This is a genomic window from Vogesella sp. AC12 (assembly GCF_024437575.1).
GTDB classification, from domain to species: domain Bacteria; phylum Pseudomonadota; class Gammaproteobacteria; order Burkholderiales; family Chromobacteriaceae; genus Vogesella; species Vogesella indigofera.
Map to the genome: position 1 here is coordinate 1 of NZ_JANFNU010000005.1, position 105324 is coordinate 105324.

Sequence of the window (105324 nt, forward strand, 5' to 3'; positions counted from 1 at the left end):
GCGGGCGGGCGGCGGGGGCCGCCAGGGGGCCCCCCAACGGCCTCAGCCGCCGCTTTGCTGGCGTTGCAGTAGCGGCAGGAATTCGTCGGCCGGACTGTAGCCGATGAGGCGTTGCTGCTCATTGCCGTGGCGGTCGAAGAAGATCATGCCCGGCGGACCGTACAGGCCGAAGCGTTGCAGCAGCGCCTGGTGCGCCGGCAGGTTGGCGGTGACGTCGGCCTTCAGCAGTACCACCTTGGCCATGGCCTGCTGTACCGCCGGGTCGCGGAAGGTGGTGTCTTCCATCTCGATGCAGGACACGCACCAGTCGGCATAGAAATCCAGCAGTACCGGCTGGCCGCGGGCGGCACTGAGGGCGGCATCCAGTTCGGCCACGCTGCCGATAGTGCGGAACTGCGGCTTGCTACTGTTGCCGGCGGTGGCACCGAGTGCCGCCAGCGGGTAGCGGGCCGATTTGGCGCCGCTGAATACGCCGATCAGCTGCAGGGTGGCGACCAGGGCCAGCAGCAGGCCCAGCGCCTTGCCCAGCTTGAGCACGGACGACGCGTTGGTCGGCAGTGGATCAAACGCTTTCAGGAACACCGCGCTGGCCAGCGCCAGTGCCGCCCACAGCAGCATCACCACGATGGCGGGCAGGAACGGCGTCGCCAGCCAGATCGCCACCGCCAGCATCACCACGCCGAACACCGCCTTGACCGTCTTCATCCACATGCCGGCCTTGGGCAGCACGTGGCCGCCAAAGGTGCCGACGATGACCAGCGGCAGGCCCAGTCCCATCGCCATGGCGTAAAGGGCGATACCGCCCAGCCAGGCATCGCCGGTCTGGCCGATGTAGCCCAGCGCCAGCGCCAGCGGCGGGCCGACGCAGGGGCCGATCAGCAGCGCCGACAGCACGCCCATGCCGAACACGGTCACGATGTGGCCGCCGGACAGACGGTTGCTGGAGGCGGCGAGGCGGGTCTGCCAGCTGGATGGCAGCTGGATGGAAACGATATCGAACATGCCCAGCGCAAACACCACCATCAGCAGGCTGGCGCCGAGGATCACCGCCGGCTGCTGCAGCCATACGCTGAGCAGGCTGCCGGTCAGGCCGGCCACGATGCCGATGGCGGTGTAGCTGACCGCCAGGCCCTGTACATAGGTCAGCGCCAGCAAGAAGCCGCGCCGACGGGTGAGATGCTGGCCCTGACCGGCAATCAGCGAGGACACGATAGGCAGCAGCGGGTACATGCAGGCGGTGAACGCCATGCCCAGGCCGGCGGCAAAGAAGGCCGCCAGCGTGGCGGCCAGGCCTTCGCGCGGCGGCGGCGAGCGGTTGCCCTGTGGGCCGGCCGGCTGCAGCCAGGGCGACAGCGCCTTGCTGTCACCGCCGATCGCGAGGGTGTGGGTGTAGGGCGGGTAGCACAGGCCGGCATCGGCGCAGCCCTGTACCGTGGCTTTGAGGGTGAACTGCTGCGGCGCGTCCGGGCGCAGCGTCAGCAGCATCACGGTCGCCCCCGGCGGGTAGGTAGCCTGCTTGCCGAAGTAGGGGTCGTTCTTGGGCTTGCCGGCGGGCAAGGCCTGCTGCGCGATCAGCGCCGCCGGTATCGTCTCGAAGCGGCTGCGGTCGCGGTACAGGTAGTAGCCGTCGGCGACGGTCACCGTCAGTCGCAGCTGTGATCCCTGGCGTTCGGCGGTGACGGCAAACGCCTGTTCCGGTGGTAACAGGTCATCCTGATCCAGCGCGTGGGCAAACGGGGCCAGCAGCAGGCTTAGCCACAGCAGGCAGCGGGTGAAGAGAGAGAAAATGCGCTTGTTCATGACCTTGTGACCGCCAAAACGGCGGTGCCTTGATTGGTTGTTGCGACGGTGCGGCCGTGGCTAAACGTACCGTCCATATTTTGCCAAGCAAACGCTTGATATACTATGGGGCACGAGGAGCACCTGCCATGACCCCCATCATTCATTTTGCCCACGCCAACAGTTTTCCGGCGTCGGTGTACCGCAAATTGCACCAGTCGCTGCGCGAACAGGGCTGCCACGTCGGCTACCTTGACTGCATCGGCCACGATCCACGCTATCCGGTGACCGACTGTTGGCCGCATTTGGTCGAGGAGACCGTTGCCTACCTGCGCCAGCATTATGACCGGCCGGTGGTCGGTGTCGGGCATTCGCTGGGCGGTTTCATCCTGTTCTTTGCCGCCATCCGCCACCCGGAGCTGTTCAGCAAGCTGATCATTCTCGATTCGCCGCTGATGGGGCCGCTGCGCTCGCGCGGCATCTGGCTGGCGAAAAGACTGGGCTTCATCGAGCGCGTGACGCCGGGCGGCAATACCCTGAAGCGGCGCGACAACTGGGCCAGCGTCGAATCGGTGTACGACTATTTCGCGCGCAAGCCGATGTTTGCCCGCTTCGATCCCGACTGCCTGCACGATTATGCCGCGCTGGGCACGGTGGCGACGGCCGATGGCGGTCGCCGGCTGAAATTCCGGCCGGTGATCGAAAACGCGATCTACAACACGCTGCCGCATTCGGTGCCGCGCTACAAGGGACAGCTGCGGGTGCCGACGGTGTTTGTCGCCGGCGAGGACAGCGATGTGCTGACGCCGGCCGATCTGGCCTTTATGCGCAAGCACTTCGCTGTGAACATCGTTGTGCAAAAAGGTTCGCACCTGTTTCCGCTGGAGCAGCCGCAGGCCACCGCGGCGCTGATCATGGCGCAACTGGCCGTCTGACTCAATCGCGGTGTTTCTGGCGGATCAGGTCGCGCACCAGGAAACGGCTGGGGTTGACGGCATCCATGATGCTGCTTGGTAGCGGCGCTGGCTCGTCGTTCAGCAGGCTGGCGATGATTTCGCCGGCCAGCGGTGCGGTGACCATGCCGCGCGAGCCGTGGGCGGTGCTGACATACAGCCCCCTGATCAGCGGCGCTTCGGCAGTCAGCTTCAGCGAAGCGTCGCGCGCCAGCGGCTGGTAGCAGTCGAGGAAGGCGTCGCGATCGACGACGGCGCCGACCATCGGCAGGTAGTCCGGGCTGGTACAGCGCAATGCGGCACGGCCGTGGCACTGTGCCGCGGTGATGCCGTCACCACCCAGTGCCTGGTACAGCTGTGGTGCCATGCCGGCCAGCATCGCCAAGTTCTCGGTGTGCTCGGCGTCGTTGGCCGCCAGGTCCTCGTATTCGAACTTGAAGGTGGCGCCGAGGCAGTGCCGGCCCTGGCGTGCCGGGGCGATATAGCCTTCGCCGCACAGCACGGTCTGCAGCTGGCCGCTGGCAGCGGTCGCAGCCAGCTCGGTGACCTGGCCGCGGATGCGCTTCACCGGCAGGTAGTAGGTCGGGTCGAATTGCATGGTGTCGTTGGCGGTGGCGACCACGGCAATGCTGCCGATCGCCAGCGGATCGCTGCTGCCCATCGCCACCCAGCCGCCGTCGGCCGGGTTTTGCGCCAGCTCGGTCACCGCTTCCCCCAGACGCAGGGTGATGTTGGGGTGCGTCAGCAGCGTGTTGACCAGGCTGGGCGGGTTCAGCCAGCCGCCCTGCTCGAAATAGAGCCCGCCTTGGCTGACCTCGATGCCGGCGATGGCGGAGGCTTCGGCGGCATCGACGCGGCGCAGGATGTGCGGCGACAACCCGGCGGCGGCCAGCCCTTGCTGGCGTTTCTCTTCGGCCGCGTCACCGGCCAGCTGCAGCACGCCGCAGCGCCGCCACTGCACACCGTCTTCCGGTAGCAGCTGGCTTAGCGTGCGCAGGGTGTAGCCGTAGCCGGACAGCACCAGCTGGGTCAGCGGGGTGAAGTGTGGCGACAGCTTGGTGTACAGCACGCCCTGCGGGTTGCCGGAGGCTTCCTGCGCCGCCAGCGGGTGGCGGTCGAGCACGGTGACCTGCCAGCCGCGGTTGGCCAGGCTGCGCGCGACGCTGGCTCCGGCGATGCCGGCGCCGATCACCACCGCGCTGCGCTCGCCGATGGTTTGTTGCGGGAGTGCATACCATGGCGCGCGCCACTCGGCGTGCGGCGGGTGTTGCAGCTGACCGCGTGTCATGTCCCGCTTCTTGCCATGGCCGGCGACTTTCTCGATGCTGAAGCCGGCGTCCTCCAGCCCGCGGCGCACGATGCCGGCGCTGGTGAAGGTGGCCAGCGTGGTGCCGCGGTGCGACAGCCGTGCCAGCTGCTGGAACAGCGCCGGCTGCCACATCTCCGGATTCTTGGCCGGGGCAAAGCCGTCGAGGAACCAGGCGTCGATGCGCGCCTCCAGCTGCGGCAGGGTCTCCAGCACGTCGCCGATCAGCAGCGTCAGGATCACGCGGCCGTCTTCCAGCACGAAACGGTGCCAGCCCGGCGCCATGGCGTCGTATTGCTGTTGCAGCGCCGTGGCCTGGGCGGCCAGCTCCGGCCACATCGCCTGTGCCTGCGTCAGGTCGGCGGCGGTGAGCGGGTGTTTCTCGGTGCTGACAAAAGACAGCCGCGCGCTGGCGGGCGCGTGCTGCAGGAAGCATTGCCAGGCGACCAGGAAGTTCAGGCCAGTGCCAAAGCCGGTTTCGCCGATGCTGAACAGCTGTTCCGGCGCCAGCGCCGCGAAGCGCTGCGGCAGCTGGTTGTGCTCGATAAACACGTGACGCGTTTCATCAAGGCCGCTTTCCCGGGAAAAGTAGACGTCGCCGTAATCGGCGGAAACGGGTTGACCGGTGCTCCAGTCAAGACGGGCGGGCGGAAAAGCTTGGCTCATGATGGGGTGCTGACTTCGCGAATGGCCGGTGCGCAACCGGGCAGGGGTCTGTAAATGGCTGGGCGCTATTGTCCGGCAGCCGGGCGGTCGCCGCAAGGTTGGCCGCAGGCGGATTGCGGCCAACCTTGTGTTGCCGCAAATAAAAAGAACCGCACGGTGATGCAGCACGCGTGCGGTTTACAAGGACAGCTCGGGGGAGAGGCCGCTCAGCTGGCACTCTCCTGCAATTGGCTCAGGATCTGCGGGTTTTCCAGCGTCGACACGTCCTGCGCGATTTCCTCGCCGCGGGCGATGGAGCGCAACAGGCGGCGCATGATCTTGCCGGAGCGGGTCTTCGGCAGGTTGTCGCCGAAGCGGATGTCGTCCGGCTGCGCCAGCTTGCCGATCTCGTGCGCCACCCAGTTTTTCAGCTCCGCGGTCAGGCGCTTGGCTTCCTCGCCGGTCGGGCGCGGGCCTTTCAGCACCACAAAGGCGACCACGGCCTCGCCCTTGACCTCGTGTGGCTTACCGACTACCGCGGCTTCCGCCACCAGCGGGTTGGCCACCAGCGCCGATTCGATTTCCATGGTGCCGAGGCGATGGCCGGACACGTTCAGCACATCGTCGATGCGGCCCATGATCCAGAAGTAGCCGCTTTCGTCGCGGTTGGCGGAGTCGCCGGCGAGGTAGTACTGGCCGTTGAATTCTTCCGGGAAGTAAGTGCTCTTGAAGCGCTCCGGGTCGTTCCAGATGGTACGCACCAGCGACGGGAACGGCCGCTTGATCACCAGGAAGCCGCCCTTGCCCGGTTCTACCGGGGCGCCGGACTCGTCGACGATGTCGGCCATGATGCCGGGCAGCGGCAGGGTGCAGGAGCCGGGCTTGGTGGCGATGGCGCCGGGCAGCGGCGCGATCATCGCGGAGCCGGTTTCGGTTTGCCACCAGGTGTCGACGATCGGGCAGCGCTCGCCGCCGACCATCTCGTAGTACCACATCCACGCCTCGGGGTTGATCGGCTCGCCGACGGTGCCGAGCAGGCGCAGGCTGGACAGGTCATACTGTTTCGGCAGTTCGGCGCCGAGCTTGATCAGGGTGCGGATCGCGGTCGGCGCGGTGTAGAAGGTGGTGACCTTGTGCTGCTCGATCATGCGCCAGAAGCGGCCGGCATCGGGATAGGTCGGCACGCCTTCGAAAATGACCTGGGTGGCGCCCATGCCCAGCGGACCGTAGCAGACGTAGGAGTGGCCGGTGATCCAGCCGACATCGGCGGTGCACCAGAACACATCGCTGGGCTTGTAGTCGAAGACCCAGCGGAAACTGTTGAGGGCGCCGAGCAGGTAGCCGGCGCTGCTGTGCTGGATGCCTTTCGGGCGGCCGGTGGAGCCGGAGGTGTACAGGATGAACAGCGGATCGTCGGCCTGCATCCATTCCGGTTCGCAGGATTCCGGCTGGCCGTCGATCAGCTTGTGCCACCAGATGTCGCGGCCGTCGTGCCAGGTGCTGGCGCCGTTATTGGTGCGCTGGTAGACCACGGTGGCGATCACCGTTTCACTGCCCGGCATCGCCAGCGCTTCGTCAACCATCGCCTTCAGCGGCACGATCTTGCCACCGCGCAGGCCTTCGTTGGCGGTGACCACCACCTTGGCACCGGCATCCTGGATGCGGTCGTGTACCGCGCCGGCGGAGAAGCCGCCGAATACCACCGAGTGAATGGCACCGATACGGGCGCAGGCCTGCATCGCGACGATGGCTTCGATCACCATCGGCATGTAGATCACCACGCGGTCGCCTTTGCTGACGCCCAGCGATTTCAGGCCGTTGGCAAACTGGCAGACGCGGCGGTGCAGTTCGGAATAGGTAACGCGGGTGACGTCGCCGTCATCCGCTTCGAAAATGAGGGCAATCTTGTTGGCGTTGACGGCCAGATGCCGATCCAGGCAGTTGTAGGAGACGTTGAGCATGCCATCGTCAAACCATTTGAAGAACGGTGCATTGCTGTCGTCCAGCACGCGCGAGAACGGCTTTTTCCAGCTGATCAGCTCTCGCGCCAGATCCCCCCAGAAGGACAGGTAGTGATCGTCGGCCTGTTCGCACAGGGCGTAGTAGGCGTCCGGCCCGGAAACCGTGGCCTTGCGGCGGAAGTCTTCTGCCGGGTCAAAGCTGCGGGTTTCGCGCAGGATGGAGTCAAGAGTAGACATAAAGCGTTCCTTGCAAACATGATTCGCGGACAGCAACTGGCCGCACCCGTACGGGTGCGGCCATTTTTACACGACTCGCTTAGTGTTTGGATGCACCTGCGGCACCAATACCGGTCATCGAGCGTACGAACTGTGCTTCGAACTTGGCTTTTTCTTCAACCGCCGACTTGGACTTGTCGAGTACCGAGATCAGCCAGGTGAACACGAAGGCCAAGGTGATCGAGAAGATCGCCGGGTTCTTGTACGGGAACAGTGCGGTTTCATGCTTCAGCACGTCTACCCATACCGCCGGGCCCATCACGATCAGGCCAACTGCAGAGATCAGGCCGATGAAGCCGCCGACTACCGCGCCGCGAGTGGTCAGGCCTTTCCAGAACATGGACAGGAACAGTACCGGGAAGTTGGCGGAAGCGGCGATCGAGAAGGCCAGACCAACCATGAAGGCGATGTTCTGCTTTTCGAACAGCAGGCCGAGCAGGATCGCGATCACACCCAGTACCACGGTGGTGATCTTCGAGACACGGATCTCGTCGGCTTCGTTGGCTTTGCCCTTCTTGATTACGGAAGCGTACAGGTCATGCGATACCGCCGATGCACCGGACAGGGCCAGACCGGCAACCACCGCCAGGATGGTGGCGAAGGCAACTGCGGAGATGAAGCCGAGGAACAGGTCACCACCAACCGCGTTGGCCAGATGGATCGCCGCCATGTTGCTACCGCCGATCAGCTGGGTCACTTCCTTGCCGTTCTTGACCACGGTTTCCATCATCGATGGCTGTTCCAGCAGCAGCATGATCGCGCCGAAGCCGATGATGAAGGTCAGGATGTAGAAGTAGCCGATGAAGCCGGTTGCGTAGAACACCGATTTGCGGGCTTCCTTGGCGTCGGACACGGTGAAGAAGCGCATCAGGATGTGTGGCAGACCGGCGGTACCGAACATCAGTGCCAGGCCCAGCGAGATCGAGTCGATCGGATCAGCCTTGCCCGGTGCCATGATTTCGGCGCCTTTGGCGTGGATGGCGACCGCTTTCTGGAACATCATCTCAGGGCTGAAGCCAACGGTGGCCAGTACCATGAAGGCCATGAAGCTGGCACCGCCAAGCAGGATGACGGCCTTGATGATCTGAACCCAGGTAGTAGCCAGCATGCCGCCGAAGGTCACGTACATCACCATCAGGATGCCAACCAGGATCACCGCGGAGGAGTAGCTCATGCCGAACAGCAGCTGGATCAGCTTGCCGGCACCAACCATCTGCGCGATCAGGTACAGGGCCACCACCACCAGGGTGCCGGTCGCGGCAAAGGTGCGTACCGGTGTCTGTTGCAGGCGATAGGAGGCCACGTCGGCAAAGGTGAATTTGCCGAGGTTGCGCAGGCGTTCTGCCACCAGGAACAGGATGACCGGCCAGCCGACCAGGAAGCCGATCGAGTAGATCAGGCCATCGTAGCCCTTGTCGAACACCATCGCCGAGATACCGAGGAAGGAAGCGGCGGACATGTAGTCACCGGCAATCGCCAGACCGTTCTGGAAACCGGTAATGCCGCCACCGGCGGTGTAGAAGTCACTGGCGGAGCGGGTGCGTCGCGAGGCCCAGTAGGTAATGCCCATGGTGAACGCGACAAACAGGAAGAACATGATGATGGCGTGCCAGTTGGTCGCCTGCTTGGTGACTTCGCCTTCAAAGGCGCCGGCGGCCATTGCCAATGCCGGCAGGCCGGTCAGTGCGGTGGCGCAGAGGGTTTTCGTCCAGCTTTTCATTGTTTGGCATCCTCGACGATTTGTTGGTTCAGTTGGTCAAACTCGGTATTGGCCTTGCGGACATAGATGCCGGTCAGGACGAATGCCGAGATGATGATGAAAATGCCAACCGGAATGCCGACCGTAGTGGTTCCGCCCGACAGCGATGCACCAAGCACATTGGGTGCGAAGGCCAGCACCAGGATAAAACCATAGTAGATAGCCAGCATCAGGATACTCAGCTGCCAGCCAAGGCGGGTCCGCTTGTGAACAAGCTCTTTGAATTTGGGGTTGCTTTGTACCCGTGTAAGGATATCTTCATTCATCGTTGTCTCCTCCCATTTCTCGCCGGCCGCAAGTGCGGTTAGCGTGTGCCTGCAATCTAAAAGTCGACTCGTCGATGTGGCTAATCGTTTTTTCTGATAACAGGAATTAACGTCACCGTTTTTTTCGAGAATTTTTCTTTTGTATTAGGCACTTGCGTTCGAGTATTTACTTTATTGATGGAGGGTATCAGCAATCGTTATCCAGCTTTTTGTGTGCATGCCTTGTGGGTTGGTGGGGAACTTGTACAAAATGGCCAAAAACCCGCCTTTGCAATGCAAAAGTAGCGCGCCCCCAGCCGATCAGGAGAGTCGTCCAGCATGGAAATCTACCAACTGCGCACCTTTGTTACGGTGGCTCAGCAAGGCCATCTGACTCAGGCCGCCGAGCTGCTTCACTTGTCGCAGCCGGCGGTGACGGCGCAGATCAAGGCCATTGAAGAAGAAGTCGGCATGTCCTTGTTCGAGCGCACGGCGGGTGGGGTGGTGTTGACGCTGGCAGGGCAGGAGCTGCTGCCGCGCGCGCAGGACATCCTGGTGTCGGCGCGGCAGCTGCTGGATCATGCCCGCAGCCTGAAGGGGCCGCTGACCGGCAAGGTGCAGATCGGCATTGCGCTGACCCCGGACGTGCTGCGGGTCGGCCCCTGGGTAGCCGGCCTTGCCGAGCGCTTTCCCTTGCTGGAGGTGTGTCTCCATCAGGGCGTGACCGGCGACGTGCTCAATGCGGTGCGCAAGAAAGAACTGGACGCCGGTTTCTATCTGGGCAAAAACCCCTACGTCAACGTGCATACGCTATTGCTGACGCAGCTGCGCCTGCGCATCGTGATGCCCAAAGGCTGGCTGGCACGGATCAATGCGGCCAACCCCAAGGAGCTGGGACGTCTGCCGTGGGTCGGCATTTCCCAGTTTTCCAGCCTGTCGAAGATCGTATCCGAGCTGTGGCGGGAGCTGAACATCGCCCCGAAAAAGGTATCGGAATGCGACAACCTGTTTACCGCTTCCGAACTGGTGCAAGCCGGTGTCGGCCTCGCCTTGCTGCGCGAGGAAGATGCGCTTCGCGCCGCCGAGCGCGGCGTGGTCGATCTGGTGCCGGAGATCGTGAAGATGGCGGAGCTGCAGTTCGTCTATCCGGCCGACCGGGCCGACGACCCGATTCTGCAGACGCTGGTTGCCGGCCTGCAGCCGGTGTGGGGTCTGAACAGCAACCTTGTTGTCTGATGTCGTCTTACCTTATCCAGGGGCATACCATGGCAACGGTTTTTCAGCAGTATCTCGATGCGGTACAGACCAATCAGCAACGCATGTTGGCCGCACAGGCCGACTGCTGGCGTAGCTGGTGTCAACTATCGCCGCCGACCGCCGGTGCGCCGGGGCTGATCGGGCAACTGGATGCGCCGATGATGTCGAGTGCCTCGGTATTGCAAGCCTCTGCCGATGCGCAGCATGACCTGCTGCTGGTGCTGGAGCGCTGGTTTGGCGAACAGCAGAAAACCTGGCTGCGGCACTCGCCGTTGCTCTCGACGGCACCCTGTGCGCTGCCACTGGACCTCGGCTTTTCCGGCTACCTGATCGCGTCGCGTGCCAGCCGCCAGATCCAGCATTTTGCTTCCACCCGCTTTTCCTATGCCACGCTGTCCGCGGTGCGTGGTGCCCATCACGCCTATCGCAAGTGTCGCAATAACCCTGTTGCCGCTTCGGTGTTTTATCCACGCCCTGCAGTCTAGAATGGCGGGGCCGTGTCTGAGTCTTGCTTGCCAGACCGTCGTTCAGTCGTTCTGCTGCGGATTTCCTTGCCCGTACATTGTTGCCTGCCGTGATGTCGCCGAACTATATGAGCGCAGTCCGCTCGCAGCGTCGGGGCGTCATCTTTAGCCGCTTCCGTTTGCTGGCGTTGCCCCGTGTCGGATTGTCGGATTGTCGGCTTGTGCGCCATACGCCAAGCCGGCCCGAAGCGGATGCTGCCGCGGGCCGTGGCAGACTGGCCGGTTAGCGTCCGCGGCTGAGCGAGCCGATGGTGGCGCCGAGCAGGATCAAGGCGCCGGCAATCCAGGTAATGGTGTTCAGTTCGCCCAGCCCGCTGACCGCCAGGATCAGGGTGGAGAGCAAGGGGGTGAGATAGGACAGTGCGCCGATCTGTTTCGGGTCGCCTTCCTTCATCGCCTTGTCCCACAGGAAGAACGATGCGCCCAGCGGCCCGATCCCCATCAGCAGTAGTGCCAGCCATTCCTCGTTGTTGGGAACGATTGCCGGCTCGAACAGCCAGTGGCAGAGTGCGGCAAGCAGGCTGGAAAGCAGGCAGAAGCCGCCGACCGCCGCGTTAGGGAACGGTGGCAGCTTGCGAGTCGCCAGGCTGTAGCTAGACCAGGTGAAGGCTGCGGCGATCGCGAACAGGTAGCCGATCGGCAGGCTGTCGGTAAAGTCGAATTGACCCTTGCTGACAATCAATACCGCGCCGCAAAAACCGACGGTTGCCGCCAGAATGTGGCGGCCGGTCAATTTGCCCAACCCGAACAGCGGACTAAGCACGACAATCAGCAGTGGCCACAAATAATTCAGCAGATTGGCTTCCAGTGCCGGTGCGGTGCGAAAAGCGGTAAACAGCAGGCAGTGATAGCCGAAGATGCCGGCGACGCCAATCAGCAGGGTGCGCGGTGCTACTTGCCAGTCGCGGATACGGTGAATGGCGAGCAGGCTGCCAATAAAAAGCGCTACGGCGGTGACCAGAAATGGCGGCAGGCGCTGGGTAAATGCCCCTAACGCGGCCAGGGAAGACCACAGTAAAATAGCGAGTAATGCTGGCAGTAAAGTGAATTTTTTCATCCGCAAATCATAACGTGGCCGGCATGGAATGGATAGCCGGCCAACAGACATTTACGGGGCGTGATGAGGCCCGTAATTCAGAAAGGAACAGTGATGAACCAGTCGCAGGTATTGGCTTATTTGAGTCGGCATGGTGCCATGCTCGATGCCGATGGTGATGTGGTGTTGGCCAGTGGCGAGAGCCGGCAAGAGTTGTCATTCGATCAGGATGGCCATGCTGTGCTCACCCAGTTTGTTTTGTTGAAAGTACATGGCGACGATGCTGAATCGTTCCTGCAGGGGCAATTTTCTTCCGACGTCAAATTACTGGATGGCAGTGTGGCGCAATGGAGCAGTTATTCCAATGCCAAGGGCCGGATGCAGGCCAGTTTCCTGTTGTGGCGCATTGAGCAGACCTTTTTTCTGCTGCTGCGAAAAGATATTGCCGAGGCTTTTCGTCGTCGCCTTTCCATGTTTGTCCTGCGTGCCAAGGTGAAAGTCGAAGTGGTCGACAGCGTGATTGTCGGCGAATATCTGGCCGCAGCGGAAACTGGCCGCCCGGCTTTTGAACCGGCCTTGGCGGGTACTGCCGAGCACGCGGTGGTGTCGATTGGCGAACAGATCCGTATTACCTGCCTAGGGGCGGAAGAGGCCGCCGCGCTGCCGCAGTTTGCCGGCAAGCTGCTGGCCAGTCGCCTGTTTGACGCCTTCTTTATTCGTGCCGGTATTCCCTGGGTGTCGCAGGCAACCTATGAGGCATTCGTGCCGCAAATGGCGAATCTGGATCTGATCGGTGGTATCAGTTTTCGCAAGGGATGTTATCCGGGTCAGGAAATTGTGGCGCGTACCCAGTATCTCGGCAAAGTGAAACGCCGCATGTTTGTGGTGGAAGTAAATGCTGACGAGTGTGCTGCCGGCATGGAGGTGCAGGTTGAAGCAACCGGTGAGCAGGCTATCGGCAAGGTGATGCTAAGCGTGCCATTGGCAGCAAAAAAATATCTGGCACTGGTGGTGATGCAAATCTCGGCCTGGGCTGGGCAGCCTTATCTTGCCGGTGTGCCGCACTCGCAATTGTTGCGGCTGGAGGCGCCGTATTTAATCCCTGATTTGCAAGAGGGTTAATTCAGAATTTAATATAGTGCTTGACGCAGGGCAGCTGGTAATCTAGTTTTCGGTATATTCTGGCTGGCTTTGTTTATTGAAGGGGGTTTTAAATGGATTTGAGTACACTCGATTTTGCCGAATTGCTGCAGCTGAAAAATGACGTTGATGTTGAGGTTCGCCGTCGCGAAGTGGAAGAAAAAGCCAAAGCCAAGAAACAGATTCTTGAAATTGCCAAGGCTTATGGCTTCAGTGTTGAGGATGTGCTCGGCGGCAAAGTGGCACCAACGGCCAGTGGCCGCAAACCGGTAGAAGTCAAATACCGCCATCCGAACGATGAATCGCTGACCTGGACCGGTCGCGGTCGCAAGCCGTTGTGGGTTGTCGCACTGCTGGATTCCGGTATTGATCTGGATAGCCTGCGCGTGTAAATCAGTTGACGGGTTGTGGATAGCAAAACGCCGTGTGCAAACACGGCGTTTTCTTTTGCAGCGGAACATTCACGATTCATTATAGAATGCGCTGGTAATGAGAGCCTGCTTGATTGTGTGAGTGCTTAACTTCGGTTTAGGTCATGGCAAAACTGGATTTTTTTTCGTTCGGCGATAAACGCAAATCCCATCCCCTTGATGACGTCAAGTCGGTAACCGAGTGGTACGCTGCGACCCAGCGGGAGTTTGCTGCCGGTAGCCATGACCAGATCACCAAGCTGCTGTCGCAGTTCAATCAGGACATCGACAGCCCGAGCGTCGCCACGCTGGAGGCCATCATCGAGCTGGACCGACTGGGGCACATCGTGCACCAGCAATTGTGCGCCCAGTATCTGAGCTCCAAGCTATTGCCTGCCATCGAGCTGCAGCAGCGGGCGCAAATCCTGTCCTATGGCCGCCAGCTGGTGGCTGCCTTCCAGCGCTTCATGAGTTTCGATCCCGAGGGTGAGGAAGCACCGCAGATCCGGCTGCTGTTGCCGCTGGTGATCGGCAAGATGCTGTTCTATCTCACCGAGAATACGCTGTGGCATTACTACCGACACGCCTCGCTGGACGAGGTGATGTGGAGCAATGTCAACCAGCTGTTCCGCTATGCCGAAGAGCAGGCCATTGATGCGGTGCCGTTGCAGCTGTTCCCCGGCGAGGCAACCACGACCATCCATGACCTGTATCTGGCGTTCCTGATGACCTCGCTGCTGAACAGCGGCAACCTGACTTCCCGCCAGATTCACTTCGCCTATCAACTGGCGCTGATGCTGTCCAACCGCATGACGCTGTCCCGCGACCTTTCCGGGGAAAGCAGTTTCATCGTCAATATCCAGCATGCGTCTCCGCCGAGTCGTGCGCACAATGTGCCGCAACTGCAGGGTATTCGCGTCTGGTCCACCACGGAGCTGGTTGATCAGCTGAATGCCTGGCTGGCGGTGTATGACGGCGGCACCACGCCGCAGGCGCTGCGCGAGCGTTTCAGCCGGGGTGTTGATCCGGGCCTGCTGCGCTTCCTGGTGCGGGAGTGGGCGGTCAAGCCGTTCCGCTTCGAGCGTGCGGAGCGGGTGCCGGTGGCCAGCAAGCAGCTGGAGGTTGGCCGCCTGCTGAGCGGGGTGCACCGGCTGGTGCGCGAGTATGAGGAATTCCTGGCACAGGGCGATCGCCAGGAAAGCCCGTCGGTCAGTGTCGAAGAGGTTGCCGAAATCCGCATTTACGGTTTCCTGACCGGGCGCCGTCGTGAAAAAAACGTGGCCCAGGACGAGGTGGTCAAGATCGCTACCGGCACCGAGCTGCAGCTGTGGGATATCGAGAACCAGAGCGACAGCGGTCTGGGAGTGTCCTTGCCGGCGGCAGGTGCGGAGTGGCTGTCACTGGGGGCATTGCTGGCGACGCGAGAGGCCGGGCAGCAGGCTTGGAGCCTGAGCATCGTGCGTCGCATCAAGCGTGACGACAAGGAGCGCATGTACCTCGGTTTGCAGCTGCTGAGCTCGCGGCCGGTGGCGGCGTACACCAAGGCGGAGAACGGTCGCAATGCCGATCCGACCCTGCCGGTCGGCATGGTGTGGAATCAGGGCGAGATCGCCCTGTTTGCCTCGGCGATGAAAGGCGGCGTGAAGTGCAATACCCTGCTGATTCCGCTGTTCAGCTACGCACACGGCAAGAAGCTGCAGATGTTTGCCAAGAACAAGGGCTTTCTGGTGGCGCTGGGGCGGGTGCTGGAAAAGGGCGCCGACTGGTGCCAGGTGGAGATCGAGCTGATCCGGCAGCTGTAGCCGCTGCCGCCAAATAAAAAGCCACGATGTGCATCGTGGCTTTTTTATTGCGTGTCGTGCTGCTTCAGCGCAGGTCTTTCAGCACGCCGTAAATGGCGCTCAGGCTGGCTTCGCCAAGACGCAGGCTGCGCTGGCCATTCCAGCCGAAGTCGTCGTCCGGCAGGTTGTCGTTGTCCTTGAACGGCATTTCCAGGGTATAGGCCAGGCAGTTGAACTGGTTGCCGACCCAGGCCGTCGCCATCGCAAGGTTGGCCGCACCGGGGGCGTCCTTGTCGTAGCCGTGCTCATCCTGGAAGTCGGGCGATGCCACGCGCAGTTGCTGCTTGAACGCGGTTTCCAGTGCCGCGATGCGCTCGTTGTAGCTGGGCACGCCTTCGGTGCCGGCGACAAACACGTACGGAATCGCCTCGTCGCCGTGGATATCGAGGAACAGGTCGACGCCGGTTTCCAGCATCTTGTTGCGGACATGAAACACTTCCGGACTGGTTTCCAGACTCGGATTCAGCCATTCGCGGTTCAGGTTGGCACCGGCGGCGTTGGTGCGCAGGTTGCCGAGAATGGCGCCGTCCGGGTTCATGTTCGGCACCACGTAGAAGGTGGCCCGGTCCAGCAGTGCGCGCGAAGTCGGATCCTGGGTGTCGAGCAGGCGGGTGAGCAGCCCTTCGACAAACCATTCCGCCATCGTTTCACCGGGGTGCTGGCGGGCGATGACCCAGATCTTGAGGTCGGACTCGACCTCGTGGCCGATGGTCAGCAGGTTGACGTCGCGTGCCTGCACCGTCGAGCCGAGATCGGATACCTGGCACAGGCCGGAGCTTTGCGCCATGCCGATCAGGTTCAGGTGCTGCTCGTGCGAGTACGGCTCGAAGTAGGCGTAGTAGATGCTGCCGGCCAGCGGAACGTGTTCGATCACCAGCTCGTCGCCGTCCAGATAGGTCGGCACGCGGAACCAGTTGACGCGATCGTAGGACGCCACCGCCTGGTAGTCTTCCCAGCCCTTGGGATAGGCCGTTTCCTTGATGTTGAGGAAACGCAGCTTGCACAGCTCGTAGGCGGCACCCTGCAGCCGGAAGTAAAACCATTGGGCAAAATCGGAGGCATTATCTTTGCGGATGCGAAGCTGAATGTCTTCAAAGTTATTGAGCGCGATAACCTCGATACTGCCGGCGTCGAAATTGCTGCTGATTTTCATGCTGCGGTATGTCCGTCTGTTACTGGTAGCCGGTTATTGTAACGCGTTGCGCTGCCGGCGGCACGCTTGCCGTGGCCGCGCGCGGCGCCATGAAAAAACCTGCCACGGGCTAGCGGTGGCAGGTTGTGCTGGCCATTGCGGCGCAATGGCGTATTTCAGGCTGCGGACGAGCGCTTGGCGGCGGTTTTCACGGCATCCACGGTGGCGCTGTTGGCGGCCTTGACGCTGGAGTCGGCAAACTCGGCAACTTGCTGTGCGGCCTTGGTCATCGAGTTGATCGCGGCGGCGCTGGCGGCGATGCCCGATTTCAGTGCGTTGACGGCGGTTTCGGAACCGGCAGGTGCATTCTTGCTCAGCAGGTCGATGTTGCTGATTACCGACTTGTTCAGCTCGTTGAAGTTGCTTTCCGCGATCTTGCCCAGTTCGGCCTGGGTTTCGGACACGATGTCGTACACGCTGCGCGAATTGGCGACAGCCTGTTCCAGATTCTGGGTGGCCAGCTTGTTCAGGCGGGTCAGGGCATCCTGTGGTGTTTTCAGGCTGCTCAGTTCGCGAGTCAGCTTGACGTTTTCTTCCAGCGACTGCTTGGACAGCTCGAAATTCAGCTTGACCAGGCGTTCAGTGCTGTCCAGGGAGATTTGTGCGGCGCGGAACAGTGCCTCAAAACCATTCAGGGACAGTTTGCTCAGTTGTTCGGTTGGATTGATCATTTGGGATACCCTCACTCGCTGTTGATGTAACTCGGTCTGGTCCGGTGTGTCGTCATTGTTGTTGTACTTTTTTTGTCGCATCATACCGGTCTGTTGCGCTGCACAATGACAATTTGATAGTAGCGTAACTTAGAAATCGGTGCCTAGAAGTTTTGCTCTACCGTGTTGCATTTATGATAATGTGGCGCCACACAACAGAAAAATAAGCTGGGAGTGTTACATGAGTGTTGAAAAACGGGTCATCAAGAAGTACCCCAACCGCCGTTTGTACGATACCGCCACCAGTTCCTACATCACACTGGGCGATGTGAAGCAGCTGGTGCTGGATAATGTGGATATCCAGGTTGTGGACGCGAAAACCCACGACGACATCACGCGTGGCGTGCTGCTGCAGATCATTCTGGAAGAGGAGAACGGCGGCTCGCCGATGTTCAGCTACGAAGTGCTGACCCAGTTCATCCGTTTTTACGGCCAGGCGATGCAGGGCATGATGGGGCCGTTCCTTGAGAAAAACCTGCAGCTGTTTACCCAGCTGCAGTCGCGCATGCAGGAACAGGCCAAGACCATCTACGGTGACAACCCGATGGTGAACGCCAAGATGTGGGGAGACTTCCTCAACTTCCAGGGCCCGGCGATGCAGAACATGATGACCAGCTATCTGGACCAGAGCACCAATATGTTCCTCGACATGCAGAACCGCATGCAGGAACAGGCGCGCACCATGTTTAGCGGCTTTGGCTTCCCGGCCTACCCGCCGAGTCGCGACGACGACAAGAACCCGCCGAAGTAGTTTTTTTCCCGCGCGGTTTTTTCTATAATGTGCAGTTCACAGCCGGACGTTGTTGCAACGTCCGGCTTTCTGTATTGAATTTCTTCAAGGTTGTGTCCCATGTCGCACGTTGCACCAAAAGTAGGGTTTATCAGTCTGGGCTGTCCGAAGGCGGCCAGCGATTCCGAGCAGATCCTCACCCGCCTGCGTGCGGAGGGCTATGAAATTTCCGGTACTTACGATGGTGCCGACCTGGTAGTGGTCAACACCTGTGGCTTCATCGATGCTGCGGTGCAGGAGTCGCTGGATGCCATCGGCGAGGCGCTGACCGAAAACGGCAAGGTGATCGTCACCGGCTGTCTCGGCGCCAAGGGCGACGTGATCCGCGACAACCATCCGTCGGTACTGGCCGTCACCGGCCCGCACGCCACCGACGAGGTGATGGGGCACGTGCACAATCACCTGCCGAAGCCGCACGACCCGTTCGTGGACCTGGTGCCGGACATCGGCGTGCGCCTGACGCCGAAGCACTACGCCTACCTGAAAATTTCCGAAGGCTGCAACCATCGCTGCACCTTCTGCATCATCCCGTCGATGCGCGGCGACCTCGACAGCCGCCCGATCCAGAACGTGCTGGCGGAAGCCGAGAACCTGGCGAAGGCCGGCGTCAAGGAGCTGCTGATCATCTCGCAGGACACCTCCGCCTACGGTGTCGACGTCAAGTACAAGCTGGGCTTCCATAACGGCCGCCCGGTGAAGACGCGCATGACCGAGCTGTGCGAGGAGCTGGGCAAGCACGGCATCTGGGTGCGCCTGCACTATGTCTATCCGTACCCGCACGTCGACGAAGTGATTCCGCTGATGCGCGACGGCAAGATCCTGCCCTACCTGGACATTCCGTTCCAGCACGCCAGCCAGAAAATCCTGAAGCTGATGAAGCGGCCGGCCAACAGCGACAACGTGCTCGGCCGCATCAAGAAGTGGCGCGAGATCTGCCCGCAGCTGGTGATCCGCTCCACCTTCATCGTCGGCTTCCCCGGCGAGACCGAAGAAGACTTCGAGGAGCTGCTGGCCTTCATCCGCGAGGCGCAGCTGGACCGCGTCGGCTGTTTCACCTACTCGCCGGTGGAGGGTGCGGCCGCCAACGAGCTGCCGGACCCGGTGCCGGATGCGGTGAAGGAAGAACGCAAGGAGCGCTTCATGGCGGTACAGGCCGAGATCAGTGCCGCAAGGTTGGCCGCACGCATCGGCCAGCGCCTGCAGGTGCTGGTCGACGAGATCGACGAGGAAGGCACCGCGGTCTGCCGCAGCTACGCCGATGCGCCGGAGATCGACGGCCTGGTGTTTGTCGAGGACGCGGCCGGCCTTGCGGTCGGTGATTTTGTCGAGGTTGAAATCGTCGATGCCAGCGAGCACGACCTGTGGGGCGAGCGCGTGTAAACGCTCCCCGCTGATGGCCAACGCGGCGCAAGGTGCAGACCTTGCGCCGTTTTTATTCCTGCTCAGTTTTTTTGAACATGGGCTGCAGATTTTTGTGCTTTTTTATCGAATGGCCGGTTTGTATAGTGTTTCCATCAACCCCAGACCAGGAGCCACCCCATGACCGACCCGCAATGGCAATCACGAACCGTCGAACAGCAAGTCAGCGGCATGCCGACTTCGGACGGTGCCGGCGTCAAGCTGACGCGCGTACTGACGCAAAACCTGCAGCGGCGGCTGGACCCGTTCCTGATGCTGGATGAATTCCGCTCCGACAATCCGGGCGACTACATCGCCGGTTTCCCGTCGCATCCGCACCGCGGCTTCGAGACGGTGACCTACATGCTGGCCGGGCGCATGCGCCACCGCGACAGCGGCAATAACGAAGGCCTGCTCGGGCCGGGCGGCGTGCAGTGGATGACTGCCGGCCGTGGCGTGATCCATTCCGAGATGCCGGAGCAGGAGGACGGGCTGATGCACGGCTTCCAGCTGTGGATCAACCTGCCGGCGGCGCGCAAGATGATCCCTGCCGCCTATCGCGACATCCCGGCGGCGGAGATTCCGCTGCTGCAGGAGGCGGACGGCGTGGCGGTGAAGGTGATCGCCGGCCAGTACCGTGCGCAGGTAGGGGCGATCCGGCAGCCGGACACCGAGCCGCTGTATCTCGACCTGCAGCTGCCGGCGGGCGGCACGCGCGACATCGACATCGCCGCCGGCCACAATGCCTTTGTCTACGTCTACCACGGCAGCGTCAGCATCGCCGGCGTCAGCGTGCCGCAGCAGCGCATGGCGATACTCGGCAACAACGGTGACGGCGTGCGCCTGCACAGCGACGACGGTGCCAGCGTGCTGGTGCTGTCCGGCCAGCCGCTGCGCGAGCCGATCGCACAGTACGGCCCGTTCGTGATGAATACGCGCGCCGAGTTGGAGCAGGCGTTTGCCGACTACCAGCAGGGCCGTTTGGCTTGATGCAGCACAAGGTTGGCCGCAGGTGTTGCGGCCAACCTTTTTTCCATTTGATTGATGCGGAGTTTTTCCATGAGTGCCATCAGCCAGCGTATTGAACCGCGCCAGCAGGACATCGGCTTTGTCGTGCGGCGCCTGTTGCCGGTGCGCGGTATGCGCAGTGTCGGACCATTCGTGTTTCTCGATCACATGGGGCCGGCGTATTTCGTCGCCGCCGGCACCGCTGGCGACGTGCGCCCGCACCCGCACATCGGTCTGGCCACCGTGACCTACCTCAGCCAGGGCGCGATGATGCACCGCGACAGCCTGGGCACGGTGCAGCGCATCGAGCCGGGCGCCATCAACCTGATGGTGGCCGGGCGCGGCATCGTCCATTCCGAGCGCATTCCGGCCGACATCCGTGCCGCCAGCGTGGCAGTGGAGGGGCTGCAGATGTGGCTGGCGCTGCCGCAGACGCTGGAGCGTTGCGAGCCGGCGTTCTATCACTACCCGGCGGCCGTGTTGCCGCAGCATGACTTCGAACGTGGCAGTGTGCAGCTGCTGATCGGTACCGCCTTCGGCATGGTGTCGCCGGTGAAAACCTTTGCCCCGACACTGTATGCCGCCTGGCAGTTGCAGGGCGGCGGCGTGCTGTCGCTGCCACAGGACGTAGCCGAGCGCGCGCTGTACCTGATCGAGGGCGAGGTGCAGGTCGACGGTGAGGTCATCCGCGCCGGCGAATTGGTGATATTGTCCGACAGTGCGCGCGAGTTGCGTGCCAGCGCCTGCGTGCAGGGCGTGCTCTTTGGCGGCGCAGCGCTGGATGGGCCGCGCTACCTGGACTGGAACTTCGTGGCCAGTGACAAGGCGCTGCTGGCGGCGGCGCGGGACGATTGGCAGGCCGGCCGCTTTGCCATGGTGCCCGGCGAGAGCGAGTTCATCCCGTTGCCGGTGTGAGCGGCGGGGCGGGCGACGCCGAACGACGGATCAGGCTTTTGTCATGAATGGGCGGGTTTTTGCGTGAAGGAATAACCCTGCTTGTGGTAAGATTATTTCCTATTAATCATTATCAAATGACGGTGTTCAGTATAAATAGTTACTGCACCGTCTAACGAATGTCTGGAGCTGATTGCGTGTCGTTTTCCCGGTCCGTCGAGTCTATCCTGTCACGCCAGGTACTGAGCTGCCTGCCCACCGCCACGGTGAGCGAGGCGGCTTTTGCCATGTGCCGTGAGCGCTGTGGCGCCATTATCGTGATGGACGAGGGCGGGCGGCCGGTCGGGGTGTGGACCGAGAGCGACGCGGTCCGGCTGGACCTGCAGCAGCCGGGGGTGGCCTCGACGCCGGTGGCGGCGGTGATGTCGTCGCCGGTGCGCACCATTGCCGCCAATGCCACCATCCAGGAAGTCACCGCGCTGCTGCACAAGCAGCGCATGCGCCATCTGGTGGTGACCGAGCCGGGCGGCGACCGCGTGATGGGCGTGGTGTCGACCACCGACATCGTCATCAATCAGGAAGCCGAGTTTTTCCTGCGCCTGAAGCGGCTGGACGCGATGGTGCATGTGCCGCTGGCCACCATCGCCGCCGGTGCCGATATCGGCGCCGCCACCCGGCTGATGCGCGAGCACAAGGCCGAGGCGCTGGGCGTGACCTACGCCGACGGCAGCTGGGGCATCCTCACCCAGCGCGACATGCTGCAGCACCTGGCGCAGCCGCGCGGCGGTCTGACGGTAGCCGATCTTGCCAGCCATCCGCTGCGCACGGTGCCAGTGCACATGACCCTGCTGGCCGCGCGCAAGGTGCTGCTGGAGCACCAGCTGCGCCATCTCGGCGTCACCGACGGCAGCGGCCAGCTGCTGACCATCATCGGCATGTCCGACATCCTCGCCACCATCGAGCAGGAATTCCTCGCCGAGCTGCATCACGCGCTGCGCGAGCGCGACGAGGCGCTGCTGCGCTCACGGCAGAGCCTGCTGATGGCGGACAAGGTGTTCGAGTCGACGATGGAGGGCATCGTCATCACCGACAGCAAGGGGCTGATCCAGTCGGTCAACCCGGCGTTTTCCCGCATCACCGGCTACTCGCGCGACGAGGCGATCGGCCATACCCCGGCCTTGCTCAAGTCCGGGCGTCAGTCGGCGGATTTCTACGAGCACATGTGGCGGCAGCTGAAAAGCGACGGTTTCTGGCAGGGCGAGGTGATCAACCGCCGCAAGAACGGCCTGCTCTATACCGAACACCTGACCATCACCGCCATCGGCGACGATCAGGGCGTGACCCAGCACTACGTCGCGGTGTTTGCCGACATCACCCAGCGCAAGCAGGCGGAGGAGCGGCTGCATTTCCTCGCCAACCACGATGCGCTGACCGGGCTGCCCAACCGCACCCTGTTTGCGGAAAAGCTGCAAGCGGCGGTGGAGCAGGCGCGCGAGCAGCAGCAGCGCTTTGCACTGATGTTCATCGATCTTGACCGCTTCAAGCTGATCAACGACACGCTGGGGCACCAGGCCGGCGACGAGCTGCTGGTGAAAATCTCGCAGCGGCTGCAGGAAGAGGCGCCGGGCAGCAGCACCGTGGCGCGCCTGGCCGGGGACGAGTTCACCATCCTGCTGCCCAATAGCGGCAGCCTGACCACGCTGGCCAGCATGGCGCAGGACATGCTGGACAGCATTACCGGCGAACTGGTGCTGGGCGGTAACAGCAAGGTATTTGTCTCCGCCAGCCTCGGTATCGCGGTATTTCCCGACGATGGTCGCACCGCCGACAGCCTGCTGGTCAATGCCGATGCCGCGATGTACCGCGCCAAGAACCGCGGCAAGAACACCTTCCAGTTCTACACCGCCGACATGAATGCCAGTGCCATGGCACGGCTGAAGCTGGAGTACAGCCTGCACCGCGCGCTGATCAAGGACGAATTCCAGGTCTGGTACCAGCCCAAGGTCGATCTCGCCAGCGGTGCGCTGGTGGGCATGGAGGCGCTGATCCGCTGGCAACATCCGGAAATGGGCTTTGTGCCGCCGGTGGAATTCATCCCGGTGGCCGAGGAGTGCGCGCTGATCGTGCCGATCGGCGCCTGGGTGCTGCAGGAAGCCTGCCGCCAGACCAAGCTGTGGGCCGACCGTTGCGGCTTTGGCGGCCGGGTGGCGGTCAACCTGTCCGGGCGCCAGATCAAGTTCGGCAATATCGTGGAAACGGTGGCGCAGGTGCTGCAGCAGACCGGGCTGCCGCCTTCGCAGCTGGAGCTGGAGATCACCGAAAGCACGGCGATGGACAGTGACGGCGAGGTGATGAAGGCGCTGGAAGGACTGCGCGCGATGGGCATCACGCTGGCGATCGACGATTTCGGTACCGGCTATTCCTCGCTGGCCTACCTCAAGCGCCTGCCGGTGCAGGTGCTGAAGATCGACCGCTCCTTCATCAAGGATCTGGATCGTGACAAGGACGATGCCGCCATCGCCTCGGCGGTGATTTCGCTGGGTCGCAGCCTGGGCTTGTCCATCGTGGCCGAGGGCGTGGAAAGGCCGGCCCACCGCGAGTTCCTGATCGGTCAGGGTTGTCATCAGGCACAGGGCTACCTGTTCGGCAAGCCGCAAACCGCCGCCGACTTCCAGCACCTGCTGTGCTAGCCGTCCCCCGCCGGGGCCGGACGCAAAAAAGCCGACGCAATGCGTCGGCTTTTTGCTGCAAGGTTGGCCGCAACGCTTGCGGCCAACCTTGGCGCGGGGTCAGCCGCCGATCTTGTCCTTGCCGCCCATGTACGGACGCAGTACCGCCGGGATGGTGACCGAACCGTCGGCGTTCTGGTAGTTCTCCAGTACCGCCACCAGCGTGCGGCCCACCGCCAGGCCGGAGCCGTTGAGGGTGTGCACGTAGCGGTTCTTGCCGTCGGCGTCCTTGAAGCGCGCCATCATGCGGCGCGCCTGGAAGTCGCCCATGTTCGAGCAGGAGCTGATCTCGCGGTAGGTGTTCTGCGCTGGCAGCCACACTTCCAGGTCGTAGGTCTTGTGCGAGCCGAAGCCCATGTCGCCGCTGCACAGCGTCACCACGCGGTACGGCAGTTCCAGCGCCTGCAGGATCACCTCGGCGTGACCGACCATCTCTTCCAGCGCGGCGAAGGAATGATCCGGATGCGCGATCTGCACCATCTCCACCTTGTCGAACTGGTGCTGGCGGATCAGGCCGCGGGTGTCACGGCCGTAGGCGCCGGCTTCGGAGCGGAAGCACGGCGAGTGGGCGGTGAACTTCAGCGGCAGTTCGTCGTGCTTCAGCACCGACTCGCGCACCATATTGGTCATGGTGATTTCCGAGGTGGAAATCAGGTACTGCGCCTGGGCCGCTGCTTCGCCGCCACGCTCGACACGGAACATGTCCTCGGCGAATTTCGGCAGCTGGCCGGTGCCGTACAGCACGTCGCTGTTGACGATGTACGGGGTGTAGGTCTCGCTGTAGCCGTGCTTGTCGGTGTGGGTGTTCAGCATGAACTGCGCCAGCGCGCGGTGCAGCTGTGCGATCTGGCCGCGCAGCACGGTAAAGCGGGCGCCGGACAGCTTGGCGCCGGTCTCGAAATCGAGGCCCAGCGGGCTGCCGACATCGACGTGATCCTTGACTTCGAAGTCGAACTCGCGCGGCGTGCCCCAGCGGCGGGCTTCCACGTTGCCGCTTTCGTCGGCGCCGGCCGGCACCGATTCGTGCGGCAGGTTGGGGATGGTCAGCAGCCAGTTGTCGATGCGGTTCTGTACCGCGGCGAAGGCTTCTTCGGCGGCCTTCAGCTCGTCACCCAGCGACGCGACCTGCGCCATGATGGCGGACACGTCTTCGCCGTTCTTCTTGGCGATGCCGATCTGTTTCGAGCTGCTGTTGCGCTGCGATTGCAGTTCCTGCATGCGGGTTTGCAGGGACTTGCGTTCCGCCTCCAGCGTGTTGAAGGCGTCGGTTTCCAGGGTGTAGCCACGGCTGGCCAGACGGGCCGCCACTTCATCGATATTGCTGCGCAGCAGTTGAATATCCAGCATTGTTTTCAGTCCTGTATTTCTGTCTCGGGTAGGGTGTGGCCGGCAACACGGCACGCGCGGGTCTCGCTCGCGGCCGCGGTTGCGCCCGCCGGCACAAAGTTTCCCCGCAAGTTTACCGGCAGCAGGGGGCAGTTGTCCCGTTTTGCCGTGCCGCCGGCGTGTGGCTGGCAGTCGAAAAAGTGGCCGCACCGCCGCTAAGAGCATGGATTGCAGGGCCATTGCGCAGGGCTTATGCCGGAAAGATTAAAGTAACATGCAAACGTTATGTAATACTTGTAACGGATATTAATGATTGATTTTGAATGTCAGGGGAAAAACGTGTCCAGAGCTCATGTTATGGCCTTGTGCCTTGCGGCCGCGGTGGTGACCGGTTGTGCGCTGCCGAAAGCGAATCAGGGGGTGTCTGTCAGCCAGACCACGCGGGGGGTCGAAATCCGCTCTTCCGATTCCATCCTGTTCGACTCCGGCCAGTACGAAGTGAAAGCCTCGGCGCGGCCGTTCCTCGATCAGGTGGCCGGCCTGCTGACCTCGCGTACCAAGAGCAATGTCCTGATCGAGGGCCATACCGACAGTGTCGGTGGCCGCGACTTCAACCAGGACCTGTCCGAGCTGCGCGCCTTGTCGGTGATGAAGGCGCTGGTCGATCGTGGCGTGCCCAAGACGCGCATCAAGGCGCTGGGTTACGGCATGAGCCGGCCGCTGGCGGACAACGCGACCGAAGCCGGTCGCCAGATGAACCGCCGCACCGACATCATCATCCTCGGCGAGCGGCAGGAAAACCTGGGGCAGGATCCGTTCAAAGGCATGATCGACAGCGTGGTCAGCTTCGGCAAGGGCCTGTTCAAGTAATTCAATGCCACGGCACTCGCCGGCGAGTGCCGTTTTCATTTTGCAAAGTAAGGAATGTTCATGGCTGATTGCCCCGCCTGCCACGCCGTCAATCGCGACAGTGCGCGTTTTTGTCTGAATTGCGGTCACGCGCTGCAGTCCGTACCGGCCGCGCCGCCAGCGGCGACGCCGGTCAGCGACAGTTGTGCCTGCCCGGCCTGCGGCGAGGAAAACCGTGCCGGCCGCAAGTTCTGCAAACACTGCGGCAGTGCCATGTTGGCCGCAACAGATAGCACACAAGAGACGCCACCCGCTGCGCCAGTTGCCGCCACCGTGCTCACCACTGTGGCGGCGGCTGCCGATGTGCCAGCCAGTGCCGCAACCGGAGCGGTCGCGGCTGCCGTGCCGCTTGAACCTGTTGTCGTTGCAGTCCGCGACGTGGCCGCGTCGCGGACGGACGAGGAGGGCAGCCAGCCTGCGCTGACCAGCGCCGAACCGGCGCCTCTTGCTACGGAGGTGGTCGTGCCGGAAGCGGCGCCGATGACCGCGCCGGCCGCGGCGCATGTGACCGTCGAAACCATCACCAGCCGTGAGCCGCTGGCGCCGGTCGTTGTCGCTGAGCCAGCACCGGACAGTGCCGCCGCGCCAGTGGTGCCTGTCGCAGTGCCGGTCGCCAGCAACGAGCCGTCTTCGCTGGAAACGGCGGTGGTCGTTACCGAAGCCCTCGCGCAGCGTGAGCCGGGGCCTGAGCCAGTATTTGCGACGGCGGCGGCTAGCGAAGTGCCGACCACTTCGCCGTCCGTGGCGGTGGCCGCGGAAAGCATGGTTGCCGTCGCGGTGGTAGCGAGTGCCAGCGAGCAGCCTGCGCCTGTAGGCGTTCCTGCCGCTGTGGCGGCTGCCGGTTCGGTGGGCGAGGGCATAGCGCAGCCTGCGCATACGCCATCCCCTGCGGCGGATGCCAGCGCGGTGGCGCTGCGGGTCGAAGCGGCGGTGGCCGGTGCGGCGCAGGTGTCCGCGGCAATCGACAGCGCAGTGGCAAGCTTGGCCGCCGGCGCGGTCACAACGGCGACCCCGGCCGATGCACCCGCCACGAACCTGCCAGAGACGCCCGAAGCGGAACCCAGAGTCTCATCGGCGCCGGCTGCGGCCACGTTTGCGCCGGCACCCGTCGCCGGCAATGGCAACAGCGCATTGCCGACTACATCAAGCGTCGTAGCGGAGGCGGCCAATCCCGCCAGTACCGTTGCGGCCAACGTTGCGACGGCCATGGCGCCGGTGGCACGACCGTGGTGGCACTGGGCGCTTGGCGCCCTGCTGCTGGGCATGGTGGCGGCCGCGGTGATGCTGAGCGGCGTGTTCAGCAGCGGCGCTCAGCCGGCGTCGACGGCGGCCGCGTCGGAGCCGGCCGCGATTGCCTTGCAGCCGGGCACCGGTCCGTTGCAGGAACAGACCAAGCTGCCGGCCGGCAGCAGCGCCGCAGCGGCGGTGGCGCCAGTGGTGACGCCGGTCGTCGCGGCCCCGCCAGTACAGAGCCCGGCGTCAGAGCCGATCCCGGCGCCGGCGCCGGCGAACGATGAACTGGCTGTGCCCCAGCCGATGCCGGAGATCAAGCCGGCGACCAAGCCTGCTGCTGTGGCGCCGGTCGCCAAGACCGCACCGAAGGACGAGGCGAAAGCCAGCAGCCAGCATGATGAAATCCGGCGCAAGAAAGAAGAACTGAAACGACAACTGGGCCTGCAATAAGCCGCTCACTGCCATAACTGGAGAATGATCCTGATGAAAATGTCGCAGCAACTTAAAAATACCGGCTCGCTGCTGGATGCTACCGAGGCACTGGGCAACTGGCGGGCACTGGCGCTGTTTGCGGCCAGCCTGTTGGGGGCGGCGCTGGTGTTTGGCGTGCTGGCCCTGACCCAAAGCAGTTTCGGCCTGTTCCTGGGGGCGCTGCTGTCGTGGCTGGTGGCGTTTTATGGCGTCAATGCGGTTGGCATCATGCTGATGGATGCCAGTCGCAGCGGACAGTCGCGCCAGATGGCGGCGGCGGTGATGGCGTCGCTGTTCAGCAGCCACCGCCTGCTGCTGGTCGGGCTGGTGGCGCTGGGTGGCATGCTGTTGCTGCTCTTGCTGGTCGCCATCGTGCTGCTGCTGTGCAAGATTCCGCTGCTGGGGCCGCTGCTGTTCACCTTTGTGCTGCCGCTGAGCGCCTTGCTGCTGGGCTTTGCCTTTTTCGCGCTGGCCTACGTGTTCTACCCGCTGGCGGCGTCGGCAGTGTGGAGCGGTGCCTCGGTGCGGGAAACGCTGGTCAATCTGCTGGCGATCGCGCGCCAGCGTCTGGTGTCGGTGGTGGTGAAGGAGCTGGTGCTGGCGCTGGTGGTGCTGGTGTCGGCCGGCATCATCGGCGGTATCGTGTTTTCCGGGCTGGGCATGGTGATGAGCATGTCGGCCGGCATTCTGGGCGGCATCGGTGGCCTCGGCATGCAGTCGATGGCGATGATGGCAATGGGCGGCATGGGGGAGGGCGGTGGCTATGTCATCGCCGGCGGACTGGGTTCGTCGCTGCTGCTGGCTGCGGCGATGATCGTTCCGGGGTTGATTGCGCTGCAGGGCTGCTGCCAGATCTACCTGTCGTCGATTGACGGGCTGGATGTCAGCGCCACCGAGCAGGAACTGGCGCGTCGCCAGCAACAGCTGGAGCAGAAGACGCAGCAGATCAAGCAGAAGATCGAGGAGCAAAAACAGCAGCTGGCGACACCGGCACCGGTTGCCGCCGCCAACACTGCCATGGCGCTGCCGCATTGCCCGCACTGCAAGGCGCTGTTGGAAGACGCCGACGACCGCTTCTGCGGCGAGTGCGGCAAACCGGTAAAGGACGACTGATGAGCCGCTTTTGCACCCAGTGCGGCACGGTCAACGAAGCCGACGCCCGTTTTTGCGACGCCTGCGGCAAGCCGCTGAAGCCAAGAGCGGCGGCGCCAGCGCCGGAGGCGAAGCCGTCCGCTAGCGCGGCGACCGAGCTCGACGCGCCGCTAACCCCGGCGTTGCCGGCCCGCCGCCTGCCGTGGCCATGGCTGGGTGGCGGGGTCGCGCTGTTGCTGCTGCTGGCCGCGGCGGCTTGGTACTGGTTGCAGCCGCAAGAACCGTCCCGGGAAGTGTTCATGGCGGCGATCAACCAGCATCTGGCCCAGCACGATGCCGATTACCGGCGCAAGGTGTGTCTGCGCAATCTGCCTTATGGCAAGCAGTCGCTGGTGACCAGTCCGTTCGACCAGGCGAGCAACGCCTGGCTCGGCGAACTGGTCAAGGCCGGCCTGTATGCCGCGCCGCAAAAGATCAGCAACGGCTTTTTCGGCGAGCAGCTGGAATACCAGCAGACCGATCTGGCGCGGACGGCGGTGGTGGACGGCCGTCTGTGTGTCGGCAGCGGCATCGAGGCGGTGACGGTGACGCAGTGGTCGCCGCCACAGGCCATGGGCGAGCTGCTGGTGTCGCAGGTGCGCTACGACTTCCAGCCGCGTCAGCCGGTGGCGTGGCTGACGCCGGCCATCCGCCGCGAGCTGTTTGGCGAGGCGGGCAAGGGCGAGGCGCGCATCATGCTGCTGCGCAAGGATGGCCGCTGGCAGGTGGCCGACGATGGCGAGCGCCAGGCGCTGGAGGCGGCGGTCTTCATGCAGGCACTGGCCAAGGAAGGCATCGAGCGGGCCGGCGAGCAGGCCGGCACCGGCCTGAAGGCGTGGCTGGGCCGCCTGTTCGGCCCGGCGGAGCCGTCGGCGGACGACATCTGGCAGGCATTGCTGGATTACTCGCCGTTGCTGGCCAGCCAGCAGCAAGGCTACGCCAAGCAGGACTGCACCGCGCTGGCGCAGCAGCCGGACACCTTCAGCTGCCGCATCCGCGTTGGCGGCGGCAGTGAGCGGGTATTGCTGTCGAAGAACGGTGACGGCGCCTGGCAGCTGCGCTTGCCATAAACCGTTAACGGCTGCCGTCCGGTTCTGGACAGCCAGACAGCAAAGCGCCGTGTTTCAGTGTTGAAACACGGCGCTTTGCACTGGTTCTGGCGATTTTGCCGGCCGCGGCGGGCGAGTTACGGCTTGCCCGGCAGGCCGCCGGCGACGGCATCGCTTTCTGCCGGGCTATTTGGCGTCTTCGTCGAGCTGGCGCAGGAAGGCCAGCTTGTCGGCGATCTTGCTTTCCAGTCCGCGCGGCACCGGCTCGTACCAGCGTACGTCTTCCAGGCCTTCCGGTAGATAGGTTTCGCCGGCGGCGTAGCCGTGCGGTTCGTCGTGGGCGTAGCGGTAGTCGTGGCCGTAGCCCAGCTCCTTCATCAGCTTGGTCGGTGCATTGCGCAGGTGCACCGGCACCGGGCGCGACTGGTCCTGCGCCACAAAGGCACGCGCCGCGTTGTAGGCCTTGTAGCCGGCGTTGCTCTTGGCGGCGATGGCGAGGTAGATCACCGCCTGCCCCAGCGCCAGCTCGCCTTCCGGGCTGCCCAGCCGCTCGTAGGTGAGCGCGGCGTCGTTGGCGATCTGCATCGCGCGCGGATCGGCGAGGCCGATGTCTTCCCACGCCATGCGCACGATGCGCCGCGCCAGATAGCGCGGATCGGCGCCGCCATCCAGCATGCGGGATAGCCAGTACAGCGCGGCGTCGGGGTTGGAGCCGCGTACCGATTTGTGCAGCGCGGAGATCTGGTCGTAGAACGCGTCGCCGCCCTTGTCGAAGCGCCGCGCGTTGACGCTGAGCACCTCGCCAAGGAAGGCGCTGTCGATGCGGCCAACCTTGCGTGCCAGTGCCGCGGTGCGGGTCTGTTCCAGCAGGTTGAGGAAACGGCGCGCGTCGCCGTCGGCGTAGCTGGCCAGTGCGTCGCGGGCGTCGTCGTCAAACTGCAGTCCGTCCAGCGCGCCCTGCGCCGCGGCGCGACGGAACAGCGCCAGCAGCTCGTCCCGGCTCAACGATTGCAGCACGTACACCTGCGCCCGCGACAGCAGCGCGGCGTTGACCTCGAACGACGGGTTTTCGGTGGTGGCGCCGATGAAGGTCAGCAGCCCGGATTCGACGAAGGGCAGAAAGGCGTCCTGCTGGCTCTTGTTGAAGCGGTGCACCTCGTCGACGAACAGGATGGTGCGGCGACCGCTGCGCTGTAGCGTGGCGTGGGCGCGTTCCACCGCCTCGCGGATGTCCTTGACGCCGGACAGCACCGCCGACAGCGGGATGAAGTCGGCGTCGAAGGCGCCGGCGAGGATGCGCGCCAGCGTGGTCTTGCCGACGCCGGGCGGCCCCCACAGGATCATCGAGTGCGGCACTTGCGCCTCGATCGCCATGCGCAGCGGCTTGCCGCTGCCGATCAGGTGTTGCTGGCCGATGACGTCGTCGAGCGAGCTTGGCCGCAGCGCTTCGGCCAGCGGCTTGTGGGGTTCTTTGGCAAACAGGTCGTTCATGCGCTGATTTTACGTGCAAACCGGTATTTGTGCCGCGCTGATCGCGTGGCCATGCACGCCGCTGGCATGGCGGCGGGCAAGCAATGCTAGAATCCGGCGACTGTACCCCCACCCTGCGAGTTTTCCGGCCATGACCCCGATGTTGTCCCTGTTTGTGAGCAAATACCTGTTCGTGCTGGCGGCGCTGCTGCCGATCATCAACCCGCCCGGGCTGGTGCCGTTTTTCATCTCGCTGACCTCGCACAACAGCAATGCGCAGCGCGCGTTCCTGGCGCGGCGGATCGCGATCTACTGCTTCCTGCTGCTCTTGGGCAGCATGTATATCGGTGGCGTGGTGCTGGAATTCTTCGGCGTGTCGCTGCCGGTGGTGCAGGTGTCCGGCGGCCTGCTGATCACCATCGCCGCCTGGCGCATGCTCAACGACGCGCCGGCGGAGGCATCGCCGCAGCTGGCGCAGGGCGAGCACCGCGAGGCGCTTAAGCAGCGCGCGTTCTATCCGCTGACTTTCCCGCTGACGGTGGGGCCGGGCTCGATTTCGGTGGCGATCACCATCGGCGCCTCGCTGACCGGCACCGGTTCCGCGCTGGCGCGCTACACCATCGCGCCGGTGGCCAGCCTGGCTGCGGTAGCCACCATTTGCTTGGCGATTTGGGTGTGCCTGCGCAATGCCGACAAACTGTTCCGCTATCTGGGGCAGACCGGCTCGGTGGTGTTCCTGCGCCTGACCGCCTTCATCCTGCTGTGCCTGGGGGTGCAAATCATCTGGATGGGACTGAGCGGCCTGCTGGAGCCGCTGCTGGCGGTGCGGCGCTAAGGTTGGCCGCAAGCGAATGACAAGGCGCGCTACGGCGCGCTTTTTGCTGTCCGTGTACGGACAACCTCGCGCAATTTCATGACCAGGATCACCGATGACAGCAGTAGGGTCAGCGCGTTGGCCAGCACCACCGGCAGCGCCGCGATGGACAGGCCGTACAGCAACCAGGTGGCGGTGCCGCACACGAACATCAGGTACATCGACAATGAAATGCTGCGCGTGTCGCGGGTGCGCAGGGTATGCAGCACTTGCGGCAAGAAACTGCCGGTGGTGAGCAGGGCGGCGAGATAGCCCAGTTGCGTGGTGTCCATGGCGTGCTACCGGAGAGGTCGGGTGGGGAGTGAAAGGTTCGCCGTCCATTCTGCGATAGCGGTGCTTGTAAGCGAAGCACTACATCGCCGCGGCGGCAGCGGAACAGGCTGTGCTGTTGCGGCGCCGGCAGTGAGGGGTACAATGCGCGGCTTGCCTCGTCCGGAATGCTATTGATGTTGACTTTGTCGTTTTTGTGCGCGTTTGCGTTTCTTGCCGGCCTGATCGACGCCGCCGTCGGCGGTGGCGGCCTGATCCAGATCCCGGCGCTGTTCAATGCGCTGCCGAATGCCTCGGTGCCGGCGCTGTTCGGTACCAACAAGATGGCCTCGGCGATGGGCACGCTGTCGGCAGCCCGTTCCTACCTGCGTCAGGTCACCATCCCGTGGCGGCTGGTGCTGCCGGCGGCGGCGGCGGCGTTCGTGATGTCGTTTGCCGGCGCGGCGGCGGTGAGCCTGATCCCGGCTTCGGTGATGCGGCCGCTGGTGCTGGTGTTGCTGATCGTGATGGCGGTGTACACCTTCCGCAAGAAGACCCTAGGCGCGGTGCACGCGCCGGTGGCGATCGGCCGCCGCGAGCTGGTGGTCGGTGTACTGATCGGCGCCGCCATCGGCTTTTACGACGGCCTGTTCGGGCCGGGTACCGGTAGCTTCCTGATGTTCCTGTTCGTGCGCTTTTTCGCCTTCGACTTCCTGCACGCCTCGGCCTCGGCCAAGGTGGTCAACCTGTCGACCAATATCGCGGCGCTGAGCTTCTTCATCCCGACCGGCAACGTGCTGTTCGGCTACGCGCTGCCGATGGCGGTGTGCAATGTGGCCGGCGCCATGGTCGGCTCGCACATCGCGATGCGCAAGGGCGCCGGCTTCGTGCGCATCCTGTTCCTGCTGCTGGTCAGCGTGCTGATCCTGAAGCTGGCCTACGACATGCTGAAGTAAGCGGCTAGCGCGTTGCGGCCAACTGCTGCAGGCAGGCCGGGCACAGGCAGTCGCCGCCGCCGTCGGCGCTGGCAAGCGGCGGCAGCGTCATGCACCAGCAGCCGCCGTTGTCGCCGCCGGTGCCGCAGTGGAACGCCTGGCCGCAACGGCGGCAGTTCAGCTCGCGCAGCGGCAAGGGCTGGTGCAGGCTGGCGATGCGCTGCAAGGCCGCCTGTTTCTGTGCGTTGCTGGCCGCGGCCCAGCCGCTGATCTCCGCCAGCGTGCGCAGGCAGCCGGTGCAGTAGCGGCCGCTGGCATCGAGCTGGCATTGCTTGACGCAGGGCGAGACGATGTCGTCAGGCATCGCCGTCGCTCCTCTCGCCAGCAAACACGACATGCGCCAGCAGCAGCTGGCAGGCGCTGTCGCTGTGCAGCTGCAGCGTGCCGGCATGCTCCCGCCACAGCAGGTCGAACTGCTGCAGCGTGTCGCTAGTCCCGTCGCTACTCACCGTCACCGCGTCCCCCTGTGCCACGAACAGCAGCAGCGGGCCGTCGTGCGCCAGTGTCAGGCTGCCGTCGAGTGACAGCCGTTCGGCACGGTGGTGGCACTGGCTGCGACGGGTCATGATGTTGAAATCGCGCACCTTGCCGGCCTGGCGCTGGCTGCTGATCGGCCACTCGCCGGCAAAGTGCAGCAGCGGGCTGTCCGCCTGCAGCGTGGCCAGTGGCGCACCGTCGCGCTGCAATTGCAGGCCGCCGCCTTCCAGCAGCGTCAGGGTGCGGTCGATGCCGTCAAAGCGCGAGAACGGGCCGTCGCTGTCGACATCGGCGACGCTGACGCGCAGCGCAAAGTCGTCAAGGTTGGCCGCAGCAGGGCGGATCAGCAGCTGGCGGGTGATGCCGCCGCCGTTCTTCCACGGGCTGGGCGGGCAGGCGGCAAAGCGTACGATGTGCATGAGGGTCGGTGCCGGACACTAAGGAAAGGCGCGATGGTAGCACGCGTTCACCGCCGACCGCAGCGGGCAGGGTGCTGCCGCGCAAGGTTGGCCGCAATGGTCGCCGCGCCGGCTGGCATCGTGCCGACCGGGCGGAATTGACACAATGCTGCCCCGCTGTGGCTATCGGCTGCGCGTGGCCGGCCGGCATCGCCGCCAACAGGGCAGGATGTGCCGCCATGACGCGTATCGGCGCAAGCCTGCCGCACAAACGTCAAGCTGCTTGCCGCAGCGCGGCGCGATGCCTCGTGATAGACTTCTGCATCCGGATTTTGTCACCCTGTCTGCCGGCCGGTGGCTACCCGTACACCGCCGGCAGCAAGCAATTCAACACTTTGGAGCCCCGCATGTCCTCTTCGATCTTCGCCGCCGTGGAAATGGCGCCGCGCGACCCGATTCTTGGCCTGAACGAAGCCTTCAACGCCGATACCCGTCCGACTAAAGTCAACCTGGGTGTCGGCGTTTATTACGACGACAACGGCAAGATCCCGCTGCTGGCCGCCGTGAAGGCCGCCGAAAAGGTGCGTCTGGAAGCGATGCCGCCACGCGGCTACCAGCCGATCGAAGGCCCGGCCACCTACACCTCCGCGGTACAGAACCTGCTGTTCGGCGCCGACAGCGTGCTGATCGCCGCCGGCCGCGTGGTGACCGCCGAAGCGCTGGGTGGTACCGGCGCCCTGAAGATCGGTGCCGACTTCCTGAAGCGCCTGAATGCCGATGCCAAGGTCTACATCAGCGACCCATCGTGGGAAAACCACCGCGCGCTGTTCGAGTCCGCCGGCTTCACCGTGGAAAACTACCCGTACTACGACGAAGCGACCCGTGGCGTGAACTTCGAGGCGATGAAGGCCTTCCTGCTGGGCCTGGACGCCGGTTCCGTGATTGTGCTGCACGCCTGCTGCCACAACCCGACCGGCGCCGACATGTCCGACGCCCAGTGGGCGGAAGTGGTGGAAGCCTGCCGCAGCCGCGGCCTGGTACCGTTCCTCGACATGGCCTACCAGGGCTTCGCCGACGGTATCGAGGCTGACGCGGTGGCGGTGCGCCTGTTCTCCGCCTCCGGCCTGCAGTTCTTCGTGTCCAGCTCCTTCTCCAAGAGCTTCTCGCTGTACGGCGAGCGTGTCGGCGCGCTGTCCATCGTGACCGAAAGCAAGGAAGAGTCTGCCCGCGTGCTGTCGCAGCTGAAGCGCGTGATCCGCACCAACTACTCCAACCCGCCTATCCACGGCGGTGCGGTGGTGGCGGCAGTGCTGTCCAGCCCGGAACTGCGCCAGCAGTGGGAAGACGAACTGGCCGGCATGCGCGAGCGCATCCGCGCCATGCGCGTGGCCCTGGTGGAAGCGATCCAGGCCCAGGGCGTGGAACAGGACTTCAGCTTCGTGATCAAGCAGCGCGGTATGTTCTCCTACACCGGCCTGACCGTGGCCCAGGTCGAGCGCCTGAAGGAAGAGTTCGGCATCTACGCCGTCTCCACCGGCCGTATCTGCCTGGCCGCACTGAACAGCAAGAACATCGGCTACGTGGCCGAAGCGATTGCCAAGGTGGTCAAGGCCTGATTACGCCGGCCGGCTTCACCACGAAAAACCCCGCTGTCTGACAGCGGGGTTTTTTCATGGCCGTTGTGTGGCCGGGCCTACGGCTCCAGCCCGACGCGCAGCACCTCCAGCGGCGGCGCGCTGAGCGGAAACCAGCGCTTGTGGATGGCCTGGAAGCTGCCGTCCCGCTTCATGTCGCGCAGTGCCTGCTCCCAGGCCAGCACCAGCTGCCGCGACGTGCCCCTGGAGAAGGCGAGATACAGGGCCAGCGAGTCCAGCGTCGCGATGCGCTCCACCGTGTTGTCGGCCACGCCCAGCCGCTGCAGCACCTGCGGTACCACGATGCTGCCCTCCGCCCACAGGCGCACGCGGCCGGCCAGCAGCATCCTGGCCGAGTGTTGCGGGTCGGTGGTGGCGGTGACGTTGTAGCCGTGGGTCCGCGCGGTACTCTCGAAGATGCTGCCTCGATAGGCCGCGGTCGGCAGCCGGCGCCGCACGTCACCCATGTCGCGCAGCTGCTGCGCCTGTTCGCGCAGCGCGAACACGTCGGTGCTGGAGATCGCCACCGGCCCCAGCAGCGTCATCTTTCCTTCGCGCTCGGCATTGCGGCCCACGGTGAACAGCAGCACGTCCGGTTCGCTCAGCAGGTGGTGATAGGCACGCGCCCACGGCTGCACCTGGATGACACTGCGGTTACCGGTGCGCTTTTGCAGCGCCTGCACCACCTCCACCGCCATGCCGGCGGCACCATCCTGGCTGTTGCGGAAGCTGAGCGGCGGCCAGTCTTCGGTGTAGATCGCCAGCGCGCGGCTCAGCTGGCTGCAGCCGGCCAGCAGCAGGAGCAGCACAAGGAGGGGGTATCGCATATGAATATCCTGACGGGCTGGAGCGCCAGTTTACTACAGCCGGCGCCGGGGATGGCGCTACGGCTCGTGCCGGAAACAAGCTTGGCCGCAGTGTTGCGGCCAAGCTTGGACGGCAGGGGGCTGCTGCTGTTACAGCGCGTGGGTGTGCTGCTGCAGCCAGACTAGTGCCGCGCCGTCCAGCTGTGGTGCCAGCTGTTCGCGCACGCGGTGGTGGTAGTCGTTGAGCCAGTCGATTTCTTCCTGATTCAGCAGCGTGCGTTCGATGCAGCGCAGGTCGATCGGGCACAGGGTCAGCGTTTCGAAGCAGAGGAAGTCGCCGAATTCGTTGCTGGTGGCGGCCACGTTCAGCAGCAGGTTCTCGATGCGCACCCCCCACTGTCCGGGGCGGTAGATGCCCGGCTCGTTGGAGGTGATCATGCCGGGCAGCATCGCCATGGTCGCGTCCGGCTGCGAGCGCGAGATGCTTTGCGGGCCTTCGTGCACGTTGAGGAAATAGCCGACGCCGTGACCGACGCCGTGGCCGAAGTCGATGCCGTGCTGCCAGATCGGCGCCCGTGCCAGTGCGTCCAGCATCGGCGACAGTGTGCCCTGCGGAAACTGCGCGCGCGACAGCGCGATCATGCCTTTCAGCACCAGCGTGAAGTCATGTTTCTGTTCGGCGCTGGGCTGGCCCACCGCCACCACGCGGGTGATGTCGGTGGTGCCGCCCAGATACTGGCCGCCGGAGTCGATCAGCAGCAGGCCGTCGCCCTCGATCGCGGAATGGTGCGCCTCGGTGGCGCGGTAGTGCGGCAGCGCGCCGTTAGCGTTGAAACCGGCGATGGTGGCGAAGCTGGGCGACACGAAGCCGGGGCGGCGCGCGCGCGCGGCGGTGATCTGCTGGTCGATGGTCAGCTCGGTGATGGCTTCGCGGTTGACCGCGCCCTCGAACCAGGCAAAGAACTCGGCCAGCGCCACCCCGTCCTGCACCATGGTGTCGCGCACGTGCTGCGCCTCGGCCTCGCTCTTGCGCGACTTGAGCAGGGTGCTGGGGTTGATGGTCTCGATCACGGCAACGTTGGCCGCGACCGCGGCGCGCAGGCCGAGGGTCACGCGGCGCGGGTCCAGCAGCAGGCGGCTGTCTGCCGGCAGCGCCGTCAGCGCGGCCTTGGCCTGCTCGTAGCCGGCGACGGCGATACCGTCTGCGGCCAACCTTTCCATCAGCTTGACGTCGACCTTGCCGTCACCGACGAACAGGGTGCCGCCGCTGCCGTTCAGCAGCAGGTGGCTGATGAACACCGGGTTGTAGTTGACGTCGCCGCCGCGCAGGTTCAACAGCCAGGCGATGTCGTCCAGTGTGGAGATGAAATGATGGCTGGCGCCGTGCTGCTGCATCGCGTGGCGCACCGCGGCCAGCTTGTCGGCGCGGGGAGTGGCGGCGTAGGGCGGCAGGTGTTCGTATACCGGCTGGCTCGGCAGCGGCGGGCGCTCAGGCCACACCGCCTGCAGCAGGTCGAGGTCGCTGCGCAGCGGGATGCCGGCGGCGAGGAGCTTGTCCTGCAGCGCGCGGGCGCTGGCCAGGCCGAGCACGTCGCCATCCACCGCCAGCACGTCGCCGGCGCCAAGGTTGGCCGCAAGCCAGTCCAGATGCAGCGGCTGCGCCACGGTCTGGATCTTCATCAGCGCGATGCCACTGCCGGCCAGCTCCTGTTCCGCCTGCACCCAGTAGCGGCTGTCGGCCCACAGGCCGGCAAAATCGGCGGTGACGATCAGGGTGCCGACTGAGCCGTGAAAGCCGGACAGCCAGCGCCGGCCCTGCCAGTAGGACGGCAGGTACTCGGACAGGTGCGGATCGGAGGACGGAATCAGGCAGGCGGCGATGCCTTGCTGTTGCATGTGGCGGCGCAGTGCGGCCAGGCGGGTAAGGATGGTGTGCGTCATCGTGCTTCTCGGTGGGAGATTGTATGCATTCTGCGATGGCGGGGTGTTTTGTGCAAATTATTTTGCCAATTGACGCAATAGTCTGTCTTTTTGTAAATGAATAGGGCATGAAAAAAGCCGGAGCAGGCTCCGGCTTGGTTTTGCGTGCGGCAGGCTTACTTGCGTTCTACCGCCAGCGCCACGCCCATGCCGCCACCGATGCACAGTGTCGCCAGGCCTTTTTTGGCATCGCGACGCTGCATTTCGTGCAGCAGGGTGACCAGCACGCGGCAGCCGGAAGCGCCGATCGGGTGACCCAGCGCAATGGCGCCGCCGTTGACGTTGACCTTGTCGGCACCCCAGCCCAGCTCTTTTGCTACGCCCAGAGCCTGTGCGGCGAAGGCTTCGTTGGCTTCCACCAGGTCGAGGTCTTCCACTTTCCAGCCGGCCTTGTCCAGCGCCTTGCGGGTGGCGGCGACCGGGCCGATGCCCATGATTTCCGGCGCGCAGCCGGTCAGTGCGTAGGACTTGATGGTGGCCAGTGGTGTCAGGCCCAGTTCGGCGGCCTTGGCAGCGGTCATCAGCATCACCGCGGCGGCGCCGTCGTTGATGCCGGAGGCGTTACCGGCGGTCACGGAACCGTCTTTCTTGAATGCCGGGCGCAGCTTGGCCAGCGATTCGGCGGTGCTGCCAACCTTGATGTATTCGTCGTTGGCGAAGGCAACCGGGTCGCCCTTGCGCTGCGGTACCAGTACCGGCACGATTTCGTCGGCGAACTTGCCGGCTTTTTGTGCGGCTTCGGCGCGGTTCTGCGACGCCAGTGCCAGCGCATCCTGCTCGTCGCGGCTGATCTCGTACTTGGCGGCCACGTTTTCGGCGGTGATGCCCATGTGGTACTGGTTGTAGACGTCGGTCAGGCCGTCGGCGACCATGGTGTCCACCAGCTGGGCGTTGCCCATGCGGAAACCGTCACGCGAGCCCGGCAGGATGTGCGGCGACAGCGACATGCTTTCCTGGCCACCGGCGATCACGATTTCGGCATCGCCGTTGGCGATGGCCTGGGCACCCAGGTGCACTGCGCGCAGGCCGGAGCCGCACACCACGTTGAGGGTAGAGGCCGGGGTCGACACCGGCAGGCCGGCCTTGATCAGCGCCTGGCGCGCCGGGTTCTGGCCGGCGCCAGCGGTCAGCACCTGACCGAGGATCACTTCGCTCACTGCTTCCGGCTGCACGCCGGTCTTTGCCAGCAAACCCTTGATAACGGTTGCACCCAGCTCCGGCGCCGGGATTTTGGACAGCGAACCACCAAAGCTGCCGACAGCGGTACGCAGGGCGGCAACGATCACGATATCTTGCATGAGAGTTTCTCCACGAGTGTGTTTGCTTATTATTGGCTACAGTGCTGTTGTGCGACGCACAAGAAACACTGTAGCACAATCATGAACCGGGTTGATTACTGCATGGCCGCCAGTTGCGGCATGGCTTTGGCCTGCACGTACAGACCCGGTGCCGGGCACAGCGGCGGCAATTCCTTGCTGCCCATTGCCTTCGGTGCGGCCACTTTCTTGCCGGACTGCGGTGCCAGCCAGCCGTCCCAGTCTTTCCACCAGCTGCCAGGCATGCTCTGCGCGGTTTCCAGCCAGGTATCGGCATCGGCGGCCAGGGTTTCATTGACCCAGTAGTTGCGCTTGTCCTTGGTCACCGGGTTGATGGAGCCGGCAATGTGGCCGGAAGCGCCGAGGATGAAGCGGCGCGAGGCGGCGCCTTCCAGGAACTTGACGCCGTCGAAGGCCGATTTCCACGGCACGATATGGTCTTCACGCGCGGCGAAGATGTACACCGGCACCTTGATCTTGCGCACGTCGATGCTGACGCCGCACAGCGTGATGCTGTCCGGCTTGGTCAGCGCGTTGCGGTCGTAGAACTCGCGCAGGAAGAAGGTGTGCATCGGCATCGGCAGATCCACCGCGTCGTTGTTCCAGTACAGCAGGTCGAACGGTGGTGGCGTCTTGCCCAGCAGGTAGTTGTTGACCACGTAGTTCCATACCAGGTCGTTGGCGCGCAGGCTGGCAAAAGTACGGCCCAGCTCCTTGCCGCTGACGATGCCGCCGTTGCCGGCAGCCAGTTTGGCGGCGCGGCCCTTGAAGAAGTTGTCATCGAGGAACACCTTGATCTCGCCCGGATCGGTGTGGTCGATCAGCGAGGTCATGAAGGTGGCGGAATCGATGTAGTTCAGGCCGCGCGCTTCCATCACGCACAGCGCGGTGGTGAGGATCACGCCGCCGATGCAGAAGCCCAGCGCGTTCATGCTGCTCTGTTTGGTGATCTTGCGCACCGCTTCGGCCGCGGCGATCACGCCTTCCTCGATGTAGTTGTCCCACTGGTACTGCCGCATCTCCGGCGTCGCGGATTTCCAGCTGACCAGGAACACGCGGTAACCCTGGGCCACGAAGTGGCGCACCATGGAGTTGTCCGGCTGCAGGTCCATCAGGTAGTACTTGTTGACGCAAGGCGGCACGATCAGCAGCGGCTTTTCGTACACTTCGCCGGTGGTCGGCGTGTACTGGATCAGCTCCATCAGGTCGTTGCGGAACACCACTTCGCCCGGGGTGCAGGCAATGTTCTTGCCGATCTCGAACTTGGTTTCGTCCGACATCGAGATGTGACCCTTCTGGATGTCTTCCATCATGTTCTTCATGCCTTCGACCAGGCTCTCGCCCTTGGTCTCGATGGCCTGCTTGATCACTTCCGGATTGGTCAGCATGAAGTTGGTCGGCGCCATGGCGTCGACGTACTGGCGGGTAATGAACGCCAGCCGTTCCTTGTCTTCGCCTTCCAGATGGGTCTGGTCGGCGAGGTCGGTCATCCATTTCGAGGTCAGCAGGTAGCTTTGCTTGATGAAGCTGTAGAACGGATGCTCGTTCCATTCCGGTGCCGAGAAACGGCGGTCAGTGCTCGCCGCCGGGGCAGCGGCAGCACCATTCTGGCCCAGGAACTGCATCCACAGGTTCATCTGCTGCTGGTACAGGTTGTTCTGCATCGCGATGAACTGGGTGGCGTTGTTGACCATCTGGTTCCAGGCGCCGGCCATCGGGTTGGCGGCATCTTGCGGTGTCAGGCCGCTGCTCATGGAGTTGACGAACTGCTGCATCCACTTTTGATTGGCCTCGGACAGATTGGCAAAAAAGCTGTCCAGCGGGTTGGGGGTTTCCTGGCTCATTGGTTCTCCTTCGAAAGTGGAAAGACGATCAAGCACCATCCCGCCCTGCATGCAGGCTGTTTTCTTGCTGGCACTGTCGGTAGATGGTTACGACTGTACCACCGCTTTATGACAAAACACAGCGCCTTATTGTTGCAGCGCAGGAATATCGTTGCGGGCTCGCAAACGCCATGCCAGCAGCCGCAAGAACAGCCGTCCGGGCGGGTGGTGCGGATGATGGCAGCAGTATAACTTGTCTCATGCTTTTGGTATGTTGCGATGCATCAATCGCTGGTTTGAGGCGAGCTGGCGAGGTTGGCCGCAGTGGCGGCAAGGTTGCCCTGTGGCGACAGGAAAATCATACTGCAACCGAGGCTGCGCTTTGCCTGTCGCCGGCCCGTTTTGCATGGCAGCACTGCCGCGGCCGGCAGGCCACTCATACCCATTTCAGAATAAGGAAACATTCATGCACGTGCAGCTGTCGGGGACCGCGCAGCGGGTGAATACGGTGTTCTGCATCGGGCGCAATTACGCCGCCCATGCCGCCGAGCTTGGCAACGCGGTGGAAAGCGAACCGGTGGTGTTCCTGAAGCCGAACGCGGCGCTGCTGCGCGAGGGCAGCCCCATCGTGCTGCCGGACTACTCGCAGGAGGTGCACTACGAGTGCGAGCTGGTGCTGCTGATCGGCAAGGACGCCGACCACGTCGACGAAGCCGACGCGCTGTCCTGCATCGCCGGCTACGGCCTCGGCTTGGACCTGACCGCACGCGACGTGCAGTCCGAGGTCAAGGCCAAGGGACTGCCGTGGACCAAGGCCAAGGGCTTTCGCGGCGCCGCCTGTGTGTCGGATTTCGTTGCGGCCAACCTTGTTGCCGATCCGGCGCGGCTGCAGTTCAGCCTTCGCATCAACGGCGAGCTGCGCCAGCACGGCGACACCGCGCTGATGCAGTTCCCGGTGGCGACCATCGTCAGCTACCTGTCGCGCATCTACGGCCTGCGTGCCGGCGACCTGGTGTTTACCGGTACGCCGGAAGGGGTGGGGCGGTTGCAGGGCGGTGATCGGCTGCAGCTGGAACTGCCGGGGCTGCTGCAGGCGGCGTGGCAGGTGGCGCCATGAGCAAGGCAAGGTTGGCCGCAGGTGCGGATGACGACAAGGTGCGGCTGGACAAGTGGCTGTGGGCGGCGCGCTTTTACAAGACGCGGCAGCTGGCGCACGAGGCGCTGGAGCTGGGCCGGGTGCTGGTCGGCGGCGAGCGGGTCAAGGGCTCGCGGGTGGCGAAGGAGGGCGACCAGTTGCTGATCCGCATCGAGCGGCTGGAGTACAAGGTCACCATCCTGGCCTTGGCGACGCAGCGACGGCCGGCCAAAGAGGCGCAGCTGCTGTACAGCGAGAGCGAGGCATCGGTGACCGCGCGCGAACACCAGATCGCGCTGCAAAAGGCCGAACACGCCAGCTATCCGCACGGCGATGGCCGGCCGACGAAAAAGGCGCGCCGCGACATCTCCCGTTTCAAGGACAGCTGGTGAGCGATAGGCGGGGGCCGGCAATGGCGCTATCATGCCGCCCCGCGCCTGTTTTTGCCCTTGCCTGAAAGAAAATCCGCCATGCCCGCCGTTGCCGACCTGCGTCCGTTCGCCGCGTTCTACTTCAGCTATTTCGCCTTCCAGGGCCTGTTCGGTCCGTTCTGGGGGCTGTACCTCGAATCGCTGTCGTTCAGCACGGTGCAGATCTCGGTGCTGATGGCACTGTCGACGCTGGCACGCATCGTGGCGCCGGGGCTGTGGGGCTGGCTGGCCGACAGGCGTGGCCGGCGGCGCAGCATCATCCTGTCGACCTCGCTGCTGTCGGCGCTGGCGTTTGCCTTTGTCGGGCTGGACAACGGCTTCTGGTGGGTGTTCGTCAGCCTGGCAGTGTCGCACTTCTTCTGGGCGGCGGCGCTGCCACTGGTGGAGGCCAGCACCGCGCACCTGACGCGCGCCACGCCGGGGCGCTACAGCCGGGTGCGGGTGTGGGGCTCGATCGGTTTTGTCACGCTGTCGCTGGTCGGTGGTGCCTTGCTGGAGCTGCTCGGGCTTCGCAATCTGCCGTGGGCGGTGCTGGCGCTGCTGTTGCTGATCGCGCTGGCGGCCTGGTTCGTGCCGGAGGTGCACGCCGCGCCGCGCAGTACATCGCGACAGTCGATTGCCGGCACCCTGCGGCGGCCGCAGGTGCTGGCGCTGTTTGCCTGCTGCTTCCTGCTCGCCTTCGGCATGGGGCCGTACTACACCTTTTATTCGATCGGCCTGCAGCAGGCCGGCTACGGCAAGAGTGCCATCGGCTGGCTGTGGTCGGTGGGGGTGATCTGCGAGATCGGCGTCTTCCTGCTGATGCCGCGGCTGATGGCGCGCTTCACGCTGGAGCAGCTGATGCTGGCATCCTTGCTGGTGACCGCGCTGCGCTTCGTGCTGATTGCGCTGCTGCTGGCGCAGCCGGCGGTGGCGGTGTTCGCGCAGACATTGCACGCCTTCACCTTCGGCGTGCACCACGCGGCGGCGGTGGGGCTGATCCACCGCTACTTTGCCGAGCAGCACCAGGCGCGCGGCCAGGGGCTGTACGTGATTGCCTCCTTCGGCATCGGCGGCAGCGCCGGTGGCCTGCTCGGCGGCGTACTGTGGCCGTATGGCGGGGTGACGCTGACCTTTGCCGTGTCCGCGGTGGTGACCTTCATCGGCGTGCTGGTGAGCTGGCGCTGGCTGCGCACGCCGTCTGCAATGACGCATGGCTGAGCAAGGTTGGCCGCAGTCGCCGCGCGGCGTGCTTACGCCGACAGCAGCATCACCAGCTTCAATCCCGGCGCATTGGCCAGCCGCAGCGTCAGCTGCTGGTAACTCACCCGTCCCAGCTGCGCGTGGTTGAATGCGCGCTCGCCGCCTTCGCGGCCCTGCACGTCCTGCTGCCGCCACAGGCTGTCGAAGTCGCCGCTCTGCCGGCGCAGGCCGTCGAGCAGGGCGCCGACTTCGCCGTCATCACGACGGGCGCTGATCTCGGCGCGGAATTCCGCCACCATGCGGCGCGCCCGTGTCGGCCAGTCGTCAACCAGCTGCGGCGCCAGCGGGTGCAGGAACATGAAGTGCAGCAGATTGTGGCGCGGCTCCGGCTGGTCCAGCCAGCCGCGGAACAGGGTAGCGGCCTGCGCGTTCCATGCCGGCACGAACCATAGCCCGTCCAGCACATAGGCCGGGTCGGCGATCTTGCCGACCGCCAGCGCCAGTGCCTGCTGCGCCTCCGGATCGCTGGCGAGGTGGGTGTCGTCCGGATTCTTCTGCCCGGCGAGGTTGAACAGGTAGTCGCGTTCGGCGCGGCTCAGCAACAGTGCGTCGGCCAGCCGTGCCAGCGTGGCGGCCGATACCGACTGGGTGCGGCCCTGCTCGATCCAGGTCAGCCACGTCGGGCTGATGCCGCACAGCGCGGCGACTTCCTCGCGGCGCAGGCCCTTGGCGCGGCGGCGGCTGCCGGCGGGCAGGCCGGCCTGCTGTGGCGACACGCGCTCACGGTGGCTGCGGATAAAGTCGCCCAGCGGGCTGGTGTGGCGCTCGTCGTTCATGGTGGTGGCGGCTTATCTTGGTAGTATCACTACTAGTATAAATGCTTATCTTGTACTAGGAACCGGCTTGATCAATGATAGGGCTACTACGCATGGCCCGCAGCCGGCCCAAGGTTGGCCGCAACGGCCTGTTCCGCCTGGGGCGGACGTGACAGAATGACCGGATCCACTGCCGGAATGTTGTCGGCAAACTCATCGGGAAAACAGAACCATGACCGCACAGACCCTCTACGACAAGCTGTGGAGCAGCCACGTGGTGCACGAAGAAGCAGACGGCACCGTATTGCTCTATATTGACCGTCACCTGGTCCACGAAGTGACCAGCCCGCAAGCCTTCGAAGGCCTGAAGCTGGCCAATCGTCCGCTGTGGCGCGTGGATTCAGTGGTGTCGACCGCCGACCACAACACGCCGACCGACCACTGGGACGAGGGCATCAAGGACCCGATCTCGCGCCAGCAGGTGGAAACGCTGGACGCCAACATCAAGGCCTTCGGCGCGCTGGCCTACTTCCCGTTCAAGGACAAGGGCCAGGGCATCGTGCACGTGATGGGGCCGGAGCAGGGTGCCACCCTGCCGGGCATGACCGTGGTCTGTGGTGACAGCCATACCTCCACCCACGGCGCTTTCGGCGCGCTGGCGCACGGCATCGGCACCTCCGAGGTCGAGCACGTGATGGCTACCCAGACGCTGGTGGCGAAGAAATCCAAGAACATGCTGGTGCGCGTCGACGGCAAGCTGCCGGCCGGCATTACCGGCAAGGACGTGGCGCTGGCGATCATCGGCAAGATCGGCACCGCCGGCGGTACCGGCTACGCCATCGAGTTCGGCGGCGAAGCGATCCGCGAGCTGTCGATGGAAGGCCGCATGAGCCTGTGCAATATGGCGATCGAGGCCGGCGCCCGTTCCGGCCTGGTGGCGGTGGACCAGAAGACCATCGACTACGTGAAGGGCCGCCCGTTCGCGCCGAAGGCCGAGCAGTGGGACGCCGCCGTGGCGTACTGGAACACCTTGCACAGCGACGACGGCGCGCAGTTTGACGAAGTGGTGGTGCTCGACGCCGCCGCGATCCAGCCGCAGGTGACCTGGGGCACCTCGCCGGAAATGGTGACCGACATCAACGGCCGCGTGCCGGACCCGGCGCAGGAAAACGATCCGGTGAAGAAGGGTTCCATGGAGCGTGCGCTGGCCTATATGGGCCTGCAGGCCAACACCCCGATCAACGAGATTCCGGTGGACATCGTGTTCATCGGCTCCTGTACCAACAGCCGTATCGAAGACCTGCGCGAAGCCGCCGCGGTGGCCAAGGGCCGCAGCAAGGCGGCCAACGTCAAGCAGGTGCTGGTCGTGCCGGGCTCCGGTCTGGTCAAGGCGCAGGCCGAGGCCGAGGGGCTGGACAAGGTGTTTGTTGCTGCCGGTTTCGAATGGCGCGAGCCGGGTTGCTCGATGTGTCTGGCGATGAACGCCGACCGCCTGCAGCCGGGCGAACGTTGCGCGTCCACCTCCAACCGCAACTTCGAAGGCCGTCAGGGCCAGGGCGGCCGTACCCACCTGGTCAGCCCGGCGATGGCCGCCGCCGCCGCGGTGGCCGGCCACTTCGTCGACATTCGCGCGCTGTAAGCGGGCCAGAGCTAGGAGAACAGACATGACAATGCGACTTCTGACTGCGCTGGCCTTGCTGGCGGCAGTCACCGGATGCAATACCGTGGCCGGTGTCGGCCAGGATCTCAGAAACGCAGGTTCCGCCATCGAAAGGGCAGCACAATGAAGGCATTTACCACCCTTGACGGCCTCGTGTGCCCGCTGGATCGCGCCAACGTCGATACCGACGCCATCATTCCCAAGCAATTCCTGAAGTCGATCAAGCGTTCCGGCTTCGGTCCCAACCTGTTCGACGAGTGGCGCTACCTCGATCACGGTGAGCCGGGCATGGACAACAGCCAGCGGCCGCTGAACCCGGACTTCGTGCTGAACTTCCCGCGCTACGCCGGTGCGCAGGTACTGCTGGCGCGCGAGAACTTCGGTTGCGGCTCTTCGCGTGAACACGCGCCGTGGGCACTGGAAGACCAGGGCTTCCGCGTGGTGATCGCGCCGTCGTTCGCCGACATCTTCTTCAACAACTGCTACAAAAACGGCCTGCTGCCCATCGTGCAGCCGGCGGACGTGGTCGACCAGCTGTTCCGCGAATGCGAAGCGGCCGAAGGCTACACGCTGCAGGTGGACCTGCCGACGCAGACCATTACCACGCCGTCCGGCAAGGTGTTTGCCTTCGACATCACCGAGCATCGCAAGCATTGCCTGCTTGGCGGTCTGGACGAGATCGGCCTGACGTTGAAGCACGAAGCCGAGATCAGGGCTTTCGAAAGCAAGCACCGCGCGGCGCAGCCGTGGCTGTTTGCCTGAACCCACCACCAAAGGTTGGCCGCAGTGCGGCCAACCTTGTCCTCCACGCTACGGGATAAAGATCATGAAAATTGCAGTCTTGCCAGGTGACGGCATCGGTCCGGAAATCATTGCCCAGGCGCAGCGCGTGCTGGAAGTGTTGCGCAGTGACGGCCTGCCGATCGAGATGGAGCAGGCGCCGCTGGGTGGCGCCGCCTACGACGAGTTCGGCCATCCCTACCCGTCGTTCACGCAGAACCTGTGTCGCGACGCCGACGCGGTGCTGCTCGGCGCCGTCGGTGGCCCGCAGTACGACAACCTGGAGCGCGCGCTGCGTCCGGAACGTGGCCTGCTGGCGATCCGCAAGGATCTCAACCTGTTCGCCAACCTGCGTCCGGCGATCCTATATCCGGAACTGGCCAACGCGTCGACGCTGAAGCCGGAAGTGGTATCCGGCCTCGACATCATGATCGTGCGCGAGCTGACCGGTGACATCTACTTCGGCCAGCCGCGCGGCATCGCCGTCAACGAGCTGGGCGAGCGCGAGGCGTACAACACCATGCGCTACAGCGAGGGCGAAATCCGCCGCATCGCCCACGTCGCCTTCGGCATCGCCATGAAGCGCGGCAAGAAGCTGTGCTCGGTGGACAAGGCCAACGTGCTGGAGACCACCGAGTTCTGGAAAGAAATCATGATCGACGTGGCGCGCGAGTACCCGCAGGTGGAACTGTCGCACATGTACGTCGACAACGCCGCGATGCAGCTGGTGCGCAACCCGAAGCAGTTCGACGTGATGGTGACCGGCAACATCTTCGGCGACATCCTGTCCGACGAGGCCTCGATGCTGACCGGCTCCATCGGCATGCTGCCGTCGGCATCGCTGGACCAGAACAACAAGGGCCTGTACGAGCCTAGCCACGGCTCGGCACCGGACATCGCCGGCAAGGACCTGGCCAACCCGCTGGCCACCATCCTGTCGGCGGCGATGATGCTGCGCTACACCTTCAACCAGGAAGCCGCCGCCCAGCGCGTGGAAAACGCGGTGAAAACGGTGCTGGCACAGGGCTATCGCACCGCCGATATCTTCGAGACCGGTTGCGAGAAAGTCAGCTGCTCCGGCATGGGCAATGCGGTGGTAGCGGCCTTGTAATTTGCATCTTTAATGTTGTTTGAATAAAAAACGTCAGCCCCATTGTGCGTGCCGCTGTTGCCCTGCACAATGGGGCTGATCACTACATAAAGCCGGTCTGTCAAGAGATGGCTGGCGAGACAGTTTCAAACACCCAAGACATTCAGGAGAATTATCGTGCGAGTAGGTTTTGTTGGCTGGCGCGGCATGGTCGGTTCCGTGCTGATGCAGCGCATGCTGGAAGAGAATGATTTTGCCGTTATCGACGAACCGGTGTTTTTCACGACCTCCAATGTCGGTGGTGCCGCCCCCAACGTTGGCCGCGACGTGCCGCCGCTGAAAGACGCGCGCAACATCGACGAGCTGAAGGCGATGGACGCCATCGTCACCTGCCAGGGCGGTGACTACACCACCGAGGTGTACGCCAAGCTGCGCGAGGCCGGCTGGAACGGCTACTGGATCGATGCCGCCTCCACGCTGCGCATGGAAGACAACGCCATCATCGTGCTCGACCCGGTCAACAACAACGTGATCGAAGCCGGCCTCGCCAATGGCGTCAAGGATTTCATCGGCGGCAACTGCACCAACTCCATCATGCTGATGGGTATGGGCGGGCTGTTCCGCGAGGGTCTGGTGGAGTGGGTGTCCTCGATGACCTACCAGGCGGCCTCAGGCGGCGGCGCCAACCACATGCGCGAGCTGCTGAAGGGCATGGGCGTGGTACACGCCGCGGTAGCCGACGAGCTGGCCACGCCATCGTCCGCCATTCTCGACATCGACCGCAAGGTGGCCGCCACCATCCGCGAAGACGTGCCGACCGAGTTCTTCGGCGCGCCACTCGCCGGCGGCCTGATCCCGTGGATCGACAAGCAGCTCGACAACGGCCAGTCCAAGGAAGAGTGGAAGGGCCAGGCCGAGGTCAACAAGATCCTCGGTAACACGGCGACCATCCCGGTCGATGGCCTGTGCGTGCGCATCGGCGCCATGCGCTGCCACAGCCTGGCGCTGACCGTGAAACTGAAAAAAGACCTGCCGCTGGAAGAGATCGAGGCCATCATCAAGTCCGGCAACGACTGGGTGAAGTGGGTGCCGAACGACCGCGACATCACTGTCAAGGAATTGACACCCGCCGCCATCACCGGCGGTCTGCAGATCGGCGTCGGTCGCGTGCGCAAACTGAACATGGGCGGCGAGTACCTGTCGGCCTTCGTGATCGGCGATCAGCTGCTGTGGGGTGCGGCCGAACCGCTGCGCCGTATGTTGCGGATCCTGATTGAACGCTAAAATAGTGCGATACTGTTAGCCAAGGGCGCCAACGGCGCCCTTTTCGTTTTCTAGAACTGGATAAAGAATGTCTGAAACCCTGCGTATTGCTGTTGTTGGTGCCACCTCGCTGGTTGGCGAGGCCGTGCTTGAATTGCTGGCCGAACGTGCGTTGCCGATCGGCCGCGTGTTTGCGCTGGATGTGGCGGAAAAGGACGGCGAAACCGTGTCGCTGGGCAATCTCGAGCTGGATGTGGCCACGGTGGATGACTTTGACTTTGCCAACGCCTCGCTGGCGATCTTTGTCGGCGGCAGCGAACTATCGCGCCGTTTCGTGCCGGAAGCACGCAACGCCGGTTGTGCCGTGATCGACTTCAGCTCGGTATACCGGCTGTCCGAGGACGTGCCGCTGGTGGTGCCCGGCATCAACGACGCCGCGCTGGATGATCTTGGCGAAGGCCTGCTGCTGGCGGTGCCGAACTGCACGGTGACACCGGTGGCCAAGGCGTTGGCCGCACTGCAGGCCAGCGGTCTGGAGCGGGTCACCATCGCCAGCTACCAGTCGGTCTCCGGTACCGGCCGCGCCGCACTGGAAGAGCTGGCCAACCAGACCACCGCGCTGTTTGGCGCCCGTGACATCGAGCTGGAGGTCTACCAGAAGCGCATCTCCTTCAACGTGCTGCCGCTGATCGGCGACGTCGACGAGCAGGGCAGCAGCGAAGAAGAACAGTCGCTGGTCGACGAGCTGCACAAGGTGCTGGCCGAGCCACAGCTGCGGGTCGAAGCCAGCTGCGTGCGGGTGCCGGTCTTCTTCGGTCACGGCTGGGCGGTGACACTGCAGACCCGCGACCCGTTGACTGCGGACAAGGCGCGCGAGCTGCTGGCTGCCGGCGGTCTGCAAATCGTTGACGATCCGCGTGGCGAACTGCCATATGTCACGCCACTGGAAGCGTCCGGCAACGAGGCGGTCTGGGTCAGCCGCGTGCGGCAGACCGCCGGCGGTACCGTGTCGTTCTGGCTGGCGGCCGACAATGTCCGCGCCGGCGCCGCAGAGCCTTGCGTGGCGCTGGCCGCAGCCCTGATGAAGCGTGGCTATTTTGCCTGAGCCGGAATCTCAAGGTACTATGTCGCTATACTGATTTGGCTATTCGCTTGCAAGATTTATCAGGCCGGTTTAAAAATCGGCCGTCACCACGCTTATGCAAATGGTGGATAAATGAGCGGCAACGGCGCTAGAGCAAAACAACACACCGAAAGGTAGCAAAAAAGAATGCTGGCCAAGAAAAAACTGAGCGTATTAATGCTGTCAGTGGCATTTTCTTCTGCAGCCTGGGCGGGTTTGGGGGGGGTCGTCGTCAAGTCCAATCTTGGCGAACCGTTGCGTGCCGAAATCGAGCTGAGCAGCTCGGATGGCGATGTGCAGCGGGTTGGCCTGGCTACCCTGGATACCTTTCGCGAGTTGAAAGTCGATTACGCGCCGCTGCTGAGCAGCTTGCGTTTCACGTTGGCCCAGCGTGCCAACGGCCGGCCGTATATCCGGGTCACGTCGCTGGCGCCGATCAGCGAGCCTTATCTGCGCTTTGTGGTGGAAGCGAAAATGCCGAGCAGCCGTTCGGTGCGCGAATATACCGTGCTGCTGGATCCGGTCGATTATGCGTTGCCGGCCAATCCGGCACCGGCACCGGCACCGGCACCGGTTGCGGCCCGTCCGCCGAGCGAGCGGCTGGCACCGGCGCCAAGGCTACCGTCTCCGCCGCGTGCCGCGCGCGAAGCCGTCAATCGTGCATCGCCGGACCGTATCAGCGTGCGCTCGGGGCAGACCCTGCACCAGCTGGCGGCGTCATTGGCGCTGCCCAATGTTTCGCTGCGCCAGGTGATGGCCGCGCTGCTGGAGGCTAATCCGCAGGCCTTCGTCGCCGGCAACCCCGACCAATTGCGTGCCGGTGCGCGCCTGAAAGTGCCGCCACTGTCACAAATCCGCGCTCTGGGGCGTGAACGCAGCAACAGCCTTCTCGCCGCCGATCGTGCTCCGCAGACTACTGCGGCAGCACCCGTTGCCGCCGCCGCAGCAGCGCCGGCAGTGGCACCCGCCAAACCGGCTGCCCCTACGGAACAGCTGGTGAAGCTGGAGCCGGTGACCGCTCCCGCCTCGGCGCCAGCGGTTGACGCCTCCGCCGTGGTCTCCGAACAGGCGCTGCAACTGCAGCAGGCGCAACAAAAAATCACCGAACTGGAAAAACGCCTCAATGCGCTGCAGGCGGCGGCGTCGCCGCAACCGGCACCGGCCGCCGAGGAGCGCGGCGAGCCGTTGCTGGACCAGATCATGGCCTACTTGCCGCTGATTGGCGGTGCGCTGGCTGCGGTCTTGCTGGGGCTGGCTGCCATCATCATGCTGCGCCGCCGTCGTGCCGCGGGTTCGGGCCACGCTGGCGCGGCCAGCACTCTGCGCAAGCAGTCGCTGCACCAACCCAATACCGAGCCGATGACCGCCGGCAATACTTTCCTCACCGACTTCACCCGTAGCGGTACCGGCGGCGCCGAGGCCGGCGATGTCGACCCGATCGCCGAAGCCGAGGTCTACCTCGCCTACGGCCGCGACCAGCAGGCCGAGGAAATCCTGAAAGAAGCACTGGCGAAAGACCCGACCCTGCACGAAGTGCGCGCCAAGCTGCTGGAAATCTACGCGTCACGCCAGGATCGTGTCGCCTTCGAACCGCACGCAAGAGCGCTGCACGACGCGCTGGGCGGGCAGGGCACGCTGTGGGACAAGATCGCCAAACTGGGTCGCGGCATCGATCCCGCCAATGCCCTGTATGGCGGTGTTGCCGTCGCCGGCGAGGCGGTGGCCGACGATGCCTTCACGGCGTCACCGATGGACATCGACCTCGACAACGAACTGATGGGTAGTGTGCCGGCCGCCGCTGCGGCAGTGGCGGAGCCGGTCGCGCTGGCCGTGGACGATGATCCACTGCGTGCGGCCCTGCTCGGCGACGATCCGTTCGCCGTGGATGCGCCACCCAAGGCGCTGGCGCCGGAGCTGGATATCGAAAGCCTGCTGGCCAGCGCCGAGCAGGTGGTGGCGGAACCGGCTCCGCCCGAACCGGAGCCGGAGGAGAACAAGCACATGCTGGACTTCGATTTTCAGCTGGACGAGCCGGTGAACACCGCGAGTCCGCTGGAAACGTTGGCCGCAACTGAGCCGGACGCCAATAGCGTCGATTTCGACTTCGGTCTGGACAGCCTGGGCGCGGAAACGCCGGCAGTCAGCACCGAAGGCATGTCGGTGTCGGACGATCCGCTGTCGACCAAGTTGGATCTGGCCCGTGTCTATCTGGACATGGGGGACAAGGATGGTGCGCGCGAAGTGCTGGAAGAGCTGGTGGCCGAGGCCGGCGGTTCGCTGAAGCAGGAAGCCGCCAACCTGCTGTCCTCGCTTTGATGCCAGCGCTGGCGACCGCCGATGAAAACCAACGCTAGTCATCCAAGTTTTGCCCTGCGCCCGGTGCTGGCCGGCCTGCTGACCGCCTGCGCGGTACTGCCGGCCTGGGCCGGACTCGGCGCGCTGCGGGTGCTGTCGACGGCCGACGAGGCGTTTTATGCCGAGGTTGCGGTCGAGCCGGAGGCCGGACTCAGCGCGCCGACGGCGTCGCTGGCGTCGCTGGAGCGTTATCCGATGCTGGGGTCTTACGCCGAAGCGGTGCGCCAGCTGGCGATCCGCACCAGCGAGGTATCGCCCGGTCGCTACCTGATTACCTTGTCCGGGCCGGTGCTGCCTCGTGAACAGGGCCTGCATTTTGCCCTTGAGCTGTCATGGCCTTCCGGCCGTGCCATTCGCGAGTACCACGTGCCGGCGTCCGGGCAGTGGCCGGTGACGCCCGACAAGAAACCTTCGCCGCACAGTGCCTTGCCGGCGGAAAAACCGAGTTTCATCACCGGTGCTGCCGCGCCTGCTTTCGGTGCCGGGCGTTTGCTGTCGGTGCGCGGGCTGCCGCTGCGCATGGAAGTCGAGCTGCTGGGCGACTGGCCGATGGCCGATCACGCCAGCCAGTTCCAGCTGGCGGCGCTGCACGGGCTGGGCGATGCGCAAGCGGTACGCTTTGCGCTGCGCAGCCGTGGCGGGCGTCAGTTCTTGCGGTTGCATCATCCGCAGCCGGTGACCAGCAGCCGCATCGGTTTTGAATTGCAGGCCCGGCTGGGCGAGGCCGAGGTGGTGCGCCGTTTCAGTGTCGCCGTGCCGAAGGCCGGCCAGCGCTATCGCAAGCACGTGGCCCCGTCGGCGCAGGCGCTGCCGGTGGACGGCTATCGCGTCAAGGCGGGGGACAGCCTTAATCGGCTGGCGCAACGCTACGCCCCGGCGGCGCGGCAGGCCTGGATGGCGGCGGTGCTGGCACGCAATCCGCAGGCCTTTGCCGGCGGTGACCGCGACCTGTTGTTTGCCGGTGCCTGGCTGGTGTTCCCGGAACACAAGCCGGCGCCCACTGCCAGCACGCACGACTCGTTGGCGACCGCCCCGGCCAAGGCTGCGGCGACACCATCGGCTTCAGTCGCGCCGCCGGCCCCGGTCTCCTCTGCGCCGTCAGTCGCAACGCCGCAGCCGTCCGAGCAGATCGGCCAGCAGTTGAAGGCGGCGCAGCAGCGCATGAAATGGCTGGAAGCGGAAATCGGCCGGCTGGAGGCCAGTCCGGCGCCCGTAGCGGCCAGTGCCGCGCAGACCATGCCGCCGTTGTCGGACAGCGAAACGGCGTTTCTTGATGGCCGCTTGACGGAATGGGTGCTGACCGGTGTCGGCGGTATTTCCGTGGCCAGCCTGCTGGCGTGGATGCTGCTACGGCGCCGCAAGCAGAAACCGGCGGACAGCGCTGCGGAAACCGGCCAGACACCGGCCGCGATGCCGCCCGTGGTGGCGGTAGTGTCCGCGCTCGTGCCGCCGCCCGCGCCGGCCGACGAGATCCGGCTCGATACGGTCGACGTACTGGCCGAGGCGGACGTGCTGCTGGCTTATGGCCGTAGCGAGGCGGCCGAGAGCCTGCTGCGCAATGCCCTGCGCGCCGAGCCGGAACGCGAGGATCTGCGCATCAAGTTGCTCGACCTGATCGCCGCGCAGGGCAATCACGGCGAGTTCGAGGCGGTGGCGCTGGATGTGCTGGCGGTGTTCGGCCCACTGAGCGGGCTGTGGACGCGGGTGCAGCAGTTGGGCGCCACGCTGGACGCGGACAACCCGCTGTATCGCGCCATCGAGCGCCCGATGAGCGAGCCCGTGGTGCTGGCGTCCGCGCCGGCCGAGGTCGAGGCGCCCGAGGTGCCATTGCCGGCGGCCGCTGCGGCGATCGCGGCGCCGCTGCCGCCGTCGGCGCCAGTGGCGCCGGAGCCGGAGTTGCCTGAGTTCGTGGCGCCTGAGCCGGTGGTCGCGCGCCGTGTCACCGACTTCGCCGCCAATGACCGGCAGCCGGTATCGGTGGCCGGTGAGCTGTCGGAGCAGGCGGCGATTGCCGAGCTGGCGCAGCTGTATCGCGAGATGGGTGACAGCGAGATGGCCGATACCCTGCTGCGTGATGCCGGGCTGCTGGAAGCGCCCAAAGAAGCGGTGGACGGTTCCTGATCGTGCGCGGCCATCCCGCGCTGGCGCTGGTGGCGTGGTTGCTGCTGGTGCTGGTGCTGCAAGCCTGGTCCTGGCCGGCGCTTTCCCTGTTGTTCCTGTTCTGCCTCCCCCAGTTATGGCGCCAGCTGTGCCTGGCGTTGCGGCGCATGCGCTGGCTGCTGCTGACCCTGCTGCTGGTTACCGCCTGGTCGGTGCCGGGTGATGCGCTGTTCGCCGCCGCGTGGTCGCCGTCGCGGCAGGGGCTGACCCTGGCACTGCAGCAGCAGTTGCGGCTGCTGTTGCTGATGGCGAGCCTGCGCTGCGTCTGGCTGCAATTGGGGCAGCAGGGCATGCTGCAGGCGCTGGCGTGGTTGCTGCAACCGCTGGCGCGGCTCGGCCTGCCGCTGGAGCGCGTGCTGCTGCGGCTGGGGCTGACGCTGTTTTATGCCGAGCACTGGTTGCAGCATCCGCCGGCGCTGAGCCTGGCGGCGTGGCGCGCGGCGCTGGCGGCGCAACTGACACAAGCCCCGGCGGATGAGGTAAAGTTAGGCTTTTCGCCGTGGACCATGCGTGACACGTTGGCCTTGTTGCTGCTGTTGCTGTTGTCCGGCTTACTCGTGAAAGTGGGACAATGAGAGTTGCGTTGGGTGTGGAGTATGACGGCCGTGCGTTTTCCGGCTGGCAGACGCAACCCGGTGGTAACACCGTGCAGGACAAACTGAACCAGGCGCTGTCGCGCATTGCCGGCCATCCGGTGACGACCCTCGCCGCCGGCCGTACCGATGCCGGCGTGCACGCGCTGATGCAGGTAGTGCACTTCGACAGTGATGCCATCCGCCCGCTCAATGCCTGGGTGCGCGGCGTCAATGCCCACCTGCCACCCGAGATCGCCGTGGTGTGGGCGCGGGAAGTCAGTGACGAATTTCATGCGCGCTTTTCCGCGTTTTCCCGCTCGTACCGCTATTTCCTGCTGACGCACCCGGTGCGCCCCGGGCTGACCGCCGGTCGCGTCGGCTGGTACCACCAGCCGCTGGATGTGGCCGCGATGCGCACGGCGGCGGCGGTACTGCTGGGGCGGCACGATTTTTCCAGCTTCCGCGCGGCGGAGTGCCAGGCCAAGTCGCCGCTGAAAGACCTGCAGCAGCTGGACATCAGCGAAGTCGACGGCCTGCTGCGCTTCGACCTCACCGCCGACGCTTTCCTGCACCACATGGTGCGCAATATCGTCGGCGCGTTGCTGTATGTCGGCAGGGGCAAGCTTGATACTGCCGGCATGGCGGCCTTGCTGGCGGCGACGGACCGTACCAAGGCGCCGCCGACCTTCATGCCCGACGGCCTGTACCTGACCGGTGTCGGCTACCCGGCGCAGTTCGAACTGCCGTCGCAGGCCCAGGCCGCGCGCCTGACCCTGTGGAGATAAGATGAGCGTTCGCATCAAAGTATGTGGTTTTACCCGCGTCGAGGATGCGGTGGCGGCGGCCAACCTTGGCATCGACGCCATCGGCCTGGTGTTCTACGACAAGAGCCCGCGCCACGTCGGCATCGCGCAGGCGCAGGCCATCATCGCCGCGCTGCCGCCGTTCGTGACCGTGGTGGCGCTGTTCGTCAACGCCACGCGCGAGGAAATCGAAGCCGTGCTGGCGCAGTGTGCCATCGACGTGCTGCAGTTCCACGGTGAAGAATCGCCGGCGTTCTGCCGCAGCTTCCACCATCCGTACCTGAAGGCGGTGCGGGTGCAGCCGGGGACCGATCTGCAAACGTTGGCCGCGCAGTACCATGACGCACGCGGCCTGCTGACCGATGCCTTTGTCGAGGGCGCGCACGGCGGCACCGGCAAGACTTTCGACTGGACGCTGATCCCGGCGCAGCTGCCCTTGCCGCTGATCCTGTCCGGAGGACTGGACGAGCACAATGTTACCGATGCCGTGCGTCGCGTACGCCCGGCGGCGGTCGACGTCTCCAGCGGTGTCGAGACCGGCAAGGGCATCAAGAGTCCGCAGCGGGTGGCGGATTTCGTCGCCGCGGTGCGGGCGGCACAGAATTAACACGGCGCGCCACCGCGTGCCGCTACCATCATCAAACCATCAGGAGCATTCCATGAGCAGTTATGACTTCCCCGATGCACGCGGTCACTTCGGCCCGTACGGCGGTGTCTATGTAGCGGAAACATTGATGGCAGCCCTGGACGAGCTGAATGCCGAGTACGCCCGTGCCAAGGCTGATCCGGCGTTCTGGCAGGAATATCACTACGAGCTGAAACACTTTGTCGGCCGCCCAAGCCCGATCTACCACGCCAAGCGCTGGTCGGAACAGCTCGGCGGCGCGCAGATCTACTTCAAGCGCGAAGACCTCAACCACACCGGTGCGCACAAGGTCAACAACACCATCGGCCAGGCGCTGCTGGCGCGGCGCATGGGCAAGAAGCGCGTGATCGCCGAGACCGGCGCCGGCCAGCACGGCGTGGCCTCGGCCACCGTCGCCGCCCGCTACGGCATGGAGTGCGTGGTGTACATGGGCTCGGAAGACGTGAAGCGCCAGGCGCCGAACGTGTTCCGCATGAAGCTGCTCGGCGCCACCGTGGTGCCGGTGGAGTCCGGCTCCAAGACGCTGAAGGACGCGCTCAACGAGGCGATGCGCGACTGGGTGACCAATATCGACAGCACCTTCTACATCCTCGGCACCGCCGCCGGCCCGCATCCGTACCCGATGCTGGTGCGTGACTTCCAGCGCATCATCGGCATCGAGGCCAAGGAGCAGATGCAGGAAATGGTCGGCCGTCAGCCGGACATGGTGGTGGCCTGCGTCGGTGGCGGCTCCAACGCCATCGGCATCTTCCATCCTTATGTCGAGGTGGAAGGCGTGCGCCTGGTCGGCGTCGAAGCCGGTGGTGACGGGGTGGCCACCGGCCGCCACGCGGCACCGTTGTCGGCAGGCAAGCCGGGCGTGCTGCACGGCTTCCGCAGCTACCTGATGCAGGACGAGAACGGCCAGATCATCGAGACCCACTCGGTGTCCGCCGGCCTCGACTACCCGGGCGTCGGCCCGGAGCACAGCCTGCTGAAGGACATCGGTCGCGCCGAATACGTGGCCATCAACGACGACGAGGCACTGAAGGCGTTCGAGGACTGCTGCCACCTGGAAGGCATCATCCCGGCGCTGGAATCCAGCCACGCGCTGGCCTATGCTGCCAAGATCGCGCCGACCATGGCCAAGGATCAGATCATTCTGGTCAACCTGTCCGGCCGTGGCGACAAGGACATCAACACCGTCGCCGGTCTGATGGGCCTGACCCTGTAAGGTGGCCAGGGTTGGCCGCACTGCGGCCAACCTTTGCCGCTCCCCGATGATACCGGCCTGACTGATTGTCAGGCCGGCTGCAAGGAAACGCGTGATGAGCCGTATTGCTGAAACCTTTACCCGCCTGCAAGCCGCCGGCGAAAAAGCCCTGATCCCGTTCATCACCGCCGGTGATCCCGATCCCGGCCTGACCGTCAGCCTGATGCACGGTCTGGTGGAAGGTGGTGCCGACGTGATCGAACTGGGCATCCCGTTCTCCGATCCGATGGCCGACGGCCCGGTGATCCAGCGTGCCAGCGAGCGCGCGCTGCTGCACAAGGTCGGCCTGCGCAACGTGCTGGACATGGTGCGCGAATTCCGCCGCAGCAACCAGCAGACCCCGGTGGTGCTGATGGGCTACCTCAACCCGGTGCACGTGCTGGGCTACGAGGTGTTTGCGCAGGAAGCCGCCGCCGCCGGTGTCGACGGCGTGCTGACCGTGGACTGCCCGCCGGAAGAAGCGGCCGAGCTGTCGGCAGCGCTGATCGCCGCCAAACTGGATCCGGTATTCCTGATTGCACCGACCACGCCGATGGCGCGGGTCAAGCAAATCGCCGCGCTGGCACGTGGTTATGTCTACTATGTGTCACTTAAAGGCGTGACCGGTGCCGGAAATCTGGACATTGACGACGTAGCGCGTAAAATTGCCGCCCTTAGAGAATTTATTGATGTGCCGATCGGTGTCGGCTTCGGAATCCGCGATGCCGAAACGGCGCGCGCCATCTCCACCGCCGCGGATGCGGTGGTGGTCGGTAGCCGTCTGGTGCAGGAAATCGAAGCGGCGACCCCCGAAACTGCCAAAGAGCAGCTTACCCGTCTGGTGGCATCGCTGAAGGATGCCATCCGTTAGAACAATGCTGGTCACCCGTGCCAGCACCCTGCGGCCAACGTTACCGTTGGCCGCAACGTATTGATTCAAGGAGTCAGCAATGAGCTGGTTGAATAAACTCCTGCCGCCGAAGATCAAGCGCGATCCGCGCACGAGCAAGGCGTCGGCGGTACCGGAAGGTTTGTGGAGCAAGTGCCCCGCGTGTGAGGCGGTGCTGTACCACACTGACCTGCAGGCCAATTTGCAGGTATGTCCCAAGTGTGACCATCACCACTCGCTGAATGCCCGCGAGCGGCTGGACATGCTGCTGGATGCGGAAGGCCGTCGCGAGATCGGCGCCGAGGTCAAGCCGATTGACATCCTGAAGTTCAAGGACAGCAAGAAGTATCCTGACCGTCTGGTTGCCGCGGCGGAAAGCACCGGCGAGGACGACGCGCTGGTGGTGATGCAGGGCAGTATCCACAACATGCCGGCGGTGGTCGCCGCCTTCGAGTTCCGCTTCATCGGCGGCTCGATGGGTTCGGTGGTCGGCGAGCGCTTCGTGCGCGGCGTGCAGGCTGCGGTCGAAGCGCGTGCGCCGTTCATCTGTGTCGCCGCCTCCGGTGGTGCGCGGATGCAGGAAGGCCTCAACTCGCTGATGCAGATGGCGAAGACCTCCGCCGCGCTGCAGCTGCTGTCCGACTACCAGCTGCCGTTCATCTCCATCCTCACCGACCCGACCATGGGCGGTGTGTCCGCCTCGTTCGCCTTCCTCGGCGACGTGGTGATCGGCGAGCCGGGTGCGCTGATCGGCTTTGCCGGCCCGCGCGTGATCGAGCAGACGGTGCGCGAGACGCTGCCGGAAGGCTTCCAGCGCTCGGAGTTCCTGATCGAAAAAGGCGCGTTGGACATGATCGTCGACCGCCGCGAGCTGAAGCTGCGCGTGGCGACGCTGGTGGCGCTGCTGATGAAGGAAGCGCAGCCGGTCAGTGCCTGACCTTCGCTGCTGTCAAACAAAACGCCACGGCTAGCCGTGGCGTTTTTGCGTTTGCGGCCAACGTTGGCCGCAGCGGGTGGTCCTAGTACAACACGCGGCAGCGCAGGGTGCCGGGGATCTGCTGCAGTGCCTCCAGCGCCGGCTGGCTGGCGGCGCTGTCGGTCTCGATCACCACGTAGCCGATCTCGTCGCTGGTCTGCAGGTACTGCGCGGCGATGTTGATGCCGAGCTTGGAGAAGGCGTCGTTGATGCGCGCCAGCACCCCGGGCTGGTTCTTGTGGATGTGCAGCAGGCGGCACTTGCCGGGGTGCGCCGGCAGCGAGGCCTCGGGGAAGTTGACCGCGGTCAGCGTCGAGCCGTTGTCGCTGTATTTCACCAGCTTGGCGGCGACTTCACCACCGATATTGGCCTGCGCCTCCAGCGTGCTGCCGCCGATGTGCGGCGTCAGGATCACATTGTCGAATTCGCGTAGCGGCGAGAGGAATTCCTCGCCGTTGCCCTCCGGCTCCACCGGGAACACGTCGATGGCGGCGCCGGCCAGGTGCTTGCTGGCCAGTGCGGCGGCCAGCGCCTCGATCACCACCACTGTGCCGCGCGAGGCGTTGATCAGGTGGCTGCCGGCCTTCATCGCCGCCAGCTCGGCGGCGCCGAACATGTCCTTGGTCTGCGCCGTTTCCGGCACGTGCAGGGTGACCACGTCGGACTCGGCCAGCAGGTCGTGCAGCTTGCCGATCTGGCGCGCGTTGCCCAGCGGCAGCTTGTTCTCGATGTCGTAGAACACCACCTTCAGGCCCAGGCTTTCCGCCAGCACCCCGACCTGGGTGCCGATGTGGCCGTAGCCGACGATGCCCAGCGTCTTGCCGCGCACCTCGAAGCTGCCTTCCGCCGATTTCAGCCAGCCGCCGCGATGGGCGAGGGCGTTCTTTTCCGGAATGCCGCGCAACAGCATGATGCTCTCGGCGATCACCAGCTCGGCCACCGAGCGGGTGTTGGAGAACGGCGCGTTGAACACCGGGATGCCGCGGCGGGTGGCGGCGGCGAGGTCGACCTGGTTGGTGCCGATGCAGAAGCAGCCGACGGTGATCAGCTTTTTCGCCGCCTCCAGCACCTCGTCGCTGAGCTGGCTGCGCGAACGGATGCCGACGATGTGGGCATCGGCAATGCGCTCCTTCAGCTCGCTATCGGCCAGCGCCTTCTTGTGATACTCGATGTTGTGGTAACCATTGTCACGGAAGGTGTCGAGTGCACTCTGGTGCACACCTTCCAGCAGCAATACCTTGATCTTGTCCTTGGCGAGCGATACGGTTTGCATGATGCGAATGGCCCTTTGTTGACTAAATTTATCGGGTATTATGACTCCGATTGCCGTTTTTTGACTAGAGAGAGCGCACATGCTTGCACCGCAACAGCTGGCCGAACTGGGCCGCCTGCTGGCCGCCGACCGCGTGGCCACCGATACCGATACCCTGACGCGCTACGGCCTGGACTGGACGCGCTATTTCACGCCCGACGCCGCCGCGGTGCTGTTCCCGAAAACGGTGGAGGAGGTGGTGGCGCTGGTGCGCTGGGCGCAGCGCGAGCAGTTTGCGCTGGTGCCGTCCGGCGGCCGCACTGGCCTGTCCGGCGGCGCGGTGGCGCGCAACGGCGAACTGGTGGTGTCGTTCGAGCGCATGAACGCCATCCTGGAGCTGGACAAGGTTGGCCGCACCGTGCGTTGCCAGGCGGGGGTGATCACCAGGACGCTGCAGGAGTACGCGTTGGCCAACGGCCTGTACTACCCGGTGGATTTTGCCTCCAGCGGCAGCAGCCAGATCGGCGGCAATATCGCCACCAACGCCGGCGGCATCAAGGTCGTGCGCTACGGCATGACCCGCGAATGGGTGGTCGGGCTGAAGGTGGTCACCGGCGAGGGCGAGGTGCTGGAGCTAAACCACGGCCTGGCCAAGAACAATACCGGCTATGACTTCCGCCATCTGTTCATCGGCTCGGAGGGTACGCTGGGCTTCATCGTCGAGGCCACGCTGCGGCTGGCGCGGCCGCCGGCGGAACTGGCGGTGATGGTGCTGGCGGTGCCGCAACTCGCCGACATCATGAATATTTTCAACGCCTACCGCGACAAGCTGGACCTGACCGCGTTCGAGTTCTTCTCCGAACAGGCGCTGCGCCACGTGCTGGCGCGCGGCACGGTGCAGCGGCCGTTTGACGAGGCCGCCGAGTACTATGTGTTGCTGGAGTTCGAGAAGATCGCGCCGGACACCGAGACGCAGGCGCTGGCGCTGTTCGAATACTGCGCCGAGCAGGGCTGGCTGGTCGACGGCGTGCTGTCGCAGTCGCAGCAGCAGGCGGCGGAGCTGTGGCGCCTGCGCGAGGACATCAGCGAGTCGATTACCCCGTACAAACCGTACAAGAACGACATCGCGGTGGTGGTCAGCAAGGTGCCGGCTTTTGTCGCGCAGCTGGACGAGATCCTGGCGCGTGAGTACCCGCAGTTCGAGGTGGTGTGGTTCGGCCACATCGGCGACGGCAACCTGCACATCAACGTGCTGAAGCCGGAGGCGCTGGCCATCGACGACTTCCGCCGCGCCTGCGAGCAGGTCAACAAGCACGTGTTCGAGCTGGTGCGCGACTTCAACGGCAGCATGTCGGCGGAGCACGGCGTCGGCCTGCTCAAGCATGACTATCTTGACGTAAGCCGCAGTCATGCCGAAATCCGGCTGATGAAAGCGGTGAAATCACTTTTTGACCCGGATGGCATCATGAACCCGGGCAAGCTGGTGTAAGCGGCAGGCGATGCCCGAAAAATGCGCGGCGTCAGCAAACTGCTGACGCCGCGTTGTTTTTTTTGGCTTTCAACAGCTTATCCACAGCTTTTTCCCTGTTTTGCTGTGGATAAGCGTCTAATCCAGTTGGCAGGGGCTGATCACGATGCCGGCGCGCAGGCCGATGCCGACCTTGGGGTTGGGGAACAGGATGCGTTCTTCGCCACCATCGGCGACATAACGGATATCGCCATCTTCGGCAATTGTCATGCCATGCGGAAGGGCGGTGAAGTTTTCCACGCTATCGGCCAGGTGCAGCTTGAACTGCTCGCTGTGCTTCACCAGATCGTACTTGGCGTGAAACACCGCGAAGCGGCTGGCGTCGTAGGCCGGCAGCGGCGGGGTGCTGCCGGAGACCAGGCGTCGCAGCGCGCGGTCGATGCCGGCAAAGCGGGAAAGATCGTTGTCGCCGAACGGCCGCGCCTTGCCCAGCTCCAGCGTCAGCGCGTCGGCGTGGAAATGGTGGCTGGTGTAGTAGCTGAAGGTGGCCGCCGGCTTGCTGTGCAGCAGCAGGGTGCTGACATCGGCGCTTTCCAGCCACAGCAGCTGTTCGCGCTTGTGCGGCCGTCCGTCGGTGTAAGGATAGATGGCGAACTTCTCGAACACCGAGCCGCGGATGGCGGTGTGCAGGTCGTAGTGCAGGCGCTGCACACCGGCCGGCGCGGCGCGGAAGAAGTCGGCGGCCAGCTGTTCCAGCTCGGCGGCGCGGCGTGCTTCCTGTGCCTGCGGCTGGCTGATGTGGGCGCCGTTGAACAGCCGGTTCATGTCGTAATCGGTAAAGCGCGCGCCGCTGCGCATCGCCACCGGGTTGCCCAGCATCACCAGCAGCCGGCAGCGCAGCGGCATGGCGCCGGCGAGCAGGTCGTTGACGATGCTGTTGACCACCTCGATCGGGGCGGTCTCGTTGCCGTGGATGCCGGTGGACAGCAGCACGTGGTCCAGCGTGTCGGTGGCGTCCAGCGGCGCCAGCGCCAGCACGCCTTCGGCCAGCCACTGCAGGCTCAGGGTCGCGGTCTGCCAGTGGCGGGGGCCGGCAAAGCGGCCTTCCAGCGTGGCGTGCAGAAAATCACGGGCGGGAGCAAACGGCGTCATGGGGTGTCCTGTGCTTGTGGTGTTGCCCCATTCTAATCAAATGCCCGTCGGCGCCAACGTGGCTGTCACCGCCTTGTCCGAATGTGGCGCAAACCGGACATTCGCCACCTCAGAACCTGTTCACGACCTGCTGCGACTGATATCAATCGGGCGATGCCGCGTTAAAACAGCTTCGGCATGCTTGTTTATATCTTGATAAACGCCGCTTCCTCAGCCGTTTTCGCCTTGTCTCGCGTGAGCGTGCGAGATCGTGAACACGCGCTCAGGCGTCGGCGAAGCGGCTGATCTGCTGCGCGAAGGCGGCCGGTGCCTCGAGGTGGATGGCGTGGCCGGCGCCGGGCAGAACCGTCAGCGTCGAGCCGGCGATGCCCTGGTGCAGCAGTTCCGACTGGTACAGCGGGGTGAGGCGGTCTTCGCTGCCGACGATGATGTGGGTCGGCACCCTGATTTCGTCCAGCCAGCTGCGCGCGTCGTGCTCGCGGATGCCGGCCAGGATGCGTTCCACCCCCGGCCAGTCCACCGTGGCGGCGATGGTGCGCAGGTCCGGCAGCATCTGCGCGCTGCTGACGAAGAAGCGGCTGGAAAACAGCCACGGCAGGCTGATGTCGAAACGCAGTCCGGGGCCACCGGCCTGTTGCGCCGCGCTCCAGCTCTGCGCGATGTAAACGTTGGCCGCATCCGACCACGCCAGCGTCGAGGCCAGCAGCAGTCGCGACAGTCGCGCCGGGTGGCGACGGGCGAAATGCTGCGCCACCATGCCGCCGTAGGACAGGCCGGCGAGGTAGCACTGTTCGATGCCGAGGTGGTCGAGCAGCGCGGCGGCGTCGTCGGCCTGCTGCGTCAGCGGGTAGCTGTCCTGCACCCGCCGCTCGCTCTGGCCCTGGCCCTGGAAATCGAGGCGGATCAGCTTGAAGCGCGGCTCCAGCAAGGGCGCCATCAGCGTCCAGGCGGCGGTGCTCATGGTCAGGCCATTGAACAGCAGCAGCGGCTGTTCGCCGTGGCCACTGACTTCGTAATACAGCTGGCGTCCGTCGTGCTGCAGCATGGGCATGGCGTCTTCCTTGTCGGATGCGGTTAATGTCAGTGTGGTGCAGGAAGCGCCGGCCCGCAATAGCGGCCGCCGCCGTCATCGCCGATTTGTCATATTGTTGCGCTAGCCTTTCCGCTCTTGGAAACGGACTTGTGCAATGGAAACCATGCTGGAAACCGTCACGATCAGCGTCGCGCCGGGCTTGGCGTATCAGGCGCTGCTGGAACAGATCATTCGTCAGGGCCAGGTGCAGGTGGTGTTCCAGCCCATCGTGCAACTGGCCGATGGCGAGCTGTACGGCTACGAGGCGCTGGTGCGCGGGCCGTCCGATTCCATCCTGCATTCGCCGGTGATGCTGTTCGAGCAGGCGGCGCGCGCCGGCCTGTCCGGGGTGCTGGACCAGGTCTGCATCGCCGCGATCCTGCGCCAGTTTGCGCTGCGCCAGCTGCCCGGCATCCTGTTCATCAATGTCATTCCCGATACCCTGCTCAGTGCCGATGTCTCGGTCGAGGCGCTGCTCGGCCTGTTGCAGCTGAACGGACTGCCGCCGCAGCGGGTGGTGCTGGAACTGACCGAAACCCGTCCCAATGCCGGCTACCCGGTGCTGCGCCAGGTGGTGGACGAGCTGCGCCGCACCGGCCTGCGGCTGGCACTGGATGACCTCGGCGAGGGTTTTTCCAATCTGCGGCTGTGGTCGGAGCTGCGTCCGGACGTGGTCAAGCTGGACAAGTATTTCGTGCAGAACATCCACGCTGACCCGCTGAAGGCTCAGTTCGTGCGTTCGCTGGTGGACATGGCGCGCGCCTCCGGCGCCTTGCTGGTGGCGGAAGGCGTGGAGCAGGCGGAAGAGTTGCGCGTGCTGCGCGAGCTGGGGGTGGCGATGGGGCAGGGCTACCTGATTGCACGGCCGCAGGCCGAACCGGCGCTCGTGCACCACTACCCGTTGCCGCGCGCGCCGCAGCACGCCGGCGACCGGCACCGACCGGTGGCGCGCGACCTGCTGCAGGAGGTGCCGTACCTGACCACTGCGCACAGCTGCGAGCAGGCCTACCAGATGTTTGCCGCCTCGCTGCAGCGCTTTGCCATTCCGGTGTTGCACGAGCGGCGTCCGGTGGGGCTGCTGACCCGGCACCATGTGCTGGAAACCTTCGCCAAGCCGTTCAACCGCGAGCTGTTTGCCAAGAAGCCGTGCATGGCGCTGGCCGACGCCAGGCCGCTGCTGGTGTCGGCGGAGATGGACATCCAGTCGCTGTCCGGGCGGGTGGTGGAGGCGGAGCAGCGCTACCTGGTCGACGGTTTCATCATCGTCGAGGATGGTGCCTATCTCGGCATGGGTACCGGCTACGACCTGATGCGCCTGATCAGCGAGATGCAGCTGTCAGCGGCGCGTTACGCCAACCCGCTGACCGGGCTGCCGGGCAATGTGCCGATCGGCGAGGAGGTGCAGCGGCTGCTGGAGGGCGAGCGCCCGTTCGTGGTGGCCTATGTCGATCTCGACCACTTCAAGCCGTTCAACGACCACTACGGCTACGGCGCCGGCGACGACCTGATCCGCGAACTGGGGCGGATTCTGCTGTCGCAGCTGGACATGACGCTGGATTTTGTCGGTCACATCGGCGGCGATGACTTCGTGTTGTTGTTGCAGAGTTGCAACTGGCGGCGTCAGCTGCAGGCCATCATCCAGTTGTTCGATCAGCGGGTGCAGGCGTTCTTTTGTGCCGCAGCGCGCCATGCCGGTGGCTATCACATCGCCGATCGCGGCGGGCAGATGCAGTTCTTCCCGCTGACCAGCGTGTCCATCGGGGTGCTGCCGGTGTTGCCGGGGCGCTTCCGTTCGCACTACGAAGTGGCAGCGGCGGCGACGCAGGCCAAAAAAATGGCGAAAAAACAGGAGGGTAGCAGCCTGTTTGTCGAAGCGCGCGAATTCCCCGTTTTGGTGCGGCCAACGACGCTGGCCGTTTGAGGAATTAAACAGTTTTTGCCGTTATTGCTGGCAGTGCCGACGTTCATGCTGCAGGGCAGCATGAACGTGATAGCTAAGTGCATGATTCACGTCCGTTTTTTATTTCGCTGCTTTTCTTGCGACTCTCCCGTTTTTCCTTGTCAATTTTATTAAACGTGCGCTACTCTTTTTTCGACGGGTGGCGGCGTTTGTGCGTACAACGTGGCGGGCGACGGTTGCCTGCGGCGCTCCGTGTTGCGGCGGGTAGGGGTCTTGCCGCGGCAGCTGGCGGTGTCTGCGATGCCGTGAACGCCGCCGCCGCGGGCGCAAAAAATCCCGTTTTGGCGGTGCTTGCCGGCAAATGCCAGTGGCTGCGGATATTGCCTGCAAGGTTGGCCGCAAGTAGGGTGTCGGTTTATGTTGAACGGCGCTACGTCCACCGCGTCATGATGACGAAGACGTACGAAAATATCACAGGGACGAACCACGTCCTTCAGGGGAAACAATCATGGTTGATGCTGCAAAGCAGTCTGCTAGCGAAAAGCCTTATTTGTCGATTGCCAATATCGTCAAGAAATTCGGGGACACCACCGCCGTCGACGGCGTGACACTGGACATCCAGCGCAAGGAAATCTTTGCCCTGCTCGGCAGCTCCGGCTGCGGCAAGTCCACCCTGCTGCGCATGCTGGCGGGCATGGAGCGGCCTTCTTCCGGCCAGATCATTCTCGACGGCCAGGACATCACCAAGCTGGCGCCGTACGACCGCCCGATCAACATGATGTTCCAGAGCTACGCGCTGTTCCCGCACATGTCGGTGGCGGACAACATCGCCTTCGGCCTGAAGCAGGACAAGATGCCCAAGGGCGAGATCGACGCCCGCGTGGCGGAGATGCTGGATCTGGTGCAGATGCGCAAGTACGCCAACCGCAAGCCGTACCAGCTGTCCGGCGGCCAGCAGCAGCGTGTCGCGCTGGCACGCAGCCTGGCCAAGCGTCCGAAGCTGCTGCTGCTGGACGAGCCGCTGGGTGCGCTGGACAAGAAGCTGCGCCAGCAGACGCAGCTGGAGCTGGTCAACACGCTGGAGAGCGTCGGCGTGACCTGCATCATGGTGACCCATGACCAGGAAGAGGCGATGACCATGGCCACCCGCATCGGCATCATGAGCGAGGGCCAGCTGCTGCAGGTGGGCACCCCGGCAGAAATCTACGACTACCCCAACTGCCGCTTCACTGCCGAATTCATCGGCGACACCAACCTGTTCACCGGCCCGGTGGTGGTCGACGAGCCGGACCGGGTCGAAATCGAGGCCGCCGAGCTGGGCGGGCGCATCTGGATCGACCACGGCATCACCGGCCCGAAAGGCATGCAGGTATGGGCCAGCATCCGGCCGGAAGACGTGCGCGTCGACCGTGACCCGGTGGCCGCCGGCCCCAACGCCGCCAAGGGCTCGGTGGCGGAAATCGCCTACTTCGGCAGCTATTCCGTCTATCACGTCAAGCTCGGCAGCGGCAAGGTGCTGAAGGCAATGGTGCCGGTCAACCGCTGGCACGAGGCCAACCTGGAGCCGCCGACCTGGGGTGATCAGGTTTACGTCAGCTGGCGCGCCGACATGCCGGTTGTGCTCACCCGTTAAGGAGCTGTGACATGAATATCCAGCGCCTCTTCAAGCGCCTCAAGCCCGGTCGTGGTGCGGTGATCTCGATCCCGTACTTCTGGCTGCTGCTGTTTTTCCTGGTGCCGTTCTTCATCGTGCTGAAGATCAGCTTCGCCGAGCAGGATCTCGCCATTCCACCGTTCACCAGCCTGATGAACCTGGAGGAGGGCGGGCTGCTGCACCTCACGCTCAACCTCGGCAACTTCGACTTCATCCTCAGCGATGACTTCTACGCCAAAACCTACCTGTCCTCGCTGCAAACCGCGCTGTTCACCACGCTGATGTGCCTGCTGCTGGGCTACCCGATCGCCTACGCCATTGCGCGTACCGATCCGGCGCGCCGCAACGTGCTGCTGATGCTGGTGATGCTGCCGTTCTGGACCTCGTTCCTGCTGCGCGTCTACGCCTGGATGGGCCTGCTCAACGAAAACGGCCTCATCAACAGCTTCCTGCTGGGGATTGGCCTCATCGACGAGCCGCTGCAGCTGTTCCACAACGACTTCTCGCTGTATCTGGTGATGGTGTACGCCTACCTGCCGTTTATGATCCTGCCGCTGTTCTCGCACCTGGTAAAAATGGACGGCCGCCTGCTGGAAGCGGCCAGCGATCTTGGTGCCGGCCCGATCAAGGCTTTCTTTACCATCACGCTGCCGCTGTCCAAGAACGGCATCATCGCCGGTTCGATGATGGTGTTTATCCCGGCGGTCGGTGAATTCGTGATTCCGGAGCTGGTCGGTGGCCCGGACACGCTGATGATCGGCAAGGTGCTGTGGAACGAGTTCTTCGACAACAACAACTGGCCGATGGCCGCCGCGGTGGCGACGGTGATGGTGCTGTTGCTGATTGTGCCGATCGCGTTCCTGCACCGCTTCGAAACCCGCCAGCTGGAAGGAAAAGGCAATGAATAATCAAAAACTGTCCCCCTTCCTCAAGGGCATGCTGCTGCTGGGGCTGCTGTTCCTGTACATCCCCATCGTCAGCCTGGTGGTGTACTCGTTCAACGACTCCAAGCTGGTGACGGTGTGGGGCGGCTTCTCCACCAAGTGGTATGCGTCGCTGTTCCAGAGCGAGCAGATCATCTCGGCGGTGGAGCTGTCGGTGCAGATCGCGCTGGCCAGCGCCACCGCGGCGGTGACGCTGGGCACCATCGCCGGCTTCGTGCTGGCACGTTTCAAGCGTTTTCCGGGCAGCTCGCTGTTCGCCGGCATGATGACGGCGCCGATGGTGATGCCGGAGGTGATTACCGGCCTGTCGATGCTGCTGCTGTTCATCTCGATGCAGCAGCTGATCGGCGTGCCGGCCGAGCGCGGCTTCTTCACCATCTGGGTAGGCCATACCACGCTGTGCATGGCCTACGTGTCGGTGGTGGTGCGCTCGCGGCTGCTGGAAATCGACCAGTCGCTGGAAGACGCGGCGATGGATCTGGGCGCGCGTCCGCTGAAGATCTTCTTCGTGATCACGCTGCCGCTGGTAGCGCAGGCGATTGCCTCCGGCTTCCTGCTGTCGGTGACGCTGTCGCTGGACGACCTGGTGATGACCGCCTTCCTGTCCGGCCCCGGCTCCACCACGCTGCCGCAGGTGATCTTCTCCAAGGTGCGTCTCGGCCTCAATCCGGAGATCAACGCGCTGGCGTCGATTACCGTGCTGGTGGTCGGCGTGCTGGTGATCGTGGCCAACTACCTGATGCTGAATTCGCAGCGCAAGCGCGAACGTGCGCTGGCGGCGGCGATGCGCGAAAGCAGCGCCAGCTGACAATGACGGGTGCCGCCCGGCGCCCCCGGACGGCGGAGTTGCCCGACTCCGCCGTTTTTCTTGCCTGTCACGGGTGATTTTTTGCCAAAAAGGGATGGATCTTGCCGTTTGCCCTGCCGTTTTCCTGACCACAAACGAGGACTTTATGCTCAATTACGCCCACCAGCCGCATGCCCCATCCTATTACGCCGCCACCGCCGTGCCGTGGGAGCCCGGGGCCGCGCTGCAAGGGCGGGTGGACTGCGACGTGTGCGTGATTGGCGGCGGCCTGACCGGGGTGTCCACCGCGCTGAATCTGGCCGAACGCGGCCTGCGCGTGGTGCTGCTGGAAGGCTCGCAGATCGGCTTTGGCGCCTCCGGCCGCAACGGCGGCCAGGTCATCGCCGGTTACGCCTGCGAAATGGATACCATCCGCCAGCAGCTGGGCGACGAACTGGCCAAGGCGTTCTGGCAGATGTCGCTGGAAGCAATCGACATCATTGAGCAGCGGGTACAGCGGCATGGCATCGCCTGCGACTGGACGCGCGGCTACTGCACCGCGGCGGTGAAGCCGGCGCACCTCGACGACCTGCTGGCGTGGCAGCACGAGGCGGAAAGCTTCTACGGCTATCGCCACTACACGCTGTGGGACAAGGAAACGTTGGCCGCCAACCTCGCCTCCGATCGCTACCAGGGCGGCCTGTTCGATCCGCTGGCCGGGCATATCCATCCGCTGAACTACCTGCTGGGACTGGCCGCCGCCGCGCGTGCCGCCGGGGTGACGCTGCATGAAAACTCGCCGGTCACTAGCATCGATACCGGTATCGACACTGGCGGGCGGCCGCTGGTGCGTACCGCGCAGGGCGAGGTGCACTGCCAGCAGCTGGTGCTGGCCTGCAATGCCTTCGTCGGCCAGCTGGTGCCGGCGCTCAATCGCCGCATCATGCCGGTCGGCACCTATGTCATCGCCACCCAGCCGCTGGGCGAGGCGCGCGCGCGCGGCCTGATCGCCAACAATATGGCGGTGTGCGACACCAATTTCGTGCTCGACTACTACCGCCTGTCCGCCGACCAGCGCCTGCTGTTCGGCGGCAAGGTCAGCTACTCCGGGCGCGAGCCGCGCGATCTGGCCGGCAGCATGCGCGCCGACATGTTGCGCGTGTTCCCGCAGCTGGCTGATGTGCAGATCGACTACGCCTGGGGCGGCTTCTGCGACATCACAATGAACCGGGCACCGGACTTCGGCCGCATTGCGGCCAACGTTTACTACGCGCAGGGCTTCTCCGGTCACGGCGTGGCCATCACCGGGCTGGCCGGCAAGGTGCTGGCCGAGGCGATCACCGGCGACGACCAGCGCCTGAAACTGTTCGAGCGGCTGCGCCATCGCCGCTTCCCCGGTGGCGAGCTGCTGCGCACCCCGGCGCTGGTGCTGGGCATGGCCTGGTACCGGCTGCAGGATCACTTCTGAGCCGGTCGCCGGCGGTGTACGGCTTGCCGGCGTGCTGGCCGGGGCAGTGCCCGCGCCGGCCCGCCGTCATTGCGCCGGTATTCGCGGGGCGCCCCGACTATATTGAGGCAACGGTGCCTTGTCCTCGCGCGGCGCGCCCCGCAACGGTGCGCCGGCGTTGCCATTTTTCATCATGTTGCGGTGCGACATCAGGCTGCGGCCGTGGTGTTGAATATCATGGACGCGCCGCGTGCTGAATGTCGTCGCCGCATGGTGACGGAACGGTTAAAAAACATTCACATGACGCCGCTACACTGGGCTGTCGGCAACAGGGGTGGCCGGTGTCGTGTTGATTAAAATGGACGGCCCAAAATTGTGCTTGTCACAGCGCGTGATGTTGCTAAAATCCGCGCTCATTTTGCGGCGATCAGCCGTTTATTGCGCGCTCCGACATCCCAGGCCCACATGAAGCTTTCTTAGCCCGAAAGCCGCGCACTAAGGAGCAGTTTTTCCAAATTTTTAGCAGGAAATCCTTTCATGGCTTGGACTGTGGCAGATAGCCGGAGCCTCTACGGCATCCGGCATTGGGGGGCTGGCTATTTCAACGTCGGCGAGAGCGGTTGCGTCAAGGTGCGTCCTAACGCCAACCATCAGCGCGAAATCAATCTGTACGAACTGGCACACACGCTGTCGGACAAGGGTCTGGACATGCCGCTGCTGGTGCGTTTTCCGGACATCCTGCAAGACCGCGTCACCCGCCTGTGCCGCGCGTTCGACAACGCCATCGCCGGCATCGGCTACGACAACCAGTACACCGCGATCTACCCGATCAAGGTCAACCAGCAGGAGGCGGTGGTCAAAAGCATCATCGCCACCCCGGACGTGTCCATCGGCCTCGAGGCCGGCTCCAAGCCGGAACTGATGGCAGTGCTGGCGCTGGCGCCCAAGGGTTGCACCATCATCTGCAACGGCTACAAGGATCGCGACTACATCCGCCTGGCGCTGATCGGCCAGCGCCTGGGCCACCAGGTATTCCTGGTGATCGAGAAGGAATCCGAAGTCGACCTGCTGATCGAGGAAAGCCACAAGCTGGGCGTGAAGGCCAATATCGGCCTGCGCGTGCGACTGTCGTCGCTGGCATCCAGCAAGTGGGCGGACACCGGTGGCGACAAGGGCAAGTTCGGCCTGTCCGCCGGCCAGCTGATCTCGGCGGTGGACAAGCTGGTGGCCGCCGGCCACGGTGACACCGTGCGCCTGATGCACTTCCACATGGGTTCGCAGATTGCCAACATCGCCGACTACCGTGCCGGCTTCCGCGAGGCGATCCGCTACTTCTCCGAGTTGCGCGCACTGGGCCTGCCGGTCGATCACGTCGATGTCGGCGGCGGTCTGGGTGTCGATTACGACGGCACCCACTCGCGCAACGCCAGCTCCATCAACTACGACATGGACGAATACGCGCAGGTCATCGTGTCGATGCTGCACGAGTTCTGCGCCGAGAACGACATCCCGCATCCGCGCATCCTGTCCGAATCCGGCCGCGCGATGACGGCGCACCACGCGGTGCTGATGATGAACGTCACCGACGTCGAGCGCTTGCCGGACACCATGCCGCAGATCGACGACGCCAGCCTGCTGGCCAAACCGGTGGCCAAGCTGTTCGAGCTGATGAGCCTCACCGACGCCGAAATGGTGACCGAGACCTACTACCGCGCCAGCCACCTGGCGTCGGAAGTGTCGGACATGTACGCCGAAGGCCGCCTGACGCTGAAAGAAAAAGCGGTCGCCGAGCAGCTGCATGCCGCGCTGTGCCGCCGCCTGCTGTCGCAGCTGACCGCCAGCCAGCGCTCGCAGCGCCAGGTATTCGACGACCTGACCGACCGTCTGGCCGACAAGTACTTCTGCAACTTCTCGGTGTTCCAGAGCCTGCCGGATACCTGGGCCATCGACCAGGTGCTGCCCATCATGCCTATCCACCGGCTGGACGAGCAGCCAACGCGCCGCGCCGTGCTGCAGGATCTGACCTGCGATTCCGACGGCAAGGTCAAGCAGTACGTGGACGAGCAGAGTATCGAGTCCAGCATGCCGGTGCACGAGGTGAAGCCGGGCGAGGAGTACCTGATCGCGGTGTTCCTGGTCGGCGCCTACCAGGAAATCCTGGGCGACATGCACAACCTGTTCGGCGATACCGACTCGGTCAACGTCTACGTGCGCGAAGGCGGCCGCCTGTCGTACGAGGGCGTGGAGGAGCACGACACCATCGAGGACATGCTGCGCTACGTGCACCTGTCGCCGGAGGAAATCCTCAACTGCTACGAAGCCAAGGCCCGCACCGCCGGGCTGAGCGCGGAAGAGCGCTCCAGCTACTTCGCCGAGTTCTGCCGCGGCCTGAAGCAGTCGTCGTATCTGAACGTGTAATGTCGCGCTGAGCCCGGCCGGACCACACCGTCCGCCGGCGCCGTGCCCAAGGTTGGCCGCAAGCCCCGTGCTTGCGGCCAACCTTTTTTTATTGCTGCCCGCCAGCGGCAGCGAAGAAGGCGAACACCTCCAGTGCCAGGTGGGCAACATTGCAGCGCAGCCACGGCGTGGCCTCCGCCTGTACCCGGAACAGCACACCCGGTGCCAGCAGGATGTCCTGCTGCAAAGCCGCTTCGGTGCAGCGCACCGCATCCAGTGCCGGCGGTAGCTGCACCCAGGCAAACAGGCTGGGCGCGGGCTCGGCAAAGACGGGCCAGCCCAGAGACTCGAAACCGTGTCTGGCGGCAAGGTTGGCCGCAAGCAGTCGATCGCGCAGTTTTTGCAGGCGCCGGCGGTAGCTGCCATCGCTCAGCATGGACAGCGCCAGTTGCTCGTTGATCAGTGACGAGGTCAGCCCGGTCAGCATCTTGTGGTTGACGAGGGCGTCGATCACCTCGTCATTGGCCACCACATAGCCGACCCGCAGCGACGGCGCCAGCGTCTTCGAAACGCTGCCGATATGGATGACGCGCTGGGTGCCGGCCAGCGCCTGCAACGGGCTGCTGCCCGGCTCGGCCAGCGCGGCGGACACATCGTCCTCCACCACCCAGCAGGCGTGCTGCTCGGCCAGTTGCAGCACGCGATGGGCGGTGGCTTGGTCGTAGCTGGCGCCGGTGGGGTTGTGCAGGCGCGGGTTGGTGAAAAAGGCGCGCGGCCGGTGGGCCTGCATCAGTTGCGCCAGCTCTGCGGTATCGGGGCCGTGCGCGGTCCATGGCGCGCCGATGACGCGGGCGCCGGCCATCTTCAGCAGGGTGATCAGGTTGCAGTAGCCGGGGTCATCAACCAGTACCACGTCACCGTGGTTGACCAGCATCTTGATGACCAGCTGCAGCGCCTGGCTGGCGCCCTGCGTCAGCAGGATGTTGTCGGGCGTTGCCGGCAGCCCTTGGGCGGCAAGGTGGCCGGCCAGTGTTTGCCGCAGCCGCAGCAGTCCCATCGGGTCGCCATAGTGGGCCGGCGGTTGCACCTCGCGGCCGAGGGCGCGCAGGCTGCGGGCGAGACCACCGTGGTCGTACCAGTCGGCAGGCAGCCAGCCGCTGCCGGGCTGGCGGTCGCTGTCGGCGGGATTGAAGTGGTTGTCGATCAGCCAGTAGGCATCGGCGGTTTTCTGCGGCTGGCGCGGAATCGCGATCTGGGCGCTGCCGGCGCGCGGCCGGACATAGAAGCCGTCCCCACGCCGCGCGATCAGCACGCCGTCAGCCACCAGGCGGTCGTAGGCTTCCACCACGGTGAAGGTGCTGACGCCGTGGCTGGCGGCAAACTGGCGGATCGACGGCACTTGCTCGCCGGCACGCCATTGCCGCTGCTGCACGGCTTGCTGTACCGCCATCACGATGCGTTCGGTGAGCGAGCCGCTGAAGGCATCCAGTTGCAAGGGCATGAAGTCTCCGCTGTATTGGTAAACCGGCCTGTACAGCCTTGGTCGACGGCCGGTCGGTCGTACATGGTAGCGGGTTTGTGGCGCGCCTACAGTAGCGGCACCTACTCGGAGAAAAGGGGTACGACATGAAGAAACTATCGATTGCAGTGCTGGCCTTGCTGGCGGTCAGCAGCCAGAGTGTATTTGCCGAAGAGCCGCTGCGCATCGTGACAGAGGGGACTTTCCCGCCATACAGCATGACCCGTGCCGATGGCAGCCTGACCGGTTTCGATGTCGACATCGCCAAGGCGCTGTGCTGGGAAATGAAGATGAAGTGCGAGATCAAGGCCAATGATTTTGAAGGCATGATCCCGGGTCTGATTGCGAAGAAATTCGACGTGGCCGTGGCCTCAATGGCGATTACCGAGGAGCGCAAGAAGGCGGTGGCTTTCAGCGACAAATATCAGGGCGGCTACAGCACCCTGATCGGCAAAGTCGGCCAGAAGCTGGATGGCACGCCCGCGAGCATGAAGGGCAAGGTCATCGGTATCCAGCAGGGCACCATTCAGGCGAACTACGCACGGGCGAAATATCAGCCGGCAGGTGTCAGGCTCAATACCTATAGCACCGTCGAGAATGCCTTCCTTGATGTGGTCAGCGGCCGTATCGATGCGCTGATGATCGATGTCGGTGGCGCTTATGAATTGAAGAAAAGCCCCAAGGGCAAGCTGGTCGAGATGTTCGGCCCGAAGATGAATGACGTGAAGTACTTCGGTACCGGCTCCGGTATTGCCGTGCGCAAGGAGGACAAGGTCTTGCTGGGCAAGATCAATGCCGCGCTGAAGACCATTCTGGCAAATGGCACCTACAAGAAGATCAACGACCAGTATTTCGACTACAACCAGTACGACTGAGCCTGACGGTTAGCGTTTACTCTCACTTTGACCCGGCCGTGGCCGGGTGTTTTTTTGGCAATGATCATGCATATCCAGAAACATACTTTGCCGGGGGTGATGCCCGGTACGCACCATGTACTGAACAGCTACCACTTTGGCGAAGCGGGGCGTGGCCCGCATGTTTATCTGCAGGCGGGGCTGCATGCGGATGAACTGCCTGGGGTTGTGCTGTTGCATCGCCTGTGCCGCCGGCTGGAAGCATTGGAGAGCGAAGGGTGCATACGCGGGCAATTGACCGTAGTGCCGATGGCCAATCCGCAGGGCATGACCCAGCATCTGCAGGGGCAGCATTCCGGCCGTTTTGACGGGGTCAGCGCCGAGAACTTTAACCGCTCCTACCCTGATCTAAGCGCCGCCGCCGCCGCACAACTGGATGCGTCGGCGGATGCCGAAAAGGTGCGCGGCGTCTTGCGTCAGGCACTGGCCGCACGGCCGGCCGGTAGCAGCATCGAGGTCTTGCGTCATACCCTGTTCGACATGGCGCTGGCGGCCGATGTGGTGCTGGACGTGCATTGCGACAGCGAGGCGGTACTGCATCTATATGGCAACAACCGGCATCAGGCGGCGGCAGGCGAGCTGGCAGGTTTTCTGCAAGCGGGCGCGACACTGTTGTGTGACGAGGCAGGTGGCATGTCGTTTGATGATGCGGTGGTGCAGAACTGGCGCCGGCTGGAGGACAGGCTTGGTGTCACGCTGGATATTCCACTGGCCCTGACGCTCGAGTTACGCGGGGTGGCGGACATCGAGGACAGGCTGGCGGCGCGGGACGAAGGCGCGCTACTGGCCTGGCTGAGCTGGATCGGCGTGCTGGCCGGCGAGAAGGTGGCACCGCCACAGGCGCCACAAGCAGCGACCCCGTTGGCTGGTGTCGAGGTCATCGTGGCGCCGCATGGTGGCGTGGTTGTCTATCAGGGTGCGCCGGGACAAAGGCTGGTGGCGGGGACGCGCATCGGCTATCTGCTCAATCCGTTGGATGGCAGCCAGACACCGTTGCTGAGTCAGCATGGCGGCTACTTTTATGCCCGTGTTGCCAACCGGCTGGCGACGGCGGGGGCGGAGCTGGCGTTTATTGCCGGTAGCGGTTGCTGGCGTGAGGGTGACTTGTTGTCGGCGTAGGGCAAGCCTGCTAACAGAAAAGGTTGGCCGCAACACAGCGGCCAACCTTTTTGCCTATTGATCAGCCCGGCTTGCCGTCGGCACGCTTTTTTGCCAGCAGCGGCAGGCCGAACCAGGCCCAGCCGATCAGGCCCACGAGCAGGCTCAGCGCCGCCAGCACATAGCCGCGCAGCGCGAACGCCGGCAGCAGATCGGCGCTGACGCGCAGCAGCGCCACGCCGTGCAGCAGCAGGTACAGCCACCACAGCCCGCGGCTGGCCTGCAGCGGATGGCCGGCATGACCCAGCATCACCCGCGAGGCGAAGCCGACCAGCATGGAAATGAAGAAGCCGACCGTTACCGCGTGCAGCCCGGCTAGCGACGACACCAGGCCGAGATCGGCCAGCGTCAGCAGCAAGAAGGCCAGCGGCAGCCAGGCAAAGGCGAGGTGCAGCATGGCCAGCAGGGGCACGCTGCGGCTGCGCCACGACTGCCAGTGATAGAGGCAGGTAGCACTGAGGCCGCACAGCAGCAGGCTGGCCGGCCACAGCGGCAACTGGGCAATGGCGAGCACGCCATACAGCCAGCTGCCGCCCAGCAGCGCCAGCAGCAGCCAGCGCGGCCGCCACACCTGGTAGGGCGCAATCACGCTCTGGGTGAAGAACGGCAGCATGCGGTGGCTGACGGCGAGGAATACCGGCAGCAAGAAGCCCCACAGCGCCAGATTGCGCATCCACCACCAAGCGGCTGCCACATCCGCCAGCAGCCAGTACAGCATCGCCAGCAGTCCGCCGCAGCCGGCCAGCAGTGCGGCGAGTACTGCTTGCGCGTGCAGGCGGTCGCTGACGCTGCTCTGGCGCAGCAGTTGCTGCATGGTCTGCGCCAGCAGCGCCAGCGCCGCCAGCCACAGCAGTGCGGCGGCCGCCAGCCAGTAGTGCGAGCCGGGTAGCGCCGCCAGCGCGCAGAGCAGGGCGGCGAATAACAGCAGCGGAATCAGTACGCAGCGCCAGCGTGCCGGCGAGGTGGCGTTCAGCCAGCGCGGCGCGGCGGTCAGGATGAAGCCGGTCATGAAAAACGGAAACAGGCCGTACAGCATCAGCGCTGCGTGCGCCTGCAGCGGGCTGAGCTCGCGGTGCAGGCTGGCGCCTTGCTGGCGCAGCAGCAATTCGCTGCTCCATACCGCCAGCAGCAGCAGGGCGGCGAACAGGCCGGGCAAGAATGCCGCGCGATGGGGTGTGGCGGCCAACCTTTGTAGTAGTGGGTGGGTGGTCATGTTGGCAATCCTGGCTTGGTGCAAAGCACAAGTGTCGGTAATCTTGACGCCCCTGCCAATGACGCGAATCAAGCGCACAGGCCACGCCGGCAGATCGGCGCCAGCGGCGGGAAGCGGCGAAATTCCGGACAAATCCGGCGCCTATCTATAAAAATATTTCTAACCATCTGATTTTAGAGGAGTTTATTGCGTTTGCACATTGTTGGACATTTCAGGGAAATGTGTAAGCGGATGTCGCAAAGAGGATATGGTCTGTTTCCATGATTGGATTAGAATCGGTAACAGACGCTGTTCACACAATAAATCCAGTACAGATTGCAATAAGGAACTATCAATGAGCACCAACGTTACCCGCGATACCTTCGATCAGGTCATGGTCCCGAACTACGCGCCGGCCGGTTTCATCCCGGTCAAGGCTGCCGGCTCCCGCGTGTGGGATCAGCAAGGTCGTGAATTCATCGATTTTGCTGGCGGTATTGCGGTTAACTCGCTGGGGCATTGCCATCCGGAGCTGGTCGCCACACTGACCGAGCAAGCGAACAAGGTCTGGCACCTGTCCAACGTGTTCACCAACGAGCCGGCGCTGGAACTGGCCTCGCTGCTGACCGAAACCACCTTTGCCGAGCGCGTGTTCCTGTGCAACTCCGGCGCCGAGGCCAATGAAGCCGCGTTCAAGCTGGCGCGCAAATACGCCGCCGACCACTACAGCGCCGACAAGCACGAGATCATCTCCTGCACCAATTCCTTCCACGGTCGTACCGTGTTCACCGTCAACGTCGGTGGCCAGCCGAAGTACACCGAAGGCTTCGGCCCGAACCCGGCCGGCATCACCCACGTGCCGTTCAACGACATCGACGCGCTGAAAGCCGCCATTTCCGACAAGACCTGCGCGGTGGTGATCGAGCCGGTACAGGGTGAGGGCGGTGTACTGCCGGCAACCCAGGCCTACCTGGAAGCGGCGCGCGAACTGTGCAACCAGCACAATGCGCTGCTGGTGTTCGACGAAGTGCAGACCGGCGTCGGCCGTACCGGCTCGCTGTACGCCTACCAGGAATACAACGTTACCCCGGACATCCTGTCCTCGGCCAAGGGCCTGGGCGGCGGCTTCCCGGTGGGCGCGATCCTGACCACCAGCGCGATCGCCAAGAGCTTTGGCGTCGGCACCCACGGCACCACCTACGGCGGCAACCCGCTGGCGTCGGCGGTGGCCAAGAAAGTGGTCGAGATCGTCAGCCGTCCGGAAGTGCTGGCCGGCGTGCGCGCCAAGCACCAGCGTTTCGTTGACGGTCTGAACGCGATCAACGCCAAGTACAACGTGTTCAAGGAAATTCGCGGCATGGGCCTGCTGATCGGCGCCGTGGTCTCCGACGAGTTTGCCGGCCGCGCCCGTGAATTCCTGAAAGCCGCCGAAGCCAAACAGCTGATGGTGCTGGTCGCCGGCCTGTCGGTGGTGCGTTTTGCGCCGTCGCTGGTGATCGAAGACAAAGACATCGACGAAGGTCTGGCACGTTTCGATGCCGCCATCGCCGAACTGGTTGCTGCCAACCGCGCCTGATTTCCGTTTCCGGAACCTAATCAAATCCGCATTCTGGGGAACTCCGCTGCCGCCACGGCAGCGGAGCGGGGCTTGCTGCGCCCGGTTCCGGAACGCCACGAGGGAGAAATAACCATGTTGATCGTGCGTCCAGTACGCATTTCCGATCTGCCAGTCATTGAAACAATGGCGGTAGACAGCGGGATTGGCGTCACCAGCTTGCCGAACAATCGGGAAAAGCTCTACGAAAAAATCCAGACCTCGCTCGGCGCCTTCGAGCACGAGGCGGTAGCCGGCACCGGCCGCGAATACTATATGTTCGTGCTGGAAGACGACGGCCAAGTGGTCGGCACCGCGTCGATCAGCGCCTCCGCCGGCTTTGAAGAGCCGTTCTACAGCTACCGCAGTGAAACCATGGTGCACGCCTCGCGCGCACTGAAGGTGAACAACCGCATCCACGTGCTGAACATGTGCCACGACCTGACCGGCATGGTGCAGCTGTGCGGCTTCTACTGCATGCCGAATTTGTCGCTGCGCGCGCTGGAATTGCTGTCGCGTGCCCGACTCCTCTATATGGCCGCCGCGCGCGAACGTTTCGGTCGCCGCATCCTGGTCGAGATGCAGGGCATTCTCGACGCCAACGCGCAGTCGCCGTTCTGGGACGCCATTGGTCGCCGCTTCTTCAATATGGACTTCCCGCAGGTGGAGCAGGCCTTCGCCCAGCGCAGCAAGACCTTCATTGCCGAGCTGATGCCGACCTACCCGATCTACGTGCCGCTGTTGCCGGATCAGGCGCAAAACGCCATCGGCCAGATTCACCCCGATTTCGAGCGTCCGTTCAACATCCTCAGTCGCGAAGGCTTCGAGGCCGACAACTACATCGACATCTTTGACGGTGGTGCGGTGCTGACCGCCGAGGTCGACCAGTTGTTCAGCATGCGCCAGCAGCTGCGGGCGCAGGTTGAAGTGGCGCCGGTACTGCCGGAAGGCGCCGAAGAGATGGTGATTTCCAACCATCGCAGCGACCAGTTCGCCCTGGCTCAGGCTCATGCCAGCCTGGTGGACGACGTGCTGTTCATCACACCGGATACCGCGCGCGCGTTGTCGCTCGCCAGCGGCCAGATCGCCTGTGTCGCGCCGCTATTGCAAGCAGAACAAGGGAGGGTTGCAGCATGATGGTGATTCGCCCGGTCAAGGCGTCCGACCTGGATGGCCTGATGGAGCTGGCGCGCAGCGCCGGCGTGGGTTTGACCTCGTTGCCGGTGAACGAAGAGCGCCTCAGCGCCCGTATCGCCCGCTCCGAGAAAAGCTTCAGCGGCGAGGCCGATCTGGCCGAGCGCGGCTACGTGTTCGTGCTGGAAGACACCGCCAGCGGCCGTGTCGGCGGCATCTGCGCGCTGGAAGCAGCAGTTGGCCTGAAAGAGCCTTGGTACAACTACCGTGTCGGCACCATCGTCCACGCCTCGGAAGAGCTGGACGTTTACACTCGTCACGAAACGCTGTTCCTGTCCAACGACCACACCGGCTACTCCGAGCTGTGCACGCTGTTCCTTCACCCGGATTTCCGCGTCAACAAGAACGGCGGCCTGCTGTCCAAGAGCCGCTTCCTGTTCCTGGCGCAGTTCCCGGAAATGTTCGGCAAGGTGGTGGTGGCGGAGATGCGCGGCGTGTCCGACGCCGCCGGCAACTCGCCGTTCTGGGAAGCGCTCGGTCGCCACTTCTTCTCGATGGAGTTCGCGCAGGCCGACTACCTGACCGGCGTCGGCCAGAAGGCTTTCGTCGCCGAGCTGATGCCGAAATTCCCGGTCTACATCGACTTCCTGCCGCAGGACGCGCAGGCGGTGATCGGCCAGACCCACGACAACACCCGCCCGGCGGTGGCGATGCTGCACAGCGAAGGCTTCCGCTACGAAGGCTACGTCGACATCTTCGACGCCGGCCCGACGGTACAGGCCTACACCCGCGACATCCGCGCGGTACGCGACAGCCGCCTGCTGGCGGCCAACGTTGGCGACAGTGCGGATAGCGCGGGCAGCGCGGCAACCGGTTTCTATCTGGTGTCTAACACCGGCTTCGACGGCTTCCGCGTGCTGCTGGCCGAGCTGGCACCGGGTGCGGACAGCGTCAAGCTGAGCGCGGAACAGGCGGCAACACTGAATATCAAGCAGGGCGATGTGGTGCGCGTGGTGGCACTGTCGCCGAAGGAGACTGCATAAATGGCAACGCAATTCATCAACGGCAGCTGGTTGTCCGGTAGCGGCGAGCAGCTGAACAAGAACAATCCGGCCACCGGCATCCTGATCTGGCAAGGCCAGGCCGCCGATGCGCAGCAAGTCGACGCCGCCGTGCGCGCCGCGCGTGCCGCGTTCAAGGGCTGGGCACGCACCGCGCTGGACGAGCGCCTGGCCGTCATCCGCCGCTTTGGCGAACTGCTGGACAGCAACAAGGCCGCGCTGGCGGAGATCATCGCCAAGGAAACCGGCAAGCCGATGTGGGAAGCGCAGACCGAGGTCACCACCATGGTGAACAAGGTCGAGATCTCGATCAAAGCCTATAACGAGCGCACCGGCGAGCGTAGCGCGGCGATGGGCGACGCGCAGGCGGTATTGCGCCACAAGCCGCACGGCGTGGTGGCGGTATTCGGGCCGTACAACTTCCCCGGCCACCTGCCGAACGGCCACATCGTGCCGGCGCTGATCGCCGGTAATACCGTGATCTTCAAACCGTCCGAGCTGACGCCGTGGACCGCGCAGGAAACCGTGCGCCTGTGGCACGAGGCCGGCCTGCCGGCCGGGGTGATCAACCTGACCCAGGGCGCCAAGGAAACCGGCATCGCGCTGGCCAACCACGACGGTATCGACGGCCTGTTCTTTACTGGCAGCTCCGGCACCGGCAACCTGCTGCACAAGGCCTTTGGCGGTCAGCCGGAGAAAATCCTGGCGCTGGAAATGGGCGGCAACAATCCGCTGATCGTCGGCACGGTCGCCGATGTCGATGCCGCCGTGCATCACGTGATCCAGTCGGCGTTCGTCTCCGCCGGCCAGCGCTGCACCTGCGCGCGCCGCCTGCTGGTGGCCGAGGGCGCCGAAGGCGATGCCTTCATCGCGCGCCTGGTAGAGGTTGCGGCCAACCTTAAGGTGGGTCTGTACAACGAGGAACCGCAGCCGTTCATGGGCTCGGTGATTTCCAATGCCGCCGCCGATGCGCTGCTGGCGGCACAGGCCAGCCTGGCCGCCACTGGCGGCAAGGTGCTGCTGGAGATGAAGCGACTGTCCGAAGTCGGCGCCATCCTGTCGCCGGGCATCATCGACACCACCCACGCGCAGCGTCCGGACGACGAGTTCTTCGGCCCGCTGCTGCAGATCATCCGCTACCGCGATTTTGACCAGGCGATCGAACTGGCCAACGATACCCGCTTCGGCCTGGCCGGCGGTGTGCTGTCCGACGATCGCGGCCAGTACGAGCAGTACCTGCTGGAAAGCCGTGCCGGGGTGGTGAACTGGAACAAGCCGCTGACCGGCGCCTCCAGCGCTGCACCATTTGGTGGCATTGGCGCCTCCGGCAATCACCGTCCTAGTGCCTATTACGCCGCCGACTACTGCGCGTGGCCGGTAGCGTCGCTGGAATGCGACAGCCTGACTGTTCCGTCTCAACTTTCTCCGGGGATCGTACTGTGAGCAATGCTTTTGAAGTGAACTTCGACGGCCTGGTGGGCCCGACGCACAACTACAGCGGCCTGTCCTACGGCAACGTCGCCTCTACCGGCAACCAGAATGCCGCCTCCAATCCGAAGTTGGCCGCCAAGCAGGGCCTGGCCAAGATGAAGGCACTGCACGACCTCGGCTTCAAGCAGGGTGTGCTGGCCCCGCACGAGCGTCCGGATGTGGCCTCGCTGCGGCTGCTGGGCTTTGGCGGAACCGACGCACAGGTGATTGCCCGCGCCGCGAAAGAGGCGCCGGCGATCCTGGCGGCCGCCACCTCGGCGTCGTGCATGTGGACCGCCAACGCGGCCACCGTCAGCCCGTCCGGTGACACTGCCGACGGTCGCGTGCACTTCACACCGGCCAACCTGAACAACAAGTTCCACCGCTCCATCGAGCATCCGACTACCCGTCGCATCCTGCAGGCGATGTTCGCCGACGAAGCGCGTTTCGCGGTGCATCCGGCGCTGCCGGCACAGATGCACTTCGGTGACGAGGGCGCGGCCAACCATACCCGCTTCTGTCATGAATACGATGGTGCCGGCGTCGAGTTCTTCGTGTTCGGTGCCGCCGCCTTTGACAGCCGTTACCCGAAACCGGCGCGTTTCCCGGCGCGGCAGACGCTGGAAGCCTGCCAGGCGGTGGCCCGCCTGCACGGTCTGAAGGAAGCGGGTGTGGTCTACGCGCAGCAGGATCCGGATACCATCGATGCCGGCGTGTTCCACAACGACGTGATCTCGGTCGGTAACCGCAATGTGCTGTTCCACCACGAGAAGTCCTTCCTGCACCAGGCCGAGGTGCTGGCCGAGCTGGATCGCAAGTTGGCCGCGGCCGGCGGCAACTTCATCGCCATCGAAGTGCCACTGGCGGAAGTCAGCGTCGAAGAGGCGGTGAAGAGCTACCTGTTCAACAGCCAGCTGCTGTCCAAGCCGGACGGCAAGATGATCATCGTGGTGCCGGAAGAGTGCCGCAACATCGAGCGGGTGTGGACTTACCTGCAGAAGATGAGCAGTTCCGGCGGCCCGATCGACGAGGTGCGCGTGTTCGATCTGAAGCAGAGCATGCAGAATGGCGGCGGCCCGGCCTGCCTGCGCCTGCGTGTGGCACTGTCGGCGGCAGAGATTGCGGCAGTCAATCCGAACGTAATGATGAGTGATGCATTATTTGGCACGCTTAATGCTTGGGTAGACCGGCATTATCGCGACCGCCTGTCACCGGACGATCTGGCCGATCCGCAACTGCTTGTCGAGTGCCGTACCGCACTGGACGAACTGAGTGGCATCCTGGCCCTGGGCTCGGTGTATCCTTTCCAAATGGTGTAATTAAACCCATCTGGAAAATGCATTTGCATATAGGCCATCTGCGATCATGTCGCAGGTGGCTTTTTTGTTGTGTGAGTGCAAAAGCAAATAAAATCGATTGTATCCATAATCAGTTTTTTGCTTTTGCGCGGATTTGGTGCATCGGTGGCGTATTTGTGATTCGAATTGAAACAAATTTGGTTCGTTTGCGAAAAGAAAGGAAAATTTTTAAAAATAATACGCGCGAAAAAGAACATCAAAAAAAGCCTTTGGTTGCAACGCAACATTGATTTGCGGCTAGTATTTTTTGCTGTTTTTTTTAATTAAATCAATGACTTGCATTGTGTTAAAAAAATCGCAAAAAAACCTTAATTTCTCAAGTTTTTGCGATTGACAGTCGATTGGATACGCTATCATAATCCGCTCGGCTTGTCGGACAGAAACCCAACTGCCGACCTTTGCACAGAAGACGGTAAAAGAGGGTAAACCCCGCATAAATCGTCGGGACAATCATCCTTAGGAGATCCCACCGTGGACATTTTTCTGCAACAGATCCTGAACGGCCTCGTGCTGGGCAGCATTTATGCCCTGATCGCACTTGGTTACACCATGGTGTACGGGATCATGGGCCTCATCAACTTCGCGCATGGCGAAGTCGTGATGTTTGGTGCCATGGTTACCATCACCGTTGTTACTTCCCTGATGAATGCCGGCGTCGGTCTGCCGGGTCCGATGCTGGTACTGATCGGTCTGCTGGTCGCCATTCCCGCCTGCATGCTGCTGGGCTACTCCATCGAGCGCGTAGCTTACCGCCCGCTGCGTGGCGCACCCAAGCTGGCACCGCTGATCACCGCGATCGGCCTGTCCATCGTGCTGCAGCAGGTTGCCATCCTGATCTGGGGTCGTAACTACATCCCGTTCCCGGCGATCCTGGATCACGAAACCATCGAGATCTTCGGTGCCACCATCACCAAGCTGCAACTGGGTATCGTTGCCCTGTGCCTGCTGCTGATGATCGGCCTGCTGGTCGTGGTCGAGAAGACCAAGTTGGGCCGCGCGATGCGCGCCACCAGCCAGAACCCGGCGGTTGCCAGCCTGATGGGTGTCAACGTCAATACCATCATCTCCGCGACCTTCGTGATGGGTTCGGCGCTGGGTGCCATCGCTGGTGTGATGGTTGCCACCAACTATGACCAGGCTCACTACTATATGGGCTTCATGATCGGCCTGAAGGCGTTTACCGCCGCGGTGCTGGGTGGTATCGGCAACCTGGGTGGTGCCGTCGCCGGTGGCATCCTGCTGGGCATTATCGAAAGTCTGGGTGCCGGCTATATTGGCGACCTGACCGGTGGTTTCCTGGGTTCGCACTATCAGGACATCTTTGCCTTCGCTGTGCTGATCGTCGTTCTGATCTTCCGTCCTTCTGGCCTGCTGGGCGAGAAAATGGCCGATCGCGCCTAATAGGGAGAGACAAGTGAGCATGACTATGGATACCAACAAAAAACTGGCGGTCTTTATTGCCTCCGCCATCGTGCTGGCCGTGCTGCCGTTCGTGGTCGGCAATACCCTGGGTAACTCCTGGGTGCGCACCATCGACTTCGCGCTGCTGTATGTAATGCTGGCGCTGGGTCTGAACATCGTGGTCGGCTTTGCCGGTCTGCTGGACTTGGGTTTCATCGCCTTCTACGCCGTCGGTGCCTACACCTTCGCGCTGCTGGGCTCGCCGCACTTCGACATTCACCTGCCGTTCTACATCTCGATCCCGCTGGGCGCCGGTCTGGCCGCGATGTTCGGCCTGCTGCTGGGTACTCCGGTACTGAAGCTGAAGGGCGACTATCTGGCGATCGTGACGCTGGGCTTCGGTGAAATCGTACGGATCTTCATGAACAACCTGAACGCTCCGGTGAACATCACCAACGGGCCGCAGGGTATCAACCTGATCGATCCGATCCAGATCGGCGGCGTGTCGCTGGGCAAGGCCATCGAGGTATTCGGTTTCAGCCTGAACCCGGTGCACATGTACTACTACGTGTTCCTGTTCCTGACCGTGGTGGTGGTGATCATGGTTTACCGCCTGCAGCACTCCCGTATCGGTCGTGCCTGGGTGGCGATGCGTGAAGACTCGATCGCCGCGGCGGCAATGGGCCTCAATATCCGCAACATCAAGCTGCTGGCCTTTGCGCTGGGCGCGCTGTCCGGTGGTGTGGCCGGTGGCCTGTTCGCGACCTTCCAGGGCTTTATCTCGCCGGAATCGTTCGGCCTGCTGGAATCGATCATGATCCTGGCAATGGTGGTACTGGGCGGTATGGGTCACATCCCTGGCGTGATCCTGGGTGCCGTGGTGCTGACCATTGCGCCGGAAGTCCTGCGTGACGTGATCGGTCCGCTGCAGATGCATACCTTCGGCAAAATGATTGTCGACCCGGAAAACGCCCGTATGCTGCTGTTCGGTGCAGCGATGGTGATCATGATGCTGGTACGTCCTGAAGGTATGTGGCCATCCAAGCGTCGTGCGGCCGAATTCAAAGATGCGAAGAAAGGTTAAGCCATGTCTGAAGTTTTGCTGAAAATCGAAGGCATCAACAAGCGTTTTGGCGGCCTTCACGCACTGAGTAATGTCAGCCTGCACATCAACAAGGGCGAGATTTACGGCCTGATCGGTCCTAACGGCGCCGGCAAGACCACTATGTTCAACGTGCTGACCGGCCTGTACACCCCGGACGAAGGCTCCTTTACCTTTGACGGCAACGACCTGTTCCGTGCGCCACCGCACGTGGTGGTGAATACCGGTATCGCCCGTACCTTCCAGAACATCCGTCTGTTCCACGAGATGACGGCGCTGGAAAACGTGATGGTTGGTCGTCACATCCGCTCCAAGGCCAATGCGCTGGGTGCGGTGCTGCGCAACAAGGCCACCCGCGACGAGGAAGCCGAGATCGAGGCCAAGGCCTGGGAACTGCTGCGCTATGTCGGCATCGAGGATGTCGCCTACGAGCGTGCCAAGAACCTGTCCTACGGTCACCAGCGTCGTCTGGAAATCGCCCGTGCGCTGGCCACCGAGCCGAAGCTGCTGGCGCTGGATGAACCGGCCGCCGGCATGAACCCGAGCGAGACCGAATCGCTGAAGGCGTTGATGGAAAAGATCCGCGATGGTGGTGTCACCGTGCTGCTGATCGAACACGACGTGAAGCTGATGATGGGCCTGTGCGATCGTATCGCCGTGCTCGACTATGGCAAGAAAATTGCGGAAGGTGTGCCCGAAGTGGTACGTAAAGATCCGAAAGTGATCGAGGCTTATCTGGGAGTGGCACACGAATGAGCATTCTAGACGTCAAGAACCTGCAGGTTTCCTACGGTGGCATTCAGGCCGTCAAGGGCATCGACTTCCACATCAACAAGGGCGAGCTGGTGACCCTGATCGGTGCCAACGGCGCCGGCAAGACCACCACGCTGAAGACCCTGGTCGGCATGGTCAAGATCGCCGGCGGCAGCATCAACTTTGATGGCAAGGACACCACCAGCATCGCCACCCACGATTTCGTGCGTAACGGTCTGGTGATGGTGCCGGAAGGTCGTGGCATCTTCGGCAAGCTGACGGTGGAAGAAAACCTGCAAATGGGTGGTTTCCATCGCAACGACAAGGACGGCATCCAGCGCGATATCGAGCGCGGCTACGAGCTGTTCCCGCGTCTGAAGGAGCGCCAGAAGCAGCTGGCCGGTACCCTGTCCGGCGGTGAGCAGCAGATGGTGGCGATGGCGCGTGCGATCATCTCGCAGCCGAAGCTGCTGCTGCTGGACGAACCGTCGATGGGTCTGGCACCGCTGATCGTGGAAAAGATCTTCGAGATCATCCAGATGGTGGCCGCCGAAGGCGTGACCATGTTGCTGGTGGAGCAGAACGCCAAGCTGGCGCTGCAGGTATCGCAGCGCGGCTACGTGATGGAAAGCGGCAAGATCAGCATGAGCGGCCCGGCGAAAGAACTGCTGGACGACGAGCGCGTGCGTAACGCCTACCTCGGCGGTTAATTCCGTCCGGTCACGGGTGCGGCCTGCCGGCCGCCCCGTGTGTGCTTGCCCGAGGCGGATATAGCCGCCGTGTCGCGAGAACAATCACCATGTTTGACACTCTCAGCCCCGATGTCCTGCTCCGCCAGGCACTCGGGGCTTTGTTTTTTCCGCCGCTGAACGGGCTGTTGCTGCTGCTGGCCGGCGGCTACTGGCAGCGGCGGGCACCGGCGGCCGGCCGCTTGCTGTTGCTGCTGGCACTGCTCTTGAGCTATCTGCAGGCGACGCCGTGGCTGGCGATGCGGCTTAACGGCGCGCTGGAAACGTTTGCGCCGGCCACGCTGGCGCAGGTGCGCACGACCGGCGCCATCGTGGTGCTCGGCGGCGGCCAGCGGCCGGCGCCGGAGTATGCGGCCAACGTGCCGTCCGGCGACAGCCTGGCGCGGCTGCGCTATGGCGCCTATCTGGCGCGGGCCAGTGGCCTGCCATTGCTGCTGACTGGCGGTGCCCCCAACGGTGGCGAGGCCGAGGCGGTGGTGATGGCGCGCGTGCTGCAACAGGATTACGGCATCACCCCACGCTGGGTGGAGGCCGCTGCGGAAACCACCGCCGACAATGCCCGCCTGTCTGCCGCGCTGCTGCGCGAGGCCAAGGTTGGTCGCATCACGCTGGTGACGCAGGCGTGGCACATGCCGCGCGCGCTACCGTCGTTCCGTGCCGCCGGCCTGCAGGTGCTGGCGGCGCCGACTGGCTATAGTCGTTATGACGGCATCTGGCTGCAGCACTGGCTGCCGAGCGGGCGTGCGATGCAGGAGGTGTATCAGGCGGAGCGCGAATGGCTGGGGCTGCTGTATTATCGTTTGCGTTCCCTCATCACAGGATTAAGCACATGAACACCGGCGCACTGATCATCGGGGACGAGCTTTTGTCCGGCAAACGCCAGGACAAGCACATGCCGGCGCTGATCCGCCTGCTGGCGGAACGCGGCATGAAGCTGGCTTGGGTCGAGTACCTCGGCGACGATCCGGCTCGCATCGAGGCGGCGCTGCGGCGTGCCTTTGCCAGTGGCGACCTGGTGTTCAGCTTTGGCGGCATCGGCGCCACGCCGGACGACTACACCCGCGCCTGTGCTGCGCAGGCGCTGGACGAGGCGCTGGCGATCCACCCCGAGGCGAAGCAGCTGATCGAAGGCCGCTTTGGCGCCGACGCCTATCCGCACCGCATCAATATGGGCCGGCTGCCGGTCAGCGCGCGGCTGATCCCCAATCCGGTCAACCAGATGCCGGGCTTTTCCTGCCGCGACGTGCACTTCGTGCCCGGCTTTCCCAATATGGCGTGGCCGATGGTGGCTTGGGTGCTGGACACGCAGTACCGGGCGCTGTTTTCCGAGCACCCGGACGTAGAGCAGGGCTGCATCGCCATCGAGGCGCGTGAGGGCGACCTGATCACGCTGATGCAGGAATTCGTGGCGCGCTATCCGGCGCTGCGTTTTTCCAGCCTGCCCAATTTCGGCACCGAGGTGATCCCGCAGATGCACATCGAGTTCGGCTTCAGCGGCCAGCCGGCGCTGGTGGCGATGGCGCTGGACGAGTGGCGCAAGGCGCTGCTGGCCAAGGGCTACGAGGTGCGTGACAAGCCGGCGAGCTAGCTGCTGCGGTGCTGGCCGGCTAACGGCCGATGCGGATCACGCGGGGCGGCGCCACTGACCCGCGCGCCGCGACAAGACAAAAGGTTGGCCGCAAGCGGTGATGCTTGTGGCCAACCTTTTGTCGTTGTGGCGTAGGGCGCCGGCAGGCGCCAGTAGCTTAGTTGACGAAGCGCATCGAGAAGTCGATGGCGCGTACGTCCTTGGTCAGCTTGCCGATGGAAATGCGGTCGACGCCGGTGTCGGCGATGGCGCGCACGCTGTCCAGATCGACACCACCGGAGGCTTCCAGCTGCGCACGGCCGGCATTGCGGCGTACCGCCTCGCGCATCTCGTCCAGCGACATGTTGTCGAGCAGGATCAGCGGGCAGGTCGCGGCCAGCGCCTCGTCCAGCTCGGCCAGGTTTTCCACTTCCACCTGCAGCGTTACATGCGGTGGGGCGATGGCGCGCGCGGCTTTGAGCGCCGCGGTGATACTGCCGTTGGCGATGATGTGGTTTTCCTTGATCAGGATGCCGTCGTAGAGGCCGACGCGCTGGTTGGCGCCACCGCCGACGGTGACGGCGTACTTCTGCGCCAGGCGCAGGCCGGGTACCGTCTTGCGGGTATCGTGGATCACGGCGCGGCTACCGGCGACGGCATCGACATAACGGCGCGTCTCGGTGGCGACGCCGGACAGCGTCTGCAGGAAGTTCAGGCCGCTGCGTTCGGCGGTGAGCAGTGCCTGCGCCGGGCCGTTGATGGTGCACACCACGTCACCGTTGCCGATGCGGGTGCCTTCTGCGACGTGCCACTGCACCCGGCAGTGCGCGTCGATCTGGCGATAGCACTCTTCCAGCCACGCCTGGCCGCACAGTACCGCCGCTTCGCGCGCCACGATGCGCGCTTCGCCCGGCTGGTTCGGGCACAGGGCGGCAGTCCAGTCCTTGTCGCCGATGTCTTCGGCAAGGGCAAGGCTGACGGAGTGGGCGATCAGGTGCTGGGCGGGCAAGGTCGGCATGATGGTCGGAGTCCGGGGCAAAGAGCGCGATTTTACCCCGCTTTGGCGTGGCGGTGGGGTGCTCTGCTATGATGAAGTTCTGTCGCCCGTCCCGATCCGCCGATGAATTTTCCCGATACGCTGTTTTCTCCGCCACTGCTGTGGGCTGCCACCGGCCTGATGTTGCTGCTGCTGTCGCTGGCGGCGTGGCGCGTGCCGTGGCGCACGCTGGCGCCCGGCGCGGTCAGTGCCTGGGCGGCGGCCTGTGTGTTGCTGGCCGCGATGTGGCTGGTCAAGGCCGGCCTGCAGCCGGGGCTGTCGTTTCACCTGCTGGGGGCGGCGATCTTCACCCTGCTGATGGGGCCAGAGCTGGCGCTGCTGGCCCTGGCGCTGGTGCTGCTGTTGCAGGTGGCGGCAGGGCAACTGGGCTGGCTGGCGCTGGGGCTGAATTTCTGCGTCACGCTGTTGCCGGCGGTGGCGGTGACCGCGCTGGCCCTGCGTCTGGCGCAGCGTTATCTGCCGGCACACCTGTTCGTCTATGTCTTCGTCAACGCCTTTCTCGCCGGCGGCCTGAGCCTGATAGTCGCCGCCGCCAGCGGCATGGCGCTGCTGTGGCTGCAGGGCGTATACGACTGGCCCTACCTGCTGGATAACGCGCTGCCGTTCTATTTCTTGCTGTCGTGGTCGGAGGCGTTCACCAGCGGGCTGGTGCTGTCGATCATGGTGGTGTACCGGCCGCAGTGGGTGCGCAGTTTTGATGACGCGCGCTATCTGGTGCGCTGACTGAAAGGGGGGGTGATGCAGTTTGCGTTCTGGGCAATCCTGCTGGCCGCGGCGATGCCGCTGCTGTGGGCGGTGCTGGCCAAAAGCGGGCCGGGTTTCGACAATCATCAGCCGCGGCGGTATCTCGCCGGGCTGCAAGGCTGGCGCCAGCGTGCACAGTGGGCGCAGCAGAATTCCTGGGAGGCGTTCGCGCCATTTGCCGCCGCCGTCATCGTCGCCTACCTGATGATGGTGACCCCGCAGCAGCTGGATGCAGCGGCCGCTGTCTTCATCGTGGCGCGGCTCGGCTATGGCGTGTGCTATGTCGCCGACTGGGCCACGTTGCGCTCGCTGTGCTGGACGGTGGGCTTTGGCGTGGTGGTGTACCTGTTCCTGGCGGCAGCGCATTTGCTGTGATGCCGGTGGCTGGAAAGCAATGCGGCCAACCTTGTCCAAGGTTGGCCGCATTGCTTTGGCGATGGCTTGTTGCAGTTACAGCATGATCGGTTCGGCTTCCAGCGCCACGCCGTAGCGGGCCAGCACCGTGGCCTGCACCTTGGCCGCCAGCGCAGCGATTTGCCGGCCGCTGGCCTGGCCGTAGTTGACCAGTACCAGCGCCTGCTTGGCGTGTACGCCGGCGTCGCCGTCGCGGTAGCCCTTCAGCCCGGCCTGGTCGATCAGCCAGCCGGCCGCCAGCTTCACCTTGCCCTCGCCAGCCGGGTAGTGCGGCAGCGCCGGGAAGCGCGCCAAGAGCGCGGCGGCCTGCTCGCTGTCGACGATCGGATTCTTGAAGAAGCTGCCGGCATTGCCCAGCTGCGCCGGATCCGGCAGCTTGCTCTGGCGGATGGCGATCACCGCGCGGCTGACCTCCTGTGCAGTCGGCGTGCCGCTGATGCCCATCGCCTGCAGTTGCTGGGCGATGTCGCCGTAGCCAGTCTTGCTGTGCGCGTGGCGCGACAGGCGAAAGCGCACCGCGGTCACCAGATAGCGGCCGGCGTGCTGCTTGAACACGCTGTCGCGGTAGGCAAAGCGGCAGTCGGCATTGGCCAGCGTCACCGCCGCGCCGCCGTGCTGCAGGTCGGCGCACACCACTTCCATGATGCAGTCCTTCACCTCCACACCGTAGGCGCCGATGTTCTGGATCGGGCTGGCACCGACGGTGCCGGGGATCAGGCTGAGGTTTTCCAGTCCGCACCAGCCCTGCTGCAGGGTGTGGCAGACAAAGTCGTGCCAGTTTTCGCCGGCGGCGGCCTCGATGACCACGCTGTCGCCGTCGTCGGCCAGCAGGCGGATGCCCTTGAGCAGGATGCGTACCACGGTGCCGGAGTAGTCGTCGCGCAGCAGCAGGTTGCTGCCGCCGCCCAGCCACAGCACCGGGCCATCCAGCTCGGCCAGCAGGGCCGGCAGCTCGCTCAGCTGCTGCAGCTCGGTGTAGCGGCGTGCGCTGGCGGCAATGCCGAAGGTGTTGAACGGTTGCAGCGAAACGTGTTGCTGGAAGGTGATGGTCACGAAGCGGGCCTCACAAGGTTTGACGATGCAGGCGCTGCCTGCTGATATGGGAAAGGTAGCCGACCAGGGTCAGCCCCGCCACGCTGAGGCTGACCACCAGTGCCGCCCAGAAGCCGTGCACGCCCATGCGCGGCACCAGCCAGTCGGTCAGCCCCAGCGCCATGCCCAGCCCGAGGCCGAGACCCCAGAACGACACGATGTGGATTGCCATCGGCAGGGTGGTGATCTTGTAGCCGCGCAACGCACCGGAGGCTACCGTTTGCATCGCGTCGGTCAGCTGGTAAAAGGCGGCGAACAGCATCAGCGTGCTGCCCAGCGCCACCACCGCCGGGTCCGGGCTGTACATGGCGATGATCTGGTGGCGGAACAGCAGCACCAGCAGCATGGTCAGCACCGCGGCAGCGATGCTGAGCGCAATGCCGAGGCCGCTGATCAGCCGCGCCTGCAGGTAGTCGCCGCTGCCGATGCTCTGGCCGACGCGGATGGTCAGCGCGGTGGCGATGCTCTGCGGGATCATGTAGATCAGGCTGGAGAAGTTCAGCACCGCCTGGTGGCTGGCCACCACCAGGGTGCCCAGTTGCGCGATCAGCAGCGCAATGAAGGAAAACAGGCTGACCTCGACGAAGAACGACAGTCCGATCGGCAGCCCCAGTTTCAGCATCGCCGGAAAGCGCGACCATTGCGGCCAGCTGAATTGCTGCGTCAGGCCGTAGTCGGCCAGTGCCCGGTTGCGGGCGAGGTAGACGAACAGCGTGATGGCGTTGAACCACATCACCATGCCGGTGGCCCAGCCGCAGCCGGCGCCGCCCAGTTGCGGCAGGCCGAACAGGCCGTGGATCAGCATGTAGTTGAGCGGAATGTTCAGTAGCAGCGCGATCAGGCTCACCACCATGATCGGGCGCGGGCGGTTGAGGCTGGAGGCAAAGGCGTGCAGCGCACGGTGCATCATCGCCGCCGGCATGCCGAAGGCGGCACCGTCAATGTACAGCATCACCTTGTCTTCCACCGTCTCCGGCAGGCTCAGCCACTGACGCAGCAGCGGCTGGATCGCCAGCATCAGCAGCACGCCGAGGCAGCCGAGCAGCAGGCCGAACCACAGGCCCTGGCGCGCGGTTTCGCCGATGCTGCGGGTTTCGCCGGCGCCGAACTGATGCGACAGGATTGGGTTCAGCGCGCTGACGATGCCCATCAGCGTGACATAGACGGTGATGAAGATGCTGGCGCCCAGCGATACCGCCGCCAGATCGTCGGTGCTGACGCGGCCGGCCATTACCGTGTCGACAAAACCGGTCGCGACCTGGGCGATCTGCGCCACCATCATCGGCAGCGCCAGATGGCTCAGGGTGCGGGTTTCTTCGCGGATGCGCGGCCAGCCGGCCTTATCAAGGTGAAACAGCATGTCAATCCAGCTCGGGAGCAAACCGCCGATTATAGCCGGATCGGCCGCGCGGCGTCCGTGCCGCGCAGCGGGCTCAGGCGACGCCCGGGCGGCGCAGGTGGCAGCTGATGATCAGCGCGTTGCCGAACAGGCGGTTGATCTGCAGTGCCTGGTCGACATCGACATCCTGCAGCAGCAGTTTGCCCTGTTGCAGGCTGGCGGCCAGGCCGCGTTCGCTGGCCCAGGCCAGCAGCGTGGTCAGCTGGCGGGCGCCGGCATTGTCGCCGAGGTGGATGGCGCGCAGCTCGCCGCGCAGCGATGGGGTGGAACGGGCAGGGGTGGTGGCAAACTCGGTGTAACGGTCTTGTTCGCAGTCGTACATGGTCTCGGTCTTCCTTGTCGGTCGCCCGGACTATCCGAGCGACGCTTTAGCAGAGTTGGTTTAACGGCGCCCTGCAAGTTGTCGATTAACTCGGCGCCATGCGTTTTCACGCGGGGTACGGCTTTGCGGCAGCAGAAAACAAAAAATCCGCTGGCCAGTGGCTGCAGCGGATCGCTTGATCTGACGCTTTAGCTGGCATTTATAATGCGCCCGCAAGCTGATCTCAAATCGGCGCAGGGACAACGTTACGACAGGGCGTCGCCGCTTGTCAAGCCGCTGCGGCGCGCGGCTGCCGGCGGCGGTATTGGCAGGCAGGTGGAGCCAGTTTTGCGAATCGCGCTATAATCCGCCGCCTGAACGCGGACTTTGTGTCCTTTTTTTCTTTCTCAGTGTAGCCCCGATGATCCGTAAACTCATCAGTCGAATCTTCGACTTGCCTGCCAGCCTGGCCGGCAACAAGAGCAAGCCGCGTGTGCTTGCCCTGGCCCAGCACGGCGTGCGCCGTGACGCACTCAGCCATGCCGCCCTGCGTGTGGTATCGCGGCTGCAGGACGCCGGTTTCGCCGCCTATGTCGTCGGTGGCGCGGTGCGGGACCTGCTGCTGGGAGTCACGCCCAAGGATTTCGACGTGGCCACCAGCGCCACGCCGGAGCAGGTGCACCACCTGTTCCGCCGCTCGCGCATCATCGGCCGCCGCTTCCGCATCGTGCACGTGATGATGGGGCCGGAAACCATCGAGGTGACCACCTTCCGTGGCGGCGAAGTCGCCAACAAGAACGAAACCGGTCGCGTGATGGCGGACAACACCTACGGCAACCAGGTCGAGGACGCGCTGCGTCGCGACTTCACCGTCAATGCGCTGTTCTACAACCCGACCGATGAAACCATCATCGACTATCACCACGGCGTGAAGGACCTGCGCGCCAGGAAGCTGGTGATGATCGGTCAGCCGGCGCGCCGTTACCAGGAAGACCCGGTGCGCATGCTGCGTGCGGTCCGCCTGGCCGCCAAGCTGGACTTCACCATCGACGAACATACCCGCAAGCCGATTGCGGCCAACGCCGCGCTGCTGCGCAACGAGCCGCCGGCAAGGCTGTTCGACGAGCTGCTGAAGCTGCTGCACTCCGGCCATGCCTACGCCTGCCTGAAGATGCTGCGTGACGAAGGCCTGTCGCAGGGGACCTTCCCGCTGCTGGATGCGGTGATGGACGAGCCGGGTGGTGAGACCTTCCTCAAGAACGCGCTGGCCAATACCGACGAGCGCGTGCGCGCCGACAAGCCGGTTTCGGTCGGCTTCATGCTGGCGGCGATGCTGTGGGCGCAGGTGCGCAACCGCTGGCAGCAGCGCCTGCAGCAGGGTGAGCGCGACATCGCGGCCCTGGTCGAGGCGATGGCGGAAGTGGAAACGCTGCAGGACAACGACTTTGCCATCCCGAAGCGCTTCTCCGCCACCATGCGCGAGATCTGGTTCCTGCAGCCGCGCTTCGAGAGCCGTGCCGGGCAGCGCCCGTTCCGCTTTGTCGAGCAGCCGCGCTTCCGCGCCGCCTATGACTTCTTCTGCCTGCGCGCCGATGCCGGCGAGGTGCCGCGCGAGCTGCAGCAGTGGTGGGACGACTTTCAGAACGGCGATACCGCCGAGCGCCAGCAGCTGGTCGACGACGTGCGCAACAGCGGTGGCGAAGCCGCCAATCCGGAGCGCAAGAAGCGCCGTCGCCGGCGCAAGCCGTCTGCCGCCGCGGGTGGCGGGGAGCCGGCGTGACCCTGGCAGTGATTGCGCTGGGCAGCAATCTGGAAAATCCGGTGCAACAGGTGGAGGCGGCGCTGCAAAGGTTGGCCGCATTGCCGTCCACGCGGCTGGTGCGCCGTTCCGCCTGCTACCGCACCGCCCCGGTCGGTTTCGCCGATCAACCCGATTTCATCAACGCGGTGTGCGAAGTCGACACCACGCTGGACGCCGAAGCGCTGCTGGCGCAGCTGCTGCAGCTGGAGCAGGACTTCGGCCGCGTGCGCAGCTTCCGCAACGCGCCGCGGGTGCTGGACCTCGATCTGCTGCTGATGGACGGCGTCACGCGCGACAGCGAGTTTTTGACGCTGCCTCACCCGCGCATGCACGAGCGTGCCTTCGTGATGCTGCCGCTGGCGGAAATGGCGCCCGAGCGGCAGTTGCCGCAGGGCCGGGTCAGCGACATTGCCGCCTCGCTCGATGGCAGCGGTGTCAGCCGCCTGCCGCGCAGTCAATAACCCCCGGCAGCAGCGGCTGCCTCCCAAGGAGTACGTGATGACGCAACTGCGCTATGTCGTGGTGGAAGGCCCCATTGCTTCCGGCAAGGCCGCCCTGGCGCGCCGGCTGGCGGATCACTGGGCGGTGCGCCTGCTGGCGGAAGCCGCGGAGCAGAACCCGTTTCTCGAGCGTTTCTACCGCAATCCCCCGTATCACGGCCTGGCCACCCAGTTGTCCTTCCTGTTGCAACGTGCCGACGCCGCGCGCGCGATGCTGGAAGGCGAGCTGCTGGCGACGCCGCTGGTGTCCGACTTCCTGTTCGAGAAGGACGCGCTGTTTGCCGAGCTGGCGCTGGAAGACGACGAGCTGGCGCTGTACCGCCGTATCGCGCCGGCGGTGTTGCGCGCCCATCCGGTGCCGGACCTGGTGATCTACCTGCAGGCGTCGCCGGAAACGGTGCAGCAGCGGCTGGAGCGGTCGGTGGCCAGTGGTGCGATGTCGCCGCTGCCGGCAGGCTATGTCCAGCGCGTACACGCCGCCTACAGCACGTTTTTCCACGCCTACGCGGGCGCGCCGCTGTTGATCGTCAACACCGATCATCTTGATTTGGTTGAAGGTGATGATGATTTCGGGCTATTGTTGCGCTGCATCAGCGAGATGCGAGGCCAACGCAGTTACTTCAACAAGGGTATCTGAACCCTGCCCGGCCGGAAGGCGGAGCCATCAGTTCCGCACCGCGGCCGCCCCTGCGTATCCGGGTGGTCACCCGCCCCCCCCGGTCGCAGCTGCACGCAACGAGGAAATACAGAATATGAAAATAACCGTTAATACTTTGCAGACCATGGCCGCCGAAGGCCGCAAGATCAGCATGCTGACCTGTTACGACGCCAGCTTCGCCAGCCTGCTGGATGGCGCCGGTGTCGATATCCTGCTGATCGGCGATTCGCTGGGCATGGTGATGCAGGGGCGGGATTCGACGCTGCCGGTGACCATGGAGCAGATGGAATACCATACCCGCTGTGTCGCGCAGGGCAGCAAGAACGCGATGGTGCTCGGCGACATGCCGTTCGGCAGCTACCAGGAAAGCCCGGCACAGGCGTTTGCCAATGCCGCGCGCCTGATGCAGGCCGGCGCACACATGGTCAAGATCGAGGGTGGCGCCTTCATGGCGGAAACCGTGCGCTTCCTGGTGCAGCGCGGCGTGCCGGTGTGCGCCCATATCGGCCTCACCCCGCAGTTCGTCAACACCTTCGGCGGCTACAAGGTGCAGGGCAAGAGCGAATCCGATGCCGAGCGCATCATGGCCGACGCCCGCGCGCTGGCCGACGCCGGTGCCAGCATGGTGCTGATGGAGTGTGTGCCGGCGGTGCTGGCGAAGAAGATCACCGAAGCGATCAGCGTGCCGACCATCGGCATCGGCGCCGGTCTCGACGTCTCCGGCCAGGTGCTGGTGCTGTACGACGTACTCGGCGTGTATCCGGGCAAGAAAGCGCGTTTCGTCAAGGACTTCATGGCCGAGGCGCAAAGCATCCAGGGCGCGGTCAGCGCCTACGTCGCAGCGGTGAAAGCACAGACTTTCCCGGCGCCCGAACACTGTTTCTGAGTCCGTCCCATGCAAATCATCCGTAGCATTGCCGAGCTGCGTGCCTGGCGCAAAACCGCCGGCCGCGTCGCCTTTGTCCCGACCATGGGCAACCTGCACGAAGGCCATCTGGCGCTGGTCGCCGCCGCGCGGCAGCACGCCGAACAGGTGGTGGTCAGCATCTTCGTCAACCGCCTGCAGTTCGGCCAGGGCGAGGATTTCGACGCCTACCCGCGCACCTTCGAGGCCGATGGCGACAAGCTGCGTGCCGCCGGTGTCGCGGTGCTGTTCTTCCCCGACGAGCGTGAGCTGTATCCGCGCATCAAGCAGGACTTCAATGTCGAGCCGCCGCATATCCAGAACGAGCTGTGCGGCGCCTTCCGCCCCGGCCACTTCCGCGGCGTGGCCACCGTGGTCGCCAAGCTGTTCAACATCGTGCAGCCGGATGTCGCCTGCTTCGGCAAGAAGGACTTCCAGCAACTGCACGTGATCCGCGCCATGGTCGACGACCTCAACATGCCGATCGAGATCGTGCCGGTCGATACCGGGCGTGCCGATGACGGCCTGGCGCTGTCGTCGCGCAATGGCTACCTCAGCAGTGACGAGCGCGCCGAGGCGCCGCGGCTGTACCGCCAGCTGTCCGCCATCCGCGCGGCGCTGCAGGCCGGTGACAGCAATTATGCGGCGCTGGAAAAGGCCGCCTGCGACGAGCTGGCCGCTCACGGCTGGCGCGTGGACTATGTCGAGATCCGTCAGGCCGACACGCTGGAGATTGCCCACGTCGGCGAGGCGCGGCTGGTGGTGCTGGCGGCGGCGCGTCTGGGTCGCACCCGGCTGATTGACAATATCGAAGTGGCGCGCTGACCCGCCGCGCCGCAAGCAACAACAGGAAGACCGAACCATGCAGCGTTCCATGCTGAAATCCAAGCTTCACCGCGTCACCACCACCCACGCCGAACTGCACTACATCGGCTCCTGCGCCATTGATGAAAACCTGCTGGAAGCGGCCGACATCAAGGAATACGAAGAAGTGCAGATCTGGAACGTGACCAACGGCGAGCGTTTCGCCACCTACGCCATCCGCGCCGAGCGCGGTTCCGGCGTGATCTCGGTCAACGGTTCCGCCGCGCGTCGCGCCGCCCCCGGCGACCTGCTGATCATCGCCTCGTTCGCCGCCTACGAAGACAGCGAGCTGGCCAATCACACGCCGAAGCTGGTGTTCGTCGACGAGCGCAACCAGATGACCGAGCTGGCGTCGCTGACGCCGGTACAGCCGGCCTGATGCTGCCGTCGTGATCCGTTCGAACCAAGCCGCCCGCAGAGGCGGCTTTTTATTGTCTGAACACAAACGAGAAAAGGAGAAAGCATGAGTTTCCTGACAACCGATCTCTACGATGCCAACGAGGGCCGCGTGGCGGTGGTGGAGCCGATGTTCCGCGCCTACGGCGGTCGCGCCCGCTTTGCCGGCCAGGTGGTGACGCTGAAGGTGTACGAGGACAATACCCGCGTGCGCGAAGTGCTGGCCGAGCCGGGGCAGGGCAAGATCCTGGTGGTCGATGGCGGTGGCTCCAAACGCTGCGCGTTGCTGGGCGACCAGATTGCCGAGCTGGCGGTGAAGAACGGCTGGGAAGGTGTGGTGATTTATGGCTGCATCCGCGATTCGGTGGCCATCAACGCGCTGGACATCGGCGTGCGCGCGCTGGATACCAACCCGAAGAAAACGGTGAAGCGCAATGAAGGGCAGCGCGATCTGGTGCTGGCCTTCGGCGCGGTGGAGTTCGTGCCCGGCCACTGGCTGTATGTCGACGAGGACGGGCTGCTGCTGTCGGCGACGCCGCTGCTGTAAGCCCTTGCGGCCAACGTTGGCCGCAGGCGTAAAAAAAGCCGGACCCGCGGGTCCGGCTTTTTTGCGGTTGGCGTCTTACTCGCCGACCACGTCGACGCCGGCGGGCGGGGTGAAGCGGAACTGTGCCGGGTTGACCTTGGCGTTGCGCTGCAGGTTCTTGAACTGGATGCGGGTGATGTTGCCGAAGCTGTCGGCCAGCTCCATTTCCACCAGCTGGTTGGCGGTGAAGCCCATCTTGATCGATTCAAACGTGTTGTCGGCCTTTTTCGGGCTGGCGGCCAGCCATTCCACCTTGCCGGTCTTGCCGACTTCGCGCAGCTGGTAGTCGCGCTCGATGGCGTTACTGCCGGCCAGCAGCGCCGCCGGCGAGTTGCCCAGCGCGCCAGCCTGGTCACGGCGGGTGACCTGAGCCAGCTCCTTGTCGTACAGCCACAGCGTCTTGCCGTCGCCGACGATCAGCTGCTCGAACGGCTGGGCGTAGGTCCAGCGCAGCTTGCCGGGGCGCTGGATCTGCATGGTGCCGTGTGCGGTTTCCTGGCGCTGCTTGCCGCTCACCGTCTGGGTGAAATCGGCGGCCAGGGTCCTGGTGCCGGCGATAAAGGCCTTGAACTGCGGCAGCGCGGCGGCGTGTGCCGGCAGCGTGGCGGCCAGCAGCAGGCCGAGTAGGGCTTGTTTCATGCGTATCCTTAACTGGCGCGGGCGGTTGTCCCTGTTGCTATGACCCGCCCGCCGGGGCCGCGTTCAGCTGAAGCGGTTGGTAATCGGGTAGCGCCAGTCCTTGCCGAAACCGCGATGGGTGATGCGCGGGCCGACCGGCGCCTGGCGGCGCTTGTATTCGTTGATCTTTAGCAGGCGCACCACCTTGGCCACATCGGCCTCGGCAAAGCCGGCCTTGACGATGTCGGCGGCGGACTGGTTGTGCTCGACGTAGCGTTCCATGATCGCGTCCAGCACGTCGTACGGCGGCAGACTGTCTTGGTCTTTCTGGTCGGGGCGAAGTTCCGCCGACGGCGGCCGGGTGATGATGCGTTCCGGAATGATCTCGCCCTGGGTGTTGCGCCAGCGGCACAGCGCGAATACCAGCGTCTTGGCCACGTCCTTCAGCACCGCGAAGCCGCCGGCCATGTCGCCGTACAGCGTGCAGTAGCCGGTGGTCATCTCCGACTTGTTGCCGGTGGTCAGCACCAGCTTGCCGGACTTGTTGGACAGCGCCATCAGCAGCGTGCCGCGGATGCGCGCCTGCAGGTTTTCCTCGGTGGTGTCGGCCGGGAGGCCGGCAAACGACGGCGCCAGTGCGCTCATGAAGCTTTCGTACATCGGCCAGATTTCGATCTCGTCGTACTTCACGCCGACGCGCTGCACCATGTCGCGGCTGTCGTCGACGCTGATGTCGGCGGTGTAGCGTGACGGCATCATCACCGCGTGCACCTTGTCGGCGCCCAGCGCGTCGACCGCGATGGCCAGCGTCAGCGCGGAGTCGATGCCACCGGACAGACCCAGCAGCACGCCGGGGAAGCCGTTCTTGACTATATAGTCGCGCACGCCGACCACCAGGGCGCGGTACGCGCTCTCCAGTTCGTCCGGCAGCGGCGCAAGGTTGGCCGCAACGATGTCGCCATCCACCACATCCAGCAGCAGCAGTTCGTCGTCGTAGGCGGCGGCCTGCGCCACCACTTCGCCGGCCTTGTTCAGCGCGAACGAGGCGCCGTCGAACACCAGTTCGTCCTGGCCGCCGGTGAGGTTGACGTAGGCCATCGGCAGGCCGGTTTCCTGTACCCGGTAGCGCATCACCTCATGGCGGGTGGCGATCTTGTTGCGGTGGAACGGCGATGCGTTCAGCGACACGATAACCTCGGCGCCGGCATCGGCGGCTTCGGCCGCCGGCTCCACCGACCAGCCGTCCTCGCAGATGATGATGCCGACCTTGACGCCATTCTGCTCGAACACCAGTGGCGCGGCGCCGGGAGTGAAGTAGCGGCACTCGTCGAACACTTCGTTATTGGGCAGCAGCATCTTGTGGTACTGGCCCAATCTATTGCCATCCCGCAGCACGGTGGCGGCGTTGAAGCGCTCGTGGCCGAGGCGGGCAGGGTGGCCGATCACCAGCGTGATGCCGTCCAGCATTTCCAGTTCGTCGAGGCCGGCGTAGATGGCGCGGTAGAAGTGTTCGCGCAGCAGCAGGTCTTCCGGGCTGTAGCCGGTCAGCGCCAGCTCCGGCGTGACCAGCACGTCGGCACCCTGTGCCATGGCCGTCTTGGCCAGCTCGAGGATTTTGCGGGTGTTGCCGGCGATGTCGCCGACAACCGGGTTGAACTGGGCAAGTGCAATGCGCATCGGGAGAACCACCAGTAGAGAATCGATCGGCCAATTTTAGCGTTGTCTCGCCCGTACCGCATAAAAAACTTGCGCAACGGCCGACTCGCTTATACAATGCGCCTCCTCTGTTGCTTGAGCGGAAACGCCGGTGATAGGCCATCTAGGAGAGGTGGATGAG

93 protein-coding genes and 1 tRNA gene (1 of these 94 only partly in view) are annotated in these 105324 nt (G+C 64.2%); 65 read left to right on the forward strand and 29 right to left on the reverse strand.

Annotated features, from left to right (window positions below; all coding sequences use genetic code 11):
* Positions 1–42: 42 nt before the first annotated feature.
* On the reverse strand, positions 43–1800 hold the full coding sequence (gene dsbD, locus NOM55_RS09540; RefSeq protein WP_255908394.1) for a protein-disulfide reductase DsbD: 1758 nt from the start codon (positions 1798–1800) through the stop codon (positions 43–45).
* Positions 1801–1928: 128 nt separating this feature from the next.
* On the opposite strand from dsbD, the gene NOM55_RS09545 reads away from it, so the two are divergent.
* Positions 1929–2714 (forward strand): alpha/beta fold hydrolase, encoded by a 786-nt coding sequence (locus tag NOM55_RS09545; protein WP_255908395.1) that lies wholly within the window; start codon positions 1929–1931, stop codon positions 2712–2714.
* 1 nt (position 2715) lies between these two features.
* Here the strand turns inward: NOM55_RS09545 and mnmC are convergent, their stop codons facing one another.
* The 4 genes from mnmC to NOM55_RS09565 all read right to left on the reverse strand — a co-directional run bounded on the left by mnmC (position 2716) and on the right by NOM55_RS09565 (position 8945).
* A complete protein-coding gene (gene mnmC, locus NOM55_RS09550) occupies positions 2716–4704 on the reverse strand; it encodes a bifunctional tRNA (5-methylaminomethyl-2-thiouridine)(34)-methyltransferase MnmD/FAD-dependent 5-carboxymethylaminomethyl-2-thiouridine(34) oxidoreductase MnmC (protein ID WP_255908396.1) in 1989 nt (662 codons plus the stop codon).
* 206 nt (positions 4705–4910) lie between these two features.
* A complete protein-coding gene (gene acs, locus NOM55_RS09555) occupies positions 4911–6881 on the reverse strand; it encodes an acetate--CoA ligase (protein ID WP_255908397.1) in 1971 nt (656 codons plus the stop codon).
* 79 nt (positions 6882–6960) lie between these two features.
* The gene (locus tag NOM55_RS09560; RefSeq protein ID WP_255908398.1) at positions 6961–8640 is read right to left on the reverse strand and encodes a cation acetate symporter; all 1680 of its coding nucleotides are present in this window, start codon (positions 8638–8640) and stop codon (positions 6961–6963) included.
* Positions 8637–8945, reverse strand: a complete 309-nt coding sequence (locus NOM55_RS09565; protein WP_047967425.1) for a DUF485 domain-containing protein — start codon at positions 8943–8945, stop codon at positions 8637–8639. Before NOM55_RS09565 ends, NOM55_RS09560 begins: the two co-directional genes overlap by 4 nt.
* A 318-nt stretch (positions 8946–9263) precedes the next feature.
* Between NOM55_RS09565 and NOM55_RS09570 the strand changes: the two genes are divergently transcribed.
* Together NOM55_RS09570 and NOM55_RS09575 are read left to right on the forward strand one after the other, a co-directional pair.
* Positions 9264–10160, forward strand: a complete 897-nt coding sequence (locus tag NOM55_RS09570) for a LysR family transcriptional regulator (RefSeq protein ID WP_047967426.1) — start codon at positions 9264–9266, stop codon at positions 10158–10160.
* A 29-nt stretch (positions 10161–10189) separates the two neighbouring features.
* Complete coding sequence (locus tag NOM55_RS09575; protein WP_255908399.1) at positions 10190–10666, forward strand: hypothetical protein; 477 nt, start codon at positions 10190–10192, stop codon at positions 10664–10666.
* Positions 10667–10928: 262 nt separating this feature from the next.
* Here NOM55_RS09575 and NOM55_RS09580 read toward each other — a convergent pair whose 3' ends face one another.
* Entirely contained in the window at positions 10929–11762 is an 834-nt protein-coding gene (locus NOM55_RS09580) for a DMT family transporter (RefSeq protein WP_255908400.1), read from the reverse strand.
* Positions 11763–11855: 93 nt separating this feature from the next.
* Here NOM55_RS09580 and NOM55_RS09585 point away from each other — a divergent pair, with 93 nt between their 5' ends.
* The 3 genes from NOM55_RS09585 to NOM55_RS09595 all read left to right on the forward strand — a co-directional run bounded on the left by NOM55_RS09585 (position 11856) and on the right by NOM55_RS09595 (position 15093).
* Entirely contained in the window at positions 11856–12863 is a 1008-nt protein-coding gene (locus NOM55_RS09585; protein WP_255908401.1) for a folate-binding protein YgfZ, read from the forward strand.
* Positions 12864–12955: 92 nt separating this feature from the next.
* Complete coding sequence (locus NOM55_RS09590) at positions 12956–13273, forward strand: H-NS family nucleoid-associated regulatory protein (protein WP_047967430.1); 318 nt, start codon at positions 12956–12958, stop codon at positions 13271–13273.
* A gap of 143 nt (positions 13274–13416) precedes the next feature.
* Complete coding sequence (locus NOM55_RS09595) at positions 13417–15093, forward strand: hypothetical protein (RefSeq protein ID WP_255908402.1); 1677 nt, start codon at positions 13417–13419, stop codon at positions 15091–15093.
* 64 nt (positions 15094–15157) lie between these two features.
* Here NOM55_RS09595 and NOM55_RS09600 read toward each other — a convergent pair whose 3' ends face one another.
* Together NOM55_RS09600 and NOM55_RS09605 are read right to left on the reverse strand one after the other, a co-directional pair.
* Positions 15158–16285, reverse strand: coding sequence for a M14-type cytosolic carboxypeptidase (locus NOM55_RS09600; protein WP_120811026.1), 1128 nt, complete (start codon positions 16283–16285; stop codon positions 15158–15160).
* A gap of 155 nt (positions 16286–16440) precedes the next feature.
* The gene (locus NOM55_RS09605) at positions 16441–16995 is read right to left on the reverse strand and encodes a phasin family protein (RefSeq protein WP_120811028.1); all 555 of its coding nucleotides are present in this window, start codon (positions 16993–16995) and stop codon (positions 16441–16443) included.
* Between the two features lie 220 nt (positions 16996–17215).
* On the opposite strand from NOM55_RS09605, the gene phaR reads away from it, so the two are divergent.
* The 5 genes from phaR (at position 17216) to NOM55_RS09630 (ending at position 23814) form a co-directional block, all read left to right on the forward strand.
* On the forward strand, positions 17216–17785 hold the full coding sequence (gene phaR, locus NOM55_RS09610; protein WP_047967434.1) for a polyhydroxyalkanoate synthesis repressor PhaR: 570 nt from the start codon (positions 17216–17218) through the stop codon (positions 17783–17785).
* 99 nt (positions 17786–17884) lie between these two features.
* Positions 17885–19204, forward strand: a complete 1320-nt coding sequence (gene rimO, locus NOM55_RS09615) for a 30S ribosomal protein S12 methylthiotransferase RimO (protein ID WP_255908403.1) — start codon at positions 17885–17887, stop codon at positions 19202–19204.
* A 159-nt stretch (positions 19205–19363) separates the two neighbouring features.
* Positions 19364–20212, forward strand: a complete 849-nt coding sequence (locus NOM55_RS09620) for a pirin family protein (RefSeq protein ID WP_255908405.1) — start codon at positions 19364–19366, stop codon at positions 20210–20212.
* Between the two features lie 69 nt (positions 20213–20281).
* A complete protein-coding gene (locus NOM55_RS09625) occupies positions 20282–21145 on the forward strand; it encodes a pirin family protein (protein ID WP_255908406.1) in 864 nt (287 codons plus the stop codon).
* Between the two features lie 176 nt (positions 21146–21321).
* Positions 21322–23814 carry an EAL domain-containing protein gene (locus NOM55_RS09630; protein ID WP_255908407.1) on the forward strand — a complete coding sequence of 831 codons (2493 nt, stop codon included), beginning with the start codon at positions 21322–21324 and terminating at the stop codon, positions 23812–23814.
* A gap of 99 nt (positions 23815–23913) precedes the next feature.
* On the opposite strand, the gene serS is transcribed toward NOM55_RS09630, so the two are convergent.
* Positions 23914–25200 carry a serine--tRNA ligase gene (gene serS, locus NOM55_RS09635; protein WP_255908408.1) on the reverse strand — a complete coding sequence of 429 codons (1287 nt, stop codon included), beginning with the start codon at positions 25198–25200 and terminating at the stop codon, positions 23914–23916.
* A 336-nt stretch (positions 25201–25536) separates the two neighbouring features.
* Between serS and NOM55_RS09640 the strand changes: the two genes are divergently transcribed.
* From NOM55_RS09640 to NOM55_RS09655, 4 genes are read left to right on the forward strand one after another with little or no spacing between them, the layout of a single operon-like run.
* Positions 25537–26049 (forward strand): OmpA family protein, encoded by a 513-nt coding sequence (locus NOM55_RS09640; protein ID WP_255908409.1) that lies wholly within the window; start codon positions 25537–25539, stop codon positions 26047–26049.
* A gap of 60 nt (positions 26050–26109) precedes the next feature.
* On the forward strand, positions 26110–27771 hold the full coding sequence (locus NOM55_RS09645; RefSeq protein WP_255908410.1) for a zinc-ribbon domain-containing protein: 1662 nt from the start codon (positions 26110–26112) through the stop codon (positions 27769–27771).
* A 24-nt stretch (positions 27772–27795) separates the two neighbouring features.
* On the forward strand, positions 27796–28905 hold the full coding sequence (locus NOM55_RS09650) for a zinc ribbon domain-containing protein (RefSeq protein WP_120811045.1): 1110 nt from the start codon (positions 27796–27798) through the stop codon (positions 28903–28905).
* A complete protein-coding gene (locus tag NOM55_RS09655) occupies positions 28905–29993 on the forward strand; it encodes a zinc ribbon domain-containing protein (protein WP_255908411.1) in 1089 nt (362 codons plus the stop codon). Before NOM55_RS09650 ends, NOM55_RS09655 begins: the two co-directional genes overlap by 1 nt.
* A 165-nt stretch (positions 29994–30158) precedes the next feature.
* On the opposite strand, the gene NOM55_RS09660 is transcribed toward NOM55_RS09655, so the two are convergent.
* Positions 30159–31463, reverse strand: a complete 1305-nt coding sequence (locus tag NOM55_RS09660) for a replication-associated recombination protein A (RefSeq protein ID WP_255908412.1) — start codon at positions 31461–31463, stop codon at positions 30159–30161.
* A gap of 139 nt (positions 31464–31602) precedes the next feature.
* On the opposite strand from NOM55_RS09660, the gene NOM55_RS09665 reads away from it, so the two are divergent.
* Positions 31603–32277: a MarC family protein gene (locus tag NOM55_RS09665; RefSeq protein WP_053068126.1), complete on the forward strand. Its 675-nt coding sequence runs from the start codon at positions 31603–31605 to the stop codon at positions 32275–32277.
* Between the two features lie 29 nt (positions 32278–32306).
* Here the strand turns inward: NOM55_RS09665 and NOM55_RS09670 are convergent, their stop codons facing one another.
* The gene (locus NOM55_RS09670; protein ID WP_255908413.1) at positions 32307–32588 is read right to left on the reverse strand and encodes a SemiSWEET transporter; all 282 of its coding nucleotides are present in this window, start codon (positions 32586–32588) and stop codon (positions 32307–32309) included.
* A gap of 174 nt (positions 32589–32762) precedes the next feature.
* Between NOM55_RS09670 and NOM55_RS09675 the strand changes: the two genes are divergently transcribed.
* Positions 32763–33521, forward strand: a complete 759-nt coding sequence (locus NOM55_RS09675; protein ID WP_047967142.1) for a TSUP family transporter — start codon at positions 32763–32765, stop codon at positions 33519–33521.
* A gap of 4 nt (positions 33522–33525) precedes the next feature.
* Here NOM55_RS09675 and NOM55_RS09680 read toward each other — a convergent pair whose 3' ends face one another.
* Together NOM55_RS09680 and NOM55_RS09685 are read right to left on the reverse strand one after the other, a co-directional pair.
* On the reverse strand, positions 33526–33864 hold the full coding sequence (locus tag NOM55_RS09680) for a cysteine-rich CWC family protein (protein ID WP_255908414.1): 339 nt from the start codon (positions 33862–33864) through the stop codon (positions 33526–33528).
* A complete protein-coding gene (locus tag NOM55_RS09685) occupies positions 33857–34456 on the reverse strand; it encodes a HutD family protein (protein ID WP_255908415.1) in 600 nt (199 codons plus the stop codon). The genes NOM55_RS09680 and NOM55_RS09685 overlap by 8 nt, the downstream gene beginning before the upstream one ends.
* A gap of 386 nt (positions 34457–34842) precedes the next feature.
* Here NOM55_RS09685 and NOM55_RS09690 point away from each other — a divergent pair, with 386 nt between their 5' ends.
* The gene (locus tag NOM55_RS09690; RefSeq protein ID WP_255908416.1) at positions 34843–36051 is read left to right on the forward strand and encodes an amino acid aminotransferase; all 1209 of its coding nucleotides are present in this window, start codon (positions 34843–34845) and stop codon (positions 36049–36051) included.
* 77 nt (positions 36052–36128) lie between these two features.
* On the opposite strand, the gene NOM55_RS09695 is transcribed toward NOM55_RS09690, so the two are convergent.
* The 4 genes from NOM55_RS09695 to NOM55_RS09710 all read right to left on the reverse strand — a co-directional run bounded on the left by NOM55_RS09695 (position 36129) and on the right by NOM55_RS09710 (position 42015).
* Positions 36129–36896: an ABC transporter substrate-binding protein gene (locus tag NOM55_RS09695; protein WP_255908417.1), complete on the reverse strand. Its 768-nt coding sequence runs from the start codon at positions 36894–36896 to the stop codon at positions 36129–36131.
* A gap of 129 nt (positions 36897–37025) precedes the next feature.
* The gene (locus NOM55_RS09700; protein WP_255908418.1) at positions 37026–38816 is read right to left on the reverse strand and encodes an aminopeptidase P family protein; all 1791 of its coding nucleotides are present in this window, start codon (positions 38814–38816) and stop codon (positions 37026–37028) included.
* A 155-nt stretch (positions 38817–38971) separates the two neighbouring features.
* Entirely contained in the window at positions 38972–40153 is a 1182-nt protein-coding gene (locus tag NOM55_RS09705) for an acetyl-CoA C-acetyltransferase (protein WP_255908419.1), read from the reverse strand.
* A 95-nt stretch (positions 40154–40248) separates the two neighbouring features.
* Positions 40249–42015 (reverse strand): alpha/beta hydrolase, encoded by a 1767-nt coding sequence (locus NOM55_RS09710; RefSeq protein WP_047967137.1) that lies wholly within the window; start codon positions 42013–42015, stop codon positions 40249–40251.
* Between the two features lie 445 nt (positions 42016–42460).
* On the opposite strand from NOM55_RS09710, the gene NOM55_RS09715 reads away from it, so the two are divergent.
* The 3 genes from NOM55_RS09715 (at position 42461) to NOM55_RS09725 (ending at position 44760) form a co-directional block, all read left to right on the forward strand.
* Positions 42461–43111 carry a fumarylacetoacetate hydrolase family protein gene (locus NOM55_RS09715; protein ID WP_255908421.1) on the forward strand — a complete coding sequence of 217 codons (651 nt, stop codon included), beginning with the start codon at positions 42461–42463 and terminating at the stop codon, positions 43109–43111.
* Positions 43108–43521, forward strand: a complete 414-nt coding sequence (locus tag NOM55_RS09720; RefSeq protein ID WP_255908422.1) for an RNA-binding S4 domain-containing protein — start codon at positions 43108–43110, stop codon at positions 43519–43521. Before NOM55_RS09715 ends, NOM55_RS09720 begins: the two co-directional genes overlap by 4 nt.
* A gap of 78 nt (positions 43522–43599) precedes the next feature.
* Positions 43600–44760, forward strand: coding sequence for an MFS transporter (locus NOM55_RS09725; protein WP_255908423.1), 1161 nt, complete (start codon positions 43600–43602; stop codon positions 44758–44760).
* Between the two features lie 32 nt (positions 44761–44792).
* On the opposite strand, the gene NOM55_RS09730 is transcribed toward NOM55_RS09725, so the two are convergent.
* Positions 44793–45578 (reverse strand): helix-turn-helix transcriptional regulator, encoded by a 786-nt coding sequence (locus tag NOM55_RS09730; protein WP_255908424.1) that lies wholly within the window; start codon positions 45576–45578, stop codon positions 44793–44795.
* Positions 45579–45789: 211 nt separating this feature from the next.
* Between NOM55_RS09730 and leuC the strand changes: the two genes are divergently transcribed.
* The 14 genes from leuC (at position 45790) to accD (ending at position 61069) form a co-directional block, all read left to right on the forward strand.
* The gene (gene leuC, locus NOM55_RS09735) at positions 45790–47196 is read left to right on the forward strand and encodes a 3-isopropylmalate dehydratase large subunit (protein WP_255908425.1); all 1407 of its coding nucleotides are present in this window, start codon (positions 45790–45792) and stop codon (positions 47194–47196) included.
* A 31-nt stretch (positions 47197–47227) separates the two neighbouring features.
* Positions 47228–47344, forward strand: a complete 117-nt coding sequence (locus tag NOM55_RS09740; protein WP_202902737.1) for an entericidin A/B family lipoprotein — start codon at positions 47228–47230, stop codon at positions 47342–47344.
* Positions 47341–47979, forward strand: a complete 639-nt coding sequence (leuD, locus tag NOM55_RS09745) for a 3-isopropylmalate dehydratase small subunit (RefSeq protein WP_255908426.1) — start codon at positions 47341–47343, stop codon at positions 47977–47979. Before NOM55_RS09740 ends, leuD begins: the two co-directional genes overlap by 4 nt.
* Before the next feature lie 64 nt (positions 47980–48043).
* A complete protein-coding gene (gene leuB, locus NOM55_RS09750; protein WP_047967131.1) occupies positions 48044–49108 on the forward strand; it encodes a 3-isopropylmalate dehydrogenase in 1065 nt (354 codons plus the stop codon).
* A 156-nt stretch (positions 49109–49264) separates the two neighbouring features.
* A complete protein-coding gene (asd, locus tag NOM55_RS09755; protein WP_211329242.1) occupies positions 49265–50371 on the forward strand; it encodes an aspartate-semialdehyde dehydrogenase in 1107 nt (368 codons plus the stop codon).
* 67 nt (positions 50372–50438) lie between these two features.
* Positions 50439–51455 (forward strand): aspartate-semialdehyde dehydrogenase, encoded by a 1017-nt coding sequence (locus NOM55_RS09760; protein WP_255908427.1) that lies wholly within the window; start codon positions 50439–50441, stop codon positions 51453–51455.
* 195 nt (positions 51456–51650) lie between these two features.
* Positions 51651–53789: a FimV/HubP family polar landmark protein gene (locus NOM55_RS09765; protein ID WP_255908428.1), complete on the forward strand. Its 2139-nt coding sequence runs from the start codon at positions 51651–51653 to the stop codon at positions 53787–53789.
* 21 nt (positions 53790–53810) lie between these two features.
* A complete protein-coding gene (locus NOM55_RS09770) occupies positions 53811–55949 on the forward strand; it encodes a FimV family protein (protein WP_255908429.1) in 2139 nt (712 codons plus the stop codon).
* Positions 55950–55951: 2 nt separating this feature from the next.
* Positions 55952–56563, forward strand: coding sequence for a hypothetical protein (locus tag NOM55_RS09775; protein WP_255908430.1), 612 nt, complete (start codon positions 55952–55954; stop codon positions 56561–56563).
* The gene (gene truA / locus NOM55_RS09780) at positions 56560–57348 is read left to right on the forward strand and encodes a tRNA pseudouridine(38-40) synthase TruA (RefSeq protein ID WP_255908431.1); all 789 of its coding nucleotides are present in this window, start codon (positions 56560–56562) and stop codon (positions 57346–57348) included. Before NOM55_RS09775 ends, truA begins: the two co-directional genes overlap by 4 nt.
* A gap of 1 nt (position 57349) precedes the next feature.
* Entirely contained in the window at positions 57350–57973 is a 624-nt protein-coding gene (locus tag NOM55_RS09785) for a phosphoribosylanthranilate isomerase (RefSeq protein WP_255908432.1), read from the forward strand.
* 52 nt (positions 57974–58025) lie between these two features.
* Positions 58026–59225: a tryptophan synthase subunit beta gene (gene trpB / locus NOM55_RS09790; RefSeq protein WP_120811087.1), complete on the forward strand. Its 1200-nt coding sequence runs from the start codon at positions 58026–58028 to the stop codon at positions 59223–59225.
* A 94-nt stretch (positions 59226–59319) separates the two neighbouring features.
* The gene (gene trpA / locus NOM55_RS09795; protein ID WP_120811088.1) at positions 59320–60114 is read left to right on the forward strand and encodes a tryptophan synthase subunit alpha; all 795 of its coding nucleotides are present in this window, start codon (positions 59320–59322) and stop codon (positions 60112–60114) included.
* A 79-nt stretch (positions 60115–60193) separates the two neighbouring features.
* Positions 60194–61069 (forward strand): acetyl-CoA carboxylase, carboxyltransferase subunit beta, encoded by an 876-nt coding sequence (accD, locus tag NOM55_RS09800; RefSeq protein WP_047967122.1) that lies wholly within the window; start codon positions 60194–60196, stop codon positions 61067–61069.
* 82 nt (positions 61070–61151) lie between these two features.
* Here accD and serA read toward each other — a convergent pair whose 3' ends face one another.
* The gene (gene serA / locus NOM55_RS09805; protein ID WP_255908433.1) at positions 61152–62381 is read right to left on the reverse strand and encodes a phosphoglycerate dehydrogenase; all 1230 of its coding nucleotides are present in this window, start codon (positions 62379–62381) and stop codon (positions 61152–61154) included.
* 79 nt (positions 62382–62460) lie between these two features.
* Here serA and NOM55_RS09810 point away from each other — a divergent pair, with 79 nt between their 5' ends.
* Positions 62461–63849: an FAD-binding oxidoreductase gene (locus NOM55_RS09810; RefSeq protein WP_255908434.1), complete on the forward strand. Its 1389-nt coding sequence runs from the start codon at positions 62461–62463 to the stop codon at positions 63847–63849.
* 117 nt (positions 63850–63966) lie between these two features.
* On the opposite strand, the gene astE is transcribed toward NOM55_RS09810, so the two are convergent.
* Positions 63967–64980, reverse strand: a complete 1014-nt coding sequence (gene astE, locus NOM55_RS09815) for a succinylglutamate desuccinylase (protein WP_255908435.1) — start codon at positions 64978–64980, stop codon at positions 63967–63969.
* Positions 64981–65242: 262 nt separating this feature from the next.
* On the reverse strand, positions 65243–66031 hold the full coding sequence (locus NOM55_RS09820) for an alpha/beta fold hydrolase (protein ID WP_120811096.1): 789 nt from the start codon (positions 66029–66031) through the stop codon (positions 65243–65245).
* A gap of 136 nt (positions 66032–66167) precedes the next feature.
* On the opposite strand from NOM55_RS09820, the gene NOM55_RS09825 reads away from it, so the two are divergent.
* The 6 genes from NOM55_RS09825 (at position 66168) to speA (ending at position 75202) form a co-directional block, all read left to right on the forward strand.
* Positions 66168–67973 carry a GGDEF domain-containing protein gene (locus NOM55_RS09825; RefSeq protein ID WP_255908436.1) on the forward strand — a complete coding sequence of 602 codons (1806 nt, stop codon included), beginning with the start codon at positions 66168–66170 and terminating at the stop codon, positions 67971–67973.
* Between the two features lie 487 nt (positions 67974–68460).
* Entirely contained in the window at positions 68461–69585 is a 1125-nt protein-coding gene (locus tag NOM55_RS09830; protein WP_047967117.1) for an ABC transporter ATP-binding protein, read from the forward strand.
* A gap of 11 nt (positions 69586–69596) precedes the next feature.
* Positions 69597–70514: an ABC transporter permease subunit gene (locus NOM55_RS09835; RefSeq protein ID WP_047967116.1), complete on the forward strand. Its 918-nt coding sequence runs from the start codon at positions 69597–69599 to the stop codon at positions 70512–70514.
* Complete coding sequence (locus tag NOM55_RS09840; protein WP_255908437.1) at positions 70507–71358, forward strand: ABC transporter permease subunit; 852 nt, start codon at positions 70507–70509, stop codon at positions 71356–71358. The genes NOM55_RS09835 and NOM55_RS09840 overlap by 8 nt, the downstream gene beginning before the upstream one ends.
* Before the next feature lie 145 nt (positions 71359–71503).
* Positions 71504–72805 (forward strand): FAD-binding oxidoreductase, encoded by a 1302-nt coding sequence (locus tag NOM55_RS09845; RefSeq protein WP_255908438.1) that lies wholly within the window; start codon positions 71504–71506, stop codon positions 72803–72805.
* Between the two features lie 516 nt (positions 72806–73321).
* Positions 73322–75202 (forward strand): arginine decarboxylase, encoded by a 1881-nt coding sequence (gene speA, locus NOM55_RS09850; RefSeq protein ID WP_255908439.1) that lies wholly within the window; start codon positions 73322–73324, stop codon positions 75200–75202.
* Positions 75203–75290: 88 nt separating this feature from the next.
* On the opposite strand, the gene NOM55_RS09855 is transcribed toward speA, so the two are convergent.
* Positions 75291–76682 carry a PLP-dependent aminotransferase family protein gene (locus tag NOM55_RS09855; protein WP_255908440.1) on the reverse strand — a complete coding sequence of 464 codons (1392 nt, stop codon included), beginning with the start codon at positions 76680–76682 and terminating at the stop codon, positions 75291–75293.
* A 125-nt stretch (positions 76683–76807) separates the two neighbouring features.
* Between NOM55_RS09855 and NOM55_RS09860 the strand changes: the two genes are divergently transcribed.
* Both NOM55_RS09860 and NOM55_RS09865 read left to right on the forward strand, forming a co-directional pair.
* Complete coding sequence (locus tag NOM55_RS09860; RefSeq protein WP_255908441.1) at positions 76808–77575, forward strand: transporter substrate-binding domain-containing protein; 768 nt, start codon at positions 76808–76810, stop codon at positions 77573–77575.
* Positions 77576–77635: 60 nt separating this feature from the next.
* A complete protein-coding gene (locus tag NOM55_RS09865; protein WP_255908442.1) occupies positions 77636–78733 on the forward strand; it encodes a succinylglutamate desuccinylase/aspartoacylase family protein in 1098 nt (365 codons plus the stop codon).
* Positions 78734–78794: 61 nt separating this feature from the next.
* Here the strand turns inward: NOM55_RS09865 and NOM55_RS09870 are convergent, their stop codons facing one another.
* Positions 78795–79985 (reverse strand): NnrS family protein, encoded by a 1191-nt coding sequence (locus tag NOM55_RS09870; protein ID WP_255908443.1) that lies wholly within the window; start codon positions 79983–79985, stop codon positions 78795–78797.
* Between the two features lie 334 nt (positions 79986–80319).
* On the opposite strand from NOM55_RS09870, the gene NOM55_RS09875 reads away from it, so the two are divergent.
* The 11 genes from NOM55_RS09875 (at position 80320) to NOM55_RS09925 (ending at position 92174) form a co-directional block, all read left to right on the forward strand.
* Positions 80320–81540, forward strand: coding sequence for an aspartate aminotransferase family protein (locus tag NOM55_RS09875; protein ID WP_255908444.1), 1221 nt, complete (start codon positions 80320–80322; stop codon positions 81538–81540).
* A gap of 114 nt (positions 81541–81654) precedes the next feature.
* A complete protein-coding gene (gene aruF / locus NOM55_RS09880) occupies positions 81655–82695 on the forward strand; it encodes an arginine/ornithine succinyltransferase subunit alpha (RefSeq protein ID WP_047967111.1) in 1041 nt (346 codons plus the stop codon).
* Positions 82692–83735 carry an arginine N-succinyltransferase gene (gene astA / locus NOM55_RS09885; protein ID WP_255908445.1) on the forward strand — a complete coding sequence of 348 codons (1044 nt, stop codon included), beginning with the start codon at positions 82692–82694 and terminating at the stop codon, positions 83733–83735. Before aruF ends, astA begins: the two co-directional genes overlap by 4 nt.
* Entirely contained in the window at positions 83736–85196 is a 1461-nt protein-coding gene (gene astD / locus NOM55_RS09890) for a succinylglutamate-semialdehyde dehydrogenase (RefSeq protein ID WP_255908446.1), read from the forward strand. It begins immediately after the preceding gene.
* Complete coding sequence (gene astB, locus NOM55_RS09895; protein WP_255908447.1) at positions 85193–86542, forward strand: N-succinylarginine dihydrolase; 1350 nt, start codon at positions 85193–85195, stop codon at positions 86540–86542. The genes astD and astB overlap by 4 nt, the downstream gene beginning before the upstream one ends.
* A 510-nt stretch (positions 86543–87052) precedes the next feature.
* Complete coding sequence (locus NOM55_RS09900; protein ID WP_047967107.1) at positions 87053–87982, forward strand: branched-chain amino acid ABC transporter permease; 930 nt, start codon at positions 87053–87055, stop codon at positions 87980–87982.
* A 19-nt stretch (positions 87983–88001) separates the two neighbouring features.
* Positions 88002–89066 carry an ABC transporter ATP-binding protein gene (locus tag NOM55_RS09905; RefSeq protein WP_047967106.1) on the forward strand — a complete coding sequence of 355 codons (1065 nt, stop codon included), beginning with the start codon at positions 88002–88004 and terminating at the stop codon, positions 89064–89066.
* 3 nt (positions 89067–89069) lie between these two features.
* Positions 89070–89840: an ABC transporter ATP-binding protein gene (locus NOM55_RS09910; RefSeq protein WP_047967105.1), complete on the forward strand. Its 771-nt coding sequence runs from the start codon at positions 89070–89072 to the stop codon at positions 89838–89840.
* Complete coding sequence (locus NOM55_RS09915; RefSeq protein ID WP_047967104.1) at positions 89837–90547, forward strand: ABC transporter ATP-binding protein; 711 nt, start codon at positions 89837–89839, stop codon at positions 90545–90547. Before NOM55_RS09910 ends, NOM55_RS09915 begins: the two co-directional genes overlap by 4 nt.
* Before the next feature lie 89 nt (positions 90548–90636).
* Positions 90637–91419 (forward strand): YdcF family protein, encoded by a 783-nt coding sequence (locus NOM55_RS09920; RefSeq protein ID WP_255908448.1) that lies wholly within the window; start codon positions 90637–90639, stop codon positions 91417–91419.
* Positions 91416–92174: a molybdopterin-binding protein gene (locus NOM55_RS09925; protein WP_255908449.1), complete on the forward strand. Its 759-nt coding sequence runs from the start codon at positions 91416–91418 to the stop codon at positions 92172–92174. The genes NOM55_RS09920 and NOM55_RS09925 overlap by 4 nt, the downstream gene beginning before the upstream one ends.
* Before the next feature lie 157 nt (positions 92175–92331).
* Here NOM55_RS09925 and nadC read toward each other — a convergent pair whose 3' ends face one another.
* Positions 92332–93171: a carboxylating nicotinate-nucleotide diphosphorylase gene (nadC, locus tag NOM55_RS09930; protein WP_255908450.1), complete on the reverse strand. Its 840-nt coding sequence runs from the start codon at positions 93169–93171 to the stop codon at positions 92332–92334.
* A 102-nt stretch (positions 93172–93273) separates the two neighbouring features.
* Between nadC and NOM55_RS09935 the strand changes: the two genes are divergently transcribed.
* Both NOM55_RS09935 and NOM55_RS09940 read left to right on the forward strand, forming a co-directional pair.
* On the forward strand, positions 93274–93933 hold the full coding sequence (locus NOM55_RS09935; RefSeq protein ID WP_255908451.1) for an energy-coupling factor ABC transporter permease: 660 nt from the start codon (positions 93274–93276) through the stop codon (positions 93931–93933).
* A 15-nt stretch (positions 93934–93948) separates the two neighbouring features.
* Positions 93949–94329 carry an MAPEG family protein gene (locus tag NOM55_RS09940; protein WP_120811128.1) on the forward strand — a complete coding sequence of 127 codons (381 nt, stop codon included), beginning with the start codon at positions 93949–93951 and terminating at the stop codon, positions 94327–94329.
* A gap of 75 nt (positions 94330–94404) precedes the next feature.
* Here the strand turns inward: NOM55_RS09940 and murB are convergent, their stop codons facing one another.
* The 3 genes from murB to NOM55_RS09955 form a co-directional block, all read right to left on the reverse strand.
* Positions 94405–95421: a UDP-N-acetylmuramate dehydrogenase gene (murB, locus tag NOM55_RS09945; protein WP_255908452.1), complete on the reverse strand. Its 1017-nt coding sequence runs from the start codon at positions 95419–95421 to the stop codon at positions 94405–94407.
* A gap of 10 nt (positions 95422–95431) precedes the next feature.
* Positions 95432–96820 carry an MATE family efflux transporter gene (locus NOM55_RS09950; protein WP_255908453.1) on the reverse strand — a complete coding sequence of 463 codons (1389 nt, stop codon included), beginning with the start codon at positions 96818–96820 and terminating at the stop codon, positions 95432–95434.
* Between the two features lie 73 nt (positions 96821–96893).
* The gene (locus NOM55_RS09955; RefSeq protein ID WP_120811134.1) at positions 96894–97181 is read right to left on the reverse strand and encodes a hypothetical protein; all 288 of its coding nucleotides are present in this window, start codon (positions 97179–97181) and stop codon (positions 96894–96896) included.
* A 400-nt stretch (positions 97182–97581) separates the two neighbouring features.
* Between NOM55_RS09955 and pcnB the strand changes: the two genes are divergently transcribed.
* The 7 genes from pcnB (at position 97582) to rraA (ending at position 102830) form a co-directional block, all read left to right on the forward strand.
* On the forward strand, positions 97582–98940 hold the full coding sequence (gene pcnB / locus NOM55_RS09960) for a polynucleotide adenylyltransferase PcnB (protein ID WP_255908454.1): 1359 nt from the start codon (positions 97582–97584) through the stop codon (positions 98938–98940).
* Positions 98937–99422, forward strand: a complete 486-nt coding sequence (gene folK / locus NOM55_RS09965; protein WP_255908455.1) for a 2-amino-4-hydroxy-6-hydroxymethyldihydropteridine diphosphokinase — start codon at positions 98937–98939, stop codon at positions 99420–99422. Before pcnB ends, folK begins: the two co-directional genes overlap by 4 nt.
* A gap of 37 nt (positions 99423–99459) precedes the next feature.
* Positions 99460–100098 (forward strand): deoxynucleoside kinase, encoded by a 639-nt coding sequence (locus NOM55_RS09970; RefSeq protein ID WP_255908457.1) that lies wholly within the window; start codon positions 99460–99462, stop codon positions 100096–100098.
* Between the two features lie 115 nt (positions 100099–100213).
* A complete protein-coding gene (gene panB / locus NOM55_RS09975; protein WP_047967093.1) occupies positions 100214–101005 on the forward strand; it encodes a 3-methyl-2-oxobutanoate hydroxymethyltransferase in 792 nt (263 codons plus the stop codon).
* A gap of 9 nt (positions 101006–101014) precedes the next feature.
* A complete protein-coding gene (panC, locus tag NOM55_RS09980; protein WP_255908458.1) occupies positions 101015–101848 on the forward strand; it encodes a pantoate--beta-alanine ligase in 834 nt (277 codons plus the stop codon).
* Positions 101849–101885: 37 nt separating this feature from the next.
* A complete protein-coding gene (gene panD / locus NOM55_RS09985) occupies positions 101886–102266 on the forward strand; it encodes an aspartate 1-decarboxylase (RefSeq protein WP_120811143.1) in 381 nt (126 codons plus the stop codon).
* Positions 102267–102350: 84 nt separating this feature from the next.
* Complete coding sequence (gene rraA / locus NOM55_RS09990; protein WP_255908459.1) at positions 102351–102830, forward strand: ribonuclease E activity regulator RraA; 480 nt, start codon at positions 102351–102353, stop codon at positions 102828–102830.
* Between the two features lie 75 nt (positions 102831–102905).
* Here the strand turns inward: rraA and lolA are convergent, their stop codons facing one another.
* Positions 102906–103508: an outer membrane lipoprotein chaperone LolA gene (gene lolA, locus NOM55_RS09995; RefSeq protein ID WP_047967089.1), complete on the reverse strand. Its 603-nt coding sequence runs from the start codon at positions 103506–103508 to the stop codon at positions 102906–102908.
* Positions 103509–103571: 63 nt separating this feature from the next.
* Positions 103572–105164: an NAD+ synthase gene (locus tag NOM55_RS10000; RefSeq protein ID WP_255908460.1), complete on the reverse strand. Its 1593-nt coding sequence runs from the start codon at positions 105162–105164 to the stop codon at positions 103572–103574.
* Positions 105165–105309: 145 nt separating this feature from the next.
* Here NOM55_RS10000 and NOM55_RS10005 point away from each other — a divergent pair.
* Positions 105310–105324, forward strand: a tRNA-Ser gene (locus tag NOM55_RS10005) (it continues 176 nt past the right edge of the window).

What these genes read in the sequence shown, in the direction of transcription:
- NOM55_RS09820 (WP_120811096.1), bottom strand. Translation starts at nt 66,031, where the DNA reads ATGCCCATGCTGCAGCACGACGGACGCCAGCTGTATTACGAAGTCAGT.
- NOM55_RS09700 (WP_255908418.1), bottom strand. Translation starts at nt 38,816, where the DNA reads ATGACGCACACCATCCTTACCCGCCTGGCCGCACTGCGCCGCCACATG.
- NOM55_RS09970 (WP_255908457.1), top strand. Translation starts at nt 99,460, where the DNA reads ATGACGCAACTGCGCTATGTCGTGGTGGAAGGCCCCATTGCTTCCGGC.
- trpA (WP_120811088.1), top strand. Translation starts at nt 59,320, where the DNA reads ATGAGCCGTATTGCTGAAACCTTTACCCGCCTGCAAGCCGCCGGCGAA.
- truA (WP_255908431.1), top strand. Translation starts at nt 56,560, where the DNA reads ATGAGAGTTGCGTTGGGTGTGGAGTATGACGGCCGTGCGTTTTCCGGC.
- NOM55_RS09905 (WP_047967106.1), top strand. Translation starts at nt 88,002, where the DNA reads ATGACTATGGATACCAACAAAAAACTGGCGGTCTTTATTGCCTCCGCC.
- NOM55_RS09825 (WP_255908436.1), top strand. Translation starts at nt 66,168, where the DNA reads ATGGAAACCATGCTGGAAACCGTCACGATCAGCGTCGCGCCGGGCTTG.
- speA (WP_255908439.1), top strand. Translation starts at nt 73,322, where the DNA reads ATGGCTTGGACTGTGGCAGATAGCCGGAGCCTCTACGGCATCCGGCAT.
- NOM55_RS09595 (WP_255908402.1), top strand. Translation starts at nt 13,417, where the DNA reads ATGGCAAAACTGGATTTTTTTTCGTTCGGCGATAAACGCAAATCCCAT.
- NOM55_RS09625 (WP_255908406.1), top strand. Translation starts at nt 20,282, where the DNA reads ATGAGTGCCATCAGCCAGCGTATTGAACCGCGCCAGCAGGACATCGGC.
- NOM55_RS09950 (WP_255908453.1), bottom strand. Translation starts at nt 96,820, where the DNA reads ATGCTGTTTCACCTTGATAAGGCCGGCTGGCCGCGCATCCGCGAAGAA.
- NOM55_RS09620 (WP_255908405.1), top strand. Translation starts at nt 19,364, where the DNA reads ATGACCGACCCGCAATGGCAATCACGAACCGTCGAACAGCAAGTCAGC.
- panD (WP_120811143.1), top strand. Translation starts at nt 101,886, where the DNA reads ATGCAGCGTTCCATGCTGAAATCCAAGCTTCACCGCGTCACCACCACC.
- NOM55_RS09865 (WP_255908442.1), top strand. Translation starts at nt 77,636, where the DNA reads ATGATCATGCATATCCAGAAACATACTTTGCCGGGGGTGATGCCCGGT.
- mnmC (WP_255908396.1), bottom strand. Translation starts at nt 4,704, where the DNA reads ATGAGCCAAGCTTTTCCGCCCGCCCGTCTTGACTGGAGCACCGGTCAA.
- NOM55_RS09710 (WP_047967137.1), bottom strand. Translation starts at nt 42,015, where the DNA reads ATGAGCCAGGAAACCCCCAACCCGCTGGACAGCTTTTTTGCCAATCTG.
- NOM55_RS09580 (WP_255908400.1), bottom strand. Translation starts at nt 11,762, where the DNA reads ATGAAAAAATTCACTTTACTGCCAGCATTACTCGCTATTTTACTGTGG.
- NOM55_RS09675 (WP_047967142.1), top strand. Translation starts at nt 32,763, where the DNA reads ATGTTGACTTTGTCGTTTTTGTGCGCGTTTGCGTTTCTTGCCGGCCTG.
- NOM55_RS09760 (WP_255908427.1), top strand. Translation starts at nt 50,439, where the DNA reads ATGTCTGAAACCCTGCGTATTGCTGTTGTTGGTGCCACCTCGCTGGTT.
- NOM55_RS09685 (WP_255908415.1), bottom strand. Translation starts at nt 34,456, where the DNA reads ATGCACATCGTACGCTTTGCCGCCTGCCCGCCCAGCCCGTGGAAGAAC.
- NOM55_RS09670 (WP_255908413.1), bottom strand. Translation starts at nt 32,588, where the DNA reads ATGGACACCACGCAACTGGGCTATCTCGCCGCCCTGCTCACCACCGGC.
- NOM55_RS09715 (WP_255908421.1), top strand. Translation starts at nt 42,461, where the DNA reads ATGCACGTGCAGCTGTCGGGGACCGCGCAGCGGGTGAATACGGTGTTC.
- NOM55_RS09810 (WP_255908434.1), top strand. Translation starts at nt 62,461, where the DNA reads ATGCTTGCACCGCAACAGCTGGCCGAACTGGGCCGCCTGCTGGCCGCC.
- NOM55_RS09830 (WP_047967117.1), top strand. Translation starts at nt 68,461, where the DNA reads ATGGTTGATGCTGCAAAGCAGTCTGCTAGCGAAAAGCCTTATTTGTCG.
- NOM55_RS09835 (WP_047967116.1), top strand. Translation starts at nt 69,597, where the DNA reads ATGAATATCCAGCGCCTCTTCAAGCGCCTCAAGCCCGGTCGTGGTGCG.
- NOM55_RS09590 (WP_047967430.1), top strand. Translation starts at nt 12,956, where the DNA reads ATGGATTTGAGTACACTCGATTTTGCCGAATTGCTGCAGCTGAAAAAT.
- NOM55_RS09845 (WP_255908438.1), top strand. Translation starts at nt 71,504, where the DNA reads ATGCTCAATTACGCCCACCAGCCGCATGCCCCATCCTATTACGCCGCC.
- NOM55_RS09640 (WP_255908409.1), top strand. Translation starts at nt 25,537, where the DNA reads ATGGCCTTGTGCCTTGCGGCCGCGGTGGTGACCGGTTGTGCGCTGCCG.
- NOM55_RS09855 (WP_255908440.1), bottom strand. Translation starts at nt 76,682, where the DNA reads ATGCCCTTGCAACTGGATGCCTTCAGCGGCTCGCTCACCGAACGCATC.
- panB (WP_047967093.1), top strand. Translation starts at nt 100,214, where the DNA reads ATGAAAATAACCGTTAATACTTTGCAGACCATGGCCGCCGAAGGCCGC.
- NOM55_RS09660 (WP_255908412.1), bottom strand. Translation starts at nt 31,463, where the DNA reads ATGAACGACCTGTTTGCCAAAGAACCCCACAAGCCGCTGGCCGAAGCG.
- NOM55_RS09725 (WP_255908423.1), top strand. Translation starts at nt 43,600, where the DNA reads ATGCCCGCCGTTGCCGACCTGCGTCCGTTCGCCGCGTTCTACTTCAGC.
- NOM55_RS09570 (WP_047967426.1), top strand. Translation starts at nt 9,264, where the DNA reads ATGGAAATCTACCAACTGCGCACCTTTGTTACGGTGGCTCAGCAAGGC.
- dsbD (WP_255908394.1), bottom strand. Translation starts at nt 1,800, where the DNA reads ATGAACAAGCGCATTTTCTCTCTCTTCACCCGCTGCCTGCTGTGGCTA.
- leuB (WP_047967131.1), top strand. Translation starts at nt 48,044, where the DNA reads ATGAAAATTGCAGTCTTGCCAGGTGACGGCATCGGTCCGGAAATCATT.
- rimO (WP_255908403.1), top strand. Translation starts at nt 17,885, where the DNA reads ATGTCGCACGTTGCACCAAAAGTAGGGTTTATCAGTCTGGGCTGTCCG.
- NOM55_RS09695 (WP_255908417.1), bottom strand. Translation starts at nt 36,896, where the DNA reads ATGCGATACCCCCTCCTTGTGCTGCTCCTGCTGCTGGCCGGCTGCAGC.
- NOM55_RS09915 (WP_047967104.1), top strand. Translation starts at nt 89,837, where the DNA reads ATGAGCATTCTAGACGTCAAGAACCTGCAGGTTTCCTACGGTGGCATT.
- NOM55_RS10000 (WP_255908460.1), bottom strand. Translation starts at nt 105,164, where the DNA reads ATGCGCATTGCACTTGCCCAGTTCAACCCGGTTGTCGGCGACATCGCC.
- astE (WP_255908435.1), bottom strand. Translation starts at nt 64,980, where the DNA reads ATGACGCCGTTTGCTCCCGCCCGTGATTTTCTGCACGCCACGCTGGAA.
- serA (WP_255908433.1), bottom strand. Translation starts at nt 62,381, where the DNA reads ATGCAAACCGTATCGCTCGCCAAGGACAAGATCAAGGTATTGCTGCTG.
- trpB (WP_120811087.1), top strand. Translation starts at nt 58,026, where the DNA reads ATGAGCAGTTATGACTTCCCCGATGCACGCGGTCACTTCGGCCCGTAC.
- NOM55_RS09840 (WP_255908437.1), top strand. Translation starts at nt 70,507, where the DNA reads ATGAATAATCAAAAACTGTCCCCCTTCCTCAAGGGCATGCTGCTGCTG.
- NOM55_RS09605 (WP_120811028.1), bottom strand. Translation starts at nt 16,995, where the DNA reads ATGATCAATCCAACCGAACAACTGAGCAAACTGTCCCTGAATGGTTTT.
- NOM55_RS09690 (WP_255908416.1), top strand. Translation starts at nt 34,843, where the DNA reads ATGTCCTCTTCGATCTTCGCCGCCGTGGAAATGGCGCCGCGCGACCCG.
- accD (WP_047967122.1), top strand. Translation starts at nt 60,194, where the DNA reads ATGAGCTGGTTGAATAAACTCCTGCCGCCGAAGATCAAGCGCGATCCG.
- serS (WP_255908408.1), bottom strand. Translation starts at nt 25,200, where the DNA reads ATGCTGGATATTCAACTGCTGCGCAGCAATATCGATGAAGTGGCGGCC.
- NOM55_RS09645 (WP_255908410.1), top strand. Translation starts at nt 26,110, where the DNA reads ATGGCTGATTGCCCCGCCTGCCACGCCGTCAATCGCGACAGTGCGCGT.
- NOM55_RS09600 (WP_120811026.1), bottom strand. Translation starts at nt 16,285, where the DNA reads ATGAAAATCAGCAGCAATTTCGACGCCGGCAGTATCGAGGTTATCGCG.
- NOM55_RS09655 (WP_255908411.1), top strand. Translation starts at nt 28,905, where the DNA reads ATGAGCCGCTTTTGCACCCAGTGCGGCACGGTCAACGAAGCCGACGCC.
- aruF (WP_047967111.1), top strand. Translation starts at nt 81,655, where the DNA reads ATGTTGATCGTGCGTCCAGTACGCATTTCCGATCTGCCAGTCATTGAA.
- NOM55_RS09860 (WP_255908441.1), top strand. Translation starts at nt 76,808, where the DNA reads ATGAAGAAACTATCGATTGCAGTGCTGGCCTTGCTGGCGGTCAGCAGC.
- NOM55_RS09910 (WP_047967105.1), top strand. Translation starts at nt 89,070, where the DNA reads ATGTCTGAAGTTTTGCTGAAAATCGAAGGCATCAACAAGCGTTTTGGC.
- NOM55_RS09740 (WP_202902737.1), top strand. Translation starts at nt 47,228, where the DNA reads ATGCGACTTCTGACTGCGCTGGCCTTGCTGGCGGCAGTCACCGGATGC.
- NOM55_RS09705 (WP_255908419.1), bottom strand. Translation starts at nt 40,153, where the DNA reads ATGCAAGATATCGTGATCGTTGCCGCCCTGCGTACCGCTGTCGGCAGC.
- astA (WP_255908445.1), top strand. Translation starts at nt 82,692, where the DNA reads ATGATGGTGATTCGCCCGGTCAAGGCGTCCGACCTGGATGGCCTGATG.
- NOM55_RS09870 (WP_255908443.1), bottom strand. Translation starts at nt 79,985, where the DNA reads ATGACCACCCACCCACTACTACAAAGGTTGGCCGCCACACCCCATCGC.
- NOM55_RS09680 (WP_255908414.1), bottom strand. Translation starts at nt 33,864, where the DNA reads ATGCCTGACGACATCGTCTCGCCCTGCGTCAAGCAATGCCAGCTCGAT.
- leuC (WP_255908425.1), top strand. Translation starts at nt 45,790, where the DNA reads ATGACCGCACAGACCCTCTACGACAAGCTGTGGAGCAGCCACGTGGTG.
- rraA (WP_255908459.1), top strand. Translation starts at nt 102,351, where the DNA reads ATGAGTTTCCTGACAACCGATCTCTACGATGCCAACGAGGGCCGCGTG.
- astD (WP_255908446.1), top strand. Translation starts at nt 83,736, where the DNA reads ATGGCAACGCAATTCATCAACGGCAGCTGGTTGTCCGGTAGCGGCGAG.
- lolA (WP_047967089.1), bottom strand. Translation starts at nt 103,508, where the DNA reads ATGAAACAAGCCCTACTCGGCCTGCTGCTGGCCGCCACGCTGCCGGCA.
- panC (WP_255908458.1), top strand. Translation starts at nt 101,015, where the DNA reads ATGCAAATCATCCGTAGCATTGCCGAGCTGCGTGCCTGGCGCAAAACC.
- NOM55_RS09920 (WP_255908448.1), top strand. Translation starts at nt 90,637, where the DNA reads ATGTTTGACACTCTCAGCCCCGATGTCCTGCTCCGCCAGGCACTCGGG.
- phaR (WP_047967434.1), top strand. Translation starts at nt 17,216, where the DNA reads ATGAGTGTTGAAAAACGGGTCATCAAGAAGTACCCCAACCGCCGTTTG.
- NOM55_RS09785 (WP_255908432.1), top strand. Translation starts at nt 57,350, where the DNA reads ATGAGCGTTCGCATCAAAGTATGTGGTTTTACCCGCGTCGAGGATGCG.
- NOM55_RS09925 (WP_255908449.1), top strand. Translation starts at nt 91,416, where the DNA reads ATGAACACCGGCGCACTGATCATCGGGGACGAGCTTTTGTCCGGCAAA.
- leuD (WP_255908426.1), top strand. Translation starts at nt 47,341, where the DNA reads ATGAAGGCATTTACCACCCTTGACGGCCTCGTGTGCCCGCTGGATCGC.
- NOM55_RS09765 (WP_255908428.1), top strand. Translation starts at nt 51,651, where the DNA reads ATGCTGTCAGTGGCATTTTCTTCTGCAGCCTGGGCGGGTTTGGGGGGG.
- NOM55_RS09585 (WP_255908401.1), top strand. Translation starts at nt 11,856, where the DNA reads ATGAACCAGTCGCAGGTATTGGCTTATTTGAGTCGGCATGGTGCCATG.
- NOM55_RS09650 (WP_120811045.1), top strand. Translation starts at nt 27,796, where the DNA reads ATGATCCTGATGAAAATGTCGCAGCAACTTAAAAATACCGGCTCGCTG.
- NOM55_RS09720 (WP_255908422.1), top strand. Translation starts at nt 43,108, where the DNA reads ATGAGCAAGGCAAGGTTGGCCGCAGGTGCGGATGACGACAAGGTGCGG.
- NOM55_RS09560 (WP_255908398.1), bottom strand. Translation starts at nt 8,640, where the DNA reads ATGAAAAGCTGGACGAAAACCCTCTGCGCCACCGCACTGACCGGCCTG.
- NOM55_RS09770 (WP_255908429.1), top strand. Translation starts at nt 53,811, where the DNA reads ATGAAAACCAACGCTAGTCATCCAAGTTTTGCCCTGCGCCCGGTGCTG.
- NOM55_RS09940 (WP_120811128.1), top strand. Translation starts at nt 93,949, where the DNA reads ATGCAGTTTGCGTTCTGGGCAATCCTGCTGGCCGCGGCGATGCCGCTG.
- pcnB (WP_255908454.1), top strand. Translation starts at nt 97,582, where the DNA reads ATGATCCGTAAACTCATCAGTCGAATCTTCGACTTGCCTGCCAGCCTG.
- NOM55_RS09730 (WP_255908424.1), bottom strand. Translation starts at nt 45,578, where the DNA reads ATGAACGACGAGCGCCACACCAGCCCGCTGGGCGACTTTATCCGCAGC.
- NOM55_RS09955 (WP_120811134.1), bottom strand. Translation starts at nt 97,181, where the DNA reads ATGTACGACTGCGAACAAGACCGTTACACCGAGTTTGCCACCACCCCT.
- NOM55_RS09565 (WP_047967425.1), bottom strand. Translation starts at nt 8,945, where the DNA reads ATGAATGAAGATATCCTTACACGGGTACAAAGCAACCCCAAATTCAAA.
- NOM55_RS09575 (WP_255908399.1), top strand. Translation starts at nt 10,190, where the DNA reads ATGGCAACGGTTTTTCAGCAGTATCTCGATGCGGTACAGACCAATCAG.
- NOM55_RS09875 (WP_255908444.1), top strand. Translation starts at nt 80,320, where the DNA reads ATGAGCACCAACGTTACCCGCGATACCTTCGATCAGGTCATGGTCCCG.
- NOM55_RS09935 (WP_255908451.1), top strand. Translation starts at nt 93,274, where the DNA reads ATGAATTTTCCCGATACGCTGTTTTCTCCGCCACTGCTGTGGGCTGCC.
- NOM55_RS09545 (WP_255908395.1), top strand. Translation starts at nt 1,929, where the DNA reads ATGACCCCCATCATTCATTTTGCCCACGCCAACAGTTTTCCGGCGTCG.
- acs (WP_255908397.1), bottom strand. Translation starts at nt 6,881, where the DNA reads ATGTCTACTCTTGACTCCATCCTGCGCGAAACCCGCAGCTTTGACCCG.
- NOM55_RS09665 (WP_053068126.1), top strand. Translation starts at nt 31,603, where the DNA reads ATGTTGTCCCTGTTTGTGAGCAAATACCTGTTCGTGCTGGCGGCGCTG.
- nadC (WP_255908450.1), bottom strand. Translation starts at nt 93,171, where the DNA reads ATGCCGACCTTGCCCGCCCAGCACCTGATCGCCCACTCCGTCAGCCTT.